The organism is Rickettsia argasii T170-B (genome assembly GCF_000965185.1).
GTDB lineage: Bacteria > Pseudomonadota > Alphaproteobacteria > Rickettsiales > Rickettsiaceae > Rickettsia > Rickettsia rickettsii.
Genome location: NZ_LAOQ01000001.1, coordinates 288,358 through 403,700, shown reverse-complemented (window position 1 = coordinate 403,700; position 115,343 = coordinate 288,358). Strand labels below are relative to the sequence as shown.

Below are 115,343 nucleotides of genomic sequence, written 5' to 3'. Positions count from 1 at the left end.
AAGTATTGATTAACTAAGTTTATCTAATTTTAAATATCCGGACGCGTATTTGTGTAAAACACTAGCAATAAGAGTTTGATAAGACATTCTTTTTTGTGCTGCAATTCTTTTTATATGATTTAAATCGTATAACGGCAATCTAATATTAATTCTTTCCGATTTTTAAAAAAATTAACTGCGGCAATTTTAGCTATATTTTTTGTCTCTCTAGTTCTTTTTTAGGTAACTCTAAAAGCTCATCTTGTTCAAAATAATCTAGTATTTCTTGTTCTTTTTCAGTAAATTTGTATTTTTTCATAATCTAAGCCTTAGCTTGACAATATCATCCTAACTTAGCAATATTAATAAATGATCACCTTGATATAATTATGATAATACAGATTTTATTGTTGTAGTGGATTGAATGGTGGGTTTGAGAAGACTTGAACTTCCGACCTCACGCTTATCAGGCGTGTGCTCTAACCAGCTGAGCTACAAACCCACAGGTAGAAATATGGCGAGCTCGCCGGGATTTGAACCCGGGACCCTTTGATTAAAAGTCAAATGCTCTACCAACTGAGCTACGAGCTCTTAAATATATTGCATATATTCAAAAATTATGTTTTACTTTATCGCCGAAAAAGGCTAATCTGTCAACAATTATTTTTTAATTTAAACTTAGAAAGTTTATGCGGCATCAGGACGTGGCTATAATTATCCCCTCAAGACTAAGTTCAACTAGGCTTAAACAAAAACCGCTGCAGCTTATCGGCTCTATAACTTTAATCGAGCGGGTATTCAAACAAGTAAATCAAGCGGGCCTTGAGCATACATATGTTGCGACCGACTCGGAAGAGATAGCAAGCGTTATTACAAAAGTCGGAGGAAAAGTAATATTCACGGATAGTGCTATCCCAACCGGTACTGATCGTACTTATGAAGCTTTTAAATTAATTCCAAATAATCAAAATATTAATTACATAGTTAATGTACAGGGAGATATGCCTTTCATTGAACCTAGCTCTATTTTGAAAATTATAGAATATTTAAAAAACAGCAAATACGATATTGTTACACCGATAGTAAAAGTAGATAGGGAATCAGTGAAAGCTAGTAGTAATGTTACCGTAGCAGTGGACTCGGCGGGAACAGCATTGTATTTTTCGCGTAGTCTTATTCCAAATGGTGCAGAAGAATTTTTATATCATGTAGGCATGTATGGTTTTCGCAAAAACGCTTTAGAAAAATTTGTATCTCTTAAGCCAACTTTTTTAGAAAAAACAGAACGTTTAGAACAATTACGTGTCCTTGAAAACGGCATGACTATAGGTACATGTTTAGTTGAGAATGTTCCTATTTCCGTAGATACGGAAGAAGACTTAAAAAAAGCAGTAAAATTTTACGAAAATATTAGTAAACTAGGTTTATAATAATGGTACATTTCATTTTTGTTACCGGCGGCGTTGTTTCATCACTCGGTAAAGGTCTAACGGCAGCATCTCTTGCTATGCTATTGCAAGCGAAAGGTTTTAGAGTAAGTGTACGAAAACTAGACCCTTATCTTAACATTGACCCGGGAACTATGAATCCTCACGAACATGGTGAGGTATATGTAACCGATGACGGAGCAGAAACCGATCTAGATCTTGGACATTATGAACGTTTTACCGGAGTTTCCGCATGCAAATTTGATAGCATCACAACAGGTGCGATATACTCAAAATTACTTAAAGATGAACGTTTAGGAAATTACGCCGGCGTTACTGTTCAAGTCATCCCGCATGTTACAAATATAATAAAAGATTTTATACTTTCAAACACCAAGGGTTTTGATTTTATTATTTGTGAAATAGGCGGTACAGTCGGTGATATTGAAGGTCTACCGTTTTTTGAAGCTATAAGGCAAATTGGTAACAAATTAAAAAGCGAAAATTGTTTATTTATTCATTTAACATTATTACCTTATGTTAAAACCGCCCGTGAATTAAAAATAAAACCTACCCAACACTCAGTTAAAGCATTACGCGCTATAGGTATTTCACCTAATATACTAGTGTGTCGTGCAGAACGTAACATTTCAAAAGGCGAAATAGATAAAATAGCTTTATTGTGTAATATAGAATCTGAGTATGTTGTTCCGGCAATAGATCAAAAAAATATATATTTAGTACCGATTGCATATCATAATTCAGGTCTTGATAATAAAGTATTAAAATTTTTTAATATTAATATAATGCCGTCTAAATTAGATAAATGGCATGATATAATTAATAGGATAAAAGATTCTAATTCAAAAGTAAGAATCGCTATAATAGCTAAATATCATAAATTAAAAGATGCTTATAAATCAGTAATCGAGGCACTTGATCATGCAGGTATTTATTACAAATACAAAATTGATTTAGTATGGATAAATGCTGAAACTCTAACTGAAGAGAATATTAATAAAAAATTATTAGATATAGATGGGGTTTTAGTACCAGGCGGATTTGGAGAACGGGCAACTAAAGGAAAAATTATAGCAATAAAATATGCCCGTACTAATAACATACCTTTTTTTGGAATATGTTTCGGTATGCAACTTGCGACGATCGAAATAGCTCAGAATTTAATCGGTATTAAAGATGCAGTAACGGAAGAATTTAAAGTAGACGGTACAAAAATTATTGAGAAAATAAATAAAAACTGTGAAGACTCAAAAATAAAAATTGAAAATGTAAAAAAGACTATGAGGCTCGGCTCTTATCCTTGTAGTTTGGTCGCAAGTACCATTGCAGCTAATGCTTATAAAAGCCTTGAAATAAATGAGAGACATCGTCATAGATATAAATTTAATAATGAATTTCAAAATATTTTTGAAAAACACGGAATAGTATTTAGCGGTTTTTCAAAAGACGAAGAGATTGTAGAAATAATTGAACTACCGCTACTGCGTTGGTTCGTAGGAGTACAATTTCATCCGGAATTTAAATCTAAACCTTTTGAAGCTCATCCGTTATTTATTCAGTTTATTAAAGCAGCGATTGAGTATAACAAATGTAATTAACAATAATATATGAGACTATGTTAAAAATCTTGACATAGTTTTTATTATAGTCTAGGGTGCATAAAAATAATATAGCCGGACAGTTTCTGAAAAGCTTTATAGGTCATAGTAAATCAATGGATAGCGTGGATTCTAATTTCACAATTTGGAATAAAGCCAGAAACAGTAAATTTAGACATATAGTATGGCCGATTAGATCGTATGAATTAACCAAGTTCATCCCGATGACTTTACTAATGTTTTTTATTCTACTTAATCAAAACTTAGTTCGTAGTATTAAAGATAGTTTTGTTGTTACCTTAATTAGCTCAGAAGTATTGAGTTTTATCAAACTTTGGGGCGAAATGCCGATGGGAATTTTATTTGTTATTTTTTATTCTAAACTCTGTAATATTATGACAACAGAGCAAGTTTTTAGGATAATTACCGGTATTTTTTTATTTTTCTTCGCAATTTTTGGTTTTATTTTATTTCCGTACAGAGAGTTTTTTCATCCCGATCCCGAATTAATTAAGCACTATATCACTGTTCTTCCTCACTTAAAATGGTTTTTAATAATTTGGGGACAGTGGAGTTTGGTATTATTTTATATTATGGGAGAGTTATGGCCGGTTATAGTCTTTACTCTTTTATATTGGCAGCTTGCAAATAAAATTACTAAAGTCGAAGAAGCACCAAGATTTTACTCATTTTTTACTTTATTCGGACAAACTAATTTACTCATCTCAGGAACCGCAATTATTTATTTTGCTAAGAGTGAGCATTTCTTATTACCTTTATTTTCTCATCTCAACGATACAAATGAAATTCTTTTAAAATCATTTATTACGGTTATTTTAATATCCGGATTAATTTGTCTAGCTCTTCATAAACTTATTGATAAATCAGTCGTAGAAGCTGACAAAAATATTAAATTTAAAAACCAAAGAACGGATATATTAAAATTAAACTTGGTCGAAAGTGCAAAAGTAATATTAACTTCTAGATATCTCGGTTTTATTTGTCTTCTTGTAATGTCTTATTCTATGAGTATTAGCCTAATAGAAGGATTATGGATGTCCAAAGTAAAGCAACTCTATCCCGCGACAAAGGATTTTATGGCCTATCACGGTAAAGTGTTTTTTTGGACGGGAGTACTCACGTTAGTTAGTGCGTTTTTAGGCAGTAGTTTAATTAGAATATGCGGCTGGTTTTGGGGAGCTATTATAACACCAATTATGATGTTTGGAGCAGGTTTTATGTTCTTTTCATTCACGGTTTTTGAAAATCACCTAGGAAATATCGTAAATACTCTCGGCTATAGTACGCCGCTTATCGTTATAGTTTTTATCGGCGGACTTTGGCATGTACTTTCTAAATCCGTAAAATATTCACTTTTTGATGCTACTAAAGAAATGGTATATATTCCGCTCGATAGTGAAATGAAGACCAAAGGTAAAGCTACAGTTGATGTTATGGGTGCTAAAATCGGTAAATCAATAGGTGCTATTATTCAATTCATATCCTTTAGTATTTTCCCGAACGCCATACATAACGACATAGCCGGTTTATTGATGTTTAGTTTTATTATCGTATGTCTATTATGGCTATATGGCGTGAAAGTTTTATCGAAATATTATAATAAGATGATACAACGTTGATAAGGATATCCATGCCTGCGAAGGCTTGCTTGCGTTGATACCTAATCTTCATGAGCTACGTAGGCGTTGTTGCATGACTCAGAAAAGGCGTACGATGTCATTCCTAGCTCAACATTGTTGCGTAGACCGGTAAAATCCCCTGTGTCATCCCGTGGCTTGACCACGGGATCCATAAAAACAATAAAAAATACTAAAATTATTAGTATTTTTAACTGGATCCCGTGGTCAAGTCGCGGGATGACATCGGGAAAACTGATCCACTCAACAAGGCCCGAAAGCGGGGGTCTAGCATAATAACTTCAAATATCGATATAGAGAAGTTATTATGCTAGATTTCCGCCTACGCGGGAATGACATAAAACAATCCATGCATACAATGCTGAATAGGAATGACCAGTGCTTTTCAAAAATTGCTTGATGCTATGAATCAAACTACTGTATTTTGAATATCCTCTCCTATTAATCCTTGATCAAGCAAATCAAAAGCCTCATCCAAACACTTATATACTGCATTTTCTTAAGCTACTTCCGAATAATCTTCGATTAACCCTAGATTTTGACAATAATAACAAGTTGAGCTTTTAAACCATCACTCTATTGATTTTTAATATAATCTAATATTATTTTTAAAACAGCTTGGCTTACTATCCTTTGCTTTTTCATATTTATTTTTTTAAGCTCTGTAATCTGTCAACATATACTCTTAACGTCTCTACTTCTTTACTTTGATATATTAAACCCTCTATTTTTTCAATTTGTTTTATTAACCGCTCTGCCTCCTTCATACGGTTCTTTACATTGTCTTACTAAATTTGCTTTTGTAAAATTAGTACTGTTATGCATTAATAGTGAAAGCATAATTTTGTTTTTTACTGAGTTACGACCACAGTAATGTAATACTTCACCCATCTGTTTATAGTCATTCACCGTAGCACCATATTCAAGTAACATTTTGGCTTTTTTAAAATTACCTGTAATCTCTAAAGCAGTATCACCATTCTCATCTTATATATTAAGATCAATACCTTTTTGTAGTAACTCTTTAAGGTCTGCTAAGTCAGTTACATAATGTAGGGTACTTTTGTTTTCTGGTCTATCTACCGTATCAAAACTAACATCTTTACTGTTTTACTATTAAGACTATTGTTAATACTAATGCGTAAATCATGAAACATTTCTGGAGCGGTTTTACATTCTTTTGTATTACTCCCCTTTCCTATACAAGATTTAAAAATATTTATTAACTGAGAAATTTTAGGCATAATTATTTTTTTAGTTATTTTATTAAGATTCCATGTTTCATGGTATTTTTGACTCGGCATTATATTAATCTATTTTAATAAAGTCAATGTGAATGGTTAATTTTTATGAATTAACCAATTAACAATATAATTTAAAAATTCTTTTTTCTTGAATCTATTTATAATATAGTAATAGGCATATTTAATATTTGTAGAGGGAGTAATGAAACAAAATCCAAAAATCTCATTAATAGGTAGCGGTAACATAGGTGGTACACTTGCTCACTTAATTAGCCTTAGAGAACTCGGCGATATCGTGTTATTTGATGTGACTGAAGGAGTACCACAAGGAAAAGCATTGGATCTCATGCAAGCCGGTACAATAGCCGGGTCTGATATCAAAATAAAAGGCACAAACGACTATAAAGATATTGAAGGATCTGATGCCATAATTATTACTGCCGGTTTACCAAGAAAACCAGGGATGAGTAGAGACGATTTAATTAGCATTAACACCGGTATTATGAAAACGGTTGCAGCAAATGTTAAAAAATACGCTCCTGATGCCTTTGTAATAGTCATTACCAATCCACTTGATGTTATGGTATATGTCATGCTTAAAGAAAGCGGATTGCCTCACAATAAAGTAATCGGTATGGCAGGAGTACTTGACTCATCAAGATTTAATCTTTTTCTTGCTGAAGAGTTTAAAGTATCAGTTAGCAATGTTAATAGCACGGTTCTCGGCGGTCACGGCGATGCTATGGTACCTCTTGCAAGATATTCTACAATATCAGGCGTGCCGATACCTGACTTGATCAAAATGGGCTTATCAAGTAATGAAAATATTGAAAAAATAATCGATCGTACTAGAAACGGCGGCGGTGAGATTGTTGCATTACTTAAAACAGGTTCTGCTTATTATGCTCCCGCAGCCTCAGCAATAGAAATGCTTGAATCATATTTAAAAGATAAACGCCAGATTCTAACTTGTGCCGCTCATTTACAAGGTGAGTACGGCGTACATGATTTATATGTCGGAGTGCCTATTATGATCGGTAAAGAAGGTGTTCTAAAAGTAATAGAACTGCAGTTAACCGCAGAGGAAAAAGCACTATTTGATAAATCAGTCGAGGAAGTTAAAAAACTCATTGAGACGATAAAATAAATGATAAAATTATATTATTGAAGCACAAATGCAACAAGATTTAAAATATTGAATTAATACTAATTATTAATATTGTTAATTGAACATAAATGGTATTACATTTTGGTTTATTTTTATTAATAGAGGGAAATTATGAAACATAAGAATGAATTAGACCGGCTAAATTTAAATTAGTATTTTAGAAACAGATAAACTAGCTATAACACGTACAACTAATTTTATAGAAGCTCTAATAAACAAAATAGACCCTAGAACGCCGGGACCGTATGTTGCTCAGCAACAAGCTAACTTCAAAGTAGCAAATGATAAAAATATACAGGGTGCTAGTAAAGGCTCAACTTGATGTCCTAATATCCCCTTCAGATTTTTCAGCATTATTAAGACTAAGTAATTCATTACCGGTCACTAATGAGCAAAAACTAGAAATAAAGGGCAATATTAATCTATTGCAATTGATGGCAGAAGTTGTTCAGAAAGTAGGGGAAAAGAGCTTAAATATACAGCAAGATAAAAAAGTACTTACCTCACAAAAAAACGAACAAGCTATAACACACGGTCAACAAAAAGTAGAACTTAGCATTAAAGAAGAAATAATCAAGTTAAGGGAAGCAGTTCAAGAAACAATCAAAAATCCAACTAATAATGAAGAATTTAATAAGACATCAAAAGAAATTTTAGGTTTGATTAATAATATCAACTCTCATCAACCATCTAGATTACAGGCAGCTAGAAATAAAATCCTGAGTAGCGGAGAAAGCCCTAATACTAAAAATACAGAAATAGAGGGATTTTTTCTTGAACAACATGAATGGGATAAATTTCAAGAATTAAGAGAAAGATTACAAAAAATAAAAGAGTCTAGAGAAAAATTAGATGAAATGAAAAATTTTTATACCTTGATAATGCCAGGGATTTTTCAGATGGTTTACAAAATTTATTTGAGGAGTTAAAAAATAAAGAAGAGACAGGGGCAAAAGAACTTATAGAAGCTTCTAAAAATATACTCAGCAAAAAAGTATATCAGTAAATAAAAATTACTTCCGTAATACTAATAATTCAAGCGAATTAGATTTACAATATAAGATGTTGTTAAGATAATATCTCGCCAAATATAAAGGAGGCTCTAGTCTTATATGCCAGAAGTAATAACAATATTGATATATTATCTGAAGAATTAGCAAATAAAAATATATCAAATTTAATCAAGCAAAATGAATCAGTACTATAAAAAGAAACAGGTAAATATTCTCCTTCTTTAGAAACTATACCTGAAGATTCTATACCTAAGTTATCACCGGCAATAGTACATTACTCAACAGAACTTTTTGCAAAACTAGAAAATTCATTCAATGAACTAGCACAATTCACTGATAAAATATTAATAGATACCGGCAAATCTTATGTACAACAGGCAAATATTAATCCTAAATCTAATACCGTTTCTAGATCTTCTTCTATTGATTCAGGAATAGGCTCAAGTCAAGAAGAATTATCTACCAAATTTGGAAAAAGCAGCTCTACTAATTTAATTGAAGCTCTTGATTTAGCACAAGCGAAAATTTTATCAAATTCAAATACAGCAAAAGATACGTTAACGGCAACACAAGAACTACAAAAATCTATCCAACAAAAAGAAGTAAGCAATGAAAGACTTACCCAAGAAGAAGTAGATAATATTTATAAGACACTAGGTATATTTGAAGAAATTAAGGAATATGAAAAGAGCGACAATTCACGTGTTCCTCGTTTACTAAATAAAAATTACTATAAACTAACTGATCCTCGTGAGGAGCGTAGAAGCGATAATATCGCTTTAGAGCAGGATGACACCGGAATGCTGCCTCCTGCCCCAAATAGTGCCGTTTCAGATAAATTAAAAGAAGCAGTAGATGATTATATATCTGAGCTACAAAATGAAAAGCTATCTAAAGATACATCCCCGAAACAAGTTGAGGCAATAACTCATCCAATGCAGGAAGCAATACCGACTCCTCCTGCTCTTTCCTGGAATACTCATCCTATATTCGATGATACAATAAAGTTCTTAAAGAGGTTTAAAGAAGAGATCGATAAATTTCCACAAGATTATACCTTTACCATACCTCTATATTGAAATAATGTTAATAGAAATTTAGGAAGAAGTGAATTTTTAGCAAGTATGGTATCGACTTCTTAACAAGATGAGAGAATTAATGATATATTAGATAAACTTCAAAAAATTTCTACTAATTGTATTAAGATAAGTAATAATGATGATAAATTTAATAAAGAGATTAAAAAATCTTTTGTAGAAATTAATACCACATTAAAAAATATAATAGAATATTTAAATTCCAATATAGAAAAAGTTCAAAAGAATTTATCTAATTTAGAATCTTTGACTTATGAATTATCTAAAAATACATCTCCGAAACATATTAAGCAATCAACCCAAGATCAACCTAAAATATCTACAGGAGCAGTTACCGGTATAAAAGATAGAATAGCAAAATTTGAAGCAGACTCTGACAGCAAAATCAAAAAATACTGAACAGAAGAAAAGAAACAGACTGTAGAAAAACAACATGAAAATACTCAATCTGACTATATAACTCCTCAGAAAAATTTTGAGTTTGAAAATCGAGGTAAAGAAATTAAAGAAAATAGTAACAATTGAAAAAGGCTTTGATAGTAAAACAACAAGATACTGGACATCACCGGCGGGATGGGATAAATGGGAGGAAGAAAAACAGAAAGGTATAGGAAAAGAGAATGAACTAATAAAACCTCGTACAAAATTTGCAATAGGACATTCTCAACATACTCAATCTAAAGAGCCTATATATCATCCCACTCCTGAAAAATTGAATATTAACGAAATAACTCACGATTTAAAGCTAAAAAGCAATGCAAAAAACTTAAAAGACAACTTTGAAAACTTAGCAAAAGAAGCAAAGCCAATTGGGACACAAGCACAGCAAAGCTCCAAATCTTCAAGTAGTCCTAGCATAAAACCTACAGGTTGCAGTAAAGACGAAAGAAATATCTAAGGCAATTGATGTTATTCTTGTTTTTGGGTCTTGTTGCATGGCTCGTTTATGTCATTCCCGCGGAGGCGGGACTCCAGTAAAACACATAAAAAACAAGTTTTTTATGTGTTTATTTTGTCAAATATGTAAATTCTGTATCAATATTGAAGTTATTGTTCTAGATCCCCGCTTTTGCGGGAATGACATTGAGTAGGTTTTTCGAGCCATACAACAAGGCTTTACTGTTGTGAGGATGACATCCTGCGTAAAACTAACACTGTACTCATTAATATTATAAGCAAAAATATGAAAAAGCTTAAAGTGAGAGATAGTGACTTAAAAGTTTGCCATAACAACATACTAAAGAAAGGAGTAGTTGAGGATAGAATAATACCTCCAAAAGAATGTGATAGACTATAAAGCCTCATTTTAACATTAGTCTTAAATAAGGATTGAACAATAATTTGTAGCGGTACTGCATAAAATGCTGCAAGTCCTATTAATATAACGGGACAAAGAATATTAAATATTTGTTTGTATAACATTATTTGCATTCCTAAAGCAACAATAATGCTGACAAATAAAGCCCATGTAATCTGTCTTAAAGGGTTTATTTTATCGGCAAACAGCCCTGCAAAAACAGCTGATATTCCATAGGTAGTAGTAAGAGCTATATTCATAAATCTTATTTCAGGATGATTTATAAAAGCTATTTTTGTTAAAAAAACTCCTAAGAAAATTACTAAAAAGTGATACACTCCTCCAATAGCACCGTTTATTAGTAATGCTATTATAACGGATAGTTTATTATTCCATATAATTTGCCGCAAGGTACTTTTTGATGACGTTCTTAAAAATTCGCTACTTTCTTTAAAAAAATTTCTCATCAAAATAGCAAATAAACCAAATATTGCACCAATAAAGAAATTAAAACGCCATAAATATTGGATATCGGAATTACTAGCGTAATAATAAGCTATAGCCGCAAGTAATGCACCTATTTGGCTACAGCATGAAACTATTCCTATATTTAAATTTTTCTGATTATCTCCTGTTTTTTCAGCTACATAAACCTTTATTCCGTCAACTTCTCCGGCAAGGCTTGCTAAAAAAACCATTCGACATAATGTTAGTATTACCGTAGCAAAAATACCTATTATCTCAAAGGAAGGAGTAATAGCAATTAATCCGGTAGAAATGCTACTCATGCACATTGATATCTTGATAGATTTAGTACGCCCGTATTTATCTCCGATAAATCCAAAAATTAAGGACCCTAAAGGTCGTACTATAACGGCTGCACTAAGAATAGCAAAAAAACCAAGTAGTTGTTTATCCTGCTCTATATTAGGTAAGAAATTTTGTGCAAGAATACTAGCCGATAAACCGAATAGAGCATAATCATAATAACGGATAATCGTTGTAAAAAATGCAACTAAAAAAGCTGAATTAGACATATAATATTTTCTTTTTGTGGCAACATCATATGATACCAACTATTTAGGCTGTGTGAAAGAAAATTAATTTAATCTATTTTTACTCTTGGTGTCTACAAATTATAAGATTTTTTTGAAATAGGAACAACTACAGCATAATTTCAATATAGAAATCTTTTATATTTATTTTACTATTGTAGTTTTAATTATAATATTTTATATTTGGTATATATTCAATTTTTAACTGTTTTAAAAATATGCACTTAGAATATAAAGTTACTATATCTGAAAATGGCAGAATAAATATTCCTGCAAAAATTCGTGATCAATTACATCTTGCTTCAGGAGATCAGTTAATGCTAATACTTGATAAAGAATTAACATTGATTCCTCTAAAAAATAAAATTAAAGAATTTCAAGCATTAGTAAAATCTAGAAATAAAGATAACATATCATTAGTTGACTCTTTAATTGAATCAAGAAGAAAGGAATTTAATAATGAATAAATATATTTTAGATTCATCTGCTTTACTTGCATTATTTAACTTAGAAACTGGTAGTGACAAGGTCGAAGAATTATTACCGTTATCTATTATGTCTGCAGTAAATATAGCAGAAGTAGTAGCTGAACTAGATAAAAAATTGAACATATCTTTTACTCAAAGTAAAGAAATGATCTCAGCTTCAATAAATAAAATTGTAGCCTTAGATTTTGATCAAGCTATAGAAATTGGACGCTTAAAGAAAGAAACAGAACAATTTGGCTTATCTCTTGGTGACAGCGCTTGCATTAGCCTAGGATTAATTACAGGCTATCCTATATATACTGCAGATAAAATTTGGGCTAAACTGCAATTAAATTGTAAAATCGTTCTAATTCGCTAGGCTCTATGAAGATTTCTAATTGATTTGCTATTTTGAGGCATTTTTTAGCGAAAATTAATAAAATTTTTGAAAGAATAGCTACTCCTATTTCAAAGAAACCTTATGATTTGCAGCAAAAAATAACCAAAATTAAATCTTCTTAGAAATCTTCATAGAGACTAACAGCTCATTTTATGATAAAATTTGAAAAAAGAGCCATTATGATACTATAATAATTACATTCCTCTTCCTAAGTTTTGCTTTTCTATTTTTTCTCTTCGTGCTTTCATAGCTTTTGTTAGTTCTTCTTTATGCTTATCTCCTCCTTGAGGCATTTGCTTACCAACATCCTTTGCCTCTTTTTTTATAGTTTTTGGAATTGATATAGGTGGTGGCGGAGGCGATGGGGGAATAGGAATACCGCTTCCAGGCATTAGAGACGGCATCGGTATAGTACCGCTAGGCACAGTTGGAGTATTTTTTGAAGATTGATTAACAGCTTCTGCTTGCTGCTGCTTTATCTTCTCTTCTTTCATACGTTTTATAGCTGCTAATGCTCCTTGTTGCTGTAAATCTGCAGCTGTCGGCTCTCTTTTTGTAGAAGTTAAGTATTTATTTTTATTATCAAACTTTTGTTCTCTATCGGAAGCACTATTAAATAGTATTATGTTCTTTTTCTATAGCCTTAAATTGATTATTAATAGCTTCTAATTCTGCAGCGATTTTCCATCTTTCTTCTCTAGTAATATTAGAATTAGCTTTTTTTTCTTCAAGCCCCTTTTTCCTCTCTTCTAGTTCTTTCTGTTTTTGCTTTAATTCTTCTATACGTTTTGCATGATTATCTATTTTTTCTTCTGTACTCTTTGTTTGCTGCTCGAAAGAATCCTGTACTTAGTCTGCTTTGAACTTTTTTCTTTAACTCTTCATCAAAAGAAAGCGGTTTATTTCGTACAGGCTGTCCTAAATCAGAATGTATTAGATCGTCAAAATTTTCTCTAGAAGCTAACGGTTTTTTACCGGTATCAGGTATTTGAGGATCATGTTTTTGTAAACCTTTTGTAATTTCTTGTATATTTTTATTAAGTTCTGTAATCGACACCACTTTACCTCTCACAAGTTAATTGATTTTAAAGACATAGTAATTAAACCTCTTTTATAGCTTCAACACAAGCAAAAATTGCTATTTTTAGTATTTCATTAGCTGTTGCTGTAGCTTGAAGTATTTGAACGGGTTTTTCAAAACCGTTTGTTATAGGACCTATAAAGCTGTTTGACGAAAATTCTTGTAACAACTCAGTAGAAATAGCAGCTGAATTTAAACCAGGCATAATTAATACATTTGCAGATCCTGATAATCTACAAAATTTATATAATTTACGTAAATCACCATCTAAAGCCACTTTAACCGACATCTCTCCGTCATATTCAAAATCTACCTTCATGCCGCTCAGCTCTTTTTTGTCTTTGCTAAAATTATCTAGTATATTTACTGCTTCACGAATACAAGCTGTTTTTGCCTTAGAAGAATTACCGAATGTTGAAAAAGAAAGAAGTGCAACACGAGGCGTGATTCCCATATTTTTAGCAATTTCTGCAGTTTGGGTTGCTATTTGTGCAAGTTCCCAGCTGTTTGGATATTCTGTAATACAATTATCGGCAATAATAATATTATTATCTTTAGCAATCATAATTGAATAGCCAAGGATGCTACGATTAGTTTTTGGTGAAATGACTTTCATGATATCTTCTAAACTATCGATATAACTTTTCGTAACACCGGTTAGAAGAGCATCACCATCACCGCATGCTAACATACAAGCAGCGAAAATATTCTTATCAGTTTTAACAAGCTTTGCACAATCACGGTATAAATAACCTTTTCTCTGAAGTCTTTTATATAAATAATCAGTATATTTCTCTAAACTATTGCTTAAGGCCGCATTCATTATTTGAATTCCGTCTAAGCTAATATCTTGACCTATCTTTTTTAACATAGCCTCAATTCGTTCAACACGACCAATTATAATCGGATGACCGTATTTCTTGTCTCGCATCATAAGAGCGGCAGAAATTACTTCTTCTTCTTCACCTTCAGCAAAAACAATCCGTTTAAGCGGTGCATTATGAATTTTTTCAGCTAAGAAATTCATATAGTTAGCAGTAGGATTTAATCTGCTACCTAATTCTTTCTTATATTTACCTATACTAAAATCTTTAACCCTAGCAACGCCGCTTTCTATTGCAGCAACGGCAACTGCCGTTGCTACTACGGTAATTAAACGAGGATCAAACGGTACAGGAATGATATATTCCTTACCAAAAACCATCTTACGCCCTGAGTAAGCTTTATACACCTCTTCCGGTACAGGTCTACGGGCTAAATCTGCAATGGCTTTTGCCGCAGCTATTTTCATTTCCGTATTAATAGTCTTAGCTCTTACATCTAATGCTCCTCTAAAAATATAAGGAAATCCCATAACATTATTAATCTGATTATTATAATCAGATCGCCCTGTTGCTATAATCGCATCATCACGCACAAGTTTTATATCTTCCGGAGTAATTTCCGGATCAGGGTTAGCCATAGCAAAAACAATCGGATTACTTGTCATTCTACTCACCATATCTTTAGTTACTGCCCCTTTTACCGATAACCCTATAAATACATCAGCGTTATTTAAGCTTTCCGCTAAAGTTCTAAACTTGGTATCACTTGCATATAGCTCTTTCCATTTATTCATACCTTCTAGGCGTCCTTTGTAAACAACGCCTTTAGTATCACATACAATAATCTTTGATTTATCGGCTCCAAGAGCAATTAATAAATCAATGCAAGCAATAGCTGCTGCACCTGCTCCATTAACTACGATTTTTAAATCTTCAAGCTTGCGATTAGTAAGATACGCAGCATTTATTAGCCCTGCGGCGGTAATAATCGCTGTTCCATGCTGATCGTCATGAAAGACCGGTATATCCATTAAAGATTTTAATTTTTCTTCTATAATAAAACATTCTGGAGCTTTAATATCTTCAAGATTAATACCCCCAAAACTATAACTGAGATACTTCACGGCATTAATAAATTCTTCAGGGTCTTCCGTATTCACTTCCAAGTCAATTGCATCAATATCAGCAAATTTTTTGAATAGTACCGCTTTACCTTCCATCACCGGTTTTGAAGCGGCAGCTCCTAAATTACCAAGCCCAAGTACGGCAGTACCGTTAGAGATTACGGCAACTAAATTACCGCGAGCAGTATATTTATATACATCCTCTAAATTTTTAGCAATTTCAAGGCAAGGAGCCGCAACCCCTGGGGAATAAGCAAGCGATAAATCTTGCTGAGTAACTAAAGATTTTGTTGCAGAAATAGCGATCTTACCAGGCTTATCTTTTTCATGATATTCAAGGGCCTCAGCATAATTTATTTTATTCATTTCATCCATTTTAGAAATTCCTGTTTTATTTGTTTGTTTTGGTTTTTCGTCATTGCGAGCAGACGCAATAGGCATCGACGAAGCAATCTCAGGCAACATTCCTGAGATTGCCACGCTCCTTTCAGTCACTCGCAATGACGTGGTAAATTCACCCCATTATATACATAATAATTGATATAGTAACTACCGAGAAAAAAGTAGTAAATGTTATAATCGACGCCATAGAATCAGGATCACCGTCAAGTTGACGAGATAAAACATAAGCCGTACTCGCACATGGAAGGCAGCTATATAATATTCCTACCGATCTATCTAATCCGTCAATAGACATTAACCATAGTACTACTACACTAACTAGAGGAAATGCAACTAATTTAACAAAGCTTGTAAACATTACATTATGTAAAAGCTCTTGTCTAATAGTAAAATTAAGCCCTGCCCCAACATTTAGCATACCGATAGCTAAAGCGGCATTAGAAAGGCTATCTAACGTTTTCTTAAGCCCTAAATGTAATTCAAGATTTGAGTAATTAAAAACGAATCCTACTAAACTTGCGATAATTAACGGATTACGCACAATTAATTTCATCATTAAAACAAAACTAGTGCTAATAGTATTAGTAACGGATTTATTAGGGATATAATAAGCGAAAATCATTACCGATAAAACATTGGTAAAAATAATCATATAAGAAGAAATAATGGCAACGATTGAAAGCCCACTAGAACCAAGCAAGGGGCTACTTACCCCAAAAAAAATGTAGCTATTATAACGAATCGATCCTTGAAAAATGGAAGTAAATTGGACTTTATCTATGTTGTATTTTTTTTGGTAAATTATAAGACCGATTGATACAAGAATAGTGGATATAATAAGAGCCACTACTAATTTAATTATGGGCGCAATGCTTAAATCGGCAGTAGATACGTAACTAAACAACATGGCAGGAAATAGTACAAAATACGATAATTTCTCAATACCACGCCAAAATTCTTCTGAAGTTAACCATTTATTTTTGATAATACTACCAAGCAGCGTAATAAAAAAAATAGGTAACGTACTACAAAAAATTTCATTCATTTGTTAATAGTTTTTATTTTAACGTCATTACAAGGAGCGAAGCGACGTGGCAATCTCGTCCAACTTCCTGAGATTGCCACACTCACTTCGTTCGCAATGACGCTTAGATACCCATGCGGGAATGATATATAGGCTACAACTGCCCTTCAACCAGCTTTTTCATTTCCTGCACCCCGTAAAGCTTTATAAAAGTCCCAAGTCTTGGACCTTCATTCTGTCCAAGCAATATTTGATATAAATCTTTGAAGTAATCACGCAGATTTTCATATCCTGCTTTCATTCCTATATCATATATTGTTTTCTGAATTGCTTCAGCTTCGGTTTGATCAGCTATATCAGATAACATATCTAATATATCCTGCAAAATAACCTTATGCTTTTCAGAAGGAGATAAATATGATTTATGTGCTTTAATAAAGTCATTATAATATCTTATAGCAAATTCTGCTAAATGGTCAAGATAAGGGTTAGCATTTGGAGTGGCTTTTGGCTCATATTTGCTAATAAATCCCCAAAGCACCGATTTATCCGAAGGATTACACACAGAAGTAAGATTTAAAAGCAACGAATAGGTAATTCCAAAAGTCTCAATTTTCGGTACATTTCCGTGATGGATGTGATAAACGGGATTTGCAAAACGCTTTGCCATATCCTCTTCTAAATGATATTTCTGATTAAAAGTAATATATTCATCAACATTTTTAGGAATTACATCAAAAAACAAACGCTTAGCTCTAGTCGGATTTTGATACATAAATAATGCCATACTTTCAACAGGAGCATATTTAAGCCAATCATCAATGCTAATACTATTACCTTTTGATTTTGATATTTTCTCACCGTTTTCATCTAAGAATAACTCATAACATAACTGCACCGGCGGCTTTCCTCCTAGGATTCGGCAAATTTCCGAATAAAGACGAGCATTTGCCAAATGGTCTTTGCCGTACATCTCATAATCGACTTTAAGCGCAGCCCAACGCATACCAAAATCCGGCTTCCACTGTAATTTGCAATGCCCTCCCGTTACCGGTACTTCTATATAATTACCGGCTTTGTCTTTATACGTTACAGTGCCTGCTTTAGCATCCCATTTCTCTATAGGTACTTGCAGTACCTTACCTGTGTTCGGACATATAGGCATGAAAGGTGAATAGGTAGCCTTGCGCTCTTCTCTAAAAGTCGGTAGCATTAGCTCCATTATCTCATCATATTTCTCAAGCACCATTATCAGCATCTCATCAAACATACCAGCTTTATAACAGTTAGTACTGCTATAAAATTCATATTCAAAGCCGAATTTATCAAGGAATGAGCGAAGCTTTGCATTCATATAATGCCCATAACTTTCACATTCACCGAATGTATCAGGGATAGAAGTAAGTGGCATATCCATATACTGTGCCACCATTTCAGGATTTGGGATATTACTAGGTACTTTACGAAGCCCGTCCATATCATCGGAAAAGCAAATTAGTTTAGTCGGAATATCGGATAATTGCTCAAATGCTTTCTGTACCATCACCATACGAGCATTTTCACCAAAAGTACCGATATGAGGTAAACCTGAAGGACCGTAACCCGTTTCAAATAATACATACCCCTTCTCAGGAATTTTACCGTTTAAGCTATCTAATATCTTCTTAGCCTCAACAAAAGGCCACGCGTTTGACTTAATAGCATCTTTCCAAATTTCTGACATTGATTTTTCTTGCGCTTTAATTAATAATCAGTGACAATATATTAAATTTATTTATTTGTAAAATATCAAATTAAACACTGTCATTGCGAGGAGCTAAGCGACGTAGCAATCTCATCAAACTTCCCGAGATTGCCACGCTCCTGGCAGTCGCTCGCAATGACATTAAGAACAAAAAAACCATGCCATTTAATACTATTATAAATTACATCAGAAAAGATAGCTATAAAGTTCTACATTTAGGACTGATTGCAATTTCTATAATAGCACTTGCTACCGCTTATATTGCTGAATATATCTTCCATTATACACCCTGTCCTTATGCGTTTACGAACGATTTCCCTATTTAACCCTAATCAAAATTTGCTTAACTGCTTTAATCATCCGACAGTTAAGTAAATATACTTTAATATTCATTCTCCTAACTATCCTTAGCTCTTGTATATTATCAACCTATCATAGTTTCGTAGAAAGAGGCATAGTACAACCAAGTGCTCTTTGTTCATCAATGCTTCGTATCCCGAAAGGCTTGTCTATACAACACATCAAACAAATGTTCTACTCGCAGCCAATCACGTCCTGCATGAAACCCGCCATCAAAATCTTTGGTATTTCTATGACAGAGTATAATCTACTCTTAAATATCGGTCTTCTAATCTGTTTACTCCTCGTTTGGTTTTATACAAAATCTAATAAATAGTTAAAAAATTAACTATTAGCTTGCATAAATTCAAAATATTATGTATAATGCTCGCACGACAAAATAATATTTAAACATAACATAAAGGAATATTTATATGATGAATCAACCAACAAATAATGCTAATTACAGACTTCAAGACGGTAGTACGGTTTTACATAATGCAGCACGTATAGGGAATGTAAATAATGTTAGACTTTTACTTTCACAAGGTGCCAATGTTAATGCTTTAAATGCTAAAGGAAAAAAACTATAGATTATGCATCTAAACCAGAAATTAAAGAAATACTAACTGATTCCGCTAATGCACACTCAGCACTGCCTGAATTCAAAGCAGAACAAAAGCTTGCTGAGATGAAGAAAAATATTAAAAATGAGGATGATAAAAATAAAATTATCAACGGATTAATTATGAATCCTGAATTTTATTCTGATATAGATGATGTTACAAGAGAGAAATTAATAGAAAAACTTTTTAATTATAATATTAACTATAATAATCCAGTAATAGCTCCGGTAACAGCACCGGCACCAGTAACAACCACTACTGCTACAGAAATAGCAGCAGAGGGCAATGTACGTGCACAAAACCATGAAATATATGACACCTTAATTGAAGCTGAAGACAACCGTACACCGTTTAGTATAGAAGCCTCAGCTAGAAATGCAAATATTGTTCAAAAATTAATTGAGCAAGGTCATGATGTCAATGCTAAGGATTAACAAGGGAATACGGCATTATTTTATGCAAGCACTCAAGAAATAGCTAAAATTTTATTAGAAAAGGGACAAGTTTTGAATTTGAGCATAAATATCTATACTAACCTATACATTATGCGGCAACAATAGGAAATAAGAAGCTTTTTACTTGAAAAAAATGTGGATGTTAATACTAAAGATGGAAAGGGACGTATACCTATACATTATGCAACTTATTCTAAACAGCACGAAATAACTCAAATTTTATTACAACCCGGCAGTGAAATTGATACAGTAGACAATTATGGCGGCACACCTTTTTTCTATTTGCTACTAAAGCATGAATCAGGTCAAAATAAAATGTTACTGGACTTCTTTTTAAATAATAAAGTTAATCTTAACATTAATGCGTGTGGTGAGTCAATTTTTAATCACGCATTAACATCAAGAGATAAATGGTTACTTGAGAAGTTAATATCTAAAGGTGCTGATATAGGACAAGGCGTTCTATTGCATAATCCACTCGATCACAGTATAGCAGAACTTGTAAAGATAGGTGTTGATAAAGAAAAGATAATTTATGCATTAAAAAATATAATTCTCATATTAATGAGCAATTAAAAATTAACACCATACAAAAATACTTGGGTGCAAAATCAGCCAACAATTATAAAGACATGGATGTTAATGATTATAATTATGATTTACCGGATGAAGAAGGGTTTGCAAAAAATACACACGAAAAATTATTAAAAGATGTTATGCAACGTCTTAAAAACGGTAAAGATAAAGATGGCATTATTAATACATTAATTGAGATTAGTATTAATGAAGATACAAGAGCAGAGTTAATAGAAAAAGTTTTAAATTATAATGTTAATGATAATAATCCTGTAGCAGCTCCAACATTAGTAACTCCTGTAGCAACCCCTATAGTAGTACCGGCTCCATCAACTTCAACAGAAGAAAAGTTATCGACTGAAGTGAAGACACTCCTTACAATAGAGAAAATAAGAATGATATTATTAATTTCGTACTTCTTTATCAGACTACTAACAAGAATGTAAAAAGTGAGTTAATAGATTATATTTGTGAATATTCTTTCGGTACTGAATTAGCCGGACAGATAGGTGCAGATATTCAATTCTAATTTAAAATCTCTTTAAGTTCTTTTAAAGAAAAATCCGGTGGTTTTAGGTAGTCTAGTACTACCTTACCACTATCTAGGACTATAAGCCTTTTGCCGTAATTTACGGCATCTTCTAAATTATGTGTGATCATAACGGAAGTGATCTTATGTTTCTCTATAATCTCTGCTGTTTTTTTCATCACTTCCAAAGAAGCTTTCGGATCTAAATTTGCCGTATGTTCGTCTAGAAATAATATTTTAGGTGGATGAGCTATGATAAGTGCCAACAGTATAATCTGCTTTTCTCCACCGGAAAATTTACCTAATGGCTGTGACAGTAAAGGCAAAAAGCGTTTAGGCGCACCTGTAAACTCTAACAACTCGCTACTTGCTAACCGTTCATTACTAGAGAATCTACTTTCCCACAAAATGATATTTTCTTCAAGGGTTAGCTCGGTAAATAGCCTCTCTTCAGCTTTTTGTGTTAATGTAACTAATGTAGAAGCTTTTTGTCCTTTAGGTATTTTATCGATTCTGACTTGATCTAGACACACTTTCCCGCTAGTAGGTTTTAAATAGCCGGCAAGTATTTTAGCTAAAGTAGACTTACCGCTACCGTTATGACCCAATATTACAATAAACTCTTCTTTAGCAATATTTAAAGTAGTTTCAGCAATTATAGGTTCGATTCTTTCTTTAACTTTGAACTGTATATTTTCTGCATATAAATAAGGTTTCATAAAGCCTCTCTTTTTACAGAACTCAACGAAATAAACAATACTATCCCTAAAATAAGCTTAAGATTTATGGGATCGATGCCAATTCGGAGTAAAAAGCCCAGAGCAATAAAGTAAAATAATATACCTATCAAACAAGAAAATATCTCTTTAAACGCATTAAAATTATTAGCATGGATTAAAATATGACGCCCTATAACAATTGCACCAATACCGACTAGTGCCACCCCGAAACCCATATTAATATCGGCAAAACCATTTACTTGTGCAGATAAAGTACCGGTTAAAGCAGCCAAACAATTACTTATGCTAAAACCGATAGTACGGTAAAGCTCGGCAGGTTTTCCTAAATTAATCAATAAATCTTTATTAAAACCAAAAGCACGCAGAAATAAACCGAGCTTACCTTTTAATAAAATTATAACTGAACATATAATAAGACAATTGATTATTACTAAAGGTATTAACCAATTTTCGAGATCTAATACAGATAATAGAGTCGGCATACCAAGAACCGATATATTAGGACGCTGCATAATTTGTAAGTTAACCGAATAAAGCATAAAACTTGCAAGTATTCCGGCTATAAGCCCGTTAATGCGGTTATTCTTCTGCATAACACTAACTATACTGCCTATAATTCCGCCTGCTATTACGGCAAATATTAATGCAGGAAATAACCCAAATGAAAGGCTGCGGGCAAACACTGCCGCACCAAGTACATAAGTACCGTCTACGGTAAGATCGGTAATTTTGAGGATCCGATAACTTATATACATCCCTAAAATAAGCGGCAGCATTATTAAGGATTGCTCAAGAGCAGTAACTAAAATGTTCATGTTACTACTCTTCAAGTTCTTTACGCGCGAAAGGAAGTACGGATAAATTTTCTTTAGTAAGAATATCTTGTTTAACAAATGATTTAAGGTTAATAAATAAAGTTAAGTCTTTCATATCCCCAAATGGAATATCTTTCGGTTCTATTCCTTGTAAGATTTTTTTTGCCATTAAACCTGCTTCTACGCCTATTTGCTTCTCTTGTACTCCTACCGCAATAGTTGCCCCGCTAATTACCGAACCTTCATCGGAAGCAATTATCGGAATACGGCGTTTAAATGCTTCTTGCTTTAAAATATTAATCCCACTGACTATTAAATGATCTTTCAAAATTATAAAACTCTGCGTATTTTCAGGAGCATTCTTTACAGCTACAGGCATATCATTGAAATTTTGTATCATTACCGTATGCAGAGAAATATTGTTTTTTCCAGCATATAATTTTAACATTTCTACTTCAGGTATAACTTTCTCGCTACTGCTATAAATTAAAGTGATATTCTGTAAAAAAGGTAATTTACTAATGGTGTCAGTGATTTGTATCTCATCGTTAACACCGGTAACTAAAGGTAGGTTTTTACTATTAATCATAGCAGCAGCACACACAATCGGTTTATTTGTTATATGAGAAATAACAGTTTGGCTGGCTGTCGTGCCTATTGGAATTATTATATCAATATCCTGATCTTTTATTTGCTTTATAATGGCAAGTAAAATATTAGAATCAGCATGAGCATTTTTAACTATAATTTCTGCATCTATATCTTTTAGCGACTCTTTAATTCCTGATATAATCTCAGTCATTGCGGCATGTTCAAGTGGAACAATGACTGCTACTTTTTTTTGATCCGCATAAACTGCAGCTGTGATGAATAAAACAAAAAGAAAAGAAAAAAATTTTTGAAAAATATTAGAGATAAACATTTTAATATCCTGTTATAAGTTATAATTTAATAATCAAAATTTAAATTTGCATATAGCAAAAACATAAACGCAAAAAATTATCTACGCCAACGCCAATTTTGTATTAAACTATTAACCTTTAAAGATATCATAAATATTTTTAACTGTAGAAATATAAAGTAAAGATAAAAAACTTATCTTGCTTTGACTAGAAGCTAAATAGTCAAGAAAGCTCTACCTTAGAGGCTATCTGTAAATAAATTTTAAGGCTAATTAAAACTTATTTACAGATAGCCTCTTAATTTTTAATGTTTAGCACTATTTTTAGATTATGTCAATAACCAATAAATAGTATTGCCTAAAAGAATTACTTGAGATAGCCTATACTTCGATGTCATAACCGCTTTTACGAAACGTTATTATTGCATAAAGTTGTTGCACGGCTACAAAAAACCTACTCGATGTCATCCCCGCATAACATTGTTGCGTAGATCGAAAAATGTATTTGGTGTCATACCGTGGCTTGACCACGGCATCCATAAAAGTAACTTTAAAATACTAAATTTTTAGTATTTTAAATTGGATCCCGCGACCAAGTCGCGGGATGACAGGGGTGGAATCGATCCACGCAGGAATGACCTAAACAAGCCATTCATCCTCTTAATGACGATTCAGTACCCATGCGGCAAGGCTTATAAAATGAAAAAGGAATTCATTTCTTAAACTATGCATTTTCTGTTTGTTCTAATACCGTTTGCCCTAGTAATTGCGATAGAACATCTTGACCTGCTTCAGTCCAACTTACAGGTGGCTCTTCGTTTGGTAAACCTGTACCATAACGATCATTAAATACTCTAACTGCTTGCTGAGTAAATTGATCAAATGTACTTGTGGATTCTACTCCATAGCCATATTCTTTTAAATTTTCCTGTAAAGTATTAACTTTTTCTCCAGTACTATCAAGACTTAATAATAATTCACTCTTTTGCTCTTGCGTAGTCTCAAAATATCTACCAAAACCAGCTTCAGCTAATTCTTTCCAAGGAAATTTTGATCCAGGAGCTATATGAGCATTGCCTTCTCGGTTTACAGTTACTTCACCAAGACCGACTAAATCATGTTTTAAATCTAAATTTGGATATCTTTCTGCTACATCCTTAAGAAATTCTTTTAATTTCCCTATTTGCTCTTCAGGAAAATCACTTTTTGCATCATTAATAAGCATGACTCCAATACCAAACTTATTAACACCTACTTCTCCTTTCCAACTACTCTTGCCTGCATAAAAAGCTTGATCTGTTAAATCATTATGATATTCTTTTTGAGTCCCATCCTTATCAATTATGTAATGAACACTTGCACCTCGCTCATCCAATACTTCACGAACAGCCTTAATATCCTTGCTTACAGAATAAGTAATTACTACACAGGTAGGTTTTACTCCTTCCGGTCTTGGGGCCATATATTTACCATTTGGACTATTGGTATTACTAATGCCGTTATTTTCAATAGCCTTACTTTTACTCATAACCTTCCTCCAATATATTTAATAATTGTTGACAGCTCAGAATTTACTAAACCTTAACCAAAATTAATACTTTGGTAATGTTAAGTCAATAAAAATTTAAATATTATTCACAAGGTATCTATACTGATCTGACAAGTTCAATGATTATTTTTCTAATATTTGGATTTTGTACTCTAGTAAATGCTCTAGTTAACGATAAAAGTACTCTTTCCATAGTCCTTGATAATTCATTTATAATCAAAAGAGACGTCATGTTCATATTGCCCTTCTTCTTCAGCAATATTATTTAAGAAATCACTTTCTATTTCTTTGAATAGATATTCAATTTTATTATTAGGAGTATTTTTATTGTCAGCTTTTAACTTTTCTTCTTCAGAACTATTAAAGAAATATTTTAAAGGCGTATTTAAAACTTTTGCAAAAACATATAACCTACTTATAGGTATATTACTTAAACCTTCTTCATATTTTTTAACAAACCTTCTTCATATTTTTTAACTTGGAGAGCACTAATACCGAAAAAGCTTGCCCTAATTCTTTTTGGCTAATACCTACAGCAAGACGTCGTTCTTTTAAACGTTCACTTGCGAGTTTGTCTGGATGTTTTATTGAATCATTCATTTTAACAATAAGCTTTAATTAATTATTAATAAAGGCTATTCAACTTTAAATGTAGTATATATTACTTTATATTTAATCAAGCAACTTTATTAAAAATTTAATATAATAATGCTAAAACCCTTTGATTATCAAGAATCAAGGCTAATAAATAATTAATTAAAAGTATCAAAACGATGAGTAATAAAATAGTAAAATTACCAAATTGCGAGAATATAGTGGGAGAGATTAATTTTTTAGGAATTAAACCTTGAGTATAATTTATTTCATTTAGATTTAGTTTTTTTATTGTTCTGCCAAAAGGATCTACTATAGCTGAAATACCGTTATTAGCTACTCTAATCATAGGTAAACCATTCTCTACGGCTCTACTTCTACTAATATGAAAATGCTGATATGGACCGCTAGATTTACCATACCATGCATCATTTGTAATATTAATTATTACATCGGCTATTTCATTATTAGTCCGTACAAAATCAGAAAAAATAGATTCATAACAAATCAAAGGTTTAATTTTAAGATTATATTTTTCAAGATAAACAAGCCCTCCGTTTCCTTCTTTATAATCAATTAAACCATGAGTTAATTTTTTAAACGGTAGTATCGTTTTAAGGGGCATATACTCACCGAAAGGTACTAAATGTGATTTATGGTATTCAAATAATTTATGATTATTTTTATCAAGAGCATACATAGCTGAGTAAAGTTCAAACTCATCACCTTGTTTTTTATTATCCGAAATTCCTCCTGTTATCAAAATAGCATTTGTAGAATTTAGCATTTTTAATAATTTTGATTTAACTTGCGGTATATCATCAGGTACTACTAATGCTGCCTCAGACCAAATAATTAAATCGGTAGGTTCCAAATTTTCCGATAAATTAATATGTAGCATTAAATTATGCCAAAATTCTTCTTCATTCCATTTTTCGGTTTGAGGTATTGAAGGTTGCACTAATCGTACTTTTATATCCGTGAAATTTGTATGGTTATTACTTAGCCTCACTGCTCCGTAAATGACAATGATGGTTAATACTAGGACTGAACTAGCTAGTAATATTTTTAACTGAGTAAATTGCTTGCTAAATAAAGGATAAGCTGATGTAGAAATATATATAACTATAAAACTAAGCCCATATATCCCTATTATACTTAAAGGCTGTATTAAAATATCTGAAAACGAAAAAGCATAACCGATCAAACTCCAAGGAAAACCGGTAAAAATCCACGAACGTACCCACTCAAATAATACCCAACATAAACAGAATATAAATTGGTAATATTTATTATTTTTAGCAAAAAAACTAAGCGTGCAGCTTGCTGATATAAAGCAAGCTAAAACTATAGGTAGTCCAAATAACGCAAAAGGAATTGCCCACCAAAAATCTGCAATATAAACGCTAACACCGATACTTATCCAATATATTCCACTTAAAAAATGCCCAAAACCGAATAAATAACCAAATTTTGTGGCTTCGTGCCAATTTTCGGATTTTTGAACTATATAACATAAGTAAGATAACGTTAATAATGCCGGTATAAAGAAAGTCGGAGCAAAAACTAAACCGCTTAATATCCCTAGCAGTAAACATATGATTTTAGGTTTATACATTTTTATCGATTATTTGTTTACAAAATAATACATCATGCTATCATTTCAGCAAGTTTTAATATAATGAGTAAATAAATGACTACAGGATTACTACAAGGAAAAAAAGGCTTAATTACAGGTATTGCAAATAATATGTCAATATCGTGGGCGATTGCACAGCTTGCTAAAAAACACGGAGCAGAGCTATGGTTTACTTATCAATCGGGAGTACTAGAAAAACGAGTTAAACCACTCGCTGAGGAAATAGGTTGTAATTTTGTTAGCGAACTTGATGTTACGAAGCCAAAATCAATTAGTAATTTATTTGATGATATAAAAGAGAAATGGGGTAGCTTCGATTTCTTACTTCATGGTATGGCTTTTGCCGATAAAAATGAATTAAAAGGACGTTATGTTTATACTAGCTTAGAAAATTTTCATAATTCTTTACATATATCATGTTACTCTCTTTTAGAACTCTCAAGGTCCGCAGAAGCCTTAATGCATAACGGCGGAAGCATTGTGACATTAACTTACTACGGCGCTGAAAAAGTTATACCTAATTATAACGTTATGGGAGTAGCCAAAGCTGCACTTGAGGCTAGTATAAAATATCTAGCAAACGATATGGGAGAAAATAATATTAGGGTAAATGCTATTTCGGCAGGACCTATCAAAACTTTAGCATCTAGTGCAATAGGTGATTTTAGTACTATGCTTAAATCTCACGCTGCAACCGCACCGTTAAAACGTAATACTACCCAAGAAGATGTAGGAGGAGCAGCAGTATATTTATTTAGTGAATTATCTAAAGGTGTTACCGGTGAAATCCATTATGTAGATTGCGGTTATAATATTATGGGAAGTAATAAATTATAAATTATCATCACAATCCATGATTTCTTTTTTTGAGGTGTTCAGGTTTTGGAGGAACAGGCGGTTTTTTAGATTTTGCCTGAACTTTTTTAGCCTCTAACGGCAATACCAGATTATTTAATCTATTTAACTCTTTTGAGATTTGTTTTAACTGTTCTTGTACTTCTATCTTTAAAGGAGTATGAGAATTTTTCATTTCACTATTTATTATTGTGCCTATTTTCTCAAGATTTTTTTTAGAAATGGAATATGATTTTATACCTATATAATTAACAATCTTTGACCACCAAGTTTGTCTTTTATCTAATCCTTGATATATTACATCTACTAAATCATTTTTTTTGAATGTTAATATATAATCAGAAGCTCCTTCTAAGGATTTAGATAAATGCCTTTTTATTGCTCCTTGTCTCTTATCTTCAATATTTACTTTTTTGTCTTTCTTGAGTTTTGTTATTGCTTTTTCAATTATTGAAGATATCTTAGTTTCTTTTCCTGCATGTGCTTTATTTTCTAAATTTTCTTTGGTATTAAAATTTATATTAGTTCCTATTTTAGCATCTACTAATTGTTTAGCATATTTACCGTTAGGATCTTGTATTTCTCGCTCTATCTCAGCAGATTTTAAACCTAATGATATATATCTGATTCTCGGAAAAGTGGAGCATATAATAAAAAATTAATACTTTGAGCTATTCTACTATCTATCAAATCTATAGAATCTCTTTTGGGATAAAATTTTTCTTGTAAAATACGATAGTGATCTAATATTTCCTGTGTTATATCTTTTACATCAAGAGATTGTAATTCTCCTTTATCATTAAATTTTGCTTTCATACCTGAACGTTTGGCTTCCAATAATAATATTTCTTGAAAAACTTTATTATTAGGAGTACGACAAACGAAATTAGGATCGTTATCCGGCATTAATTCATTTGCATTTTCCATTATTGCTTGATTGAGTTTATGTAATTGCTCTTTATTAAGCTTTTTATCTAACAAACTTATAAAAGCTTCTCTTTGTTTTTGCTTACTTGCAGTACTAAAAGCCTGCTGCATCTTTTGCAAAACAACAAAATCAAAATTTTTGTTACCTATTTCTTGGATAACTAAATTTGCTAAATTTTTTGTTTCAGTATTCACTGTTTCTTTTTTATTTTTTGTAGCCATATTTAGTATTAATCTCACTTATAATTATTTAAATATTAATGATAGATTAAATTAATTTCTAGATGTTTTTACTATATTTATAATCAAAACTTTAAAACAGTATCTAGCAAGTCATACTGGTCCTGAGCTATTACCCAAAATTTCTATTGATTCTATTGTTTCATTATTCGATTGACTATGCATTACTAAATCTAAAATATTCGAAGATGCTAAATTGCTAATATAAACACCTTGTACATCATTTAATACATAATCAACTACTAATAATTTAGAATCAGCAGAAGTTCCATATAATGACATTTTTGCCTCAAATAATTTTTTAAATGTATCTAATTCAAGTAATTCTTCACATACAGCATGTTCTTTAATATCTCTACTTACAAATAAACTCATTATGCTTCGTGCTAAACTATTTTTAATATACAAGTCTTTTAAGCATTCAATAAAATTTTCAAAAAAATTTAGTTCTTCAAAAGGAATTTTGAAATCAGGTAATAATGCTTGATATAATTTTTGCTGCAATTCCTTTTTTTCAATTAGTTCTTCAAAAGGAATGTTTAGATCACTGAACAATTCTTGATATAATTTTTGCTGCAATACCTCCTCCTCAAATTTTTTCAAATAGAAATTATCAATTAATAGCTTGTAAAGCTTAAGTACCCCACTAGGAAGGTTAATTTTCAAAGTTCCTTTTTTATCAATTTCTACAGTAAACCTGTTTTCTTTTGCTTCTAAATATATTAGATCTCGAAATATACTATCCTCTTTTGTTCTACGAAGTAAAAAAGCTGCATCTTTAGAATCAACTAAATCTAAAGCATGTTTCATTATTGTTGCATTAAGCTCATGTAACCTATTGTTAGATATAATCTCTTCTACATCTGCTAGAAAAGATTTTCTATCATCTATTTTTAATTTCCTTAAATTTTCTAGAACTTCTAAAGTTATTTCTCCTTGTTGAATTTTGTTAAGTAACTCATAATAGTTGCTAAATTTTACTTCTTGATTTTTGCATCCTAACCCGATATAAACATTGCATCCTGATTCTTTCTTTTGAGCTAATCCAGAATATTCTTCTTCAATTTCTCTAGGTTGACTAATACAAGAGCTCATAATGTCTTTTAGCTTCATATAATTTATTCCTTACATTTAATAAGGAGTATTATATTTAGTTAAGAAATATTAACAAGTACTTTATAGAAGATTAAGATAAATTAATTTTTATTGAGAGGATGATGCAACAATGCTTTTTTGAGATGATTAGTTTGAAGATGAGTATATATTTGGGTAGTAGATATATCAGCGTGACCAAGCAGCTCTTGAATTACTCTTAAGTCTGCTCCGCCCTCAAGCAAATGACTTGCAAAACTGTGACGTAATATATGCGGAGAAATATACTCAGGGTTAAGTCCTGCATAAAGGGCAGCAGATTTTAACAAAATAGCAAAATTTTGCCTAGTCATATAACCAGCTAAAGCTGATGAGGGAAATAAATAAATTAGATTGCTTGGTTTAGCTTTATTCACAAAAACATCTCTAATTGCAAGATATTTAGCAATACTGATAACTGCCTGTTCATTTATTACTATGACTCTTTCCTTATTACCTTTACCAAGTACCGAAAATATTTTTCTTACTTCTCCTTTAGACGTTTTATTAGTCAGAATATCAGCAAGCTTAAGACTAACAAGCTCCGAGACTCTAAGACCACTAGCATAAAGCAAATGAATCATAGCATTAAGCCTGATACCTTCAGGAGAATTATCGTGAGAGCAATGTTCAAGTAACGATTTAATTTGAGCTATAGATAATATTTCGGGAAGTTTATTTTGATATTTGGGCAAATCTACGTTAAGAACCGGATTAAACGCGGTATGGTTTTCGCTAATTAAAAATTCATAATAACTTTTTATAGTTGAGATTTTTCTGTTGATTGAGCGTGCTTGCAAATCATTACTTGCTAGATACTCAATCCAGTCTCTAATATTCTCATTAGTAATATTTAATTCGGATAATTTTTGTTTAGCAAGATAATTTTGAAAATCGAATAAGTCACGCTTATAGCTAAGTATTGAATTTTTTGACAATGCTCTCTCGGCTAAAAGCATTTCTAGGAATTGCGCAATAAATGCCATAAGATGTTTTAATTTCTATAATGGAGGCCAGGGTCGGAATCGAACCGACGAATAGAGGATTTGCAGTCCACGGCATTACCACTTTGCTACCCAGCCTAATCATTGTCATACCACAATCCTATGTCATTCCTGCGAAAGCAGGAATCCATAAACAGATAATTGTATTTGTACTGGATTCCCGCTTTCACGGGAATAACATAAATACTACCAACATCCATACAAAAAAACAACTATTTTTATATTAAACTCCTAATCCTTGCAGGATATTTAAACGATTTATCCTTCATAAAATTCAAGAACTGGCTAACTGAATCTACTATATCGTCATTTTTAATATGGGGAAAATTCAGTAATTCCTTTAAAATTATGCTTGATTATTTAGGTATTAGAACACTAGCTGATTAAAATAAAGGAACTACCGAGGCGAATCTTGTAACTTTATCAAAGCTTGGCTTAATCCCTATCACTCTAATATTACCACCTAAAAATCCTATATCTTGAATCAATTGTTGACCACTTGCTTTATCTTCGATTAATATAAATTTTGGCTGATATTCTCTAGTTAGTTTTTCCGTCAAATTCTTAAGCTCAGGATAATTAATTGTTTTCCGTACTAATGATACTAGATAATATTTCTGTTCAAGAATCCCCCATATATTACAAACACTATAATTGGAATCTTCGGAAATCTTAATTGCCGTATCCCAGCTTTATACAAAATAATCAAATCTTGAAGGTAGATTTTCATAAAAGCTAATATCTTCCATATTCAGTAACGATGACCTTTGTGCTATCGGTTCTTGTAAATATTGAGCATTATCATTATAGCTACCTATTTCCTGCTCTAATTTCATTAAACAATCAGGAGGTTCTTTATATCTGTCTAATAACTTTACCACTAAGATATTGATATTCTTTATTCATTAATTTAAAGGAGTAATCTTGAATGCTAATCGCCGGAATTTTTAAATGATGCCATGAATTGCTATTATTAAGTAGATAACCAGATAAATCATCCGTATGCAGACGCTACATAACTAAAACTATCGCTCCCTTATTACGATTATTTAGTCTGCTAACAAAAGTTTGCTCAAACCAATCTATAACTTTCTTACGTATTTTATAAGAATGAATTTGCGTGGGGTTATGAGGATCATCGATCATTAAGATATCACCGCCCTCACCTGTTGCTGATCTTCCAACCGATGTTGCAAATCTAAAGCCATTAGCTGTCGTTAAAAACTTACTTTTTTGATTATGGGGTTTACTAAGGATAGTACTTGGGAAAAGTTCTTTATACCAATCAAAATTTAAAATGAACCGACAATCTAGTGAGTGTTTAATGCTCAGTATTTGAGAATAGCTGGCAACCATAATCCTTTTGGTAGGATTCACCCCCAATAAATAAGCAGGCCAAGCAACGCTAACACAAATAGATTGTAGTAAACTCCTTGGCGGTATATTAATTATTAAACGATTAATATCACCGCTTTACACGGCATTTAAATAATCGGCAATTATTCTTATATGCTTACTTGGGATAATACTCCGCTCCAGGATTAATAGTATTAAATACCTTAATTATAAAACTATGAAAATCCTGTCGTAAAATAGAATTTAAGAGTTCTTTAGAGTGGAGCATATTGTACCTACATCGTCATTGCGAGGAAAAATTGTAAGTTTTGACTAAGCAATCTAAGGCAAGATTCCTGAGGTTGCCACGCTCCTTGAAATCGCTCGCAATGACCTTAAAATCTTATCATAAATTATCATTGCCATTAATCCCCTATAGTATATAATTTTGAAAAATAATATATTTATCTATGAAATTACTAAAAATTATTTTTATCATCACTATATGCATTAATTTTCCTATATTCGCAGAAAATTTAGAGTCGGTTACTACAACCGAAGATATTGAAAATGACGTATTTATCCCTCTTGATGAAAATCATCCTATTTTAAATCCAAACGATAATATTAATGATAGTTCTGAGTTTAAGAATTATACAAATGGCAAAATTATTGCTCTAAATAACATTACTGCTACTTCTGAAGAGATAGATTTTAAAGTAGGAGAAGAAAAATATTTCGGTAATATAAAAATCAAATTGCACAAATGTATAAAAAACCTTGATCCATATAATGAAGATAATTATTTGTTGATGACCATAACGGAATATAAAATAGACGAAGATCCTAATTTACTCTTTCAAGGATGGATGATTTCTTCAAGCATTTCACTTTCAACGTTTGAACACCCAATCTACGAAATTTTTGCTAAAGATTGTTTTTAGATGCAATATTTAATTTCAAGTTTAATATTTTTAATTCCAAGCCTTGGGATGCTGGCGGGCTTATCCACTGCAGCTACTGTTACAATTTTTTTGCTTATATCATTCCTGCGAAGTATTAATAGTCATTGCGAGCGACTGAAAGGAGCGTGGCAATCCAGTAACAATGTCATACCGTGGCTTGACCACGGTATCCAAAAAATAAAAAAAGACTGGATCCCACTACAAGCTCACGGGATGATAATGTTATTCACCGCTTGGTGCTTTATATCTTGTTTATTCGCAATTCATCTTATTAATAGCTTAGCTACTTTTACTCAAGTTTTTATACTCTTATTTCTTGGCTTTGCAGTTAGTAATTCTTCTCCTTTTCAAAATCGCTTACAGCTTAAAAAAGCCTTAATATTCGGAATTCTCACAGCAATATTATTATTCTTCATCGAATATTCTTCTCATGGATTTTTAACAAGAATATTCAAAACTAGTTTTGGCTTATATATGCTAGATCGTGGTTGTGCTTTACTTTCAATTACTGCTTGGGTAGCGATTATAATTTTACTTTCTAACGGTAAAAAACGACATGCATTAATGCTATATATATTAGTACTTTATTTACTAAGTATTTCCGATAGTTTAGCAAGTTTTTTAGGCTTCGGTATAGGAGGAGTAATATTTATTTTAACAAGATTTATGAAGCCGATATTTTTCAAATTAATCGCAATAAGTTTAATTACCGGCTCGTTACTATTTCCTGTGATAGCTAAACAAATAGAACCACAAGATTTATCTGAACAATATTTAGCTACACAACCTTCCGCTGCTCATCGTTTATTTATTTGGCATTTCGTCGCAAACAAAATCATTGAAAAGCCGATTTTAGGCTATGGCTTAGCTTCTTCTAAATATATCGAAGCTGATGATAGTGAAATGATCGATTACAACGGAGAAAAATGGCATCCTTTGCCGCTTCATCCTCATAATAATATATTACAAATTACTCTTGAACTCGGTATAATAGGTTTAATATTATTTTTATGCTTAGTTTATAAATATCTCAAACAAATTAGTAATCTCAAAAATAAAAATTTCAAGGCAATTTCCTATGCATGTTTTATAAATTACTATATTATCGGCATGATTTCATATAATATTTGGCAAATATGGTGGATATCAAGCGGTATTTGGGTACTAGTTTTAATGAAGCTACTAGTTAAACCTGATATTGTCATTGATAATTGATGCTATTTGAGGTAAATATAGAGTTAAGTGTTATTAAATCTACGTCATTGCAAGCAGCCGTAGGCTGCGTGGCAATCTCATCAAATATCCTGAGATTGCTTCGTCGCATTACTGTGCAATTCTTCTCGCAATGACGGAACAATATAATAAAAAACATATGCTACAAAACTCAGAACTTTTACAAGAATATCTACCGATTGCTATATTTTTCGGTATTGCGATATTGGTTTCCGGTTTAATAATGATTCTACCTAACCTATTATCGACAAAAAAATATAATAAAGATAAGCTAGAACCTTATGAGTGCGGTTTTGAGCCTTTTAGCGATGCAAGAGCAAAATTTGACATACGTTTTTACTTAGTTGCTATTTTATTTATTATCTTTGATCTTGAAATTGCATTTTTAGTGCCTTGGGCTATTAGTCTTAATACGATAGGTAAAATAGGCTTTTTCTCAATGATGTTTTTCTTATTCGTACTTATTATCGGGTTCATATATGAATGGAAGAAAGGAGCTTTAGACTGGTAGTAATATGAAAAATAATTTTTATCAAGAAGACGAATTATTAAGTAATGAGCTTTCTAATAGAGGATTCTTACTCACTAAAGTTGATGACGTTATAGGCTGGGCGAGAGCTAATTCCTTATGGCCTATGACTTTTGGGCTTGCTTGTTGTGCTGTTGAGATGATGCAGGCAGCAGCAAGTAGATATGATATGGATCGCTTCGGTATGTTATTTAGACCAAGTCCAAGACAGTCCGACCTTATGATAGTTGCAGGAACGCTTACTAACAAAATGGCACCGGCTCTACGTAAATTATATGATCAGATGGCTGAACCTAAATGGGTGCTTTCAATGGGTAGCTGTGCCAATGGCGGCGGCTATTACCACTTTTCCTATTCGGTAGTGCGTGGCTGTGATAGAATCGTACCGGTTGACGTATATGTCCCTGGCTGCCCTCCTACCGCTGAAGCATTAATTTACGGGCTTATGCAGTTACAGAAAAAAATTAAACGCACTACAGGTTTTAAGTATGACGCTAGACAAACTCATTGAAAGACTTGCAGCTAAATCTAGCATTTTAATAACTCCAATCACGGTTAAAGATTACCTAGCTTATAAAATCGAGCCGAATTTTTTATTGCCGTTTTTAAAAGTTCTAAAAGAATCGGAAGAATTACGCTTCACTTTACTTACTGATTTATTTGGAGCTGATTTTCCTCAGAATAACGTAGTCAATTCAGTTGGGCTTGGCCACAAGGAGCAAGACGCGAAGCCTATAACTAATAGGAAAGCGACGAGCGACAATGTAGGCAAGTCCAAATCAATTGACTATAAAAGGTTTGAAGTAGTATATAATTTATTAAGCTTAAAATTAAATAAGCGTCTTATAATAAAAGTATATATATCTGAAAAAGAAACTATACCTTCAGCAATGAATATATTTAGTGCCGCTTGTTGGTATGAGCGTGAAGTTTATGATATGTACGGGGTAAATTTCGAGGGTAATGACGATAAAAGACGCATACTAACCGATTACGAATTTGAGGGGCATCCATTACGTAAAGATTTCCCGTTAACAGGCTATACACAAGTTAAATATGATGAGAAGCTAAAGAAAGTAGCTTATGAACCGGTCGATTTAGACATAGAATATCGTGATTTTGATTTTAGCTCGCACTGGCATAGCCCGAGTTATGTATTGCCAGGTGATGAGAAGGCAACCGATGTCATTCCTGCGAAATCAGGAATCCAGAAATAAAATGAACATCCTGTGACTTGATCGCGGGATCCAGAAAAAATAAAAAAGACTGGACCCCGTGGTCAAGCGAACTAGGTGACAGTAGGAAAAATACTATGACTAACAACACCAAAACTATAACTCTAAACCTTGGTCCACAGCATCCGGCAACTCACGGAGTTTTAAGGTTAATCCTTGAGATGGACGGGGAAGTAGTAAATAATGCCGACCCTCATATTGGGTTACTTCATCGTGGTACGGAAAAGCTTATTGAGCATAAAACATATTTGCAGGCTATACCATATTTTGATCGTCTTGATTATGTTTCGCCGATGTGTCAGGAACATGCATTTGCTTTAGCTGTCGAGTCGTTATTAGAATGCGAAGTCCCACGAAGAGCTAAATTTATCAGGGTACTATTCTCAGAGCTAACAAGAATTTTGAACCATACTTTGAATATTGGCAGCCAAGCTTTAGATATCGGTGCTACTACTCCTTTATTATGGCTCTTTGAAGAGCGAGAAAAGATCATGGAATTTTACGAGCATGTTTCCGGCTCTCGTATGCATTCAAACTACTTTAGACCAGGCGGGGTTGCAGCAGATTTACCAGAAGGTTTACTTGAGGATATAGATAAGTTTATAGAACAGTTTCCTCCTAAACTTCACGATATTGAAAGTCTACTAAATGAAAATAGATTATGGAAACAACGTTTAGTAGATATCGGCGTTGCGTCTCAAAAAGAGGCAATGGACTGGGGGTTTTCAGGACCAATGCTTAGAGGTTCGGGTATAGCTTGGGATTTACGCAAGTCAAACCCTTATGACGTTTACGATGAAATGGACTTTAAAGTACCAATCGGCAAAAACGGTGATTGTTACGACAGATATTTCGTTCGTATGCTTGAAATGTACGAATCAATCAAGATAATCAAGCAATGTATAGAAAAAATGCCGAAAGGTGCAGTTAAAACCGATGATCCTAAATTAACACCACCGACAAGAGCCAAAATGAAAGAATCTATGGAAGCAATGATTCATCATTTTAAGCTCTATACGGAAGGATATGACGTCCCAGCCGGCGAGACCTATAAAGCCGTAGAAGCCCCTAAAGGCGAATTTGGTGTATATTTATACTCGCAAGGAGGTAATAGACCTTATAGATGTCGTATTAAAGCACCCGGCTTTGCTCATTTGCAAGGACTAGATTTTATGTCTAAAGGTCATTTAATGGCAGATGTTATTACTATTATTGCAACGCTTGATATAGTATTTGGTGAGATAGATAGGTAATATATTTGTCATGCCGTGGGCTTGTACTTGCGTTGCTCTGTCATTCCCACGAAAACAGGAATCCATAAAACTAAAAAACAAAAAATGTATTGGGTATATATATTATGCTCCAATAAGCATGGTACTTTATATATTGGTATTACTAATAATATAATACGTCGTGCTTATGAACATAAACAAACAATAATAAAAGGTTTTACCGCAAAATATAATATTATAAAGCTTGTTTATAAAGAAGAATTTACTGATATTCGAGAAGCACTTACAAGAGAAAAAAACTTGAAAAAATGGCAACGTAGTGGGAAAATAGAACTGATAGAAAAAACTAATCCTGAATGGAAAGATTTAATTAAATAGTTCTATGGATTCCTGCTTGCGCAGGAATGACATAAAACTATACCATACTAAAAATATATATATGAATACAAAAATTACAAATTTTACATTTGATAAGAAAAATTTAAATCTAGCAGAAGAGATTATAAAAAAATATCCACCGCATGGAAAAAGAAGTGCAATACTTCCGCTGCTTGATCTAGCACAACGTCAAAACGGCGGCTGGCTACCTGTTCCTGCTATCGAATATGTCGCAAATATGTTAGCAATGCCTTATATACGGGCTTATGAGGTTGCAACATTTTATACTATGTTTAACTTAAAGCGAGTTGGTAAATATCATATCCAAGTATGTACTACTACTCCTTGCTGGCTGCGTGGTAGTGATGATATAATGAAAATTTGTGAAAAGAAATTAGGTGTAAAACTCAAAGAAACTACTGAAGATCAAAAATTTACTTTAAGCGAGATAGAATGTTTGGGAGCATGCGTTAACGCTCCGGTCGTACAGATTAATGACGATTATTATGAAGATCTAACTCAAAAAAAAATGGGAAAAATAATAGACAAGCTTCAAAATGACTAGAATCTTATTATTATTACTTAGATTTTATCAATATTTCATTTCTCCACTACTTGGCAATAATTGCCGGTTTCACCCCACTTGTTCTGAATATGCCAAAGAAGCTATATCAATGTACGGCAGCATAAAAGGCTTGTGGCTTACCTTTAAAAGAATCATCAAATGTCAACCGTTTTGCGACGACGGATATGATACCGTTCCAATCTCTATAAAAAATTCTAAAACACTTAATAAAAAAATATAAATTATGTTTATTGTAAACCTTAAATATACCTTAGGCTTAGACCTTTCTTCTGTTGAAAAATTTATTACGGAACATAGAAAATGTTTAGATACATGTATGATAAAGGGTATTTTATTAGGTCCTATACATCCAAGAATTGGCGGTATTATTTTAGCTAATATAGAAAAACTAAGTCAGCTTAAAGATATAAGAGAAGATCCTTTTTATATAAATAATATAGCTGAATATGAAATTACTAACTTCACTCCTACAAAATGGCATAAGAATTTAAATATTTTTTTCAAAAACATGAATAAACTAATCCCTTTACCTCGTGAATTTTTTGCAAGAGATACTAATGTAGTAAGCACTGAGTTAATCGGTAAAGCTCTTTATTTCCAAGGTAAAACAGCTATCATTACTGAAACTGAAAGCTATATAGGGCAGAATGATCCTGCTTGCCATGCAGCAAGAGGGCGAACAAAAAGAACGGATATAATGTTTGGTCCTGCAGGCTTTAGCTATGTCTATTTAATTTACGGAATGTATTATTGTTTAAATTTCGTAACCGAAGCTAAAGGCTTCCCTGCTGCGACCTTAATAAGAGGCGTACATGTTATTGCGCCTGAAAATCTATACCTCAACGGTCCGGGTAAATTATGCAAATATTTAGGAATTAATATTTCTCATAATAAATGCGATCTTATAAATAACAACGAATTTTTTGTCGGTGATATCGGCTTAAAGCTACCCTACTCTACTACTGCTCGTATAGGTATTACTAAAGGCATGGATAAATTATGGCGTTATGTTGTTACAGATATCACTAATTTAATCTCTCAATATAATGTATAGCCTTAATAAGGTCATATTGATTTACGGCGAAAGGACCTCGAAAAGGTTTGTCTAATATAAATAATAACAAAAGCATTGATGATGAAGTGATACAAACTAAACCAACCGAAATCTTATGTAAATAAAGCTTGGTGCCAAGCATACAGACAAAAATTACATTAATAGCAGTTATTATACATACAACTATCCAATATTGAATATTTAAGGGAAAATAGGACATTTCTGTTATACCTTACTGTATAAAGCTCTTTTATCTACTCAATGATGATTTCCTGCTTAGTCAATAGCTGAATTTGCTCGCTTGTTTTATAAGCTTGTAGTCTCTTATTAATATCTTGGAGGACACTAAGAGCTTCATGACCGATTTGCTTGCCGTCTTTCATTAATTGCCATTCACGCTACATTACACCTTTGGTATAATTTTTAATATCTAGATAAATTTTAGGTCTCATTTCATGAGGAAGCCAACCTACACTATCTGCAAGCCTTATCAACACTATAGATTCTGCTGCCACCCCTTCTTGTGCTTTATTAAAATTACCGAGTAAATAAATTAATACAAAACCGGTTGATACCGCATACATACTACCAACTACACCCGATAAAAACCCACCAAAACTTCCAAGCTCTTCTTTTTGAAAATTATTAGGAATAATGTATTTTGTTAAATATAAACATCCAGAACAAAAACTCATCAAAACAATATTAGGAACGGTATAGATAAAGTCAATTATATGATTACATAGGTATTATTAACCATGTCCTGCTGAATATTTATGTAATATACTAGAAATAAGAGTTTGATAAGGTAATCCCTCATAAGCAGCTTTTTGTTTTATTCTCATTAAATCACTACTAGAAATACGAATATTTATTCGAGTATCTTTTTTTAAATAATTAGCTGCTACCACTTGTGCTATATGTTTCTCTTGTTCAAAATTTTTAATTCTTTGCCATTCATCATTTTCAAAAGACTCCAGCAATGCGTTTTCTTCAGCATCTAGTATTATATTTGATATATTCTCTTTATTTCTCATTACTTTTTCCTATTTTTAGATATTTCTGAGTAGCTTTGCGACGTGGAATAATAGTCTTTAAAAAAACTGTTCCATCAACTTCAATAATAAAAGGCATTAAATAGGCGTATTCATTAAATTTAATTATATACATTTTTTGCTTTGAATATTTATTAGGATTTGGATGTTCTATTATATCCAATAAACAATTACTTTCTATAACTGATATTATTTCTTCAAAACTTACCTTGCGCTTACTTATTAACTTATAATTTTTTTCAGCAGAAAAGCTATAATTACATTTCTTTGTCATCTTATGATGTTAGTACAATGTATGCTTTATGTCAACACTACACTTCCGTCTCTTCTAAGACTACTGTAGAATCAGCAAGTTTAGTAATTTTTTCAATTTTTAACCGAGCTTCTTTTAGTTTTTTCTCACAATGATTCTTAAGTAAAATACCTCTTTCAAAGCTATTAACTGCCGTCTCTAGACTCTCTTGTCCGTTATCTATTTTTTTAACAATTTCCTCAAGCTCTTTTAAAGCTTCTTCAAAGCTAATATTTGCTTCTAAAGTTTTAGTATTAGTCATTTATTTTTATTTTTTAATGGTTATCTGTAGTGGTTGTGTCTTCAGTTGTTTGGGGTATAAGTAATTTTTTTAGCTCACTACTATCAAAAGTTTTCTTAGGAGCAAAAATACTCCCTTGCATTTTTATATTAAGATGTGCCAAGCTATCTTTATCAGAACTTGTATTTGAGGTATTTAACTTAACAAGCCTTGCCGGCACGTAAAATGATAAAATGCTAGATGCATCCATATCAAAATTATATATATTAACTGCAAAAGAGGCCGCACCGCTACTATATTGTGTTGCAAATTTTACTTTCTTTAAAAGGACAATACCTTTTTGCAGTTCAATATCACCGCTTATACCTCTAATATTTTCTTGTCCTGTGGTTATAGCACTATTTATATCTTTATCTAAATTTTGTACCTTATAATCAGCTGTATCAATTTTTTCTATAAAAGAATCAATTGCAAAATTATTAACATCTATATTGTTTATAGCAAATTGTGATTTTGTAGTCAGGTTATATAGCTGGCTTTGAAGAGTGTTACCGTTAGTTCCTAAACTACCGCTTATACTTATTCTTCCACCACTTGCAGTAAATATTTTAGGCATAAGAGCTGAAACTTTGTTTAAGTCTATTGCATTTAAAGCATATACGAAATTTATAGCATAAGGTTTTAATAAAATATTGCCGTTACCTTGAAGCTTACCGCCTAATAATTCTGCTTCAATATTATTAAATTGTAATAAATTATTATTATTTGCTACATAAAATTTAACATTTTTCAATATTAAATCATTTTGTAATAATGTCGACAATGTACCAGAAACTTGTAAGGTAGCTTTATCTAAACTATAATCATTTATTAATTTATTTCTTAAATTAAGCATTCCTGCCGGTGATAATAAATCAGTCGTAAGATTACCGTCCTTAATTTCTACGGTCAAAGAAGGTAATACACTCGATGCATCTAAGTTCCAGCTAGTTGATAAATAGCTGTTAGCAGTTTTAAAATCTAAATTACTAATTTTTATATTAGCTGGTAAGATTTTAGCAAGCAAATTCATTTTGTCAAATACATGATCGTTATACTTAACGCTATCTATCAGAATATCTAAATGAGCTAAATATCCTATTGTTCTAATAGGGATGAATTTACTTGGATAATCTAGAGCTTTCATATCTTTAGTTAAATTTTTTGTAAATTCGATAAGCGGCGAAATTATTGGATACGTTCTACTGCTTAAGTCAAGCGAAGATATATTAAGCGTAGCGTTTAAACGAGGTGTTTGAGCAATAAATTTACTAGAAAAATTCCTGATAAATTTAAATTATCTGTTTTGAGTAATAAATTTTTAAAAAATAAATCTATTAAAGTGAGTTTTAAATCCGATGACAAGCTAAAAGGAATAGCTTCTTTAATAGTAACGTCGTTAAATCCTAAAATATTCAGTAACGAATTTATATCGTTGTGCTTTAAATATAGCTGTCCATCAAACATACTTCTAACGGCATTCTGTGTTACATTACCTGTAAGCTTAAATTCTCCACCTGATTTAATATTACCTGAAAATTCATTTATCTTTAAAGTACCCTTTGATAAGTTAGAAGAAAAGACTATTTTTTCTAGTGCTTCATTATTACTTAAAATTATTTCGTTAATTGCCACGTCTGCTTTAAGTAATTTATCGGCAAAAATAAATCTAATATTTGAAGAAGAAGTATTAAATGTTACCTCTGCATTTGGAGAAATTAACGAACTTAAATCTATTTTAGGAAAATCTAGTTTTACATTAGTAGTAATATTATCATTTTTAGCAATGTTAACAAATCCATGACCAATAATAAAAGACGATGCTATTACTATGTCTTTTAGCTCTATTTCATCTTCATTATTTGAAATATTAAATTTAACGTTTACTGCCTCATGTTGATTAAATTTATTAAAAAGATGATTTAAATCCGGTAATATATTATACACTACCGATGCTAAATTTTTAATCTGATATTCACCACTACCGCTAGTAAGCTTAGAATCTTTGTAAATTTGCGATAACTTAAAACCATAATCATTATTATCAATATTAAGACTAAAATCTACTATATCGTCATGTTTATTAATTGAACCTGAAATTTTACCTATATAGTTACTTGTAGTTTTAAATATGTAATTAGACGATAAAGCATTTTCTTTTTTTAATATACAATTATTAAAATTTAAAATAGAATAATCTTGTTTATTAATAATACTTAGATTAGTAACATTTAGATTTATATTTTGTAATTTATATTTAAAGAAATTCTTTATTAACTCTTCATGATTATAAATATTTAATACATGAGAATGTGAATAAAATTTAGCATCTAATATATCTATTTTATTAATTTTAGGATTAAATTTTATAAGCGACCACAACGAAAAATGAATTTTAATCTGCTCTAAATCTAACTTTCCTTCTTCTCTTATCGTCTCAATAACTAAATAGGACAAAGGAAATTTATTCATCTTTATTTTGCCGATATTTTCTTTCGCAATTCCTAAATGACTGGTAAAATTATTAGTAACCGAATTATAGTTAACAAACGATAATGCACCAAACATTATAAATAACAATAATGAGAAACAAATTATGACGCCAGCAGCTATTTTTTTTATCATGTCTGTAAAAAAGTTTTTAAATATATTATTATATATAATTATCAAAATTTAAAGGCAAATTAATGAATTCTTTAGAAAATTTAATTTTAGTCGGTGTAATAAAATCATGTCATGGAATTAAAGGTCATGTAATGTTAAAATCTTTTACCGACCCTGCTACAAAAATACTTGAAAGAAATTTAGTAAATGAGTCAGAAGCAAATATACATATTAAGCTAATTAGCCAAAATGCCAAAGGAGAATTAATTTGTACATTTAATGATATAGCTACTCGAAATGAAGCTGAAAATTTAAAAGGTTATAAAATATTTTGCTTAAGAGCAAGTTTACCGAAACTAGAAGAAGATGAATTTTATATAGCGGATTTAACTCATTTACCGGTATTAAACCAAGATCATAAAGAAATAGGCAAAATTAAAAATATTCTTAACTTTGGTGCCGGTGACATAATTGAAATAGAATTTTCAGATCAAACAACCGAATTATTACCTTTCAATAAAGAATTTTTTCCTATTATAACTAAAGATTATGTGATTTTAAATTATCAAAGAGAAGCTTGAATAATTTACCGTAGTTTTCAATTTCTTTATAGTACCCTACGATTCTTATTCACCACTGTCTCATCCCGTGGCGTGGTGACCACGGGATCCAGTTAAAAATACTAAATTTATTAGTATTTATTGTTTTTATGGCCCCCATGGTCAAGCCACGGGGTGACACAGTGGGTTTTACCGGTCCACGCAACAACGCCTCGTGGGAATGACATAGAATATAATTATTTCAATCCTTAATTGAGTAAATTATATAAAATTGACAATTAATCCTTAAATACTATAATTAATATATGTATATAAATAGAAGATTAAGCTCTATGCCTAAAACTTTAAAATACTCACTTATTATATTTATAAGTATAATATTATTATTAATTGTTATTCCTTTCTTTATTCCTTTAAATCATTATAAAGGAATAGTAATAGATAAAGTTAAAGAGGCTACAAATAGAGATTTAACTATTAACGGCGACATAAAATTAGCTTTACTACCGAATCCCGCAATATCACTATCAGAAATTAAATTATCATCAATAAACGGTACAAAAGAACCTCATCTAGTTTCCATTGAAGGTGCTAAAGCGTCATTGCGACTTTTTCCTCTTTTTAGAGGAGCAATTGAAGTAGCTTCTATAGAACTGCAAAAACTGATTATAAATCTAGAAGTTTTAAGTAATGGACAAAAAAATTGGCAATTTTCTACACCTAATAATGCATCCAAAACAAATGAAATTAGCCCTGTAGAATCTACCAATACTAAAACTGAATTAGCACTTCCTATTTTGATTAGTCATTTTAAAATTATAGACGGCAAAGTAATATATATAGCAAAAAACAGTGAGAAAATATTTAACGATATTAACTTAGAGACTAAAATTAAAAGCCTTAAAGGTCCTATAGATTTGACTTTAACTTTAAAGGCTTTGGAACAGCAAATTAATATAGACGGAAATATTGAAGAAATCGGTAAAATAATTCCATTAAGTGCCAATATTAATCTTGCCAGTGAAAAAATTAAAATCAAAGGAAAATTTGATAGCAAAAATAATTCGTTCATAGGTAACGCAAATATTAAAGGTAATACTAAAACTTTAGGTATGCCTGCTGATTTACAAAATGACTACGAGCTAACTACAGCAATTACTGCCGATAGTAAAAATATAGCTATTAAAGATGCTAGACTTAATTATCCAAATATAGAATTACTAGCAAATGCAAATTATGATATAGAGCGTAATAACCTAAAATCAAATATTATTATCAATCCCGGTAACATTATAACCGAAATTAGCTCTAATTTAGATAAGACAAATATTATTCTACAAGCTGATAGTTTAAAACCTATACTTGATGCTCTAAAACTAAAGACCGATAAATTACCGTCTATTATTAACCAAAAACTTATACTTACTTCTAATGTAATTAGTAATTCTCAAGCAATAAAATTACAAAATATTAATTTATCGGCTGCCAATAGTAATCTAACGGGAAATATTGAGCTTAAAAATTTAGCACAAGATATAACTATTTCGCACAATCTAAAAATTAATAATTTTGAGTCGTTTATGTCTCTTATGGGAGTAAGTAATTTAAGTAAGATTGGAGTATTGCAGTTAAACGGAGGAGTGCAAAAAATTAAAGATACTTTCCATATTAATAATAAAATATCCGCTTTTAATACTAATATATCTATTAAAGGAGATATTAATTTAGCAACTCAGAAGCCCAATTTTAATCTTAACTTATATAGTCCGTTAGTTAATTTGGATAAAATTCTTACAAGTAATAGTCCTACTCCTGCTCCAAATAAAACTAATAGTCCTGCTACTCAAAACATACCTACAGATAAAAATAATTCTCGTTGGTCAAATAATCCTATTAATTTAGGTTTTTTAAATGAAATTGAAGGGCAATTATCCGCAAATATTGATAAATTAACTAACGACTCATTAATCATAAATAATTTAAAAGCAAAATTAAATATCACTGGCGGCACGCTGAATATTACTTCAGTTAATGCAAGCATTTACGGTGGCGAACTAAGTAGCACCGGTTATGTGAGTTCAGCCAAAGATCAAAACGCTGCAATTAAAATCGATTTAAAAAATGCCTATCTCAAAAGTTTCACTCCGCAATCGGATAAAATAAAAATAACTGATGGGCGACTAAGCTTTAAAGCCGATCTTACTTCTCGCGGTAATAGCGTTTATACATATGTTAATAATCTAAATGGACAATTTAACGTAAATAGCGATAACGGGGAAATAAGCGGATTTGATTTAAACCGAATCGCAGATGCGGTAAATAATGCTAAAAATACCGAAGGAGTATTGCGACTTATTAGCAGCTCCTTTAGTGGCGGATCCACATCTTTTAAAAATTTAATTGCCAGCGGAAATATAACGCAAGGCAAGCTTAATTTAAATGAATGTAGTTTAGATGCTTCACCTGCCACAACAAATGCAAGAGGTCAAATTAACTTACCACAATATATGATGGATGTTAGTGCAAGTGTTACTATTGCGGATTTACCGCCTATAGCCGTTAAATTATACGGATTCATAAATAATCCGCAGCATAAATTAGACGTTCAAGCCTTTCAAACATATTTAGTTAAAAACGTATTTAATAGCGTTATTAAAGACTTAAAAAGCGGAGAGAAGAAACCTGAAAATATTATTAAAGATGCTTTGGGTCTCAGAAAGAAAAAGGATACAAATACAGAGGAACAAAGCAGCCCTCTGCAGGAAAAACAACAAGCAGATCCTGTGAATAAGCTTCTACAAAAAGGATTGAAGAAACTGTTTTAATGTGACCGTCACGGGTGTTGTGTGACTTATTATTCCTCTCTATGTCATCATCCAGCACAACATATAATATAGTGTAGTAACAATGTTGAAGTTATTTTTTCTAGACTTAGTTAGCAAGCAAACTAGATGACAGTGCAAAACTCATAAATACCCACGTTTTGATACAGTTATTCCTGTGCCAAACCTAATTGGATACACATCCTTTATTTCCTCAGTATCTAATACCAAATTAGATATGTTTTTAGGGAAATCTGGAATTACTTGAGTAATTTTTGCTGCTTCTTCATCATAATTTGCCTTTTTCAGCAAAATAATAAGGGCTTCATATAATGATTTTCTATTTGGATTTAACCCTATAGCTCTTTTGATAGAAGCGAGTGCTTCCTCCGGATTTATTTTATGTAATTTATTAAAAAACTCTTCGTGATAGTATGCTTTACTTGGATCTAGTTCAATAGCTTTCTTTAATGATTTAATTGCATTATCTTGTTGTTTTTCCATTAAAATAGAACTTAAACTATGAAAAATTTCAGCTTCTCTATTGTTATATTTTTCAGTTTTATCATAAGTTTCAATAAAATTTGAAAGTTCTTCAGGATCAGTTTCAATGAATTTTTGTAGATTGTCTTTTTCTTCTTGATATTGGATATCTGTTATGAAGATCGAGATATTTTTTCACTACTTTCTTTAGCAATTTCAGAAGTTTTAAACTTCCAATAAGGCAAAATTTCATTTTTATATGGTTGACAAATGCATACTCCTTGCTCACCTTTACCTACTCTATCGCTTTCCGGACATTTACGATACTCAATATCATTTTTCCATTTATAACTTTTATTATCAAAATTTAGATAGCTTGGTTTTTCCATAACTTATGATATATTTGTAATTAATAATTTATAACTACAATTTCAATGTAAGTAAATAAATCTGAAGTTTGTAAAGCTAAGTAAGTATTTTAAATAAACTTTAATTTAAAATCGTATGATTAAGAAAATAGTACAAAATACGAAAGCTTTGCACGTATGTCCTAATGGAAGATCAGCTGATTACATAACGCCTAACTTCATGTATGGCTGTGCCGGAGGTTGCAGCAATAGTTATTGTTATGTTATGCGTCATAACTATGAGACATTATATATCAATGAAAATATAGATCAAATACTTGACGTATTGGATAAACATATAGCAAATTTACCGACTAAAATTTCCAATCAAACAAATTCTAAATATTGGACATATGATATAGGTTGTTCTACCGATGTACGTTTGCATTGGAAACACACTAATTGGTTAAAGATATTTAATTTCTTTAAAGAAGATCCACGTGCTAAAGCAACTTTTGCTACTAAATATGTCAATCCTAAATTACTTAATTTTAATCATGAAAACAAAATAAGGATTAGATTTAGTTTGATGCCGGCAAGAATGAGTGAGATATTAGAGCCAAAAACGAGTCCAATTATCGAGAGAATAAAAGCGGTGAATATTTTTATTGAAGCAGGTTACGCAGTTCATCTAAACTTTGCTCCTATTATTGCTTATGAAGGCTGGCTTACCGAATATGCAAAGTTATTTGAAGATTTAGCTCAATACATAAATAACCAATATAAACCGTTTATAAAAGCGGAATGCATATTTTTAACGCATAACGATAAGCAGCATGAAAGAAATATTGCCCCAAATAGATTAGAGAGTGAAGCTTTAATTTGGCAACCAAATTATACAGGAAAATAAAGTAAGAGAATATGGAGGCAAGGCGGTACGTTATAAAGCCGGTATTAAGAGTAGTTTTCTCCAACGATGGAGTGTGTTGCATGACAGGTTGCTCCCATGGAATAAAATACGATATATATTCTAACTCTTCCTACTTATCAAAATTACGAAACAAAAGCATAAAATTTAAAAACTACAGTTATAAATAAAAAATCACTTGCATGAAAATACACTTATGATATGTTTCTTTAAATTGGGTTTCAATTTTATCTTCCATAAAAGTAACCCAACACTATTTATCTCTCAGCTAATAGTGGATATAGTGTTAGTTGAGTACAAAAGTAAAAATATACAAAACAAGTAAAATATCGAATAGACAAAAAATCGTTTAGCTTGTTTGTTATCAGGGGTGTCATAGAATAAAGAACCGGCATAATATAGAAATACTACCCCAAGAATACCAGAAATTATTAAATATATAAAATTATTCATTCCAATAAAAAAAGGCATTAGCGAAACAATAAATAAAAGAATACTGTAAATTAGAATTTGTTTTTTAGTATATAAAGTCCCTTTTACTGCAGGCATCATCGGTACTTTACAGTTTTTATAGTCATCGTTACAGAATAAAGCAAGAGCCCATGAATGCGGCGGCGTCCAAATAAAAATAATCAAAAATAATATAATCGACTCTAGAGATATAGTATTGCTTACCGCTGCATAACCTATCACAGGAGGTAAGGCTCCCGATACTCCACCAATAACGATATTTTGTATAGAACGACGCTTTAACCAGATAGTATAAATACATATATAATAAAAAATAGTGAATAGCAGTAAAAAGGATGCAAGTAGATTAACACATAAAGCCATAAAAAATACTGCAAAAAATCCCGTTATCAAACCAAAAGATAAAGCTTCATCAGATTCTATAACTCCTCTTACTATCGGTCTTTTTTGGGTACGTTTCATTAAGCTATCGATGTCTCTATCGTACCACATATTAATTGCCCCTGCACTACCTGCCCCAAGAGCTATGCAAACAACTGCAATACCCGCAATAAACGGATGCACGGAATAAGGAGCAAGCCACATACCTACAAAACCCGTAAAAATCACAAGCGACATTACACGCGGTTTCATAAGTAAAATATAGTCTTTAACAGTACTTTGTGAATGATTGATTTTACCTAAATTGATTGGTCTTACTAAAGAACTCATATGAAATATTTTTTAATTAAATATAAAAAATTTTAGGTTAAAAATCAATGATTGACTTTGATGCAAGAAATGTATATATTTTTTTGTAATTCAAATAATAAATAATAAGTTAAGGATATTATCAGTGACAAAAATTGTTCGTTCTAAATATAAAGCTAGTAGAAGACTTGGAGTAAGTCTATGGGGTGATAGCAAGGATGCTTTCAATACACGAAATTATCGTCCCGGGCAACATGGGCAGAATACCATGATTAAAACTTCAGATTATGGTTTACATTTAAAAGCTAAGCAAAGATTGAAATGCCACTACGGTCGTGTCACTGAAAAACAATTTAGAAATATTTTTGCACTTGCTCAAAAAATGAAAGGTAATACCGGTGAAAATTTCATTGGGTTACTTGAAAGTAGACTTGATACTGTAGTCTATAGAATGAATATAGCTCCAACTATTTTTGCTGCAAGACAGTTAGTTTCACACGGACATATTAAATTAAACGGTAAGAAAACCGATATCGTAAGCATACGACTAAAGGCAGGCGATGTTATAGAAGTTAAAGAATCCGTAAAACAAATACCGCTTATCCAAGAATCCGTTTCAAAACCAGGTCAAACAACACCGGGGTATTTATCATTTGATGTACCTTCATTAACCGGTAAATATTTAAGAGTTCCTGCTCTTTCTGATGTTCCATATCCTTTTGAAGCAGAAGTGCATTTAGTAATCGAGTTATATTCCCGTTAATAATTATAAAAAGGCAGGTTTTATTTATCTGCCTTTTTACTTTCTTCCCTACACCTACATTTTTTCTTTATACTATAATACAACTTATCACCTAATTCAGTAGCGTTTATTAAAGATAGATTAGTTAAGAATTTAACGTCTGAGCTAAGAAAAAACTGTAATTTTTGACGAAGCAAGGAAGTATAAAAATGCTAATTTTTAGCATTTTTTTATTATTTTTATGGAGGTGCCACGCTACTTTCAATCGTTCGAAAGGTATTGCTGCGTGGATCATTTTTTCAGCTGTTTTTGGATACCGTGGTCAAACCACGGTATAACATCAAGTGCCTTTTTCGATACACACAACAACGCCCGCTCACAATAACGATATCTATTTTTAATAAAAATAATACTGATTCTACCTTTTCCAAGAAGTTAGCATATGGAACGCATTTAATAATTAGAGGTATAACTGGTTTTATTGTAAATGGGACAACAGGAAGCAGTCTTTTTGTTTCGGCAACTCTTGCTGATGAAATCTTAATAACCGAAGGATATTTTCAGAAACATTATCTTACTTCTGCCACATTTAAAGGAAGTTTAATCTACCCTATTACTACAACAAATCTTATCACAACTTTTCCTAATTATTCAGTACCAATTTATTTAACTTCTACAGCTGCAATAGTAGGCTTAGCATATTATGGGACTGATTTCTTAAATTATCAGGAAAATTTACAAGAAATTCAGATAAACTTAACTCCTAATATTAGGGTAATTGATCCTAATATACTTTCTAACAATTTTAAAAATGATTCAAAAAATGAAATTAAAGATGTAAACCCAAGGATTTTAGATTTAATTGAAGCATACATAAATAGTAGTTTTATTAACTATACCGGAAATGATGGCAATACATACTCATACAGGACCCTAATGCTGCTATAGGACCTCTTGTTTCTCAAGGAGCAAAAATCAGTATTTTATGGTGTGGAAAAAATATAATCAGCACACTATTCCAATCATATAAAGCTTCTTTAACACAAAATACTCAAGATTTAATCGAACAAAAAACTTTAGAACTGTTACTAAACGAGGAATATAAAAGTAAAATCTTCTTAATAATACTTTCACTATTGGAATTTTACAATTAGGGAATTTAACCACTCAAAAAATTATACAGCTTATTGCATTGCAAGATATAATGAATTTAGTTCCAGGAGCTATTATATTTAATGCGTTTGAAAATATTAAGCAAGGATTTTTAAATATATTATATCAACTGGATATTTCTTACAGGCAAGAAACAGAGAAAATTAACGAAAATAAAGCTTCTATAGTAAGAAATATATCCTCTAATACTTCAAATATCTTGTTAACTGATTCTGCTCAATTTGTACAAAATCAATATGCCAAGCAACTTAAAGCTAAAAAAGAAATATCAAAGAAAATGTTGTTTTTAGATAGCACAAAAAATACTATAACTACTGTACTAGATATCTCCGATAAATTCAATCACTTTACTATATTTATAAAGTAAAAAATGGAGAGATTACGACTGAGCAAGCTCTACTACTTAATCCTTGGCTTGAAACCTTAAAATCATTCTTAACAAGTTCCTCATGAAAAATAATCTTTAGTGGAGCAGTTATATCACAAGCGAGAATTATAAAATTAATAGAGGCAATTTCTTCTGAGAATAAAAAAGGAATAACATGGTCTACTAATGATACAAACGATGAACTTGTAATTGCTGATTATAACCTAATTATAGAAGAAAGCACTATTTTGAGTTTTGAAAAATTAGTATTCAAACTATGAGCACATGATCTTCTTTCAGCTTCCTTAGGAAAAGGCAACACTACTTTTTTAAAGAGTTTAGTCAATTGTATTGCTGATCCATGCCATAGCGTTGGTGAAATTGCCATACCTACCCATTATCAAAATCCAAAAATAATATTTATTGATCAGAATAGTTACATACCGATTTAATCTACTTTATTTGAAATAATAACCTCCGGCCTTGATCAATCAATAATTAAAAGTAATAAGCAATTATTAGAAGAAAAAATTAACACACTATTTATAAAATTAGATCTAGGTACATTAATTACGCACTTAAGTGATAAAAATTATGATGTAATAAATGCACCAAGTGGCAAGTCAAAAGAAAAAAATTGGAATCATTAAAGCTATAATTTCAAACCCTAAAATATTAATTTGAGACGAGGTATTTGCTAATCTTGATAAAATATCTATAGAAAATGCACAACAAACTTTAAAAGAATTTTTACCGGAAACTTTAATGCTTGTAGTGCATTATGATGGTAAATCTCATAACTATAATAATTTTTATGATCAGTATATAAATCTTGAAGATTTGTATGCTGAAATAAAATTATTAGGAGAATAGCTATTCTATTCAACCCTATATACTTGACTACTTTTCATTTATTATGAATATATACTAAATCTAGATGTTCAATTATGGGAATTTTTTAAGATTTCTTTATAGATTTCAAGGTTTTTTCTTAGCATCAGATCAAGAGAGAAATGATTAATTACCGTATGTCTTGCCGCTTCTTGGATTTTCTTAGCAATATCAGTACCTAAAATCGAGAAACAATAATCGATTTTCTGTGCTAACGCTTCGGCATTATTTGGTTCTACGTGGAAACCGGTTATATTATTATTTATTGTCTCTACTGCCCCGCCGATATTAGTTGCAATAACAAGCTTCTCCATCGCCTGCCCTTCTATAATAGTACGCCCGAAAGCTTCAGGCTCGATTGAGGCAGAAATGATAATATCGGAAATCCCATATAGGTTTATTATATCCGAATCATTACCGAAAATTTGAATTTTATTTTGAAGTTTTAGATTAGCTATAAGCTCTTTTACTCTATTAGTAAAATTGGGATGTCTAGATATATCACCGACCATTAAACAATAAAAGTCTCTATGTTTTAATTTACTTAATGCTTCTACTAGAACAAGATGTCCTTTCCAACTTGTCATTCTAGAAGGCATTAATATTATCGGCACGTTACTCGGTACATCATATTTATCACAACATTTTTCAAGTTTTTCCGACGTTAAATTTGCGGGATCGAAATAATCACAATTCACTCCACGCTCAATTACTACTATTTTATCTTCATCAATTTTATAGTTTTCGAGCAAGTGTTGTTTTACAAAATTAGACACGGCAACAACTTTCTTGCCTTTTAACATTATGCTATTATAATATTTTTTAAAACTATTCGGAATATTATAAACCCCATGAAAGGTAGTCAAAAATTTAGCATTTGTCCATTTTGTTGCTAGATATGAACTCCATGCCGGTGCTCTTGATCTTGTATGAACTATATCAACATTATATTTTTTGATTATTTCTGCTATCAATTTTGCATTATTCAGAATTACAAAAGGATTTTTACTGTTACTATTCATTTCAATATGCAATATATCTTCCTTATCTAACTCTTTAACTAGAGTACCGCCTGCTGAAATTATGATAGGAGTATGACCAAGAATTTTAAGATATTTGCAACTTCTATAGTACCTCTCTCAACCCCTCCTGAAACTAGAGCAGGCACTACTTGCAAAATAGTATATTTATTGTATCGTTTACTTGACTTTAATGAAGGCATTAAATCTCAATCTATTAAAATAATTATTTAAAATGCACAAGCTTTATAATAAAACACAAGACAAATTTATTGTCTATGATAATTATAGAATAATTAATACAAATATTCCATCTGTAATTTTTTTACACGGCTTGATGTCTAGTATGCAATCAACTAAGGCTATCTATTTAATAGATTATTGTAAAAAAAACAATTATAATTTTATTGTTTTTGATAATTTCGGCCATGGAAACGCATCAGGACAATTTAAGGATCAAACAATTAGTGATTGGTTAGAAGGAGTATCACTAATTTTAGACAAATTAATTAATACGGAGGCGATATTAGTAGGTTCGAGCATAGGAGGATGGCTAGCACTTCTTGCGGCTTTAAGATTTCCTGATAAAATAAAGGGACTTGTGTGTGTAGCCCCTGCTCCAGATTGTACTGAAAATATTTGGCAAAATATATCTCTAAATGATCAAAATAAGATGCAAAAAGAGGGAATACTAGAAGTAAGCGGTAAAAATTGTGAGCATAAATATCCTATAAGCTATAAACTGATAGAAGATGCAAAAAAACATTTATTATTGACAAAGAAACAGATTGATATAAAGATACCGGTACATCTAATTCATGGGATGTTAGATGAAGACGTGCCTTATAATGTTTCAGTAAAATTATTAGAAAAAATAACGAGCAAACAAATAGTAATGAAGCTAATTAAAGACGGTCACCATAATTTATCTAGAGAAGAAGATTTAAAGGTAATGACAAATTCCTTAGAAGAAGTAATTAGACTCTTAAGTAATATTAAATAAACAATAAATATGTATAGCAAAATAAATAAAGTTCATGATTTTAAAGAAGTTATAGAAGCAGTAAAACAAGCCGATAATACTAGCTTGGTGCTTTTTGATGTAGATGAAGTAATTGTAATGGATAGTGATGAATCTAGGTTAACACATAATTATAGAAAAGAATTAATGAAGAACATTGAAAAAAGACTTACTAGAAAAGAATGTGAATTATTACTTAGTATTGTTCTTAAAGATAGGAAAGCTAGATTTGTTAATCCAGATATCTTAACGATATTTGCTCTACTTACGGAAAAAAATGTACCGACAATGGGTCTTACTAAACTTCCTACCGGTAAATTCGGCGTAATTGAAGATATGATCGAATGGAGAATGCGTGAACTCACTGAATTAAAGGTAAATTTTCAAGAATTTTCACCTTTAGAAGATAAGATAATAATAGAAGATTTTAATGCCGGTTACGGTAAACCTACATTACAAGACGGAATAATTTACACTGCGGAATATGATAAAGGAAGCATGCTTGAGTATGTATTACGAAAAACAAATTATTATCCACAATCAATAATATTTATCGATGATATAGAAGAAAATTTATTATCATTACAAGAAATTTGTAAGAAACTAAAAATTAACTATCAAGGATTTGAGTTTACCGGTGCTGCTATCGTTCCTGAACCTGTTCTTGATGCACAATTAGAAAAAATTAGATTTGAAATTCTAGAAAAAGAATATAAATGGTTAACGGATGAGGAACTTAAAAAGCATACTTTGTCATCTAGTAGCTTGTCCACAGTATCCAGCTAAAAATGTTACAACAACATACACTTTTAGTTGCTTTTCCTAGATGCCGTGGGCAAACTACTATGATGACACCTATTCACCTTAGAGTATAATATGATGTCTGCAAAACTTATTGTTCTTTTTACCTTACTTATCTCGCTTTCTACTATGGCAAGTAAAAAGGAAGAAGAAAAAATTACAGGAATAAAAGCAACTAAAGTACAAATTGCCGAGCTTTACGACATATTTAATATTGTAGGGCAATGCCAGAATAATAATAGTCGTGATTATTATGCCAATGCCACCGGAGTAGTTGAACAAGTCTCAGCACATCAAGGAGAAATAGTAAAAAAAGGGGATATATTGCTAGTTATAGATAAAAACATAGCAGAAACCACTAAATCTAGAGCAGCATCGTTATTAAATACAAAACAAGAAGATTATAATAGAAAAGAAGCTTTATTCGCTAAAAAATTTGTCAGCAACGAGGAATATAAAAGGTCAAAAAGCGAATTTGAAGATGCAAAATTTAATTATTCCAAAGCTCTAAAAACATATAATGATATGATAATTACTGCACCCTACTCTGGTAAAATAGGCGTAATTAAGTCTATGGTCGGCGATGAAGTAAAAATAGGTGACTATCTCTTTAGCATTACCGGAACAGAAAACTCACAAAGTATTTTTATTGAATTGCCGGAGTCTTTAAGCGGAAAAGTTGGCGTCGATACTGAAGTTTTAATTGCAGGAAAAATTAAAAGTACAATCGAGGCAGTATCGCATTACTTATCAGATAATGGTACTTTAACAGCTAAAATTATTTTACCTATGGGTACAAAAATCCTGCATAATAGCTTTGTAGATGTTACGCTTATAATTAACCCTCATAAAAACCTAACCGTTCCTGAAAGTTGTATTCAACGAAATAATCAAGGTAATTTTATTTATAAAATAGACGGTTATACGATAAAACAATTATATGTAAAAATCGGTACACGTACAGAAGGTCTAATTGAAATTATCTCTGACGATATTAAAGCAGGTGACTTAGTCGTTACCGAAGGTATGACTAAAATTGGTGACGGCTCAAAAGTTAAGATACTTGAGGAATAGTTATTTATATATGCTTTTTAAGCCATCTCTGTATTCTAGAGATTGTTGCACGTACTCCTTCTTGCCTTATAGAAGTAATAGTTAATAAAATCAAAATTTTTGTCACAAAACAATAGGTTCGTATTTTTTGAATTACATAGTTATTTTTGAAAAAAGAAATATTACTTTTTTTATAGTTTTCATTTTTATTTTCTAGTAATCTTAATTGTGTAACAGCTGCTAATAACAAATTAATAGTAAACGGACTAAATTTACTTAAATAAGAATCATTAAGAACATAAGAAGTAATATTTATTAAACCTACTGAATATTTATTTGGGTCCATAAACGTATTAGTACCACCGCTAATTCGTACTTTAGACAATTCTTTGTCTATACCGCCTATTGAGTTTTTACTAGCAATAGATATCCATAAACAACAATCTTCACCGCTTCTTATATTTTCAGGAAATAAGTTTTCTTGGAATAATGTCAAAGTTCCCATAACTGTCGGCATTGCTATTGGACAAGTTTGTATGACTTGAGGAAAAACATTGCCACTAAAAAGCCCGGAATGAACAGATTCGATATATTTTCCTTTTTCATTTATTTTTTGATATGAAGTATGAGAAAATATAAAATTATTTTCTTCCATAAACTTTAATTGGATTTCTATTTTATCCTTATAAAATAAATCATCCGAATCAAGGAAAGCAATATATTTTCCTATAGCATTTTTAATACCTAAGTTACGTGCAGCAGCAGGTCCTTCATTTTTTTTATGAAAATATTTTATCCTTTTATCTTTTCTGCATATTGCAGTTAATTCTGATATATCATCAGTCGACCCATCATCTATTATAAGTATCTCAAAATTTTTGTGTGTTTGAATAAGTACACTTTCTATAGCTTCAATTGCCCAATTTATTCTATTATATACCGGTATAATAACACTAATTTTAGTATCATTTAGTACTTGTTTAGCCATAGTATTTGCTAAATCACAGGCTTTTTTATACGGAGTATTATTGGATAAAAAAGTAGCTGTACGAGTTAAAAATAAATAAGGAGAACCTTCCATTTTGATCATTTCTTCTTCTGTTAACTCATGAAGAAACGATGACCATAATACATTACATTCTTCGTTATGATTTGATATTTTTTTACTACCTTGCTCTGAATGAAAACGAGATTTAATTAGGATAGATTCATCAAAATGAATAGGGGCAACACGGAAAATTTTAAACCATAAATCATAATCTTGCGTTGTCGGTAAAGCCTCATTAAATATACCGACTTCATGAAAATATTTAGCAGGAATCAATAACGAACAACCATGCATTAATCCTCGTAATAAAGGTAATAAAGAAATATTAAGTTTATTTATAGGTAGCACACTATCCGGTTTAATATAACGTAGAGAGTTGCCTTTTTCATCGATTAATTCATAACCACCGTAAATGATAGTATCTTTATTATCTAATTTATTTAATATGTCAACTTGATGCTCGATTTTATTAGGATAATATATATCATCATGGCTAAGCCACGAAAAATATTCCCCTTTCATGTTTTTTATACCGTAATTTAAGGCCGAACCACAACCTCCGTTTTCTTTATGAAAATAGCGTATTTTATCACCATATGATAATGCTACACGTTCTGTCTCTCCATTATCTTTTGAACCATCATTAACAACAATAATTTCAATATTTTTGTAAGTTTGTGATAAAGCACTATTTATAGCTTCTTTCATATAATTAGCCCCATTATAGACAGGTATAATAATGGAAACTAAAGTATGATAAATATTTAGAGGGTTATCTTTTCTAGTTGTCATAACTTTTAAAAACAATTTATAAAATGTTAGTTTTATTGTTTAAATTTTCTATAGAGCTTTAGAAAAATAGATTTTTCTTCTTCACTAATAATTAGTTTATTTTTAAGAATTTTTATTTCTTCTAAAGCATTATTTAGCTCTGTTACAGTATTATTTAATTTAGTTTTTCTCTTCGCTATTTTTAAATGCATCTCTAGTTTGCAGCAATTGTTTTAATATATCTTGGGATTGCAAACCTAGCTTTTCTAAAAATTCCAGAGTCCAAGCTGAGATTGGATAGTTAAATAATTGTTTTATAGGCTTTAAATCTGAGTTACTAGATATACAGATTATAGAATTAGGAGGATTTTTTCAGAATGCGTGTCGTTAGTTACACCATCTACTCCTTCATAAAAAAATTCTTTGTTCGGATATGATTCAAAGTCTTTTTCAGTAATTCAATTAACTAAATGATGTATATTATTACCTTCCGGTTCATTAAAAGGTACATTTACTATTAATCTTTTTTTATATTTAAGATTAAGTGCTAACCCACCTTCAATATGCTCAAATGCATGTCGTGATACAATATAATCATATTCTTCTGCCTTTTTAATAAAACTAACTAAATCAGATTTAATATATTGTATATTAGATGCTCTATAATTTTGTTCAGCATAAATTATAGATTCTTTACTGATATCTATTGCTGTAATTTCTACTCCTAATATATCGCTAAGCATGAAAGTTCCGTGTCCCGTTCCACAACCTATATCTAAAATTTTTATTTTTTGATTTAGCATTAATGGACTATTAAGTATATCGGCTTCTATAATTTTTTTAAAAATCTTATAGCTACTTTTATGACGCATTACCTCTAAAACATCATAAGTTTCCCCAAGAATTAATCTTTCTCCATCATTATAAATTTCTTCTAACATAAATTATTTAAACTATTATAATTTTAATAAATATTCGGCGATAAATGCAGCAGGGTTTTCTACAGGATCAAGCATCTTTTTAAATCGATTTCTGCCACTACTATTTTCATAATAAGGTAAATAATGATTTTGCTTAATAAATTCTATATAGTTAATAATATCTTGCGGCTCATAAGCAAAATACATATATTTTTTTAATTCTTTAGATAGAGCATTGCTATTAAATTCATTATTCCAACCATTACTTAAGTAAATTATAGGCTTATCGGCAACTACTACTTCAGCAAGAGATGAAGTACCGTCACTTATTACAATATCTGACACCATTATATCATCCAGTAACGACCTGAATGCATGTGCAGAAACAGTAACATTCTTTAAAGAGTTAAATCTACTTAATATATTATCCATATCACTTTGGCTTAAGTAATTTTTACCGACCGCATAGGTAAATAGTGTAACATGCGGTCTTATAATAAAATGAATATTAGGATGTTGTAATGCATAATTATAGAAAAAATAGTGATAATTTAAGAAAGTAGAACCTCCTTCATATAAATCTCTATTTTTAAATGATAATTCCCATCTAGGAAGCCATAAAATGGTTTCCGAGTTTGGTTTTTCTTTAATATTATAATTTCTTACTTCATAGTATGGTTGATAACCTGAAACAATAACTCTATCCTTAGGAAATTTATAATTACTAATAAAGATATCCTTTGTACTTTCTGAATCAACAAATACCGTCTCTATGCAACTTGATAACTTATCATCATCAATATTTTTTTGATGAAAGATATGCGGACCATAGACTATATACATAATTTTTGTTTTAGTTCCTCTAAAGCTCTTATACAAATTAGCAGCCGTAAAAGGTTCTGATATATAGCCTTGAAAATTTTCGTAAGGATTTTGCGTAAAGATAAAATCCGGCTGATAATTTTTTAGTTCAGAAATTTCACATTTTGTATTAACATTTGAATAAGAAGCATACTTACCACATGGATATATCACATCTTGTGTATCAAATTTACTAATAAACCCGGTATCTATTCCTCCTTGAATATTGGGATGAGGATGAGGTACTATTACAATTTTGACATCATGACCTATTTTTTTCATCTCATTATACATTGCGTATACGCCTTTGCCGCCGAATGTCTCTGTACTAACAAGGAAAACTATTTTTTTATAAGAATTTTCTTTGGAATAGCAAAAAGAAGATATAAAAGTTATTAGTAAAAAAACACTTAAAAATAAAGTGTTAAGTTTTATTAATTTAAAGAATTTCATGTTTTTGATATGATAATAATGAATAGGATTACTTTTTAAACCATACTGTATGGTTAACATAATCCACATAACTTAAAACTATACGTAATATTTTCTTTGATACAAGTCCTGCTTCTGCATAATCCGGCACGATATCTTGCAAGCGTTTATTATTCTCGTGTTCTTGCGTAATAGCTTTCACCGATTGTAGTACCCGTTCAGCCTTAAAACCCGACATAATAAGCGTTCCGGCGTCCATACCTTCAGGACGTTCATGTGCTTCTCGAATATTTAAAGCAGGTAAATTAAGTATAGATGCCTCTTCAGTGATAGTACCGCTATCGGATAAAATACAAAATGCATTCATCTGAAGTTTGACGTAGTCCGTAAACCCGAAGGCCGGCAAAAATCTTATTTTATCGCCAAGTTCTTTAAACTCCTCTAAATCCTCAAGCCTTTTTTTAGTCCTTGGGTGTGTTGAGAAGATGACAGGAAAATTATACTCTTTAATAAGCGTTTGTAAACTATTTAATAATTCTTTCAGATTATTTTTGACATCAACATTTTCCTCACGATGTGAGCTAATTAAGAAATATTGCTTTGTGGTAAGTGACAATTTATCTAAAATATCAGACTTTAATATTTTAGGCATAAAGCGATCAAGGACCTCAGGCATATGCGAACCTGATTTAAAAATAAGCTCAGGCGGTAAACCTTCGAAAATTAAATAACGTCTTGCATGCTCGGTTAACGTAATGTTAACGTCACTAATATGATCAATGATTTTACGGTTTATTTCTTCAGGTACACGCTGATCAAAACAACGATTTCCCGCTTCCATATGAAAAATCGGAATTTTACGGCGTTTAGCAGCAATTGCCGATAAACATGAATTAGTATCACCGTAAAATAAAACGGCGTCGGGCTTTTCTTTCTCAAGTACTTCATCAACTTTTTCGATAATAAGCCCGATAGATTTTGCCGTATTATCTGCTGCTACTTCTAAGAAATAATCGGGTTTTCTAATTCCCATATCATCAAAAAAAACCTGATGTAATTCATATGCATAATTTTGACCTGTGTGAACTAGTATGTGATGAGTATATTTATCAAACTCGGAAATCACGCAGCATAGTTTAATAAGTTCAGGACGAGTACCGACAATCGTCATTACCTTAAGCATTTTTTAGCTCCTCTTGTACGTAATCAAGAGTCAGTAATAACTCTTTTACTTCTTCTAAATTTAAACGTTTTGTATTATGGGAAGTGTAATCCTCTAAAAGTGCTACTTTCTTTTCACCTTCAACAAAATATTTTGCATAATTAAGATCGCGCCCGTCCATAGGAATACGGTAATAATCCCTTAAATCATCAGCTTTTGCCATTTCTTCTGATGATACTAATGATTCGTAATGTTTTTCGCCGTGACGTGTACCGATAAAACGTATTTCATTTTTACTATCGAATATATCTTGTAACGCTTTTGCGAGTACTTCAATTGTGCTTGCCGGAGATTTTTGTACGAAAATATCACCCTGATGACCATGCTCAAACGCATATAAAACTAAATCCACCGAATCTACAAGCGACATTAAAAAACGTGTCATTGACGGTTCTGTAATGGTTAATTCCTTACCTTGTTTTATTTGATTGATAAAAAGAGGAATGACCGAACCTCTAGAAGCCATAACGTTACCGTATCTAGTGACGCAAAGCACAGTCTCACCTGAAGAACGCATACGTGCTTTTGCTATTGCTAACTTTTCCATTAATGCTTTAGATAATCCCATTGCATTAATTGGATATACAGCCTTATCGGTACTCAATACAATAACTTTTGTAACTTTGTTATTAATAGCAGCACTTAAAACATTTTCAGCACCTAAGACGTTAGTATTTATTGCTTCTATGGGATAAAATTCACAAGTCGGAACCTGCTTTAAAGCAGCGGCATGGAATACATAATCTACACCGTGCATTGCCTCATCAATACTTTTATAATTGCGTACGTCCCCGATATAGAATTTAAGTTTCGGATTATTTAAAGCAATACGCATATCCTCTTGCTTTTTTTCATCTCTACTGAAAATACGAATTTCCTTAATATCGTTAATAATATCGGATTTAAGAAAACGAGAAAGCACCGCATTACCAAATGAACCGGTGCCTCCTGTAATCATTAAAGTTTTATCTACAAACATTATATATAAATACCTATTTTGTTATTATTCATTCTGTCATTGTGTCAATCGAGAAACACTCTAAGGTAGTCATCCTGTGGCTTGTCCACAGGGTCCAGTTATAAAAAATACAAACATAAAAAGCTCGATTTATCTCACTTTATGCTAGATTCCGTGTACAAGCCTATATTCGCAATGACAATTTACTTAAACTCACACATACGCTTTACAAGCTCACGCCATTCAGGAGGCGTATATCCCGTCACCTCATTAAAACGAGTGCTATCTAGTGAACGATCTATTACAAGCTCATCTGATGAAATAATATCGATTTCTTTATTATATATTTCCGCTACTAATTTTAACAATTCTAACTTATTAATCGGTTTTGAGGCAACATGATAAAGCCCATACAACTCTTTATTAGGTAACACAAAATCCCTTATTATTCTTGCAAGCTCTACTGTCGGGAATCCTGAATAAATAGCTTTCTCAAACCCTTTCACTGAACCTTCTGCACTTAAAAACCAATTGATTAAGCTTCTATTGCCTGCTAGCTCATGACCTATAATGGAAGTACGCAATGTGATAGCATGCGGATAATCTACCTCACCAAGAAATTTTGAACGACCGTAAAGATCATAACAGTCAGAAAAATCGCTTTCCTTATAACTACCTTTTTTTCCTGAAAACACACAATCAGTACTAATATGGATTAACCTTGAATTAGCTAGTTTACATAAATTAGCTAGCCTATGAGGCAGCAAACTATTTATCGGTAATGCTTTTAACGGGTCATTAGCATCTGCCAATTGTTTTACAAGCCCTATACAATTTATTACTATATCGGGTTTTGTGTGATTAAATACCTCAACTAACGCATCATGGTTCTCAACATCTACATTTGTAATTAATTTATCGGATAAATCCTTAGAAAAGTAAGAACGAGCTGAATTATTTCGGGCTGTCGCAAAAATATCAAATTTTTTATCACTACTTAAAAACCTGAATATGCTATTACCTAGCATACCGGTAACACCTAAAATTAATATTTTCATAGTATATTTTATTTATTTTTACCGAATCGGTTCTATCATAAATAATATATCTTTACAATAGTGTTTTGAGTGCGTAACAATATTGAGTTATAAATAATTAACTTGCCATAGAAAAGGTTCTTATTCTATCTTCTGTAATTTTCCAACCTTCATCTTCTGCAAGCTCTAAATCATATTGGTTTTGCATATTCATCCACCAACGAGGATTAATATTAAAATACTTACCCAAACGAAGGGCTGTATCAGGGGAAATTGAACGATGATGCTTAATTATGTTATTGATCCTAGTAACGGGTACATCAATATCACGAGCAAGTTTGCTTTGACTAATCCCCATAGGTTCCATAAATTCTGCTAGTAAAATTTGTCCCGGTGAAATAGGAGGTAATTTATTCTGGGCTTTGTTGCATGGACCGTTTTATGTCATTCCCGCGTAGGCGAGAATCCAGTAAAACCTATAAAAACAAGTTTTTATAGGTTTATTTTGTCAAATATGCCACTTTTATATCAATATTGAAGTTATTTTGCTGGATCCCCGCTTTCGTGGGGATGACATTGAGTAGGTTTTTCGATCCATGCAACAACTCCTCAATTCTTTCCTAATTAAATATTTTTTATAGAATCAAGCACGGTTTCAAGAATCATACTAGCAGCTACTGCATCATCGTTATTATTACGGTCTTTTCTGTTCACTCCAAACGATTTAAGAAAATTATTTGCAGCTTTGGTAGTTAATCTTTCATCTTGTAAATATATAGGCAAGTTTATAGATTTTGCTAGCTCTTCAGCAAATTTCATCACTATATTTGTTTGCTCCGTTACTGCTCCGCGCATATCAATCGGTAGACCTATTATAACACCGCAAACTTTATATTTCTCGATGATATTAAGCAAGGAAGTAATAACAAATTTTTTATTTATCTCGGTTATAGTATTTAAGGGCATAGCAATACTACGTTCTTGATTAGATAATGCGATTCCTAATTTTTTGCTTCCGTAATCAATAGCGATAAGCGGAGCATTTGGTATTAAAACCGATAAAATTCTTGAAGATTTTTTTTGATCATGATAGTTATAAAAATTACTTTATTAATTATTATTTATGCTAAAAACTATTCAGAAACATTTAGATACGAAATTAATTAAATTATCGGCGATTTTAGCCTTTATTTATTGTTTATTATTTAATACCGCAATATTGATTTATAAATTTGATTATTATAAAGCAACAATCTTTAGAGGGATATTAGAGTTATCAAAAGATTTTTGCTATATTTATATATTTTCTTTTATAGCATTTTTCGGTCTTAGCGTACATAGATTAGTGTTAAAAATCGGTGTGGGGTTTTTATTTATAACATCCGCTATTGCTAGTTATTACATTTATTTCTTCAAAATCAATCCTACTAAACAAGTAATAGGTAGTTTTTTCTCAACTGATTTAAACGAAGTTTATGAATTAACCAGCATTAAGTTAATAATATGGATAATTTTTTGCCTTTTTACCTGTTTTTATACTCTCAAATCTTTTGCCGCCGAAAATTCTAAATCATTCGTAACAAAACTATTATCTGCCGCTTGCTTACTTATTTTTGTATATAATATTATTACTCCTTCATTTAAGATACTAAAAAATTATTTTCCCATTCAGTATTTACATAATAGCTACCTTAATTTTGCCGGAAATTTCGGTGAAAAAAATTATGCATGTATAGATATTAGCAAACAATATAACTTTATAGATAAGTCAGATAAAGATATTATCGGTGTTTTAGTTATAGGAGAATCAGCAAGATTTGATCATTTCGGTATTAACGGTTATGAAAGAGATACAACTCCTTACTTAAAGACTACTCAAAACCTAATTTCTTTCAAAGCTAAATCTTCTTCTAACCTTACCTATCTTTCCGTACCGTCGTTACTTTCACGTTATCCTGCAAGTCAAATTGAACATAGTAGACAAGAAAACAGCTTTTTATCAATTTTAACAAATCTTGGCTTTAATACTACCTGGATCGGTACTCAAACTTTAATGAGGAGTTTTGCAAATTTTGACCTCAGTAATATATATAATGACGTTAATTTTACTATAGTACCGGGCGGCTCTGCCCTATTTTCTTTAAATGATCATGATGAAAAAATATTGCCTTTTATAAAAGAAATAATAACAAACTCAGAGAAACAATTTTTAGTAGTTCACACTTCCGGCAGCCATTGGAACTATAATGCGAGATATCCAAAAGAGTTTGAGTATTTTACCCCTACCTGTCCTATTAAGGTTAAGGGCGATGCAAGTGATTGCGATAAGCTTGCTTTAGTTAACAGTTATGATAACTCTATTTTATATACCGATTTTTTTTTATCTAATTTAATAGATTTGCTTAAAGATAAAAATGCATTTTTATTATATGTATCTGATCACGGCGAATCCCTCGGAGAAAATGGTTATTACGGTCACGGCGGTTCACTACTTGAAGAACAAATAACCGTACCTCTTATAGTTTGGGTATCAGATGCTTTTCAAGCCAAATATCCTAAATCAGTATCTTCAATTAAAAATTATGCTAATACCGAAATTAGCCATGATTATGTATTTCATTCAATCCTTGACTGTTTAAATATAGATTCCGACATAATAGATAAAGACTTAAGTATATGTAAATCTAGTTAAAAATTATTGAATTATTAAAAAATTTATATATAAATTAAGAATTCAATAATTATATGATTTATTATTATGTCTGATATACATAAACTAGACGACTATTATTATAGATTTTTACAAAGTATTTTACTTAAAACACTAGAACAAAATAAAGCTGCTGAAACGTATTTATTGCAGCAAGATTTTAATAGCGCTTTAAATGAGATAAAAAATGTAAATGAACAACTTGAAGAATATTCAAGCATTCTTTCTTTACTCAAAGTAATTAAAACCCATTTTAGTGATAAAAAAATATATAAAAGTACCGTTTAACTTAAATCCTTTTTTTATAATTAAAAATAATATAGAGTGGAAATAAAAAAGGTATTGAATTATGGAATATGCATTATTAATTTTCAGTATTATAGCGATTTTAGTTATAATACAAATGGTTAAAGTTGTACCGCAACAACAAGCATGGGTAGTAGAAAAACTTGGAAAATTCGATAAGGTACTGCAACCTGGCTTAAATTTACTCATCCCTGTTATTCAGAGAGTAGCATACAAACATACTTTAAAAGAAGAAGCAATAGACGTTACCGCTCAAACAGCTATTTCAAACGATAACGTAACATTATCTATAGACGGTGTTTTATATGTTAAGATCATTGATCCAATGGCAGCATCTTATGGTGTTAATAATCCTTACTATGCCATAACACAGCTTGCTCAAACTACTATGCGTTCGGAAATCGGTAAACTCCCTTTAGATAGAACTTTTGAAGAGCGCGAAACTTTAAACGTAGCAATTGTAGCAGCTATTAATCAGGCTGCTATAAATTGGGGCATACAATGTATGCGTTATGAAATTAAAGATATTCAACCTCCGCAAACTATACTAAAAGCTATGGAATTGCAGGTAGCAGCAGAGCGTCAAAAAAGAGCTCAAATTCTAGAGTCGGAAGGTAATAGACAAGCAAAAATTAACCATGCAGAAGGTGAAAAAGCACAAATCGTACTGAATTCAGAAGCTTCTTATACAGATCAAGTTAACAGGGCAAAAGGTGAAGCTGAAGCAATAGGCTTAGTCGCTACCGCTACGGCCAATAGTATTGAGATTGTCGCAACTGCCGTACAAAAAACGGGAGGAAGTGATGCAGTAGCTCTTAAAATAGCCGAGCAATATATTAGTGCGTTCGGTAATTTGGCTAAAGATACCAACACCGTAATTTTACCCACAAATCTTTCAGAACCGAGTAGTTTTATAACCGGAGCATTAACTATATTTAACCAATTAAAAGCTTCTTCGGGAACGAAAATAGATAAGTAGCAATTTATAACGATTTATTATTGTAATAATAATTAGTTTTATATATCATATCAGATTATTAATTAATAAAAGGTTATGAATATGGTTATGAATATGTCAGTATTTGTCGGCAAAACTGCTCCGGATTTTACAGCTCAAGCTATTATGCCTAATAATAATATAGACGATAAGTTTAAACTTAGCGATTATGCTGCAGGGGATAATATAGTGTTATTTTTTTATCCCCTAGATTTTACTTTTGTTTGTCCATCGGAAATTATAGCATTTCACAATAAGCTTGGTGAATTTACCGAAAGACGTACTAAAGTAGTAGCTGTGAGCGTTGATTCTCATTTTAGCCATTTAGCTTGGAAAAATACTCCGCATAATAAAGGCGGGCTTGGACAAGTACAATTCCCAATGGTTTCCGATATAAAAAAGGATATTTCTTCAAAATATAATGTACTTAATGAAGACGGTGTTGCTTTGCGTGGAACTTTTTTAATCGATAAGAATTTCATAGTACGTCACATGCTAGTTAACGACTTACCTATCGGTCGTGATGTTAATTATACATTAAAAGTAATCGATGCTTTAACTCATCATCAAAAGCACGGCGAAGTTTGTCCTGCCGGCTGGCATAAAGGTGAGGAAGCAATTACCCCATCACATGAAGGTATAGCACATTATTTAAGCTCACATGCAGAGAAGCTGTAATATATTACTACTGTGTTATTAAAGTGGAAAACTGTCCTACCGTGGCTTGTCTAGTGTTGTTGCATGGTGCGATGTCATTCCCGCGAAAGCGGGAATCCAGCAAAAAATAACCTTAACATTGATAAACAATTACATATTTAACAAAATAAACATATAAAAACACAAATTTTTATATGCTTGACTGGATTCCCGACTAGGCAGGAATGACATACAGCACTAACGCAATATCAAATAACCCTAAATAATGTTGAAAGAATTATTTTCTGCTCCTAAAATATCTTATAATATTGAAACAATTAATATTTTACGTCTTATTAGGAGTGAAATATCGGTCCTAAAACTTTCTTTAGTTTAATTAAATTATTTGGTGATGTAGCAACTGCCATAGATAACGTTCCGGATTTTTCATTGCGAGGCGGAAAGTCAAAACCAATTAAAATTTTCAGTAAAAGCGATGCTGAAAAAGAGTTATAGCTTCTCGAAAAAGACAATGCTAAGATCATCACATATAAATCTCTGGAATATCAAAATTATTACTTGAAATTTATGATCCACTGCCAATATTAAGCTATAAAGGTAATATAGAGTTATTAAATCATAATAAATGCGTTGCAATAGTAGGCACAAAAACACTGCTGCAAACGGAAGAAGCTTTGCGCATAAAATTGCAAATGATTTAGTAAAAGAAGGTTATATAACCGTTTCAGGGTTAGCACTAGGAATAGATAGCAGCGTACATCAAGCTGCAATTTCTCAAACTATCGAAGTTATTGTAGGCGGGGTATTGATCATATATATCCACCGGAAAATAAAAAACTATTTGAAAATTTAGCAGAAGAAGGTTTAATATTAGCTGAGTTACCTATCGGCTTTACCCCGCTTGGAAAATATTTCCCACAGCGTAACAGGATAATATCGGGACTAGCCTTAGGAGTAGTGGTAGTAGAAGCAAGCTTAAAATCCGATTCATTAATAACTGCAAAATTTGCACTTGAACAAAATAGGGAAATATTTGCCGTTCCTGGCTTTCCTTTAGATCCAAGATGTTAAGGTACAAATAAATTGATTAGAGATGGAGCATATTTAGTGGAATCAGTAGACTATATTTTAGCTAATTTACCACAATATGAAGAATTTATGAAAAAAGATGATGGATTATTTAAGGATTTTGTTGAGCTAGGAACAGTAAGTAAATACAAGATATGTTAAAGAACCGTCACAAAAGGAGCGTACTGCTTGCTATATTGGAATTATTATCGGCAGTACCCATAAGACTTGGAATATTTACCAAAAGAAATAGAATTACCGCTTCCTATCATATATACGGTAATATTAGAATTAGAACTCGCCGGGACAGTAACGCGTCACGCCGGTAATAAAATATCATTAGTTTATAATAAGTAGATGAAATTAGTAATAGTAGAATCGCCGGCAAAGGCAAAAACGATAAATAAATATTTAGGTGATGAGTTTAAGGTCATTGCATCATTCGGTCATATTAGAGATTTACCTTCTAAAAAAGGCTCGGTGTTACCTGATGAAAATTTTGCAATGAAATATGATATTTCCGATACAGCCGGTAAATATGTAGATGCCATAGTGAAAGATGCTAAAAAAGCTGATGCAGTATATCTTGCAACCGATCCTGATCGTGAGGGTGAATCTATCTCATGGCATGTTGCAGAGGTAATAAAAGAAAAGAATCAAGTTAAATCCGATGATTTTTTCAAAAGGATAGCATTTAACGAAATCACTAAAAAAGCAATTATTCATGCCGTTGAAAACCCTAGGAAACTTGACAATAACTTAGTAAATGCCCAACAAGCAAGAAGAGCTTTAGACTATTTAGTCGGCTTTACCCTTTCACCTCTTTTATGGCGTAAGTTACCGGGATGTAAATCGGCAGGACGTGTGCAGTCTGTGGCTCTGCGATTAATATGTGAGCGAGAAGATGAAATAGAGCGTTTTAAGTCAGAAGAATATTGGGATATTAGCCTTAAAATGCAAAATAGTAATAACGAACTATTTACTGCTAAATTGACTCACGTAAACGATCAGAAGTTAGAAAAATTCTCAATTATTAACGAAAAAAACGCCAAAGATTTAACCGAAAAATTAAAATCTCAAAAATTTCATGTTGATAAGATAGAAAAAAAACAACAAAAACGTCAACCACAACCTCCTTTTATTACTGCATCACTACAACAAGAAGCAGCAAGAAAATTAGGTTTTAGTGCTAAAAAGACTATGCAAATAGCACAAAAACTTTATGAGGGTGTTGATATAGGTAAGGAAACTATAGGGCTTATTACTTATATGAGAACCGACGGCGTTACATTATCAAATGATGCAATAGCAGATATACGTAAGTTAATCGATAAAAGTTACGGCGATAAATATTTACCGACTAGCCCTAGAATTTATAAATCCAAAGTAAAAAATGCTCAAGAAGCTCATGAAGCAATAAGACCAACAAATATTACTTATACTCCTGATAGCTTAAAAGAAAAGCTAGAAAAGGATTATTATAAGCTTTATGAGTTGATTTGGAAAAGAACTATAGCCTGCCAAATGGAAAATGTTATAATGGATTTGGTAGTTGCAAATTTAGCTTCGGAAAATAAAGAATATTTGGCAAAAGCAAACGGATCGACTATAGCCTTTGACGGATTTTATAAGGTTTATCGTGAAAGTATGGACGATAAAGCTGAAGAAGCAAATACAATGCTGCCGCCTTTAAAAGAACAAGAGCCGCTTAAAACTAAAAAAGTTATTCCAAATCAACATTTTACTGAACCGCCTCCAAGATATTCAGAAGCAAGTTTAGTGAAAAAACTTGAAGAGCTTGGAATCGGTCGTCCTTCGACCTATGCTAGTATTTTATCGGTTTTACAAGATCGAAAATATGTTGCTCTTGAGAAAAAACGATTTATACCTGAAGAGCTTGGACGTTTGGTAACGGTATTTTTAGTCGGTTTCTTCAAAAAATACGTTGAATATGATTTTACTGCAGGACTTGAAAACGAATTAGACGCAATAGCAGCCGGCAAACTTGAATGGAAAGCTGCTTTAAATAATTTTTGGAGCGGTTTTAACCATAATATTGAATCAGTAAACGAGCAGAAAATAACCGAGATTATTAGCTATGTACAAAAAGCCCTTGATTATCACCTGTTCGGTGAGAATAAAGAATCTAAAGTTTGTCCTTCATGTAACACGGGCGAACTTAGCTTAAAGCTTGGTAAGTTCGGAGCGTTTTTAGCATGTAGTAATTACCCTGAATGTACTTTTAGAAAATCTATTGTTAGCGGTAACGATAACAACGAGAATGAAGGCGAGCCTGCCGCTATGCCTAATGAGAATAAAGTTTTAGGTACGGATAAAGACGGAGTAGAAATATATCTGAAAAAAGGACCTTACGGACCTTATATTCAACTTGGCGAACAAGAAGGCAAAGTAAAGCCAAAGCGTAGCCCCGTGCCTGCTAGCTTGAACCAAAATGATATTACACTTGATATAGCATTAAAGCTTCTAAGCTTACCGCTAAAAATAGGTATTCATAAAGATAGCGACGAGGACATTATGATAGGATACGGTAAATTCGGTCCTTACATAAAATATATGGGTAAATTTATTTCAGTGCAAAAAAAATATGATTTTCTAAATTTAAGCTTAGATGATGCGATGAAGCTAATTGAAGAGAATAAAGCGAAATTAGAGAAGAAACCGGCGTAAATGGTTTAGTGTCATCCCGTGACTTGATCACGGGGTCTCAGGACACAGGCTGTGATACAAGATCCCGTGGTCAAGCCACGGGATGACACTTAATAAAATTACTTATTTATGACAAAAGTTATAACACGATTTGCTCCGTCACCGACCGGTATGTTACATGTCGGGAATATCAGGGCAGCATTGCTTAACTGGCTATACGCAAAGAAGCATAACGGACAGTTTATTTTAAGATTTGACGATACGGATTTAGAGCGTAGTAAACAGGAATATAAAGACGCTATCGAGGAAGATCTAAAATTTTTAAATATTAATTGGGATCAGACATTTAATCAATTAAGTCGTTTAAGTAGATATGATGCAATCAAAAATCTATTACTAGACAAAAAAAGATTATATGCCTGCTATGAGACTCCTGAAGAGCTAGAATTAAAGCGTAAATTTCAATTATCTAAAGGTTTACCACCGATTTATGATCGAGCTAACTTAAATCTAACTGAAGAGCAAGCAAAGAAATATATAGAACAAGGAAGAAAACCGCATTATAGATTTTTGGTAAATCATGAACCGATTAGCTGGCATGATATGATCAAAGGCGAAGTTAAATATGACGGCAAGGCTTTAAGCGACCCAATAGTGATAAGAGCAGACGGTAGTATGACCTATATGTTATGCTCAGTTATTGACGATATTGATTATGATATTACTCATATTATTAGGGGTGAAGATCACGTTAGCAATACCGCCATTCAAATGCAAATGTTTGAGGCTTTAAATACTACTCCTCCGACTTTTGGGCATTTAAGTTTAATAATCAATAAAGATGAGAAAATTTCTAAAAGAGTTGGAGGGTTTGAGATCGCAACTCTTAGAAAAGAAGTTGGAATCGAAGCTATGGCAATCGCTAGCTTTTTTAGTTTACTTGGTTCATCAGCACAAATCTTGCCTTATAAATCAATGGAGAAGCTAGCAAATCAATTTGAGATAAGTAGTTTCTCTAAAAGTCCAACTATCTACCAGCCGGAAGATTTAGAAAGATTAAATCATAAATTACTTATAAGTTTAGATTTTGATACAGTAAAAGAACGCCTGAAAGAAATAGATGCCGAGTATATTGATGAAAATTTTTGGTTATCGGTAAGCCCTAACTTGCAAAAATTACGTGATGTAAAAGATTGGTGGAAAATTTGCCATCAAACTCCGAATGTAGAAAATCTAAATTTAGATAAGGAATATTTAAAGCAAGCAGCAGAATTATTACCGAAAGGTGAAATCACTAAAGATAGCTGGAGCATTTGGACTAAAGAAATAACAAATATAACAGGCAGGAAAGGTAAGGAGTTATTTTTACCTCTTCGCCTTGCTTTAACCGCCAGAGAATCAGGACCGGAAATCGCAGGCGTTTTACCTTTGATTGATAGAGAAGAGATAATAAAGCGTTTAACTAGTGCGTGACTCTCTATGTCATTCCCGCGAAAACGGGGATCCAGTAAAAATAATCTTATCGGTACAAAAATTGTATATTTGGTAAAATAAACATATAAAAACAAGTTTTTATATGTTTTACTAGATTCACGCTTTCGCGGGAATGACATAGAAGCCATGCAACTCCTCGCAATGACGATTGAGTATGACAATGTTTTAACTATAATACTCTATCATGTTAGTATTAATAGCACCGGCAAGCTCTGCGGTATCACCGTAAATATTATCGGCAATAAGAAAAACTATACCTGCTGTTCCTGCTACTAAACCTTCCCACAGTTTCATAAGCTACATATCCTGCAGTTAGTCCTGCTTTTACTGTATTTTTTAATCGGACGGCGAAATTAAAATTGCCCCTAAGGTAAAAGCACCGATAAGAACCGGAGGATTGTAATAAGCCAAAGTTGCAAGGCCTGCTACGGTTGCTTAAGCAAATGTAGATACAACAGAATAATTAGAGTTGTTCACATCAGAAACAAAACCCTGAACGGAACATACAGTTTTTGCACCGTTTTCTATCACATTAATAGCATGTTCCGTTGCTAAGGTAGCACATACATTGTGAAATCTGTCGCAGCTTTGGTAGCATTTTGAAAATGAATTGTAGCACTATCAAAGTAACTAGATGTTTTTTCTTGAAGTTTGTGGCCCTGTATAGTTTTTTGTCATGATTTTTCCCCTTAAAATTAAATCGTGACGCAATTATAACTTAAATGTTGGGTTGTGTCAATGGATATTATTAATAAATAATTAAAAAATTGATAATACATTAAGATAAAAAGAAGGTTTAGCTGTTAAAAAACTTTTTGATTTTTAGCTTATCTTCTTTAGACAAAGTAGGCTTGAACCTTTATATATCTTTTTTATTAGTACTTTCAGGTCTAAATTGAAACTCGCCTTTAATTGTGTTGATTGTAACTATCTGATCAGAAGAACCCCATTTAGGAAAATTATATTTTATAACTATGTCCCTGTTTCTAAGTCCAGATTTATAAGCGTTACTATTTTCATCAATATCTTTTATTGTATAATTATTTATGAAAGCATCTCTATCAAAACCACGATCATATGCCCATATTATTATTGTCTCGATCGGCAGCACTTTAGCAACATTAGCTAAATCTATAGTTTTACCTTGTTCTATATATTCGTTTATCTCTTTATCTATGCCCTTTGGAAGATAATTTTTAACTATTGTTTTAAAATAATCGCTTGAAAATTCTTGTTCTTTTGAGGTTTTAAATAAATCAAGCATAACATTATCCAGCGATTTACTCTTATTATTCTCTTTAATGAAATTGTCCAAATAAAGTGCCAAAACAAATCCATGATAATATGGCAATCTTTGTACTGCATAATCTTGCCAATAATCTGTTTCGATTAAATTATTAGGTTCATTTATAACAGGTGATAAATAATAATTCTCAAAGAATTTATTAAATTCTTCTACAAATTCCTCAAGCGTTATAACACTAGAACGTAAGGCTAAAACCCTGCTATAATAATCGGTAAATCCCTCACTCCACCAATAATTTAATCGTTCTAAGTTATTACGTATTTTCTTCCCTGTCCAATTATATAGATGTTCATGAGCAAGTAACGTTATATAATCCTATTTGTCCAAACCTTGAGGAATAAATGCAGCAAAACTATGAGTTAAGCCCGTTCTGCCCATATGTCTAGGTTGATTCCCCTCGATTAAGCTTATTAGATAATAAGGAAAATCATTATCATGGAAAAATGTTCTTTGTCCCTTGATAATTTTATTTATATAAGAAGCTATTTCTTCATCTTTAAGATCAAATTGACCATGTAACGCAAGATATACAGGATTTTTTTGATCGACAATTTTGTAAACACGTAAATCACCCGCTGCATAAACTGCACTATATAATTCAATCGGCATAGCTTTAAATTTCACGCTTTTACCAAGACCATAATCTGATATTGTGTCCCAGCTATCAGGAATATTATTCCATTCAATGTTAAACGCTACTATATCATTTCCATTTAGATCACCGGGAGTAGCAAAAAGCCCATAACCCGGTGAATGAATTAAATTTCGTCTAATTATTGCTTCGTGGATATCACAAGGATTACCGGTTTTTTGATATATTTCGTAGCTTAAACGAATAATATTGATTTTTCCCGTATTTAAAATAGCTTTATTCGAGTCTTGATTTCTAAACTGTAATTTTCCAATAGGATATTCTAGCTTAACATTTTTGATTTGCTTGTAATATGTAGGCATTTGCCCATGCATAGGGTAAATCTAAAACAACCTCACCACTCATATTGCCGATTATTTCTGTCTCAACTTTGATAGCTGAAACAGACGTATTAGACTACGAATATTATCAAAAAATTTTTTAGAAAGTACATGTTTAAAACTCATGGATTTTAGGGATTATTTAGAGTGTTGTGCGACTCTCGATACCATTCCTGCGTGGCATTGTTGCGTGGATACTGAGTCACCATTGCAAGGAAATTATAAAATAATTGACGAAGCAATCTAGTTAAAAATTCTGATTTACAGAATTTTTATTATTTTTTATGGATTGCCACACCGCCTATATGGCTGCTCGCAATGATGATATCTATGTAGGCATGTATTCTATTTAATTATTACTTCCTGACCATTAGCCCATAAGCTTCTATGTCTTCAAGCCATTTAGCGTTTTCTATTAAATATGATTCTTAAAATTCGGCAAGTGTAGGATCAGGTTCGCCTGTTAAATTTTTAAGCCCGTCAAATAAAATGTCTAAAAAACCTATTTTATTCTTTTTACAATAATCTCCTACATCTTCAATATGCTTCGCACAATCATCAACAAATACAATAAAACTAGCATTTAGCTCTTCAGAAAATTTTGATAAAGTACCACTGTTTGAGTGATTACCAGTTATAAATATACCTTTATAAAAAATAGCATCATCCTTTTGTCCTGAATTATAAATTGCTAATTTTTCATTATCTGAAAATTTGAGACCCAGCTCTTTTAGTTCTTTATATAGCCAATCTTGCATAGAAGGAATATTGCCGAATGCTCCCGTATTCATTTGTGTAAGACCATAAACCGGAAACTTTTCCTTGAGCTTGTTTATAACTTCTACCCACTCTTCATCAATTAATATTACTTTTCGCTGCAAACGCCAATTACTGATAATTTCCTTATAATTGTCATAACTACTTTTATTTTCCTTAATTCTATCAATTATTTGATTATAAGGCGGCTGCTTAAAAGTTTTTGATTTAGGAGTTATAAGCGTATCGTCAACATCAATGAATATAGATGCACTAGTAGGAACATTTTTTATTATTAAATCATAAACTTTTTCAGCACTATCGGCAGTTTCAAAATCTTTCATATATACTCCGAAGTAAAATGAAGAGTAGTGATACGAAGTTTAACTTGGAAAAGAGTAATAGGTCTGTCAGCCGAGGAGTGGAGCGTATATTAAACGTTCAGCATCCGAGGTCTTACAAAGACATTGTGGCTAATTTTTCAAGTGGGGCAAGTATCAAAATTTAATATTAAGTTCTTCAGTTAAAATAGCCATTAATTCAAGCCCTGCTCTATTTGTCCATGCGCCTTGTTCATACAAAAAATGATAAGGACCGCTAACCGGCGACGACAACCAAATTTCTTTGGCGGCACTTTGTTTATTTATTACATATACCCCTTTATCAGTATCAAGGTTTAATATATCGCCTTGTAAATCTACATCTATACTTGCTTCTTTATCCTGCTCTTCTATCTTTTCTGCTATATATGCAATTGTTGTCTCAGCTATTTTACTAAATTCACTATTATTCATGATAACATCCCTTAAGTAGATAAAAATATACGCAAATCAATTTCAAAAAGAGCAAGGAGTCTATAAGGCAAGGAGCGGAGCGTATACTTAATACATGAGCACCACAGCTCTTATAAGACGACGTAGCCAATTTTTGAAGTTCATCGAGTAGATGGTTTTTCAGGATCAATTGCCGGCTCAGGTACTTTAATCAAACTTTTTCGATAAGTTTCAACAAATCTATTATGATCATTAAGATTGTTAGAAAAATTATGCCCGCCTTTACCATCAACTACAAAAAATAATGCATCCGTTTTAGCAGATTTTACCACTGCTTCTAAAGATTTTAACGACGGACAAGAAATCGGACCGGGTGGTAAACCTTTTATATAATAAGTATTATAGGGTAGTTCTTGCAATAAATCTTTTTTTGTTAAAGCTCTTGCTAATTTAAATTTTCCTTCAGTCAAAGCATATATAGTAGTCGAATCGGCTTGTAGCTTCATATTTTTCTTTAAACGATTAATGAATACTGCTGCTATAATAGGTTTTTCTGCATTTGAGCCGGCTTCTTTTTCAATTATTGAAGCTAGCGTTAATACCTCAAGTCTAGTTTTTAATGGAGAATCCGGTGCAAGATTTTGCATTACTTTATCTAAATTAGCAGACATTAAATTTCTCATGTGATCAATTATCTGCTCTTTTTGATCACCGTAAGAAAAAAAATACGTGGAAGGCATTAAAAAACCTTCAGGTATTATCCCTTTTATTTCTCCAAGTAATCGACTTTCTTCATTAATTTTCTTTATAACCTCACTAACTACCGTACCTTCCGGGACAATTATCTTGTGTATTATAGATTTACCGCTTGCTAATATTCTTAAAGTTTGCAGAGGTGATATATTACGAGTAAACACATATTCACCACTTTTAAGGGGTCTTTTTATAGAATAAATTTTAGCAATTACCTTAAAAATTCTTGGATATTTGATTACTTCATTAGAATAAAGTTTTGTAACTATTTGATTTACGGATAATTTAGGTTCAATAATTATCGTTTTATTTTGAGTAAGATCACCCGGCACAAAAATATAAAATATACTAAAATTTAGCAAAGTAATAAATATAGTTAGAGATACTATAACTAAAAAAAGTTTAGTTTTTAATAGGTTGTTTAACATAATAACTATTATTTTTATAAGGCTTAGAAATATTGATAAAAAAAATACCACGAAATATGGTTTTTTCTTGACATTTGAAATAACATATAGTAAAACTAATTTTTTGCTAAATTTAAATTATATAGTTTGTACTAAATCAATCAATAGTTTTAATATTTGGTAATTAAAATTAGATGACTAATGAGCAACAAATTAATAACGCAAACCAATTTACTATAATAATAGTATACTCCTGTAAAATGAAAAAGTTAGAATTTTTGTTACAAACAAGAAATATAAATCTTTATTCATAGTACATATTACTATACCGGCGTTAATACTGATCTTATAATGGGCATTATATATTATGATACAAGATCACAATACAGATCTAAAACACGAAGAACATACTGAAAGGTTAAAAGCTTTACAAAATAAGTTAGGAAACTTATCCGGTTTCTTGACAACAATGCGTTCTGATAACAATGAGGAATACAAAAAAATTTCCAATGATTTAAAAATTTTAATGAAACAAATTAATACTATAAGAAAAAACATGGAAATATATTTTGTTATTATATTAATATTAATGTTTATTATAATTCAGAAAATGTTGTGGACCACCGGTTTCAAGTACTAATCTTTCTCTTTTAACAACTTTATTTTAGGTTCTAAGAACTCCTGTTTAATAATTTCTGCAGCTATATAAGAAGGTACAGCGTCATCTCGATCACTTGATACAAGCGAATTTTCCAAGCTAAGCCTGTGTTCAAATACTTTTGTACACCTAGCTAGCTTACCTTTAAATTCATCGTGTCTAAAACTTTCTGAATTTAGCTGTGATCGGTTTAATTTAAATCCTAATTGCTGCAAAATTTTTTGGCTTTCTATTACCTGCTCATAAGCTTTCTTAGAATTAAATAATAACTCTTGAAGCTTATTACTAATAAGATTAGCTAGGCAATTAAATTGGATAAATTCCGGAATTATTTCTTTATCGGCTATAATATTTATCAACGTAACATATTTTATTTTTATCAATAGCCTGATAATAAAAAAGCTTATAAGATTAACTTTATAAGCCACAATCATAGGAGTACCGGAAGCTGCTATCTCTAAAGTATTAGTACCGGATTTTGCTAAAGCTACATCCGCAACAGCATAAGTTTTAAGTCTCTCACTTGAAAATAAATAATTAAACTTAACATCTTCTAGAAACGGTTTTATTATTGCCTCATGAGCAGGATTTGCAAGAGTAAATATAACTTTAAGATTATTACAACTCTTGAATACTTCTTCAATAGAAGAAACAAAAACCGATAAATGCCTTAGAATCTCATCCTTTCTACTACCAAGAGTAACACACAAAACTCTCTCATTCTCATCTATTTTAAACTCTTCACGTAAAGCTATTTTATCACTATAAAACTCTTGCTCCATAATCGGATGACCTATATATCTACAATCAAGACCGACTTTAATAAAATATGGAGGTTCAAACGGTAGTAAAGCAAATAAACAATCATAAATTTTAGCGTATTTTACTGCTCTACCCTCTTTATATGCCCAAACTGACGGTGCAACGATATGAATCATTTTCAGCTTTGGTAAAAGTTTCCTTACTCGCTTTGCCACACGATAAGTAAACCCTGGTGAATCTATGGTAATTAATAAATCAGCTTTACTATTTATTATATCCTCCACAGTTTTATCAATTAATTTTTTAAGCTTAAAAATATGAGGCAAAATTTCTACAAAACCCATTAAATTTATGGAAGTAATAGGAAATAAGCTTTTAAAGCTACCGGCTTCCTCCATATATTTGCCGCCAACACCAACAAACTGTACAGCGTCATTCACAAAGCTTGATACAGGTGAATTGAGTTGTACTCCTGTATTGTTTTTTAAATGCTGCATTATACGACCACCTAAAAAGTCCCCCGACACCTCACCAGCTATAAAGTAAATTTTTGTCATTAAAGATAGTTATTTTTTAAGGTTCTCAATTTCTGTTTGTAATCGCTCTATTTCTTTTATAGATACTTCGGTAATCTCATGTATTTTTTCTATCGAGTTTTTTTGCATTAACATCTTTTTTGCTAGTTTTATACTTTTTGTCACTTCGCCTTCTTGTATACCTTCTTGTTTACCTTTTTTCCTTCCCTACTCTATTCCTTTTGCCATACCTTGTTCTCTAACTTTTTCTTCAGCAGAAACTATATAATCACACTCTTTATAGCGTTTATTCATATAGGCACGATAAATTATTTGCTCTTTAGGAGTCATCTTAAGTATATCAAGACGTTTTGCTACTTTCTTCATATATGGTGATTTAAAATCTTTCTTAACTTCAGAATGTTTTACTACATATAGCTATCCAATTCATCTCTTATAACATCATTAAATAATGGTACTGATATTACAATATATTCTGGAAATACATTATATAAATCAAATATTTTACCTCTCATATCTCCCAAAGAAAATTTCATAGGGTGTTTTTTATCAACTTCTCTAAAAATAGTCTTACCGTGATATAAAGGTGCTTTCATATTATCAAAAGGAAAATACAATAAATTAATATGAAATATTTTTTTATAGTAGAATAATCCTCGCTCTTAGAAATACTATCAACTATTAATCTACTAGAATTAAAACAAGCTTTATGCATTAAAAAGATTTGTATAGGATTTATCTATTTCTACTATATATTTATGCCCTTCTTCATCTTCCACAATGACATCTGCTACGCTAGATTTTAAGCTATCATTTTCTTTATTACTGCCATTTTCTAGTAGGGCTTTTATTTTAACAGAACTATAACCAGCATCTTTAAGAATAGCCGAAATAAATCCCGCGACTATTTCATAATCCCCTTTATCTTTTAATAAATATTTTATAGAGTAATCAAAACTTATTATAGTACTCATATCTTTTATCCTTAAATCATCTTAAATATATTGCAAAAAATGAAGACAGTATACGAAGATCAACTTCAAAAAGAGCAAGGAGTCCACAAGGCGAGGAACGCAGCGTATACTTAATACGTGAGTACCGAAGCTCTTGTAGGACGACGTAGCATTTTTGAAGTTGATCTTCGTATACATATTATTAAATTCCATTTTACGGTAACTCAAAGCTTCCGCAATATGCACTTTCAAGACCTTATCAACATTCTCAAGATCAGCAATCGTGCGTGCTACTCTAAGTATTCGGTTATAAACACGCATTGATAAACAAAATTTATTTGCCACTTCATTCAGTAAATCTTTACCTTCATCCGCAGGCATAGCATAATCTATTAACAACTGCCCATCTAATCTGTTATTTGTTTTAATATTATAGCCCTCATATCTCTTTTCTTGAATTAAACGTACTTTCTCGACTCTTGCAGCTATATATTCAGATTCTTCCTCAGACAATCAAATCATAATTATAAACATTAATACTAGATACTTCTATATACAAATCAAATCTATCCATAATAGGTCCCGATACTTTCATTTGATAGTCGCTAGCACATTTTGGAGCTTTCATACATTCCTTATAAGAATCGCCTCAATAACCGCATTTACAAGGATTCATAGCTGCTATTAACTGGAAATTTGCCGGATATTTTATATGAGCATTTGATCGTGAGATTAGTATTTCACCATTTTCAATAGGCTGTCTTCATGCATCAATAACATGCTGTGGAAATTCAGGTAGTTCATCTAAAAATAATACTCCGTTATGAGCTAGCGTAATTTCCCCAGGCTTTACTTTTTTTCCGACACCGCCACCGACCATGGCGGCCAGTGAGCATGAATAATGTGGAGTTCTGCACGGCCTTGCTTTGGTAAGTTTACCGTCTAAAAATTTTCCTGCAATACTTGTAATCGTACTACATTCTAAAATTTCTTTTGTAGACATTTTAGGTAGTATACTGGGAAGACAGGCAGCAAGTCTTGATTTACCGGTTCCGGGAGAACCGAACATTAAAAATTAAAAGGTTATGCCACCTGATGCTGCAATTTCTAAAGCTTGTTTAGCAATTGTTTGACCTTTTATATCTTTAAAATCGGGATAATTTATCGGCTCATCTTGTAGCTTAGCTTCCGGAGGAGTTAAAACTTGTGAACCTTTAAAATGATTTACTAGTTCAATTAAATTACCTGCAACAAGTATATTATCATTACCCGACCAAGCAACTTCTGAGCTGTTTTTACTTGAACAAATAAGACCTTTACCTCTAACAGAAGCCCCAATCGCTGCAGGTAAAGCTCCACTTACCAGTAAGCTTGAACCGTCTAATGATAGCTCTCCTATTATCAAATATTCCGCAATTTCAAGTTCAGATAAAATATTCATTGCGGTAAGTATCGCACAAGCAATAGCAAGATCGAAGTGGCTTCCTTCTTTTACTAAATCTGCCAGAGCTAAATTTATTAAAATCTTTTTAGTAGATAGTGCAAGCCCTATAGAAGATAACACTGCTTTAACACGTTAGACTTGCTATATGCCTTATCATGAAATTTTTCTTAAAATGCTATTTTGCTAGGTTGTAGATGTTATTGCATGGATACTACTAAATCGTTATTGCGAGCAGACATAGGCTGCGTGGCAATCTCATGAAATAATAACAAACTCCTGAGATTGCTTCGTCAATTACTGACGTAATTTCCTCGTAATGATGAAAAATAACAATCTTATCTTAACCATTAATTGGAAAAACATACTATAGAACAAACTTAGCTAAGTCAAGATTAGTTATTATTTTTGATAATTGATTTTCTACGAATTTATCATCGATAGTTATTTTTTTGCCTTTCATTTCGCTAGCTTCAAAGCTTATATCCTCAAGCAAATTCTCAAGTATAGTATGCAGCCTTCTAGCCCCTATATCTTCGACTTCTAAATTAACGGTGATCGCATAATCCGCTATCTTCTCAATAGCAGAAGCAGCAAATTCAAGATGTACGTCTTCAGTACCTATTAACGCCGAATATTGTTTTATTAAACTAGTTTCAGGCTCAAGCAATATTTTAATCATATCATCTTTGGTAAGCGAATTTAATTCTACTCTAATCGGTAACCTTCCTTGTAACTCCGGTAATAAATCAGAAGGTTTAGCAATATGGAAAGCACCGGAAGCAATAAATAATATATGATCGGTTTTAACCGGTCCATATTTAGTATTAACCGTCGTGCCCTCTATCAAAGGTAGCAAATCTCTTTGCACTCCCTCTCTACTTATTTCAGCATTTTTTGCTCCAGAACTACCAGTTGAAGCTATTTTATCAATTTCGTCAATAAAAACTATACCGTCATTTTCAGCTAAATTTATAGCTTGCTGAATAATTTTTTCTTGGTCTATTAATTTTTCTGATTCTTCAGGTATAAGAATAGCCATAGCATCTTTAACTAGCATTTTTTTTGTTTTAGTCTTACTGCTGCCAAGGGCTCGTCCAATCATATCGCCAAGATTAAGAACGCCCATAGATGCTCCCGGCATACCCGGTATTTCAAAACTTCCACCGCCAACAGGTGTAGTATCAGCTACGCTAATTTCAATTTCCGTATCATCAAGTTCGCCGTTTAAAATTTTTTCTTTGAACTTTTCTCTAGTCTCACTACTAGAAGTTTTACCTACTAAACTATCTAATATTCTCTCGATCGCTTTTTCACGGGCATGAAGATCTACTTTCGTTTTTGCTAAAGTTTTTTCAGTATTAACGGCTATTTCGACTAAATCACGAATTATTGATTCTACATCACGCCCTACATATCCGACTTCGGTAAATTTAGTTGCTTCAATTTTATAGAAAGGAGAATTAGTCAGCTTTGCAAGGCGTCTTGCTATTTCCGTTTTCCCGACACCGGTTGAACCAATCATTAAAATATTTTTCGGTACTATTTCATTACGTAAATTACCTTCTACTCTTTTACGACGACAACGATTTCTAAGTGCAATAGCAACGGCTTTTTTGGCCTTTTCTTGACCTACGATAAATCTATTAAGTTCATTCACTATTTGAGAAGGGGTAAGCCCCATAGGGTCTTTTTTATAAGTAGTTTTAGTAGCTTTCATACAACTTTTTCCATTATAATATTATGATTAGAAAATACACACAAATCTGCAGCTATATTCATAGATTTTAAAGCAATTTCTTCAGCAGTTAAATTATTCTCATAAGACATTAGAGCGCGAGCGGCAGATAGCGCAAATAAACCGCCTGAACCTATTGCTGCCACATTATTTTCAGGCTCTACGACATCACCGTTACCGGTTAAAATTAATATATGACTACGATCAGCAACAATCATCATTGCTTCCAAACGTCTCAAATATTTATCGCTACGCCAATCTTTTGCAAGCTCAACTGCACTTCTAAGTAAATTATACTTATGTTGCTCTATCTTTACTGCAAGTTTTTCAAATAACGCAAGACCGTCAGCCGTAGAACCCGCAAAACCGGCAATAATTTTATTATTTGCTATAGTCCGAAGTTTTCGTGCTGTAGATTTTAGTACGGTATTACCATGCGAGACTTGTCCATCTGCTGCTATAATTATTTCTTCGTTCTTTTTTAAACAAAGTATTGTTGTACCATGTAAGGCTAAATTATCTGACATAATATAAAATTTATTGATATTAAGTTGTTAATTAAGTACTATTAGAATTACTGTTAAGTAGACGAAGTTTAATTTGGAAAAGAGCAAGGAGTCTGTAAGCCGAGGAGCGGAGCGTATATTAATACATGAGCATCCGAGGACTTACCAAAACGACGTAGCCAATTTTCCAAATTAAACGAGTATACTTGACTAATCCAATTTAATTAATTATTGTCCCTTGAATTTTCAAGGCTTAAACTTAAATAATGAATATATACGCAATATACATTAACTCCACACAAAAAAATAATAATTTTATTGTTATTGCAGAAGGCTTTTCATGGATAGCGGCTCTTTTAAGTATATTTTGGGCATTATACCATAAAATGTGGTTAATTGTTGCTATTGCCGTAATAGCGAATATAATCGTTACAGCGATTAATATCGAAGAGTTAAAGTTTATATTTAAGATAGTCTTAATATTAGGCTTCGGCTTTTTTGCTTCAGATATTAGAGAAAATTATTTAAAAAGAAATAATTACCGACTAGAAGATATAATAATTGCCAACTCTCGAATTGAAGCTGAATTAAAATTTCTAAAACGTAGTATGCTTGCTTAACAGAAACGTGGTTTCATAAATATTAAATCGTCATTGCGAGCAGTCGTAGACTACACGGCAATCCAGAAAAAAATTAAAGAAATGCTAAAATTAGCATTTCTTACTGGATTGCTTCGTCAAAACTTACATTTTTTACTTGCAATGACAGAAAATCAAGCCATACAATAAAGCTTTTAACAGGAATAACATGATTTATAACAAAGAAAATGTTTTTGCAAAAATCATAGGTAAAAATCTTTCGGCAGAAATAATTTATGAAGACGAACAAATTTTAGCATTCAAAGATATAGCACCCGTAGCACCTGTACATATTATCGTTATACCTAAAAACGAATATATAGATTATGCCGATTTCATCTCTAAAGCTTCTATAGATGAAATAAAACATTTTTTTGCTAAACTTTCTGATATAGCAAATGAAGCGGGTTTAGATAAAGACGGTTATCGTTTAATAACTAATAAAGGCGAGAAATCAGGACAAACTATTTTTCATTTCCATTTCCATATTATCGGAGGTGAAAAACTCATCGGATTAATAAATAATGACTAAAAAATACAATATTGCAGTAATCGGAGCTACAGGAAATGTAGGGCGTGAAACTCTCAATATTCTAGCTGAGCGTAATTTCCCCATTAATAAAGTTTATGCTATAGCTTCAGATAACTCTCTAGGGCGGGAAGTAAGCTTTGGAGAAAAAATACTACAAATTAATAGTTTAAAAAGTTTACATTTTGACGATATCGATATTGCTTTTTTTTGTGCAGGTTCAGAAGTTTCAAAAGAATTTATACCAAAAGCTACTGCTAGTAATTGTGTAGTTATCGACAAATCCTCACTTTTTAGAGTTGATAATCAAGTGCCGTTAATTGTACCTGAGGTTAATTTATCAACACTTAAAAAGTTTAATACTAAAAATATCATAGCTAACCCTAACTGTATCGTCATTCCGCTTGCAGTAGCATTAAAACCGCTAGATAATGAAATAAAGATTAAAAGAGTAGTGATATCTACTTATCAATCAGTATCAGGAGCAGGTAAAGCAGGAATGGACGAACTCTACGACCAAACAAAATCTAAATATGTTTTTGGAGAGAATGATCCTAAGAAATTTCCAAAACAGATTGCATTTAATCTTTTTCCTCATATAGGTGATTTAAATAAAGATGGCTATACAAGTGAAGAAGCAAAAATTGCTTCTGAACTAAACAAAATTATAGGTAATCACTTTAAAGCTAGCGTTACTTCTGTTAGAGTACCAGTATTTATCGGTCATTCTATATCGGTTAACATAGAATTTAACGACAAAATTGATGCCAAAGAAGTCGAAGAAATATTACAAGATGCCGATGGAATTGTTACAATTTCTAATAATAATTACCTTGCGTATATCTCACCCGTTGAAGTGGTAGGCGAAGATGCCGTATATGTCTCCCGAATTAGAAATGACGTAAGTAGAGATAATACGATAAATCTATGGATCACATGTGATAACTTACGTAAAGGAGCAGCTTTAAACAGTATTCAAATTGCTGAAGAATTAATTAATAATTATTTATAATATAACTAATATGGATAATAAAAATAATAATCTAAATAACAAAAACCCGCTAGTAATAGCATTAGGCGAATGTAGAACAACTTTTTGGATAGTCTTTTGGTTTGCTTTTGTAATCAACTTACTAATGTTAATTACTCCTCTTTACTCACTACAAGTTCTTGATAGAGTCCTTGGAAGCGGTAATCTACAAACATTATTATTTTTATCAATAATAATCGCATATATTTATTTTGTTTACGGATTATTACAAATTGCTCGTTCTTTTACACTTATAAAGGTAGGAGAATGGCTTGATAGAACAGTAGCTCCCGTAATTTTTGCTTCTTCAATTTCTGCAGCTGCAACACGAGCAAATATGGGTTCTAGCCAATTATTACGTGATTTTCAAGCCGTCAAAACATTCCTAACAAGTACCGGAATTAATACTTTATTCGATGCCCCTTGGAGCCTTATCTATATTGTGGTTATTTTTTCAATTCATCCATATATCGGTCTTATTACCGTTTTTGGTGCAATTATAATAGTTTCAACCGCTTTCTTTAACGCTGCAGCTACTAATAAAACACTCGGTGAAGCTACCGAATTTTCGATAAAAGGTATGACACAAGCCGATATTGCAAACAGAAATGCAGAAGCAATTGAAGCAATGGGAATGATGAAGAATGTTACAAAAAATTGGCATAAATTTAACATATTAGCACTTGATAAGCAATCGGTTGCTAGCTATCGTAATGGTGTTATTTCTAACTTTTCAAGGTTTATCCGTAATATAATGCAAATGGCTGTTACCGGAGTCGGTGCTTACATTGTTGTCAAATCTCACAGTGCAGATATGACTCCCGGTAATATGATTATGAGTTCTATCATAGTCGGTAGAGCTCTTGCTCCTTTCGATAATGCTATTGATTTATGGAAAAGTATGAGCGGTGCTATTAAATCATACAAAAACATTAATAATTTATTTAACACTTATTCTTCTAGAGACGAAACGATGCCAATTCCGAACGTTGATGGTCATCTTACTGTTGAAAATATTTATTATGCTCACCCTATACCAAAATATTTACCGCAACCTCCCGTACCGAAATATATCTTAAAAGGCGTTAGTTTTGCAGTACAACCGGGCGAAGTTTTAGCAATTATCGGTCCTTCGGCTACAGGAAAATCAACTTTAGCTAAAATCATAGTCGGGGTATGGAAAGAATCATCAGGTTCCGTACGTTTAGATAGTGCTGAAATTTATCGTTGGAATAGAGAAGATTTCGGTAGACATGTCGGCTATCTTCCTCAAGGAATAGAACTTTTTAGCGGTAGTATTAAACAAAATATAGCTAGAATGGAAGAAGATGCCGATCCGCAAAAAGTTATTGAAGCAGCTAAAATAGCCGGAGCTCATGAAATGATATTAAGATTCCCTAACGGTTATGATTCTGATATTGGTCCTGCAGGCTCGAATCTATCAGGTGGTCAAAGACAGCGTATCGGGCTTGCTAGAGCTTTTTACGGTAATCCAAAACTCATCATTTTAGATGAGCCTAATGCTAATTTAGATGAGGCAGGTGAAGTGGCCCTTGCAAGTGCCTTAAAACAAGCAAAACTTAAAGGAATAGCAGTTCTTGTAATTTCACATAGACCATCAGTATTATCCGTTGTTGATAAAATTCTAATATTACAGGATGGAGCCGTTGCAGTTTATGGAACGGAAGAAGAGATTCAAAAACACTTTAAAACTTTAAAAAGCGGTACAATTCATATTAAATCGTGACTTGATTGGCATTGTTTCATGGCTTCCAAATCATCATTGTGAGCGAACGTTAGTAAGCGTGGCAAGCTCATGAATTCTATCAAGATTGCTTCGTCAATTACTACGTCATATCCTCGCAATGACGCAAAATACAAACAATGCTGACTAAATATAATAATGATTAAATATTATGCAGGACTTAAAACACAATAAACCTCAAATTACTCCGGAACAATTAAAACAATTATTGTCCTTAAGAGAAGATGCGTTAAACCTTAAAGGTCAAAGTTCTAAACGTAAAGCTTTAATAAATACTGCATTAAAGAAAACCTCTCATACTATAGAATTCTTATTAGTAAAACTTGATAGGTTTGTTAATTTTATTACCAAGAAAACCGATAAAGATCGTAATAACGTAGCCCAAGCTGCAAGGTCACCTATACTTTTTGGTATTTATGTTATTATCTTTTTAGTATTAATGGGCGGATTATGGTCGGCTCTTGCTCCGCTTGATAGTGGTGCTGTAGCTGTCGGTATCGTAATGCCAAGCACAAATAAAAAAACGATTCAACATCATGAAGGCGGAATAATCAATGCTATTTATGTAAAGCAAGGTGATAAAGTCAAAGAAGGCGATAAATTAATAGAGCTTGAAGAAACTAGAATAAAAAGCGAACATGAAAATATTCTTGGTCAGTACCGTAATTTTTTAGCAACTGAAAATCGTTTAATTGCCGAACGTGATCATTTAGAACAAATCGCATTCTCTGATTTTCTAATGCAGGATATCAATTTACCAGAAGTAGCTAAAATAATTCATACGCAGGAAAATTTATTTAGATCTAGAAAAGAAGTATATAACTCAGAGAAAGATGCATTACATCAAAATATTGCTCAACTTGAGAAAAAAATTGAAGGTTTAGAAGCAAAAAAAGTTGCCGCCTCCAAAACTGCTGAAGTTTATCAAGACCGTTTAAAAGCTTTAAGAACGTTAAAAGAAAAAGGCTTTGTACAAAAAGCAGCCTTATTAGACCAAGAGGCAAAAGTCGCCGCTTCAAAAAGCGATGTTGCAACAACTGAAGCCGAAATAGCAGGAATACGCCATGCTATTACCGAAACTCAAATTAAAATTATAAATCAACAAAATAAATACACTGAACGGACTTTAACAGAGCTTCGTGAAGCTCAAGTACAAACCGCATCTCTTAAAGAAAAATATAATGCCCTGACGGATTCGCTTAATCGTGTGATAATCAGATCACCTGTTGACGGTATAGTTAATAATTTAAAATATCATACAATAGGCGGTGTTATAAGTCACGGACAACCTATTATGGAAATTTCGCCAACTAATGACCCATTAATAATAGAAGCAAAGGTATCTCAAAAAAACATTGACTCAGTACATGAGGGATTAGTTGCAAAAATACGTTTCAGTGCGTTTAAATCAAGAACAACTCCAACATTTACCGGTAAAGTAGTAAGCATATCTCCCGATATCGTACAAGATGAAAGACAGCATCCAGGACAACAGCAAGATAATTATTATGTTGCAAGAGTTGAAATCGATATGGATGAATTTAACAAAGTTGCTAAAATTAAAAATCTTGAATTACACCCCGGTATGCAAGCTGAGGTACAAATTGTAACAGGTACTAGAACACTACTTAGATATTTACTTGATCCCGTTACTGATACTGCATTTAAAGCTTTCAGAGAAAAATAGATAATTTGAAAATTTTAAGTTAGATAACTTTACAGAACCTAAATATTTACAATATTTATTAAAAATTCTTAATCCTTTATTGACTTTGAATCAAAAGCAGTATAGCTTATTTTATAAGCTAATTAATATATAAAGGTTATGTTAGGCTACGAAAAAGAACAAAGAAGTTTAAATACAGAACAAAAACAAGCAGTCGGATTACTTTCTATAGGTACATTTCTAGAGTATTTTGACCTTATGCTTTATGTGCATATGGCGGTGCTTTTAAATAATTTATTTTTTCCGGAATATGATCCTTTCACTTTTTCGTTGCTTACTGCCTTTTCTTTCTGTTCTACCTATTTGCTAAGACCTATAGGAGCATTAATATTTGGGTATATAGGCGATCATTTTGGACGTAAGATTGTAGTTGTTTTAACTACCCTATTAATGGCTATTACTTGTGTGATTATAGGCAGCATGCCAACATATGCACAGATAGGTATAACAGCCTCTTGGGTTCTTACTATATGTCGTATAATTCAAGGTATGTCAGCAACTGCAGAAGCACGAGGTGCAGAGCTGTACTTAACCGAAAATTCATCTCCTCCTATACAATATCCATTAGTAACAATTATAACCGTATTTTCTGCCGTAGGCACTACGGTAGCACTAGGTATTGCATCAATTTTTACTAATCAAAATATTTATCACCATGAGTCAAGTTGGCGTATAGCCTTTTTCGTTGGTGCAACTATCGCTTTTGTAGGTACTATTGCAAGGACTAGTTTAAAAGAAGCAGATGCATTTTCAAATAAAAGAAACAAATTAAAACTAAGACTTCAAGAAAATAATATTATGCTTGAAGAAATTGACAAAGATATTCTAGATCAAAAAGTTCCAAACACCACCTCTATTTGGTATTTCTTTATCCAGTGTGCTAGACCACCGTGTTTTTATTTCGTATATATATATTGTGGTGATATATTAAAAAGAGAATGCGGATTTACTCCAAATCAAATTATAAATCAAAATTTTTGGGTATCTATAATAGATTTACTCGGTATTATCGGTCTTGCATTTATTAGCTATAAAATCCATCCTTTAAAAATCCTAAAGGTAAAATTATATCTATTTTTTACCTCTCTTATTTTTTTTCCTATAATGTTAAATTATAACCCTACTCCTTTATATATTTTTATTTTTCAATGTTTAGCTGCATTATTCGTATTTGATCACGTACCAGCAGCTCCTATATTTTATAAATATTTTCCGGTTTTTAAGAGATTTACATATACTAGTATGCTAAGTGCAATAGCAAAATTATTTACTTATATTATAACGTCATTTGGTTTAGTTTATATTACCAATTATCTAGGATATTGGGGATTATTTTTAATTTTCATTCCGGTAGGTATAACTTTTTTTATGGGAGTAACTTATTTTGAGACAATGGAAACGAATCGAAATTTATAATTTTATTAAAAGTAGAATTTATATTAAATTTTAAATTATTTTTATAACATTCAGCATATATAAGCTCTGAAACTGAAGGTATTTCAAGTATTTCACTTAACACTAAAAAGCTTTTTAATGTCTCTTTAATTATTTTATTAGCTTTTTCAGGCGATTTTGCTTCCAAAGTTTGTAAATTATGTATTCTATCAAAAAGTTTTATAAGAGCAGTATCGTATCTTTTTTGTTTAATTAATAAAATAAGACTTTTCTCGCTACTTATTTTGCCCCAAGGTTTAATTCTAGTTAGACCTGCTACATGCTTTGCTACTTCTTCATCAAAAAGATTGTTAATCATTTCTTCAGTAAGTTCAGTATCTTCAATAGTATCATGAAGTAATGCAGCTTGTAGCATTCTAAAAGTAAAGAGTTTAGGCACTTCTTTTACTACAAATTCCGCTACCATAATTGTTACTGCGATTGGATGAGAATAATAAGGGTCACCTGATTGACGCACTTGCTCACCATGATATTTACGAGCATAATAAATACCTTTTTGAACTTCTCTAATATCGATAGGTTGTTTTACTTGGGTATTTAAAAATAAAAGCCTTTCGATTAATTGATCTGAATATTTACAGCTTTCAAAATTTTTTTCCCAATATTCTATATCTTTCATAAAAGCGTCCCATTATATATATATTATTTTATTGGTTTTTTTTATGATTATCTTTTATATTTTCTTTTTAAAATCCAATTATTATTTATTAAAAATCTCTATATTTAATAAATTTTCCATTTTTAATGCTAAAAAATAACTATATATTAAAAATAGTTTTTTACAAAGGTTTATATGTCATCCTTAACTATCACCTACATTTTTCTCATTACAACAATATTTCTTTTTCGTCTGTATGGCTGAGGAAGTATTCTTTCGAGGGTTTTTACAAAGAACATTACAAAATCTTTTACCAAAACAGCAGATTTTAGCTGTTATTATAGCATCTTTAATATTTGGGATCACATATTTTCAAGGCAGACTAATATATATATAGCTTTAAGCACTATATGCGGTTTTTTCTATGGTTATGCATATTATAAAACAGACAAAATATTATGCTCTGTGATAGTTCATTTCGGTCTAAATTTATGCCATGTATTATTATTTACTTATCCTGCTCTTAAAAACTTTGTGAAATAAATGTAATTTTAATAGACAAAGTTATAGAGTTTTTTTATTTATAAATAGTAAACATAATAACTAAGTTTTATGAATAAAGACATCCCTACGGATTTATTACCTTCAGAATATGAGTTAGCAAGCTCTAGTAATGCTGCTTTGACCCTATTTTTAATGGAAGCAACCTTATTATTCTTGTTTGGTTATTGCTGCTACTGTTGTTTCAATAATGAGCAAAAAGATATGGGGTTTGAATTAATCGGTGATCACCACGAACATGATGAATAATATTTTTTAATTATTGCATGGTTCTTAATGTCATTCCTGCGAAAGGCTTGCCTACGTGGCTCGAAAATAGTTATTGCGAGGAAATTATGTAATAATTGACGAAGCAATCTAAGAAGTTTGTTATTATTTCATGAGATTGCCATGCAGTCTACGACTGCTCGTAATGACAGGGTGGTATCCACGCAGGCAATGCTCAACCTACAATTTACTTGGATCAAAGCTAAAATTAATCTCTTTCCAATGGTTAAAGCGTGCAGAGTCAAGGTTTTCGATAGGGCTTGCTTGCCATACCGCTCTAATTGCATTATCTGCCAAAGCTTCACAAACACTAGCCGGAATATTAGGACAGATTTTTTTGTTAACCTTTGCCTGCTCAACATTACCTGCTTTATCTAGCGTAATACTAATAATGACTTTTACCTTATTATTACCTCTAACTCCTGCCGGTACATTACTCCAATGTCTTTCAATCTGTCTTTTTATCAAAGATGTTTCACTATCAGAAAGAGGCAGCCCATCCGTATAAACCCCTTTAGCTTCTTTTGCATTATCAGCTTTTTTTGACCTTTGATGCTTATTGGATTTTACATTATCCCCTTCCGAAGATTGCTCTAAATGCTTCAGCAAAGAATCAAGCTCATCGGTTTTAGGCTCTTTTTTCTTCACCTCTTTAGATTTCTCAGCCGGTTTCGTTTCCTCTTTCTTTTCTTCGAGCTTCTTCTTTTCTTCTGCTTGTTTTTTTTCTTCTTCTTTAGGTTTTGCTTCCTTTACTTCTTCTTTCTTCGCAGGTAATGCTTCTTTTGCTTCTTCAGACTTTGGTTCTTCTATAGGTTTTTTCTCTTCTATTTTAGGCTTTTCTTCCATTGTTTTAGCCTCAGGCTCTTTTGATTTTTCTTCTTTAGGCAAATCTTGCGGCTCTTCTTTTGGCTTACTCTGCTCAGATTTTTTAGCGTCTTCGTTTTCTATAGGGGCTTCTTCTTGCTTTGTCTGAGTGATAATATTTGATTTATCGCTAACAGGTAACATTTCAAAAGTTATGGTTTGCTCTTCCGGTAATTTTTCAAAAAGTGACGGCATACCGAATAGAAAAAAATATAAAAGAAGTAAGTGCAGAACAACAGAGAAGCTAAGGAAAACCGTAAAATTATCCTTATTTTGATTACTTTTCATTATTTTTAATATTTGAAATAAGAGCTACACGAGAAAAGCCGGCAGCATGAATTTCGGCAACTATCTCTACTACCTGCCCATAAGAAACATTTCTATCGCCTCTTACAAAAATTCTAGCATCCTTTTTTTCTTTAGTGATATTTGCAAGCTTGTCGGTTAAATGCATTCTTTCTATTGGAATTTCAAGTAAGAAAATTTTGCCTTTATTATTGATAGTAACAACCAAAGGCTCATCCTGATCTGAAATCGGGCTTGAATTTGTCTCAGGCAAATCCACATTTACTCCTGACACAAGCATTGGAGAAGTAATCATGAAAATAATTAATAGCACAAGCATCACGTCAACAAGCGGCGTAACGTTAATTTCGCTCACTACCGCTCTTTTACTTTTTCTATTACTTCCGGCAAGCTTTATAGCCATTACATTTTCTCCTGATCAATTGCCTTAGAAAGTATAGAGTTTAACTCACTAATAAAATCTTCAATCTTATTATTGATAAGAGTAATACGGGAAATCAGATAATTATAAAAAATTACTGCCGGAATAGCGGCAAATAAGCCTATCGCAGTTGCAAGTAACGCCTCAGCAATTCCGGGAGCTACTACGGCAAGAGAAATATTTTTTGAAGTAGCAATCGATTGGAAGCTATGCATAATCCCCCAAACGGTACCGAATAAACCTACGAAAGGAGCACTTGATCCGACAGTTGCCAAGAAGCTTAAATTTTTCTCGAGCTTTTCGACTTCCCTATTTTGAGCTAAGTACATTGCACACGTTATACGCTCTTTATGGTTGTTTTTTAAGCCTTCAGAAAGCCCTTTAGTGCTTAAGCTTTTACACTCATCCATAGCTGAGACAAAAATTAAAGCTAGCGGATTATTAACCGACCTCTTTATGCTTTCATATAATTGCTCTAATACTCCACCGGACCAAAACACATTTTCAAATGCCCGCATGCTTTTCTGCACTTGCACTAGCTTAAATATTTTATCCAAAATAATAGCCCATGACCAAATAGAGGCAATAAGCAACATCAGCATAACTGACTTACCGATAATGTCGGAGGAGCTTATTAAAGAAAAAATCGATAAATGATCTTGCGTCACGACTTCTAAACCGTCGCTAATATTAGTATCTGCACTCATTGAATATATATTATTTAAATTATTCTAAAATTAAATAATATATTCATATTTTATTTTTGTCATTAGGTTATGTGAAAAATTTTAGTAATCAATTTAGTATGGCTTTTGAAAAACACTTCAGTGTCATACCGTGGCTTGACCACAGTATCCAGAAAACAACTAAAAATACTAATAATTTTAGTATTTTTAACTGGATTCTGTGAACAAATCACGAGGTGATACATATTTTTTAAACCATTAATTTAATATCTCTTGACTTATATCAATTTCTCATATAAAATACTGCTCTTAAATTTAACCTAAAGTTGTACATAAAATTAATTCAATATTTAAAAAAACTTGAATCTATAGCTTTTGGTCCACGGCTTAATAAATACAAACAATTATTTACCTCAGACGAATTAGAAACTGAGCTGTTTGATATAATCATTCAAACTCAAGAAAATAAAAAACATTTTAATAAAGAGTTATTTATATTATCTAATAACGTTATTGAAAGAGAAAAGAGAAGAGATAAAGCAATCAGAAGTTGCTGTTATTTTTTCTTCGGACTATAGAGCAAATTTATATTCTATATTTACTTGGTTAACTAACTTTCAGTTAGAACAATATGCTAGATTTATATTAAATCTTTCAAAGAATTATAAGGACTATGAAGATTATTTTTTACAAGAAAAACAACAAGACAGATATTCAAAAATCAAAGCTTTTAATAATGTTCAAGATCAGAAATTCTTGGCGAGAAAATATTTCAATTTATCAAAGCACGAACAATCAAGTAATTACCCATTGTTTCAAAAAAATACTTTAAAATTGCAAAAATATTTAGAATATCCTTATGAATATAATACTGCAATTGATAAATCTGAATTTTTAGGTTCTGTAGATAGCTATTAATTATTCTTGTGATAATATATAAAAATTATATATTAATAAAACAATCATTTATTAAGAAAATTAATATGCTGAAATCAGAAAATATACAAAAATCTGATAAAACTCCTAAAGTTATAAGTAAAGACACGTTTTTTAGACCTTATGGCCTTCCATCTTATTCTATTTACTATATGGATAACGACACAACTATATATCGTGAATCTGAATCACCTCATCATTATGATAAAGTTAAAATGATAGGTCATGATACCGGATAGTTTCATAAATATTTTACTAGATTTGGGTTTGAATAGACATTACTTAGAAAGAATTGTTTTGTGAGTTAATTGAGCCTCTCGATGTCATTCCTAGCTAGAAGCAGAAATCCAGTAATAAAAAGTTCATACACTATATGGATAAAAACTTTTCATCTATACCAACTGTTGGTGCCGCTATAGAAGTAATGCATTATATATTTGGACATTTAAATAGTGCAAAATCTACAGTAAGTAGAAAGAAAGCTACATAAATTAATGCCTAATTATCCATATGAAAGTTACACAAATCATGAATTGTTGAAAAATTATGAAATAATACAGAGACCAGGCTTTTTTGAATATCAATTAGATGGTGAACTCATAAAATGGATGCCGGATAAAATCATTTTTATACCACCTGATACGCTAACCAAAATTCAAATAATGAGTCTCGCCTTTCAATGTAGTATATTAAATAGACACAATGAGCTGCTAAAGAGATATTTAAATGTATAATTGCAGCAATAAATCTATATTTTAATTACTTTGCAAAAGAAGTTGAATAATATAGCAAATGTACAGAATATCTACTCCCCGTACTAAAGCTTATTGAACCGGAATCTAAGCTTAAAATTACCCAAGCACTAGTACCGTATATAAAATCCAGCTTAGATTTGTCAGGTCAATTCTCTGATTTATTAATGGAAAATAAAAATTTTGAAGGGATAAAAGCTTTACTTGAAGAATCTATTTTTTCGTTAAATACTAATACTGAGAATCATGTTTTAGCCCAGTGGTATTATAGAACAGGGTGTGTTTATGAAGAAACCGGGAGCTATGATATGTCCACTAAATGTTATGAACATGCTTTTGTGCTTCTACCTACACATCCAACAGCAGCCTATCATTTATGGTCTAATTATAGAATACAAGGCAAATGTGATAAAGCTAATGACTTAATACAATATGTGCCGATAGAATATATAAAATATATTCTAGAAATAACTAATCCATATGAAATTTCTTATAAGACGTTAGATGTAATAAAAAAAATCCCTTAGTGCCTTTCTATTCATCAATATATGATGGCTGTGAATACATGGCTTTTTACAACAGAATTTCCAATAAAAAAATTAACAAAAACCAGCAATCAATATTAACCGCAAAACTAAAAGCAATTAGTGATACCCCAAACAACATACTTCTAGCATTCTCACTTGCCCTATGTAGTAAGCAATTTAAAACGGCTTCTGATCTTTTAAATAAGATACCTGAGCATCAAATAAATTTGTATGAAAAGGCTATTATAAAACTTCGGAGTTACGTGGACCCAAATTATACGTTACCGAAAAATAATACTCTAACGTCCAATGAAAAAGCAGAGGTTCTTAACGCCGTTAATACCGGTTTAATAGCAGATAACGAGACTAAATTAACTTCTGAAAAATCTGAAAAGATTTCCCAAAATGTTGAAAATGCTCTGCAAAATGATTCTTGCAATGAAAACACTTTAGAAATTGGAGTAGTTACCGCCTTATTAAATAATAACTCAAAAAAGTACAAGAATATGCAAGTAAATGAAGTCAAAAAAACAAGAAGGGATTATTGCAAGCTATTCCCCCGATAATAAGCCAATAGAAAACTTAGAACAATTAACCCTTCAATATGATACAAAAAAAATCTATCAATATTATCAACTAAAAAAGAAACATGAATTTTATCTAGCCATTCAAAAGATTAGCAACTTCAATAATAATTCTTGGAATATTCCTAAAGAAGGTCAAATTAAAATTGATAATCAGGAAATAACAAAAGGTACAGATAAATTTCTTGGCAAATATAGAGGATTTGATTGTTACGGTACAATGTCTAAAAAAATCTATAACACCTTTTATAAAAGTAAAGTTACCTCTTTTGTTTCTGCTTTAAAAAAAGGAATAATATATCACAAACACGGAGTAAACGGAGTGAAACTTATTAAGGAAAATGCTTTTAAAGCTAAATGGGACTGTGATGACTGATTATTTACGAATATATTATATTTTAATGAACAAGGGTTATTATTAAATGTTGATGAGTATGGTAACCATGCTGAAATAAAAAAGTTTATTAGCGGTCATCATTTGGAGTTTTATAATGTGGAGTGATTAACTTTAAGATTCTGCTTTGTTGTATGACTAGATTTTTATCGTCATTGCGAGGAAATTGCATAGCAATTGACAAAGCAACCTCAGGATATTTGACGAGATTGCTATGCAGCCTATGGCTGCTCGCAATGACGATATCTATATTTAATGAGCAATGCCTAAAACTTAGGATAATTTTGTAGTAGAACTTAAATAATCGTTGCCGTATTTCTCAATATAATCATCATATTTACCTTTAAAATCAACAATCTTTTCCTATGGGAAAGAACAATAATTCCGATCGTGCGTTACTAATATTACCGTACCATCAAAATCAATGAGAGATTTTTTAAGAGCTTCTCTTGACTCTATATCAAGATGATTTGTCGGTTCATCAAGAACCAAAATATTACTTTTTTCTAGCATCATTTTAGCAAGTAATAATCTTGCCCCCTCACCGCCGCTTAAACTTAAAATATTTTTATTTACTTCATCACTACGAAATAATACTTGTCCGAGCGTATTGCTAATTGTATTTTCCATTTCTTTTTCAGATTGCCTTTTAAGCCAATCAATAATACTAATATTTTCATTAAGTAGCTCATGATGGTCTTAGCGAAATAAGCTATTTGCGATTCATATCCCCACTCATAGCTACCTTGATCTGCTGATATTTTATTCATTAAGATTTTTAATAAAGTAGATTTACCGATATCGTTTACACCGATAATAATAATTTTTTCTCCTCATGATACGTTAAAACTAACTTTATTTAATATTTGCTTATTCTCAAAATTTTTAGTTATTTGATCAATTTTTAATACTAATTTTCCTGAATTGCTTAGCTGCTTAAATCTAAATAACGGACTAATTCTTGAAGATTTCTGTATATCCGATTCTATTTTCTCTAACTGCTTTTCTCAGGAGGCACTTTGCCTTGCTCTCGTCCCTACTCTAAATTTATCAACCCAAGCCTGCATATTTTCTATTTTCTTTTCTAAGAAATTTCGCTTGCTTAGCTTCTGAGCAGCTATTATCTGCTTTTCTTGAACAAAATTATCATAATTGCCCGTATACAGTTTTATTTCTCCATAATCTATGTCCAAAATATCCGTTGCGACATTATTTAAAAAAACTAAATCATACAATATAAAAATTAATATTCCTTTAAAAGAGTTTTTTAAATAATTCTCAAGCCAATATATTGCAATAATATCAAGATGGTTTGTCGGTTCGTCGAGTAGTAAAATATTGGGATTATTAAATAGACTTTGTACGAGTAATACACGAAGCTTATAACCTTCTGACAACGCAGACAGCGGCTCATAATAGTATTTTTCGGCTATTCCAAGACCTACAAGCAAGCTATCTGCAAAAATTTCAGCAGTATAACCGTCATTATCGTATATTACCTGTTCAAGTTCACCAAACTTATACCCATCTTCATCGCTACATTCCTGCCGATTTAATATCTCTTCTTTTTCCTGTAAAGCTTTCTATAACTCCTCCTTCCCTGCTATTACCGTATCTATAATTGTGGTATTTTCATAAAGAAACTGATCTTGTTTTAAACAACCTATTTTAGAGTTTTTTGGTATGTTAATCTCACCGAAAGCTGGCTCTTTTTCCTTAGTTAAGACTTTGAAAAAAGTTGTTTGACCTGCTCCGTTGGCACCTACTAAACCATATCGTTTATTGTTTTTAATATGCAAATTTACATCGGTAAATAGTATTCTTGTACCATAAATCATGGCTAAATCGTTTATAATAATCATATTTTTAGATGTCGTGGTTAAATGGTGTTATTGTATAGACACCTAATCACCATTGTGAACAACTGTAGGTCTTGTTGCATGGCTCGTTTTATGTCATTCCTGCGAAGGCGTTGTTGCATAGATACCGCCCCATCATTGCGAGCAGTCGTAGACTGCGTGGCAGTTCAAAACAATAATAAAAAAATTCTGTAAATCAGAATTTTTTACTGGATTGCTTCGTCAAAACTTACAGTTTTTCCTTGCAATGACGACCTTCAGTATCCACACAACAAGATCTATGCAGGCATAACATAAGAGCCATGCGGGCAATGCCGAGCTTGTGGCAAGATTCATAAATGCTTATTACTTAAAGTTAGTTTTGATGGATACCATGGAAGGTTCACGGTATAACAATAAAAAATCTTATTTCTTCAATAGCTCAAGAGCTTTTGCAAAATCTACTATATATTCTTCTTCTTTTTGTAAGTCTTTAATTTTTAAGTTATTATTCGCCTGCTCTTCGTCACCTATAAAAATAATAAATTTAGCATTTTCATTAAAAATGCGTTGCATTCTTTTAGCTATTTTACCTAGGGATTCTATGATAATAGCAATATTTTCTGTTCGCAATTTATCTACAATTTCTAAAGCATAGCAAATATTATTTTTGCCTATAGGTAATACAAATACCGGCTTAACTTCAGATATATTATATTCCCGCATTAAAGCAATTCGCTCAATACCGGCAGCAAAACCGATAGCCGGCACATCATCGTTATTACCCATGATTTTAGCAAGTTCGTCATAACGTCCACCGGCTAGAATAGTAGATTGGCTCCCTAGCTTTTTTGTAGTGAATTCAAAAGCAGTATGGCAATAATAATCAAGCCCTCTAACCAAGCGTGGGTTTATACTATATTTCACGCCTAAAATATCTAGATACTTTATTAACTCCTCAAAATATTCTTTGGATTCATCAGTGTAATATTCAGATAAAACCGGTGCGTTTGCTATTATTTTCTGATCGGTCTCACTTTTAGAATCAAGTATCCGCATTGGATTTTTGGATAACCTTATTTTGCTTTCTTCTGATAATTGATCTTTAAAATCATTTAGATATTCTACTAATTTTTGCTGATAAACGCTTCTTGATTCATTACATCCAAGAGAGTTAAGCTCTAAGGTAGCATCCTGCTCTATTTCGAGTACTTTTAATATATCAACGGCTAACTTCAAAGTATCAGCATCAGTAATTGCTCCTTTAGCACCGATATACTCATAATTTAGTTGGTGAAATTGTCTTTGACGCCCTGCTTGCGGTCTATCATAACGAAAAACAGGACCGGTAGAGAAAAACTTTAATGGTAATTTATGTTGTAATCCGTTTGAGATGAGGCTTCTTATAATACATGCTGTAAATTCAGGTCGTAATGCTACGGAATCATTGCTTTTATCTAAAAAACTATAGATTTCTTTGCTGATTACGTCAGAGCTTTCACCCATCGAACGGTTAAAGACTTTAGTATACTCCAAAATAGGAGTACTCATTTGTTTATAGCCGTACAATACTCCAACATCTCTTGCTTTGTTAATTATATAGTCGTGAACTTTATAATCATCCGGCAAGAGATCTTTCATTCCTCGGAGTGGTTGCAGTTTTTCAGTCATTTGGTTAATTTTGTTTTGTTGCGTGGATACTACTAACTCGTCATTGAGAGGAGAGGCAAAGCCTTGACGTGGCAATCTCAGGAATTTTGTACTACTTCATGAGATTGCCATGCTCTCTACGTTCGCTCGCAATGACGGATAGCCCCCTCTTAATTCTGCTCTTTTTGCATAAAAAACGATCTTATAATATATAAAACAAATATTATAATAAACCAATATATTAATGCACGACCTGCGGTTAATAGATTAAATTCACCGTCATATATTTGAATAAATAGTAAATATGCACAAGCAATTAAAATAAACGGTACGATAATAAATACTAAAGGACATCTAAAAGGTCTTTGAGCATCAGGTAGCGTTACCCTAAATAATACCACTATTATTGTAACGGTTATATAATCAATAAGAGCTCCCATTGAAGTTAATTGCGTTAATAATTCCGTAGAACAAAATCCTCCAAGGATAGCGGCTAAAGAAGCAAATATTATAATCGTAATATACGGACTATCATATTTTGGGTGCAGCTTTGCAAAACTTTTCGGTAGTAAACCGTCACGTGCAATAGCATAAAAAATACGAGAAGTACCGTAAATATTCATCATCAACACCGTCATCATACCGCAAACTGCTCCGGTTGCAACAATAGCAGAGCCGATCTTGCTATTATTGATAGTTAAAGCATAAGCAAGCGGTTGATCGTTATTTAACTGATCAAAAGGTGCAATACCGGTAACAAGCCCTGCCATCGTTACATAAACTATAGTAGTTAGAACAAGTGAGCCAATAATACCGATCATTATATCGCGTTTTGGGTTTTTACACTCCTCAGCTGCGGTTGCAATCGTTCCAAAACCCGTAAAAGCTAAGAATAAAATAGACGCACCTACTAAAACATTACTAAAACCGAAAGGCATAAAATTACTCCAGTTAGTAGCATCAAAATGAGGGGCAGCAGCGATTATAAATACAAATATTGCAGCCATTTTTATGAAAACTAAAATTGCATTTAGTCTCTTACTATCTTTAGTACCTAAATATAAAATAAATCCAATAAATCCCGAGATTAAAAATGCCGGTAAATTTATTATACCACCGTTTGTCGGTACAGTAGTTAATTCTTTCGGTAAATTGATTCCACCTGCTGCTAGTATTCCTTGTACGTAGCCCGACCAGCCTGCAGCTACTATTCCTGCAGCAACACCAAGTTCTAATATTATAACACTACCGATCATCCAAGCAAATACTTCACCAAATGCTACATAGGAATAAGTGTAAATACTTCCTGATGTCGGAAGCATTGCAGCAAGTTCAGTATAAACAAGCGCTACAAAGATACAGGTAATACCTGCAATCGCATAAGATAACATTACTGCAGGTCCTGAATACTTAGCAGCAATTATACCGGTAACGACGAATACGCCTGTGCCGATCATCGCACCAAGACCCAGTAATATTAAATCGCATGCTCCAAGCGTCTTGCTAAGACCGCTTGAGCTGCCTATCTCTTTTACTGATTCAAAACTTTTCTTCCTTAAACAACTCATTAGTTTCTCCTGTTTTAGTAAGCTTATTTTTTTGTAAATTGTGTCTCATTGCGAGCGACTAAAAGGAGCGTGGCAATCTCAGGAAGTCTAACTAGATTGCCATGTCGCTTCGCTCCTCGCAATGACGCAATTACCTTATCTCTCTAGTAATCCATCCGCCGCCAAGTACTCTTTCACCGGCATAAATAACGCATGCTTGCCCAGGGGCAACGGCTTTTTCTTCGCATAAAAATTTTACTTTCATTTTATCATCACCGAGTTTACTTATTTCGGCTAGACACGGCGGTCTTGTCGAGCGGATTTTAACTGCTACTTCTAACTTTGCGTTATCTTTAATCTCATCTGCAAGCCAATTCACATCTCTAATGATAAATTCCTGCACGTTTAATGCGGACTCCGGTCCTATATATACTATATTGTCCTTAGGATCAATCTTTACTACATATAAAGGCTCATTATAAGCTATACCAAGACCACGACGTTGCCCTATGGTGTAGTTAATTATACCGCTATGCTCTCCTAGCTCAAACCCGTTTACGTGAATAATTTTACCGCTTGCACTGCTATTTGGACGTATTTTATTTATTACGCTCTTATAATTTCCGTCAGGTACGAAACAAATATCTTGGCTGTCGGGCTTATAAGCCACCTCAAGCCCAAATTTACTAGCAAGCTTTCGTGTTTCATCCTTAGTAAGCCCTCCTAGAGGGAAACGTAAATATTCTAATTGTTCTTTAGTTGTCGTAAATAAAAAATAACTTTGATCTTTTGCTGGATCAAGCCCTGTATGTAATTCCACTCCGTTATCACCGTTTATTTTTCGTACGTAATGACCGGTAGCAAGCTTATCTGCTCCAAGCTCTCTAGCCGTTTTAATTAGATCCCTGAACTTTACCGATTTATTGCATTGCACACATGGAAGCGGTGTTTCACCTTGTAAATAGCTATCGACGAAATTATCTATTACTGACTCTTTAAATTTGCTCTCATAATCAAGTACGTAATGGGGAATACCTAGCTTATTTGCTACCATTTTAGCATCGTAAATATCCTGACCGGCACAACAGGCATTTTTCTTCCCTACTGCCATACCGTGATCATATAGCTGCAAGGTAATACCTATAACATTATGTCCTTGTTCATGCAGCATTGCGGCAACCGCCGAACTATCAACCCCGCCTGACATTGCGACAACTATAGTAGACTGCTTATCCCCTAAATTAATCATACCAACCTTAAACAAGCAATGAATTATACTAAATTTATAATTAAATTACAACACTATCTTTTAATATATTAAAATGCTATATTGGCGTTGTCTAATAATTATCGAGTTCGTCATTGCGAGCAGCCATAGGCTGCGTAGCAATCTCATGAAATAATAACAAACTCCTGAGATTGCTTCGTCAAAATTTTCAATTTTTCCTCGCAATGACGATTTACTAATCCACCTGGGAATGACAAGATGCTTCAAATAATGCAAAAATTATATGTTATTTAAAATATTATACAAAACAGTTATTACATTAGCTCTAATTTATTTCATACTGATTATTTTAGAATATGCACGTCAAGGTTTTATTAATGACTTATCGTTACAAAAAGTAGATTTATCTATTCAGAATTCCATAAAAGAACCAATTTATTTAGTTTCTTATGCCGACGGTCCGGGGTATATTTATCGTAATCAAAATGCAACCACTCATTATGCAATTAATAAAGGTATAGACTTCATATTTAACTATAAGAAAAAGCACATAAATCAAGCGTTTATAGAAAAAAACCAAGAAATTTTTAATGAACCTGCAGGAGCGGGGTTATGGCTATGGAAGCCTTATATTATACTTGAAACAATGAAAAATGCACCAGAAGGAGCTATTATAGTATATTTAGATTCAGCATTTGTTATTAAAAAGCATATCAGTAATTTAACAAATCTTTTAGGCGATAATGATATATTACTGGTACATGATCGCAATCGTAAAAACGGTAGTTTTGTTAAAGGCGAAACTTTTGCTTTAATGGATTGCCTTACAGATGAATGCAGAAATGATGATCACATTTGGAGTGCCGTTATTATTGTGCGTAATACCAAGCTTTCTCGTTCTTTCATTGAAAAATGGCTAAAAAGTTGTGAAGATATTAGAATTCTTTCAGGTAAAGATTATAATATCCATCCTAATTACGATGAATATAAATGGCATCATTCCGATCAATCGGTACTGAGCCTTATATATCATAAAAATCCACAATCGGTTAAAGTAATAGAATATGGAGAAACAACACCTTCTTTATCTTGGTTCCACCGTAAATATTCAAATAGCTCACCGTTAAAACCTTGGTATAGCATATACGGTATAGATCCTATAATTAATTTTAATACTAACGGCAAAGTTTTACCTGCTACCGCTCTTATAAATACTCCGCCGATTGTTAGACTTCGTAAATGGGTTATCGAGTATACTCAATGAGCCGGTGTTGTTGCATAATTCCAAAGCCGTCATTGCGAGCGAACGTAGAAAGCGTGGCAATCTCATGAAATAATAACAAACTCCTGAGATTGCTTCGTCAATTACTTACGTAATTTCCTCGCAATGACGACATCTCTCGTACTTTAAAAAAACTATAAGATAAAGTAAGTACTTTAATGTCTTGCATTTCAGGGTCAAGCTCAAAATCCTTATCTATATAAAATGTAACCGGCATTAAGACTTTTTCGCCGGCTTTTAATAATTGTTCTTCAAAACAAAAACAATGAATTTTTACGAAATATTTTCCTGCTTTATTTGGGGTAACATTATATACGGAAGTACCTATTATATCGTTATCGCTTAGATTCTCCGTTTCATAGAACACTATAGTATTCTGCCCCGGAACAATTTGCACTCTTTGCTGCCTTGGAATAAAACGCCAAGGTAAATCTTTATCAACATTAGCATCAAACTCGATAATTATAGGTTTAGTGCCTTTTACCTTAGAATATACACTCACCGTTTCTTTTGCAGTAGTACCGCCATATCCTGTAACTTTACAAAATAAATTATAGATAGGTACGGAAGCAAAACTGAGTAACACCATACTAATTATTAATCCCAGCAAGGAAAAAGCTAAATTTTTATTGGATTTTTTAGACATTATTTGATTTTATTTAAAAATACTCTAGAAAAAGTTTATTTTAGATCATATATGTGTTAGTATAAAGTTAGTATTAAAAAAATAGTTTTTAAGGTTAGTATGACTAATAATATTAATGCATTAGCAATTTCTAGCGAATCAGGATTTTATAGCTACTTACAGAAAATCAATAAAATTCCTTCACTTACGCAAGAAGAAGAATTGTTATTAGCAAAATCCTATTTAGAAGGGAATGATTTACAAGCTGCACATAAATTAGTAACAAGCCATCTTAAACTTGTTGCAAAAATTGCAAGCGGCTATAGGACTTACGGTCTTCCTATTACCGAATTGGTTTCAGAAGGTAATATAGGTTTAATGCAGGCAGTAAAAAAATTCAATCCCGAACTTGGTTTTCGCCTATCAACATATGCGATGTGGTGGATTAAAGCAGCCATACAAGAATATATATTAAAATCTTGGTCATTAGTAAAGATGGGAACAACGGCCGCACAAAAAAAATTATTTTTTAGTCTTAATAAAGTTAAGCATAAAATTACTAATTTATACTCAAGGGCTATTACTACCGATGATTTTGTACAAATAGCAGATGAGCTAGGTGTGTCGGTTAATGAAGTTTCTGAAATGAACACTAGAATTTCAGGTCCTGATTTATCGTTAAATAACTCTATAAATAGTGACGATGCAGAATCCGGAGAATTAATAGAACTATTACCGGAAACACGCCCTACTCCTGAAGCTATGGCTATTAATAAGCAAAATTCTACCAGTAAAAGGCAGCTACTATCAAATGCTATGAAGATTTTAAACGACAGGGAACTTCGTATTTTAACAGAGCGTAAATTAATGGATACTCCTAAAACTCTAGATATTCTAAGCAATGAGTATAATATTTCTAAGGAACGTATTAGACAAATAGAAAATACGGCTTTTGAAAAAATAAAGAAGTTTATTTTAAACCATAGTAGAAAAGTAGCTTAAGCCTTATTGGACTGTCATCCCGTGGCTTGACCACAGGATCCAAAAACAACAATAGTATTTTTACTGGATACCGCGATCAAGTCACGGTATGACAACGGAAAAACGATCCACCCAACAATGCTTTCGTAGAAATGACATTAGTTCAGTACACCTGACCATTCTGGATCAGAAGCATCTTCCGGTGTCATAATTTCTCTTTCATTATGACCTGTTAGATCAATTGCAAAAATTTTGTTTTTTCCCGGAACTTTAGCTCTCGACGGCCAACCTTTAGCAAACATAATAACTCGTCCGTTAGGCGACCAACAAGGACTTTCGACTAAATATCCGCTTGTTATTATCCTTTCACTATTCTCATCATCTTGAGGACATGCTTTCATAATTCCGATATTAAAAGTTTTGCCTCCGTCTCCTCTAGTAATCTTAGTAAATGCTATATAGTCTCCTCTAGGCGACCAGCTAGGAGCTGCGTAAGAACCACCGCCAAAACTAATACGCTGAACGTCACTTCCGTCTGAATTCATGATATATAATTGAGGCACACCGTTTCTATCGGAATTATATACAATTTTTTTACCGTCCGGTGAATAGCTAGGAGAGGTATTAATACCGAATCCATCAGTTAATTTATGAAGCCGTTTAGTAGCAAGGTCGATTTCATAAATATGCGTCGAGCCGTTTTTAGCTATCGACATTACAGCTTTTCTACCGTCTGGTGAGAATCTAGGAGCAAAAGATATACCGGGAAAATCACCTACTACACTTTCTTTGCCTGTTTTTAAATCTTTTTCATAAACGAGTACTCTTCTTTTAGTAGCATATGAAACATAAAAAATCTTATCTGCCGAACGAGCAAATCTTGGGGTTAAGACTAGTGACTTTCCATTGGTAAGGTATTTATTATTAGCCCCGTCATAATCCATCAAAGCAATTCTTTTTATTTTCGGTAAAGAGCTGCTTTCTGATACATACACTATTTTAGTGTCAAAATAACCAGCATCACCGGTAATTTTTTCATAAATTTTATCGGCAATTTTATGTGCTGCTCTTCTCCATAGATTTTTCGGTACTTCAAGAATTTCACCGGCGAGCTGTTTTTCAAGCAACGTATCCCATAATATAAAGCTAATTTTAAATTTACCGCTTTCTAGTTTTTTAACTTCACCGTTTACTAAAAGACTAGCATTAATTTGACGCCATGCAGCAAAAAGCGGTTTATATTCTATTCCTGTCTTCTCTTCTATAAAAGAGGCAGCAGAAATAGGACGGAATAACCCCGAAAGCTTTAAATCATTAGAGATAACTTTAACCATATCGTAACCTAATACATCAGCGGCAGAACTATCGGCATCAAATTTATTGACCGCTATAGGTGTCGGGTCAGCCCGCCCATGCTCAATGTTTATTGTTTCAAGTGCATAGCTGGTAACGCTAAATAATAGTGATAGTATAAAATATATAATATTTCGCACTTAAAATACTCCTTTTTATCAAATTCCGTTATGGTTGTTGTATGTCATTCCTGCTTTCGCAGGAATGACATACATTACCCAAAAATCTTCATCAGTTCTTCCCATTCTCTCTTAGTCATATTACTAGTTTCATGGGTAACTTTTTCACCGTTTATCATTCTTTTAATTACATCCAAACCTTTACGTGAAATATTTGCTCCCTGCAAACGATATTCTTCAAAAGCTTCGTAAACAAAAGGAACCCAAGCTTTGACTATCTCAAGCATCTTTTCAGCATAAACTCTAATTTCATATTGAGCGTGAGGGTCGGCTCGCAATCTTAAAAAATGAAGTAAATTATGTAAATTAATCTTCCAATACCATTCCGTATAATAATTTAAAGTTAAATTCATACGAGCAAGCTCTCTTGCTATCCCTGTGGCGTTCTCATCTATAATATTACCTTCTTCATCGGCATTCATCAGTTCCTTATAATGCCCGTAGCACTGTCTAGCATCTTCCTCTAAAATTGCAAGGACCTTTTCAGCCACTTCTTTCGGTAAGCTATCCCCTTCCCTACATTGTTTATTTACAGCAGATTGGGAAGCAATATTTGCCGGTTCAGGTAGATAAAATTCATTACCTAAAATAGAATACCTTGCCGAATATTCGTTAACGCTAGCTGTTCTATGCCTAATCCATTGCCTTGCAATAAATATCGGTAGTTTAATATGGAACTTGATATCACACATCTCAAAAGGAGTGGTATGATAATGACGAAGCAAGTAGTTTATCAGCCCTTTATCTTGGTTTAATTGCTTCGTACCCTTACCGTAAGAAACACGAGCTGCTTGTACTATAGCACTATCATCCCCCATATAGTCGATAACTCTAATAAAGCCGTAATCTAACACTTTTATAGGCTCATATAAGATTTCTTCAAGTGCCGGGACTGTTACTCTTTTTGTGGTGTTATGCATTCTATTTGTCCTTTATGTTTTTTTTAAATTAACCTTTCCGATGTCATTCCTGCGAAAACAGGAATCCAGCGTAAAGCGAGATAAATCGAGCTTTTAAAAAGCTTTAAAGTATTGGATTGGATTCCCGCTTTCGCGGGAATGACATAAAGTTATGGCAAATAACTATATAAATCCTTACCGTTTCTTTTTAGCCATAATTTTGCCGGTTGGTATTCGGGATATATATCCTCAACTAGCTCCCAAAAATTTTTACTATGGTTCATTTCTTTTAAATGTGCCATTTCATGAGCTACTAAATATTTCAGTACTTCAAAGGGGGCAAAAACTACCCGCCAATTAAAAACAAGATTCCCTTTGCTACAACAACTCCCCCAACGGCTAACATTTGCCATTATTCTAATATTGGAATAAGTCAAATTATGTTTTTTAGATATATTCTCTACTATTATTTTTATTTCTGCTAATAATTTCTTTTTAAGGAATACTTCTATACTAAGTTTTTTTAGTACCTGACTACAACAATACACTTCTAACGTAGAATCATTTAATTTTATCTGATTTTTAGACGAATCAATATGTATTATTTCATAAGATTTACCCAAAATAGAAATCTTATCTTCATCTTTTGGTATCGCAGTTACATTACGACGTAATTTTTGCCTAACCCAATATTCTTGACTTAACAAAAAATTATGACCCTTTTCGGCTTTTACCTTAAGAGGTAATACAAGCTCTGCACCTTTAGACGTAATGCGGATGGCTATATTTTTAGCTTTGCTACTCCTTCTTACTATAACATTTTGAGGTTCACCATATTTGGTAAGAGTAATAACATCTTCCATTTAAAATTCTATATACTTATTAGGATCAACTGCTATTTTATTTTTACGCATAGCAAAATATAATTTATGTTCTACATGTCCGATAACACTATTTCTAGCAATTTTATCACCTTTTTTCAGTAATAAATCATCTAAACTCGCATATGCTACTTCTAGATCGTCTTTATCTAATTTAACTATTACTAAATTACCGAATTGCTTATTATAACCTGAATATATTACCGTTCCTGCAGCTATCGATTTAACTTCACTATATTCTTTAGCTGCAATATCTATCCCTTTACTTTTACCAGCTTTAAACTCGGTAATAATTACCCCATTTAACGGTTTTACAAAGTTTAATTGTTCTATCGCTTCTTCATCTTCGTCTTCATTCCGAGACATAGGAATCTCAATATCATCATTATCATCTTCTATAATTTTTGCCTTTGGCTCTTCGAGTCTACCGCTAACTTTTTCTGACGCGGGATTATCTTCCATAGTTCTTTGAACTATCATACCCTCATCGTGATCTAGTGCGGTAGAATTATTATTTGCAGTAACATCTCCCACTTTATACTCAATTGGAGCCGGTGGCTGATCAACACAAGCAACTAAACAAAAACATATAACGATACTAAGTACAACAGGATATTTCATATATTTAACAAAACTATTATTTACATTAGAAAACAAATCTTACATAGTATATAATTTTTATCATTATTTTCCATCAAAAAATTAACTATGAAAACTTATAATATTGTCATCGCTAGTGATCATTCAGGTTATGAGCTTAAGTCTGAAATTATCAATTATTTAGAGCAGAAATCTCTAAAGATTTATGACTGCGGAACAAATAATACACAAACCGTTGATTATCCTGATTATGCTAAGAAAGTAGTAGATATGATTATTGAAAAATCAGCACCTATCGGTATTTTAATTAGTGATACGGGGATTGGTATGTCTATAGCTGCGAATCGTAGCTCGAAAATAAGAGCCGCTTTGTGCAACAATATATTAACTACCGAAAATGCTAAAGCTCATAATGACGCTAATATCTTGATACTCGGAGCAAAAACCATAGACCCAAAAATAGTATTTGATATTATAGATAAGTTTTTAACTACCCAATTTGAAGGCGGCAGACATAGCACCCGCCTATCAAAGATAAAATAGTTGTACAAACTGTTAAACATTGTTATTATTCATCATTGCGAGAAGAGGCAAAGCCTCGACGTGGCAATCTCAGGCATTTTGCACTATTTCATAAGATTTCTACGCTCCTTGCAGTCGCTCGCAATGACGATTCGGTATCCATGCAATAAAGCCAAACTATAATATAAATTATGCTGCTTAATATGAATCTTCAAGAGTTGAAACAAAAATATAATTACGATGTTGCAACGAAAATGATGCAGCAATATCTAGACATTAAATTTGCTCATTTAGATTGTTTACTACTATTTAGAATGGGTGATTTTTATGAAATGTTCTATGAAGATGCAATTCTAGCAAGCAATGTACTTGGCATTGCTTTAACAAAGCGCGGCAAAAACGGCGAAGAAGAAATTGCGATGTGCGGGGTACCTTATCATGCCCTTGAGAATTATTTAACTAAGTTAATTGAAGAAAATTATAAGGTTGCTATTTGTGATCAACTAGAAACACCTGAAGAAGCAAAGAATAGAGGCGGTTATAAAGCGGTAGTTACTAGGAATGTTACACGTATTATAACTCCGGGAACTATAATTGAAGAAAATTTAATTGCTTCAGCCGAACCTAATTATTTAGCAAGTCTCGTAATACCAAAAAATAAAGAAACAGCTAGCCTTTGTTATGTTGATCTTTCTACTTCCGAAATTGTTGTAGTTAATGTACCGGAAACGGAAATTCTTAATGAGCTGGCTCGTTTAAAACCTCGTGAAATTCTGCTTAGCGAAAATCTGAGATCTTCTAATCTTGCGGATAGTATTTTCAAACAATTAAATTTTCGTATTACCTATCAAGTTGACAGTTTTTTTGCGATTAATAAATGCGAAAAAATCATTTTAGATTTTTATAAAATGAAAGATATTAAAGGAATTGGCGAGATATCTAGTAGTCAAATTTGTGCCATAGGTAGCGTTTTAGAATATTTATCGTTAACGCAAAAACAAAATATTCCTCATTTGCCAATCCCTAGAATTATCAATTTTCATAGCTATATGACTATTGATTTCTCTACTAGACGCAACCTTGAAATTGTAACAAACTCACAAGGCGGCTCGCAAGGAAGTTTATTAAGCACCCTTAATCATACGGTTACTAAACAAGGCGGACGTTTACTATATAATTTTCTTTCAAGTCCTTTAACCAACATTGCTAAAATAAATCATCGTTTAAATATTACCGAGTTCTTTTATTCCAACTTAGAAATAGTCAAAAAAATTAGAGAACTTCTAAAAAAAACTAGTGATATAGAACGCTGCTTAACACG

General features: G+C 32.0%; 124 protein-coding genes, 3 tRNA genes and 12 pseudogenes (1 of these 139 running past the window's edge). 66 read left to right on the top strand and 73 right to left on the bottom strand.

The window, feature by feature from the left end; all coding sequences use genetic code 11:
* Positions 1-404: 404 nt before the first annotated feature.
* Positions 405-481: transfer RNA gene (locus tag RAT170B_RS02165), tRNA-Ile, on the bottom strand.
* A 13-nt stretch (positions 482-494) separates the two neighbouring features.
* Positions 495-570: transfer RNA gene (locus RAT170B_RS02160), tRNA-Lys, on the bottom strand.
* A gap of 98 nt (positions 571-668) precedes the next feature.
* Here RAT170B_RS02160 and RAT170B_RS02155 point away from each other — a divergent pair.
* The 3 genes from RAT170B_RS02155 (at position 669) to tlc2 (ending at position 4,665) form a co-directional block, all read left to right on the top strand.
* Positions 669-1,409, top strand: coding sequence for a 3-deoxy-manno-octulosonate cytidylyltransferase (locus tag RAT170B_RS02155; protein ID WP_014014217.1), 741 nt, complete (start codon positions 669-671; stop codon positions 1,407-1,409).
* A 2-nt stretch (positions 1,410-1,411) separates the two neighbouring features.
* Complete coding sequence (locus RAT170B_RS02150; protein WP_045805479.1) at positions 1,412-3,025, top strand: CTP synthase; 1,614 nt, start codon at positions 1,412-1,414, stop codon at positions 3,023-3,025.
* A gap of 116 nt (positions 3,026-3,141) precedes the next feature.
* Positions 3,142-4,665 carry a nucleotide exchange transporter Tlc2 gene (gene tlc2 / locus RAT170B_RS02145; protein WP_045805529.1) on the top strand — a complete coding sequence of 508 codons (1,524 nt, stop codon included), beginning with the start codon at positions 3,142-3,144 and terminating at the stop codon, positions 4,663-4,665.
* A 750-nt stretch (positions 4,666-5,415) separates the two neighbouring features.
* Here the strand turns inward: tlc2 and RAT170B_RS02140 are convergent.
* Both RAT170B_RS02140 and RAT170B_RS02135 read right to left on the bottom strand, forming a co-directional pair.
* Positions 5,416-5,616, bottom strand: coding sequence for a hypothetical protein (locus tag RAT170B_RS02140; RefSeq protein ID WP_261368640.1), 201 nt, complete (start codon positions 5,614-5,616; stop codon positions 5,416-5,418).
* Positions 5,617-5,762: 146 nt separating this feature from the next.
* The gene (locus RAT170B_RS02135; protein ID WP_045805478.1) at positions 5,763-5,987 is read right to left on the bottom strand and encodes a hypothetical protein; all 225 of its coding nucleotides are present in this window, start codon (positions 5,985-5,987) and stop codon (positions 5,763-5,765) included.
* Positions 5,988-6,129: 142 nt separating this feature from the next.
* Here RAT170B_RS02135 and mdh point away from each other — a divergent pair, with 142 nt between their 5' ends.
* The 5 genes and pseudogenes from mdh to RAT170B_RS02110 all read left to right on the top strand — a co-directional run bounded on the left by mdh (position 6,130) and on the right by RAT170B_RS02110 (position 10,103).
* Positions 6,130-7,074, top strand: coding sequence for a malate dehydrogenase (gene mdh, locus RAT170B_RS02130; protein ID WP_045805477.1), 945 nt, complete (start codon positions 6,130-6,132; stop codon positions 7,072-7,074).
* Between the two features lie 302 nt (positions 7,075-7,376).
* Entirely contained in the window at positions 7,377-8,024 is a 648-nt protein-coding gene (locus tag RAT170B_RS07790) for a hypothetical protein (protein ID WP_261368639.1), read from the top strand.
* Between the two features lie 884 nt (positions 8,025-8,908).
* Complete coding sequence (locus RAT170B_RS09590) at positions 8,909-9,187, top strand: hypothetical protein (RefSeq protein ID WP_045805476.1); 279 nt, start codon at positions 8,909-8,911, stop codon at positions 9,185-9,187.
* Between the two features lie 264 nt (positions 9,188-9,451).
* Positions 9,452-9,779: pseudogene (locus tag RAT170B_RS12045) on the top strand (hypothetical protein); the annotation flags it as partial.
* 138 nt (positions 9,780-9,917) lie between these two features.
* Positions 9,918-10,103, top strand: coding sequence for a hypothetical protein (locus tag RAT170B_RS02110; protein ID WP_045805528.1), 186 nt, complete (start codon positions 9,918-9,920; stop codon positions 10,101-10,103).
* A gap of 218 nt (positions 10,104-10,321) precedes the next feature.
* Here the strand turns inward: RAT170B_RS02110 and RAT170B_RS02105 are convergent, their stop codons facing one another.
* Positions 10,322-11,539 carry an MFS transporter gene (locus tag RAT170B_RS02105; RefSeq protein ID WP_014014205.1) on the bottom strand — a complete coding sequence of 406 codons (1,218 nt, stop codon included), beginning with the start codon at positions 11,537-11,539 and terminating at the stop codon, positions 10,322-10,324.
* A gap of 236 nt (positions 11,540-11,775) precedes the next feature.
* Between RAT170B_RS02105 and RAT170B_RS02100 the strand changes: the two genes are divergently transcribed.
* The gene (locus RAT170B_RS02100; protein WP_010977150.1) at positions 11,776-12,024 is read left to right on the top strand and encodes an AbrB/MazE/SpoVT family DNA-binding domain-containing protein; all 249 of its coding nucleotides are present in this window, start codon (positions 11,776-11,778) and stop codon (positions 12,022-12,024) included.
* Positions 12,017-12,403: a type II toxin-antitoxin system VapC family toxin gene (locus RAT170B_RS02095; protein WP_045805475.1), complete on the top strand. Its 387-nt coding sequence runs from the start codon at positions 12,017-12,019 to the stop codon at positions 12,401-12,403. The genes RAT170B_RS02100 and RAT170B_RS02095 overlap by 8 nt, the downstream gene beginning before the upstream one ends.
* Before the next feature lie 215 nt (positions 12,404-12,618).
* On the opposite strand, the gene RAT170B_RS02090 is transcribed toward RAT170B_RS02095, so the two are convergent.
* From RAT170B_RS02090 to RAT170B_RS02070, 5 genes are all read right to left on the bottom strand, one after another.
* Positions 12,619-12,918: a hypothetical protein gene (locus RAT170B_RS02090; protein ID WP_045805527.1), complete on the bottom strand. Its 300-nt coding sequence runs from the start codon at positions 12,916-12,918 to the stop codon at positions 12,619-12,621.
* A gap of 302 nt (positions 12,919-13,220) precedes the next feature.
* Positions 13,221-13,481, bottom strand: coding sequence for a hypothetical protein (locus RAT170B_RS11140; protein WP_261368638.1), 261 nt, complete (start codon positions 13,479-13,481; stop codon positions 13,221-13,223).
* Between the two features lie 43 nt (positions 13,482-13,524).
* Positions 13,525-15,828: an NADP-dependent malic enzyme gene (locus RAT170B_RS02080; RefSeq protein ID WP_045805526.1), complete on the bottom strand. Its 2,304-nt coding sequence runs from the start codon at positions 15,826-15,828 to the stop codon at positions 13,525-13,527.
* 139 nt (positions 15,829-15,967) lie between these two features.
* Positions 15,968-16,900 (bottom strand): AEC family transporter, encoded by a 933-nt coding sequence (locus RAT170B_RS02075; protein WP_045805474.1) that lies wholly within the window; start codon positions 16,898-16,900, stop codon positions 15,968-15,970.
* Positions 16,901-17,033: 133 nt separating this feature from the next.
* Positions 17,034-18,602, bottom strand: coding sequence for a lysine--tRNA ligase (locus tag RAT170B_RS02070; protein WP_045805473.1), 1,569 nt, complete (start codon positions 18,600-18,602; stop codon positions 17,034-17,036).
* Between the two features lie 179 nt (positions 18,603-18,781).
* Here RAT170B_RS02070 and RAT170B_RS08260 point away from each other — a divergent pair.
* From RAT170B_RS08260 to RAT170B_RS02050, 5 genes and pseudogenes are all read left to right on the top strand, one after another.
* A pseudogene (locus RAT170B_RS08260) lies at positions 18,782-19,299 on the top strand (disulfide bond formation protein B).
* A gap of 97 nt (positions 19,300-19,396) precedes the next feature.
* The gene (locus tag RAT170B_RS11135; RefSeq protein ID WP_261368637.1) at positions 19,397-19,555 is read left to right on the top strand and encodes an ankyrin repeat domain-containing protein; all 159 of its coding nucleotides are present in this window, start codon (positions 19,397-19,399) and stop codon (positions 19,553-19,555) included.
* Positions 19,556-19,653: 98 nt separating this feature from the next.
* On the top strand, positions 19,654-20,022 hold the full coding sequence (locus RAT170B_RS02060) for a hypothetical protein (protein ID WP_045805472.1): 369 nt from the start codon (positions 19,654-19,656) through the stop codon (positions 20,020-20,022).
* A 156-nt stretch (positions 20,023-20,178) separates the two neighbouring features.
* On the top strand, positions 20,179-20,619 hold the full coding sequence (locus RAT170B_RS02055) for an ankyrin repeat domain-containing protein (protein WP_045805471.1): 441 nt from the start codon (positions 20,179-20,181) through the stop codon (positions 20,617-20,619).
* Positions 20,620-20,642: 23 nt separating this feature from the next.
* Positions 20,643-21,065 (top strand): hypothetical protein, encoded by a 423-nt coding sequence (locus tag RAT170B_RS02050; RefSeq protein ID WP_045805470.1) that lies wholly within the window; start codon positions 20,643-20,645, stop codon positions 21,063-21,065.
* Positions 21,066-21,144: 79 nt separating this feature from the next.
* On the opposite strand, the gene RAT170B_RS02045 is transcribed toward RAT170B_RS02050, so the two are convergent.
* The 6 genes from RAT170B_RS02045 to lnt form a co-directional block, all read right to left on the bottom strand.
* A complete protein-coding gene (locus RAT170B_RS02045; protein WP_045805469.1) occupies positions 21,145-21,867 on the bottom strand; it encodes an ATP-binding cassette domain-containing protein in 723 nt (240 codons plus the stop codon).
* Positions 21,864-22,703: an ABC transporter permease gene (locus RAT170B_RS02040; protein WP_014014194.1), complete on the bottom strand. Its 840-nt coding sequence runs from the start codon at positions 22,701-22,703 to the stop codon at positions 21,864-21,866. The genes RAT170B_RS02045 and RAT170B_RS02040 overlap by 4 nt, the downstream gene beginning before the upstream one ends.
* A 4-nt stretch (positions 22,704-22,707) precedes the next feature.
* The gene (locus RAT170B_RS02035) at positions 22,708-23,625 is read right to left on the bottom strand and encodes an ABC transporter substrate binding protein (RefSeq protein WP_014014193.1); all 918 of its coding nucleotides are present in this window, start codon (positions 23,623-23,625) and stop codon (positions 22,708-22,710) included.
* A 703-nt stretch (positions 23,626-24,328) separates the two neighbouring features.
* On the bottom strand, positions 24,329-25,132 hold the full coding sequence (locus tag RAT170B_RS02030; RefSeq protein WP_045805468.1) for an N-acetylmuramoyl-L-alanine amidase: 804 nt from the start codon (positions 25,130-25,132) through the stop codon (positions 24,329-24,331).
* Between the two features lie 471 nt (positions 25,133-25,603).
* Positions 25,604-25,753, bottom strand: coding sequence for a hypothetical protein (locus tag RAT170B_RS09585; protein WP_146620325.1), 150 nt, complete (start codon positions 25,751-25,753; stop codon positions 25,604-25,606).
* Between the two features lie 97 nt (positions 25,754-25,850).
* Positions 25,851-27,365 carry an apolipoprotein N-acyltransferase gene (gene lnt / locus RAT170B_RS02025; RefSeq protein ID WP_045805467.1) on the bottom strand — a complete coding sequence of 505 codons (1,515 nt, stop codon included), beginning with the start codon at positions 27,363-27,365 and terminating at the stop codon, positions 25,851-25,853.
* Between the two features lie 75 nt (positions 27,366-27,440).
* Between lnt and fabI the strand changes: the two genes are divergently transcribed.
* Positions 27,441-28,223 carry an enoyl-ACP reductase FabI gene (gene fabI / locus RAT170B_RS02020; RefSeq protein ID WP_045805466.1) on the top strand — a complete coding sequence of 261 codons (783 nt, stop codon included), beginning with the start codon at positions 27,441-27,443 and terminating at the stop codon, positions 28,221-28,223.
* Positions 28,224-28,230: 7 nt separating this feature from the next.
* Here fabI and RAT170B_RS02015 read toward each other — a convergent pair.
* From RAT170B_RS02015 to RAT170B_RS11120, 7 genes and pseudogenes are all read right to left on the bottom strand, one after another.
* Positions 28,231-29,390 (bottom strand): annotated as a pseudogene (locus tag RAT170B_RS02015) (DUF5410 family protein).
* Between the two features lie 111 nt (positions 29,391-29,501).
* Positions 29,502-30,521 (bottom strand): DUF5410 family protein, encoded by a 1,020-nt coding sequence (locus tag RAT170B_RS02010; protein WP_045805465.1) that lies wholly within the window; start codon positions 30,519-30,521, stop codon positions 29,502-29,504.
* An 83-nt stretch (positions 30,522-30,604) separates the two neighbouring features.
* Complete coding sequence (gene xerD, locus RAT170B_RS02005; RefSeq protein ID WP_045805464.1) at positions 30,605-31,525, bottom strand: site-specific tyrosine recombinase XerD; 921 nt, start codon at positions 31,523-31,525, stop codon at positions 30,605-30,607.
* A gap of 21 nt (positions 31,526-31,546) precedes the next feature.
* Positions 31,547-31,621, bottom strand: a tRNA-Cys gene (locus RAT170B_RS02000).
* 305 nt (positions 31,622-31,926) lie between these two features.
* Positions 31,927-32,172, bottom strand: a complete 246-nt coding sequence (gene terL / locus RAT170B_RS11130; RefSeq protein ID WP_261368643.1) for a phage terminase large subunit — start codon at positions 32,170-32,172, stop codon at positions 31,927-31,929.
* Between the two features lie 63 nt (positions 32,173-32,235).
* Positions 32,236-32,424: a hypothetical protein gene (locus tag RAT170B_RS11125; protein WP_261368636.1), complete on the bottom strand. Its 189-nt coding sequence runs from the start codon at positions 32,422-32,424 to the stop codon at positions 32,236-32,238.
* A 130-nt stretch (positions 32,425-32,554) separates the two neighbouring features.
* On the bottom strand, positions 32,555-32,920 hold the full coding sequence (locus RAT170B_RS11120) for a hypothetical protein (protein ID WP_261368635.1): 366 nt from the start codon (positions 32,918-32,920) through the stop codon (positions 32,555-32,557).
* 428 nt (positions 32,921-33,348) lie between these two features.
* Here RAT170B_RS11120 and RAT170B_RS01985 point away from each other — a divergent pair, with 428 nt between their 5' ends.
* From RAT170B_RS01985 to RAT170B_RS01945, 10 genes are all read left to right on the top strand, one after another.
* Positions 33,349-33,822 carry a DUF2155 domain-containing protein gene (locus RAT170B_RS01985; RefSeq protein WP_004995979.1) on the top strand — a complete coding sequence of 158 codons (474 nt, stop codon included), beginning with the start codon at positions 33,349-33,351 and terminating at the stop codon, positions 33,820-33,822.
* Positions 33,823-35,058: an O-antigen ligase family protein gene (locus RAT170B_RS01980; RefSeq protein WP_045805463.1), complete on the top strand. Its 1,236-nt coding sequence runs from the start codon at positions 33,823-33,825 to the stop codon at positions 35,056-35,058.
* A 157-nt stretch (positions 35,059-35,215) separates the two neighbouring features.
* Positions 35,216-35,587, top strand: coding sequence for an NADH-quinone oxidoreductase subunit A (locus RAT170B_RS01975; protein WP_045805525.1), 372 nt, complete (start codon positions 35,216-35,218; stop codon positions 35,585-35,587).
* A 4-nt stretch (positions 35,588-35,591) separates the two neighbouring features.
* Positions 35,592-36,116 carry a NuoB/complex I 20 kDa subunit family protein gene (locus RAT170B_RS01970; RefSeq protein ID WP_014014183.1) on the top strand — a complete coding sequence of 175 codons (525 nt, stop codon included), beginning with the start codon at positions 35,592-35,594 and terminating at the stop codon, positions 36,114-36,116.
* Positions 36,094-36,822 (top strand): NADH-quinone oxidoreductase subunit C, encoded by a 729-nt coding sequence (locus tag RAT170B_RS01965; RefSeq protein WP_014120709.1) that lies wholly within the window; start codon positions 36,094-36,096, stop codon positions 36,820-36,822. The genes RAT170B_RS01970 and RAT170B_RS01965 overlap by 23 nt, the downstream gene beginning before the upstream one ends.
* Positions 36,823-36,917: 95 nt before the next feature.
* Entirely contained in the window at positions 36,918-38,093 is a 1,176-nt protein-coding gene (gene nuoD, locus RAT170B_RS01960) for an NADH dehydrogenase (quinone) subunit D (protein WP_014014181.1), read from the top strand.
* Between the two features lie 84 nt (positions 38,094-38,177).
* Entirely contained in the window at positions 38,178-38,450 is a 273-nt protein-coding gene (locus RAT170B_RS01955) for a GIY-YIG nuclease family protein (RefSeq protein WP_045805462.1), read from the top strand.
* 61 nt (positions 38,451-38,511) lie between these two features.
* The gene (gene nuoE, locus RAT170B_RS01950; protein WP_014014179.1) at positions 38,512-39,015 is read left to right on the top strand and encodes an NADH-quinone oxidoreductase subunit NuoE; all 504 of its coding nucleotides are present in this window, start codon (positions 38,512-38,514) and stop codon (positions 39,013-39,015) included.
* Positions 39,008-39,256 carry a membrane protein insertion efficiency factor YidD gene (gene yidD / locus RAT170B_RS08245; protein ID WP_082068626.1) on the top strand — a complete coding sequence of 83 codons (249 nt, stop codon included), beginning with the start codon at positions 39,008-39,010 and terminating at the stop codon, positions 39,254-39,256. Before nuoE ends, yidD begins: the two co-directional genes overlap by 8 nt.
* A gap of 288 nt (positions 39,257-39,544) precedes the next feature.
* Positions 39,545-40,090, top strand: coding sequence for a DNA-3-methyladenine glycosylase (locus RAT170B_RS01945; protein WP_014014177.1), 546 nt, complete (start codon positions 39,545-39,547; stop codon positions 40,088-40,090).
* Here RAT170B_RS01945 and RAT170B_RS12040 read toward each other — a convergent pair.
* From RAT170B_RS12040 to RAT170B_RS01920, 5 genes and pseudogenes are all read right to left on the bottom strand, one after another.
* Positions 40,062-40,785, bottom strand: a pseudogene (locus RAT170B_RS12040) (hypothetical protein). The gene RAT170B_RS01945 and the pseudogene RAT170B_RS12040 sit on opposite strands and share 29 nt — an antisense overlap.
* A gap of 57 nt (positions 40,786-40,842) precedes the next feature.
* Positions 40,843-41,127: a CopG family antitoxin gene (locus RAT170B_RS01935; protein WP_045805461.1), complete on the bottom strand. Its 285-nt coding sequence runs from the start codon at positions 41,125-41,127 to the stop codon at positions 40,843-40,845.
* Positions 41,117-41,419: a toxin gene (locus tag RAT170B_RS01930; protein WP_045805460.1), complete on the bottom strand. Its 303-nt coding sequence runs from the start codon at positions 41,417-41,419 to the stop codon at positions 41,117-41,119. Before RAT170B_RS01930 ends, RAT170B_RS01935 begins: the two co-directional genes overlap by 11 nt.
* Positions 41,420-41,456: 37 nt before the next feature.
* On the bottom strand, positions 41,457-41,699 hold the full coding sequence (locus tag RAT170B_RS01925; protein WP_014014175.1) for an exodeoxyribonuclease VII small subunit: 243 nt from the start codon (positions 41,697-41,699) through the stop codon (positions 41,457-41,459).
* Between the two features lie 13 nt (positions 41,700-41,712).
* Positions 41,713-44,342 (bottom strand): annotated as a pseudogene (locus RAT170B_RS01920) (AsmA-like C-terminal region-containing protein).
* Positions 44,343-44,404: 62 nt separating this feature from the next.
* Between RAT170B_RS01920 and rimM the strand changes: the two are divergent.
* Positions 44,405-44,902, top strand: a complete 498-nt coding sequence (gene rimM / locus RAT170B_RS01915; protein WP_045805459.1) for a ribosome maturation factor RimM — start codon at positions 44,405-44,407, stop codon at positions 44,900-44,902.
* Between the two features lie 311 nt (positions 44,903-45,213).
* Entirely contained in the window at positions 45,214-47,706 is a 2,493-nt protein-coding gene (locus RAT170B_RS01910; protein ID WP_045805524.1) for an AsmA family protein, read from the top strand.
* A gap of 141 nt (positions 47,707-47,847) precedes the next feature.
* On the opposite strand, the gene RAT170B_RS01905 is transcribed toward RAT170B_RS01910, so the two are convergent.
* Positions 47,848-48,207: a hypothetical protein gene (locus RAT170B_RS01905; protein ID WP_045805458.1), complete on the bottom strand. Its 360-nt coding sequence runs from the start codon at positions 48,205-48,207 to the stop codon at positions 47,848-47,850.
* Between the two features lie 152 nt (positions 48,208-48,359).
* A complete protein-coding gene (locus RAT170B_RS01900) occupies positions 48,360-48,575 on the bottom strand; it encodes a DUF4385 family protein (protein ID WP_045805457.1) in 216 nt (71 codons plus the stop codon).
* Positions 48,576-48,690: 115 nt separating this feature from the next.
* Between RAT170B_RS01900 and RAT170B_RS01895 the strand changes: the two genes are divergently transcribed.
* Complete coding sequence (locus tag RAT170B_RS01895) at positions 48,691-49,443, top strand: SPL family radical SAM protein (protein WP_045805456.1); 753 nt, start codon at positions 48,691-48,693, stop codon at positions 49,441-49,443.
* A 282-nt stretch (positions 49,444-49,725) separates the two neighbouring features.
* Here RAT170B_RS01895 and cyoE read toward each other — a convergent pair whose 3' ends face one another.
* Entirely contained in the window at positions 49,726-50,643 is a 918-nt protein-coding gene (gene cyoE, locus RAT170B_RS01890) for a heme o synthase (RefSeq protein WP_014120700.1), read from the bottom strand.
* A 124-nt stretch (positions 50,644-50,767) separates the two neighbouring features.
* On the opposite strand from cyoE, the gene rpsD reads away from it, so the two are divergent.
* From rpsD to RAT170B_RS01870, 4 genes are all read left to right on the top strand, one after another.
* Positions 50,768-51,385, top strand: coding sequence for a 30S ribosomal protein S4 (gene rpsD, locus RAT170B_RS01885; RefSeq protein WP_045805455.1), 618 nt, complete (start codon positions 50,768-50,770; stop codon positions 51,383-51,385).
* 288 nt (positions 51,386-51,673) lie between these two features.
* Positions 51,674-52,312: a hypothetical protein gene (locus tag RAT170B_RS09570; protein WP_045805454.1), complete on the top strand. Its 639-nt coding sequence runs from the start codon at positions 51,674-51,676 to the stop codon at positions 52,310-52,312.
* 256 nt (positions 52,313-52,568) lie between these two features.
* The gene (locus tag RAT170B_RS11105; protein WP_014014166.1) at positions 52,569-52,904 is read left to right on the top strand and encodes a hypothetical protein; all 336 of its coding nucleotides are present in this window, start codon (positions 52,569-52,571) and stop codon (positions 52,902-52,904) included.
* A gap of 765 nt (positions 52,905-53,669) precedes the next feature.
* Positions 53,670-53,777 carry a hypothetical protein gene (locus RAT170B_RS01870; protein WP_045805453.1) on the top strand — a complete coding sequence of 36 codons (108 nt, stop codon included), beginning with the start codon at positions 53,670-53,672 and terminating at the stop codon, positions 53,775-53,777.
* A gap of 68 nt (positions 53,778-53,845) precedes the next feature.
* On the opposite strand, the pseudogene RAT170B_RS01865 reads toward RAT170B_RS01870, so the two are convergent.
* Positions 53,846-55,017: pseudogene (locus RAT170B_RS01865) on the bottom strand (glycosyltransferase family 4 protein).
* A gap of 32 nt (positions 55,018-55,049) precedes the next feature.
* Here RAT170B_RS01865 and RAT170B_RS01860 point away from each other — a divergent pair.
* From RAT170B_RS01860 to RAT170B_RS01850, 3 genes are all read left to right on the top strand, one after another.
* On the top strand, positions 55,050-55,817 hold the full coding sequence (locus RAT170B_RS01860) for an alpha/beta hydrolase (RefSeq protein WP_014014163.1): 768 nt from the start codon (positions 55,050-55,052) through the stop codon (positions 55,815-55,817).
* A 9-nt stretch (positions 55,818-55,826) separates the two neighbouring features.
* Positions 55,827-56,621 carry a DUF2608 domain-containing protein gene (locus RAT170B_RS01855; protein WP_045805452.1) on the top strand — a complete coding sequence of 265 codons (795 nt, stop codon included), beginning with the start codon at positions 55,827-55,829 and terminating at the stop codon, positions 56,619-56,621.
* Between the two features lie 90 nt (positions 56,622-56,711).
* A complete protein-coding gene (locus RAT170B_RS01850; protein ID WP_186786264.1) occupies positions 56,712-57,710 on the top strand; it encodes an efflux RND transporter periplasmic adaptor subunit in 999 nt (332 codons plus the stop codon).
* Positions 57,711-57,714: 4 nt separating this feature from the next.
* Here the strand turns inward: RAT170B_RS01850 and RAT170B_RS01845 are convergent, their stop codons facing one another.
* From RAT170B_RS01845 to ruvX, 9 genes and pseudogenes are all read right to left on the bottom strand, one after another.
* Positions 57,715-59,529, bottom strand: coding sequence for a glycosyltransferase family 2 protein (locus RAT170B_RS01845; RefSeq protein WP_045805451.1), 1,815 nt, complete (start codon positions 59,527-59,529; stop codon positions 57,715-57,717).
* Positions 59,530-59,561: 32 nt separating this feature from the next.
* On the bottom strand, positions 59,562-59,720 hold the full coding sequence (locus RAT170B_RS10275; protein ID WP_014014159.1) for a hypothetical protein: 159 nt from the start codon (positions 59,718-59,720) through the stop codon (positions 59,562-59,564).
* A 246-nt stretch (positions 59,721-59,966) separates the two neighbouring features.
* On the bottom strand, positions 59,967-60,449 hold the full coding sequence (locus RAT170B_RS01840; RefSeq protein ID WP_186786263.1) for a class I SAM-dependent methyltransferase: 483 nt from the start codon (positions 60,447-60,449) through the stop codon (positions 59,967-59,969).
* A gap of 15 nt (positions 60,450-60,464) precedes the next feature.
* Complete coding sequence (locus RAT170B_RS01835) at positions 60,465-61,811, bottom strand: hypothetical protein (RefSeq protein WP_186786262.1); 1,347 nt, start codon at positions 61,809-61,811, stop codon at positions 60,465-60,467.
* Positions 61,771-62,904, bottom strand: a complete 1,134-nt coding sequence (wecB, locus tag RAT170B_RS01830; RefSeq protein WP_045805449.1) for a non-hydrolyzing UDP-N-acetylglucosamine 2-epimerase — start codon at positions 62,902-62,904, stop codon at positions 61,771-61,773. Before wecB ends, RAT170B_RS01835 begins: the two co-directional genes overlap by 41 nt.
* The gene (gene capD / locus RAT170B_RS01825) at positions 62,897-63,922 is read right to left on the bottom strand and encodes a UDP-glucose 4-epimerase (protein ID WP_045805448.1); all 1,026 of its coding nucleotides are present in this window, start codon (positions 63,920-63,922) and stop codon (positions 62,897-62,899) included. The genes wecB and capD overlap by 8 nt, the downstream gene beginning before the upstream one ends.
* Before the next feature lie 182 nt (positions 63,923-64,104).
* Positions 64,105-64,959: a dTDP-4-dehydrorhamnose reductase family protein gene (locus RAT170B_RS01820; protein ID WP_045805447.1), complete on the bottom strand. Its 855-nt coding sequence runs from the start codon at positions 64,957-64,959 to the stop codon at positions 64,105-64,107.
* Between the two features lie 97 nt (positions 64,960-65,056).
* Positions 65,057-65,305 (bottom strand): HigA family addiction module antitoxin, encoded by a 249-nt coding sequence (locus RAT170B_RS01815; RefSeq protein ID WP_261368632.1) that lies wholly within the window; start codon positions 65,303-65,305, stop codon positions 65,057-65,059.
* Positions 65,306-65,562: 257 nt separating this feature from the next.
* A pseudogene (ruvX, locus tag RAT170B_RS01810) lies at positions 65,563-66,026 on the bottom strand (Holliday junction resolvase RuvX).
* A gap of 35 nt (positions 66,027-66,061) precedes the next feature.
* Between ruvX and RAT170B_RS01805 the strand changes: the two are divergent.
* The 11 genes from RAT170B_RS01805 to gltX all read left to right on the top strand — a co-directional run bounded on the left by RAT170B_RS01805 (position 66,062) and on the right by gltX (position 74,816).
* A complete protein-coding gene (locus RAT170B_RS01805) occupies positions 66,062-67,630 on the top strand; it encodes a phosphoethanolamine transferase (protein WP_045805445.1) in 1,569 nt (522 codons plus the stop codon).
* A 66-nt stretch (positions 67,631-67,696) separates the two neighbouring features.
* A complete protein-coding gene (locus tag RAT170B_RS01800; RefSeq protein WP_045805444.1) occupies positions 67,697-67,936 on the top strand; it encodes a hypothetical protein in 240 nt (79 codons plus the stop codon).
* A 61-nt stretch (positions 67,937-67,997) separates the two neighbouring features.
* Entirely contained in the window at positions 67,998-68,933 is a 936-nt protein-coding gene (locus RAT170B_RS01795) for an SPFH domain-containing protein (protein ID WP_045805443.1), read from the top strand.
* Between the two features lie 93 nt (positions 68,934-69,026).
* Positions 69,027-69,629 carry a peroxiredoxin gene (locus tag RAT170B_RS01790; protein WP_045805521.1) on the top strand — a complete coding sequence of 201 codons (603 nt, stop codon included), beginning with the start codon at positions 69,027-69,029 and terminating at the stop codon, positions 69,627-69,629.
* Positions 69,630-69,956: 327 nt separating this feature from the next.
* Complete coding sequence (locus tag RAT170B_RS12345; protein WP_324602902.1) at positions 69,957-70,103, top strand: hypothetical protein; 147 nt, start codon at positions 69,957-69,959, stop codon at positions 70,101-70,103.
* 130 nt (positions 70,104-70,233) lie between these two features.
* On the top strand, positions 70,234-70,461 hold the full coding sequence (locus tag RAT170B_RS10760; protein ID WP_082068622.1) for a DNA-processing protein DprA: 228 nt from the start codon (positions 70,234-70,236) through the stop codon (positions 70,459-70,461).
* Positions 70,413-70,679: a DNA-processing protein DprA gene (locus tag RAT170B_RS11100; protein ID WP_315849883.1), complete on the top strand. Its 267-nt coding sequence runs from the start codon at positions 70,413-70,415 to the stop codon at positions 70,677-70,679. Before RAT170B_RS10760 ends, RAT170B_RS11100 begins: the two co-directional genes overlap by 49 nt.
* A 36-nt stretch (positions 70,680-70,715) precedes the next feature.
* Complete coding sequence (locus tag RAT170B_RS11095) at positions 70,716-70,838, top strand: hypothetical protein (protein ID WP_261368631.1); 123 nt, start codon at positions 70,716-70,718, stop codon at positions 70,836-70,838.
* Between the two features lie 66 nt (positions 70,839-70,904).
* Positions 70,905-71,033 carry a hypothetical protein gene (locus RAT170B_RS12340; protein WP_197535033.1) on the top strand — a complete coding sequence of 43 codons (129 nt, stop codon included), beginning with the start codon at positions 70,905-70,907 and terminating at the stop codon, positions 71,031-71,033.
* Complete coding sequence (gene topA / locus RAT170B_RS01775) at positions 71,034-73,364, top strand: type I DNA topoisomerase (protein WP_045805442.1); 2,331 nt, start codon at positions 71,034-71,036, stop codon at positions 73,362-73,364.
* Positions 73,365-73,472: 108 nt separating this feature from the next.
* On the top strand, positions 73,473-74,816 hold the full coding sequence (gltX, locus tag RAT170B_RS01770; RefSeq protein WP_045805441.1) for a glutamate--tRNA ligase: 1,344 nt from the start codon (positions 73,473-73,475) through the stop codon (positions 74,814-74,816).
* Positions 74,817-75,002: 186 nt separating this feature from the next.
* On the opposite strand, the gene RAT170B_RS11085 is transcribed toward gltX, so the two are convergent.
* From RAT170B_RS11085 to mltG, 8 genes and pseudogenes are all read right to left on the bottom strand, one after another.
* On the bottom strand, positions 75,003-75,131 hold the full coding sequence (locus RAT170B_RS11085; protein ID WP_261368630.1) for a hypothetical protein: 129 nt from the start codon (positions 75,129-75,131) through the stop codon (positions 75,003-75,005).
* Between the two features lie 42 nt (positions 75,132-75,173).
* Positions 75,174-75,368, bottom strand: a pseudogene (locus RAT170B_RS12030) (hypothetical protein).
* Between the two features lie 328 nt (positions 75,369-75,696).
* Complete coding sequence (locus RAT170B_RS11080; protein WP_261368629.1) at positions 75,697-76,188, bottom strand: hypothetical protein; 492 nt, start codon at positions 76,186-76,188, stop codon at positions 75,697-75,699.
* Positions 76,189-76,320: 132 nt separating this feature from the next.
* Positions 76,321-76,404: pseudogene (locus RAT170B_RS11075) on the bottom strand (hypothetical protein); the annotation flags it as partial.
* Positions 76,405-76,458: 54 nt separating this feature from the next.
* Complete coding sequence (locus tag RAT170B_RS01755) at positions 76,459-77,097, bottom strand: hypothetical protein (RefSeq protein WP_261368628.1); 639 nt, start codon at positions 77,095-77,097, stop codon at positions 76,459-76,461.
* A gap of 446 nt (positions 77,098-77,543) precedes the next feature.
* Complete coding sequence (locus RAT170B_RS01750; RefSeq protein WP_045805440.1) at positions 77,544-78,215, bottom strand: DUF2608 domain-containing protein; 672 nt, start codon at positions 78,213-78,215, stop codon at positions 77,544-77,546.
* Between the two features lie 153 nt (positions 78,216-78,368).
* On the bottom strand, positions 78,369-78,665 hold the full coding sequence (gene cyaY / locus RAT170B_RS01745) for an iron donor protein CyaY (RefSeq protein WP_014014140.1): 297 nt from the start codon (positions 78,663-78,665) through the stop codon (positions 78,369-78,371).
* A 140-nt stretch (positions 78,666-78,805) separates the two neighbouring features.
* Positions 78,806-79,825 (bottom strand): endolytic transglycosylase MltG, encoded by a 1,020-nt coding sequence (gene mltG / locus RAT170B_RS01740; RefSeq protein WP_010977088.1) that lies wholly within the window; start codon positions 79,823-79,825, stop codon positions 78,806-78,808.
* A gap of 346 nt (positions 79,826-80,171) precedes the next feature.
* Here mltG and RAT170B_RS01735 point away from each other — a divergent pair, with 346 nt between their 5' ends.
* Complete coding sequence (locus RAT170B_RS01735; RefSeq protein WP_014014139.1) at positions 80,172-80,444, top strand: hypothetical protein; 273 nt, start codon at positions 80,172-80,174, stop codon at positions 80,442-80,444.
* Here RAT170B_RS01735 and lpxB read toward each other — a convergent pair.
* From lpxB to hslV, 8 genes and pseudogenes are all read right to left on the bottom strand, one after another.
* Positions 80,441-81,781: a lipid-A-disaccharide synthase gene (lpxB, locus tag RAT170B_RS01730; RefSeq protein WP_045805439.1), complete on the bottom strand. Its 1,341-nt coding sequence runs from the start codon at positions 81,779-81,781 to the stop codon at positions 80,441-80,443. The genes RAT170B_RS01735 and lpxB overlap by 4 nt on opposite strands.
* 9 nt (positions 81,782-81,790) lie before the next feature.
* A pseudogene (locus tag RAT170B_RS12025) lies at positions 81,791-82,377 on the bottom strand (hypothetical protein).
* A gap of 90 nt (positions 82,378-82,467) precedes the next feature.
* On the bottom strand, positions 82,468-82,734 hold the full coding sequence (locus RAT170B_RS01715; protein WP_045805437.1) for a PD-(D/E)XK nuclease family transposase: 267 nt from the start codon (positions 82,732-82,734) through the stop codon (positions 82,468-82,470).
* A gap of 21 nt (positions 82,735-82,755) precedes the next feature.
* A complete protein-coding gene (locus tag RAT170B_RS01710) occupies positions 82,756-83,226 on the bottom strand; it encodes a YifB family Mg chelatase-like AAA ATPase (RefSeq protein ID WP_014014136.1) in 471 nt (156 codons plus the stop codon).
* Positions 83,219-83,782, bottom strand: a pseudogene (locus RAT170B_RS11070) (ATP-binding protein). Before RAT170B_RS11070 ends, RAT170B_RS01710 begins: the two are co-directional and overlap by 8 nt.
* 6 nt (positions 83,783-83,788) lie before the next feature.
* A complete protein-coding gene (locus tag RAT170B_RS01700; RefSeq protein ID WP_045805435.1) occupies positions 83,789-84,277 on the bottom strand; it encodes a magnesium chelatase domain-containing protein in 489 nt (162 codons plus the stop codon).
* 244 nt (positions 84,278-84,521) lie between these two features.
* Positions 84,522-85,874, bottom strand: coding sequence for an ATP-dependent protease ATPase subunit HslU (hslU, locus tag RAT170B_RS01695; protein ID WP_014014135.1), 1,353 nt, complete (start codon positions 85,872-85,874; stop codon positions 84,522-84,524).
* Positions 85,871-86,419, bottom strand: a complete 549-nt coding sequence (gene hslV, locus RAT170B_RS01690; protein ID WP_014014134.1) for an ATP-dependent protease subunit HslV — start codon at positions 86,417-86,419, stop codon at positions 85,871-85,873. The genes hslU and hslV overlap by 4 nt, the downstream gene beginning before the upstream one ends.
* A gap of 73 nt (positions 86,420-86,492) precedes the next feature.
* Between hslV and RAT170B_RS08175 the strand changes: the two genes are divergently transcribed.
* The 7 genes from RAT170B_RS08175 to RAT170B_RS01660 all read left to right on the top strand — a co-directional run bounded on the left by RAT170B_RS08175 (position 86,493) and on the right by RAT170B_RS01660 (position 93,502).
* Positions 86,493-86,594: a palindromic element RPE5 domain-containing protein gene (locus RAT170B_RS08175; RefSeq protein ID WP_014014133.1), complete on the top strand. Its 102-nt coding sequence runs from the start codon at positions 86,493-86,495 to the stop codon at positions 86,592-86,594.
* A gap of 70 nt (positions 86,595-86,664) precedes the next feature.
* Positions 86,665-87,018 (top strand): DUF2628 domain-containing protein, encoded by a 354-nt coding sequence (locus RAT170B_RS01685; protein ID WP_045805434.1) that lies wholly within the window; start codon positions 86,665-86,667, stop codon positions 87,016-87,018.
* Positions 87,019-87,208: 190 nt separating this feature from the next.
* A complete protein-coding gene (locus RAT170B_RS01680) occupies positions 87,209-87,568 on the top strand; it encodes an HIT domain-containing protein (protein ID WP_041404383.1) in 360 nt (119 codons plus the stop codon).
* Positions 87,561-88,577: an aspartate-semialdehyde dehydrogenase gene (gene asd, locus RAT170B_RS01675; RefSeq protein ID WP_014014131.1), complete on the top strand. Its 1,017-nt coding sequence runs from the start codon at positions 87,561-87,563 to the stop codon at positions 88,575-88,577. Before RAT170B_RS01680 ends, asd begins: the two co-directional genes overlap by 8 nt.
* A gap of 10 nt (positions 88,578-88,587) precedes the next feature.
* A complete protein-coding gene (locus RAT170B_RS01670; RefSeq protein ID WP_045805433.1) occupies positions 88,588-90,342 on the top strand; it encodes a type I secretion system permease/ATPase in 1,755 nt (584 codons plus the stop codon).
* Between the two features lie 169 nt (positions 90,343-90,511).
* A complete protein-coding gene (locus tag RAT170B_RS01665; RefSeq protein ID WP_014014129.1) occupies positions 90,512-92,047 on the top strand; it encodes an HlyD family type I secretion periplasmic adaptor subunit in 1,536 nt (511 codons plus the stop codon).
* A gap of 138 nt (positions 92,048-92,185) precedes the next feature.
* Positions 92,186-93,502, top strand: coding sequence for an MFS transporter (locus RAT170B_RS01660; protein ID WP_045805432.1), 1,317 nt, complete (start codon positions 92,186-92,188; stop codon positions 93,500-93,502).
* Here the strand turns inward: RAT170B_RS01660 and RAT170B_RS01655 are convergent.
* Positions 93,453-94,160, bottom strand: coding sequence for an HD domain-containing protein (locus RAT170B_RS01655; protein ID WP_045805431.1), 708 nt, complete (start codon positions 94,158-94,160; stop codon positions 93,453-93,455). The genes RAT170B_RS01660 and RAT170B_RS01655 overlap by 50 nt on opposite strands.
* Positions 94,161-94,395: 235 nt before the next feature.
* Here RAT170B_RS01655 and RAT170B_RS12020 point away from each other — a divergent pair.
* Both RAT170B_RS12020 and RAT170B_RS01650 read left to right on the top strand, forming a co-directional pair.
* A pseudogene (locus RAT170B_RS12020) lies at positions 94,396-94,682 on the top strand (CPBP family intramembrane glutamic endopeptidase).
* A 69-nt stretch (positions 94,683-94,751) separates the two neighbouring features.
* Positions 94,752-94,949: a hypothetical protein gene (locus RAT170B_RS01650; RefSeq protein ID WP_045805430.1), complete on the top strand. Its 198-nt coding sequence runs from the start codon at positions 94,752-94,754 to the stop codon at positions 94,947-94,949.
* Positions 94,950-95,147: 198 nt separating this feature from the next.
* Here the strand turns inward: RAT170B_RS01650 and RAT170B_RS01645 are convergent, their stop codons facing one another.
* Genes RAT170B_RS01645 through tolQ form a run of 3 tightly spaced genes read right to left on the bottom strand, consistent with a single transcriptional unit; the run spans position 95,148 to position 97,265 of the window.
* The gene (locus tag RAT170B_RS01645) at positions 95,148-96,119 is read right to left on the bottom strand and encodes an energy transducer TonB (RefSeq protein WP_045805429.1); all 972 of its coding nucleotides are present in this window, start codon (positions 96,117-96,119) and stop codon (positions 95,148-95,150) included.
* Positions 96,109-96,540: a protein TolR gene (gene tolR, locus RAT170B_RS01640; RefSeq protein WP_014120674.1), complete on the bottom strand. Its 432-nt coding sequence runs from the start codon at positions 96,538-96,540 to the stop codon at positions 96,109-96,111. The genes RAT170B_RS01645 and tolR overlap by 11 nt, the downstream gene beginning before the upstream one ends.
* Positions 96,540-97,265 carry a protein TolQ gene (tolQ, locus tag RAT170B_RS01635; protein ID WP_045805428.1) on the bottom strand — a complete coding sequence of 242 codons (726 nt, stop codon included), beginning with the start codon at positions 97,263-97,265 and terminating at the stop codon, positions 96,540-96,542. The genes tolR and tolQ overlap by 1 nt, the downstream gene beginning before the upstream one ends.
* 492 nt (positions 97,266-97,757) lie before the next feature.
* Here tolQ and RAT170B_RS10250 point away from each other — a divergent pair, with 492 nt between their 5' ends.
* From RAT170B_RS10250 to RAT170B_RS01605, 5 genes are all read left to right on the top strand, one after another.
* Positions 97,758-98,162: a hypothetical protein gene (locus RAT170B_RS10250; RefSeq protein WP_014120672.1), complete on the top strand. Its 405-nt coding sequence runs from the start codon at positions 97,758-97,760 to the stop codon at positions 98,160-98,162.
* A gap of 65 nt (positions 98,163-98,227) precedes the next feature.
* Positions 98,228-98,419: a hypothetical protein gene (locus tag RAT170B_RS01625; RefSeq protein ID WP_014120671.1), complete on the top strand. Its 192-nt coding sequence runs from the start codon at positions 98,228-98,230 to the stop codon at positions 98,417-98,419.
* Positions 98,420-99,099: 680 nt separating this feature from the next.
* Positions 99,100-99,459 carry a tetratricopeptide repeat protein gene (locus RAT170B_RS11060; protein WP_261368627.1) on the top strand — a complete coding sequence of 120 codons (360 nt, stop codon included), beginning with the start codon at positions 99,100-99,102 and terminating at the stop codon, positions 99,457-99,459.
* Between the two features lie 38 nt (positions 99,460-99,497).
* Positions 99,498-100,025 (top strand): hypothetical protein, encoded by a 528-nt coding sequence (locus RAT170B_RS01610; RefSeq protein ID WP_045805427.1) that lies wholly within the window; start codon positions 99,498-99,500, stop codon positions 100,023-100,025.
* On the top strand, positions 99,976-100,419 hold the full coding sequence (locus RAT170B_RS01605; protein ID WP_014014118.1) for a hypothetical protein: 444 nt from the start codon (positions 99,976-99,978) through the stop codon (positions 100,417-100,419). The genes RAT170B_RS01610 and RAT170B_RS01605 overlap by 50 nt, the downstream gene beginning before the upstream one ends.
* A 381-nt stretch (positions 100,420-100,800) precedes the next feature.
* Here the strand turns inward: RAT170B_RS01605 and RAT170B_RS07780 are convergent, their stop codons facing one another.
* The 7 genes from RAT170B_RS07780 to mnmA form a co-directional block, all read right to left on the bottom strand.
* A complete protein-coding gene (locus RAT170B_RS07780; protein ID WP_052691950.1) occupies positions 100,801-101,067 on the bottom strand; it encodes an ATP-binding cassette domain-containing protein in 267 nt (88 codons plus the stop codon).
* The gene (locus RAT170B_RS12015; RefSeq protein WP_315849881.1) at positions 101,010-101,237 is read right to left on the bottom strand and encodes a hypothetical protein; all 228 of its coding nucleotides are present in this window, start codon (positions 101,235-101,237) and stop codon (positions 101,010-101,012) included. Before RAT170B_RS12015 ends, RAT170B_RS07780 begins: the two co-directional genes overlap by 58 nt.
* 207 nt (positions 101,238-101,444) lie before the next feature.
* On the bottom strand, positions 101,445-101,888 hold the full coding sequence (locus RAT170B_RS08150) for an ATP-binding cassette domain-containing protein (protein ID WP_222595553.1): 444 nt from the start codon (positions 101,886-101,888) through the stop codon (positions 101,445-101,447).
* 132 nt (positions 101,889-102,020) lie between these two features.
* On the bottom strand, positions 102,021-102,299 hold the full coding sequence (locus RAT170B_RS01590; RefSeq protein WP_045805426.1) for an ATP-binding cassette domain-containing protein: 279 nt from the start codon (positions 102,297-102,299) through the stop codon (positions 102,021-102,023).
* Between the two features lie 402 nt (positions 102,300-102,701).
* Positions 102,702-103,946 (bottom strand): histidine--tRNA ligase, encoded by a 1,245-nt coding sequence (gene hisS, locus RAT170B_RS01585; protein ID WP_045805516.1) that lies wholly within the window; start codon positions 103,944-103,946, stop codon positions 102,702-102,704.
* A gap of 149 nt (positions 103,947-104,095) precedes the next feature.
* Entirely contained in the window at positions 104,096-105,493 is a 1,398-nt protein-coding gene (locus tag RAT170B_RS01580) for an amino acid permease (RefSeq protein ID WP_014120668.1), read from the bottom strand.
* 130 nt (positions 105,494-105,623) lie between these two features.
* A complete protein-coding gene (gene mnmA / locus RAT170B_RS01575) occupies positions 105,624-106,721 on the bottom strand; it encodes a tRNA 2-thiouridine(34) synthase MnmA (protein WP_045805425.1) in 1,098 nt (365 codons plus the stop codon).
* 262 nt (positions 106,722-106,983) lie between these two features.
* Between mnmA and RAT170B_RS01570 the strand changes: the two genes are divergently transcribed.
* Positions 106,984-107,964: a hypothetical protein gene (locus RAT170B_RS01570; protein WP_045805424.1), complete on the top strand. Its 981-nt coding sequence runs from the start codon at positions 106,984-106,986 to the stop codon at positions 107,962-107,964.
* Between the two features lie 97 nt (positions 107,965-108,061).
* On the opposite strand, the gene RAT170B_RS01565 is transcribed toward RAT170B_RS01570, so the two are convergent.
* Entirely contained in the window at positions 108,062-108,628 is a 567-nt protein-coding gene (locus tag RAT170B_RS01565; RefSeq protein WP_014014111.1) for a cytochrome c oxidase assembly protein, read from the bottom strand.
* Positions 108,629-108,727: 99 nt separating this feature from the next.
* On the opposite strand from RAT170B_RS01565, the gene rpoH reads away from it, so the two are divergent.
* Positions 108,728-109,609 carry an RNA polymerase sigma factor RpoH gene (gene rpoH, locus RAT170B_RS01560; RefSeq protein ID WP_045805423.1) on the top strand — a complete coding sequence of 294 codons (882 nt, stop codon included), beginning with the start codon at positions 108,728-108,730 and terminating at the stop codon, positions 109,607-109,609.
* A gap of 137 nt (positions 109,610-109,746) precedes the next feature.
* On the opposite strand, the gene tolB is transcribed toward rpoH, so the two are convergent.
* The 4 genes from tolB to RAT170B_RS01540 all read right to left on the bottom strand — a co-directional run bounded on the left by tolB (position 109,747) and on the right by RAT170B_RS01540 (position 113,557).
* Entirely contained in the window at positions 109,747-111,081 is a 1,335-nt protein-coding gene (gene tolB / locus RAT170B_RS01555) for a Tol-Pal system beta propeller repeat protein TolB (protein WP_045805422.1), read from the bottom strand.
* A 74-nt stretch (positions 111,082-111,155) separates the two neighbouring features.
* Positions 111,156-112,040: an FAD-dependent thymidylate synthase gene (gene thyX / locus RAT170B_RS01550; protein WP_045805421.1), complete on the bottom strand. Its 885-nt coding sequence runs from the start codon at positions 112,038-112,040 to the stop codon at positions 111,156-111,158.
* Positions 112,041-112,189: 149 nt separating this feature from the next.
* The gene (locus RAT170B_RS01545; RefSeq protein WP_045805420.1) at positions 112,190-112,882 is read right to left on the bottom strand and encodes a M48 family metallopeptidase; all 693 of its coding nucleotides are present in this window, start codon (positions 112,880-112,882) and stop codon (positions 112,190-112,192) included.
* On the bottom strand, positions 112,883-113,557 hold the full coding sequence (locus RAT170B_RS01540; protein WP_014120662.1) for a murein hydrolase activator EnvC family protein: 675 nt from the start codon (positions 113,555-113,557) through the stop codon (positions 112,883-112,885). It lies immediately after the preceding gene.
* 51 nt (positions 113,558-113,608) lie between these two features.
* On the opposite strand from RAT170B_RS01540, the gene rpiB reads away from it, so the two are divergent.
* Both rpiB and mutS read left to right on the top strand, forming a co-directional pair.
* Positions 113,609-114,043, top strand: coding sequence for a ribose 5-phosphate isomerase B (gene rpiB, locus RAT170B_RS01535; protein WP_045805419.1), 435 nt, complete (start codon positions 113,609-113,611; stop codon positions 114,041-114,043).
* Between the two features lie 182 nt (positions 114,044-114,225).
* Positions 114,226-115,343 carry the start of a DNA mismatch repair protein MutS gene (gene mutS / locus RAT170B_RS01530; protein ID WP_045805514.1) on the top strand. The gene runs 1,543 nt beyond the window's last position, so the window shows 1,118 of its 2,661 coding nt (coding positions 1-1,118); the start codon lies at positions 114,226-114,228; the stop codon falls past the right edge of the window.

What these genes read in the sequence shown, in the direction of transcription:
- RAT170B_RS09590 (WP_045805476.1), top strand. Translation starts at nt 8,909, where the DNA reads ATGCTGCCTCCTGCCCCAAATAGTGCCGTTTCAGATAAATTAAAAGAA.
- RAT170B_RS01625 (WP_014120671.1), top strand. Translation starts at nt 98,228, where the DNA reads ATGCTGAAATCAGAAAATATACAAAAATCTGATAAAACTCCTAAAGTT.
- RAT170B_RS01545 (WP_045805420.1), bottom strand. Translation starts at nt 112,882, where the DNA reads ATGGAAGATGTTATTACTCTTACCAAATATGGTGAACCTCAAAATGTT.
- RAT170B_RS07790 (WP_261368639.1), top strand. Translation starts at nt 7,377, where the DNA reads ATGATAAAAATATACAGGGTGCTAGTAAAGGCTCAACTTGATGTCCTA.
- topA (WP_045805442.1), top strand. Translation starts at nt 71,034, where the DNA reads ATGAAATTAGTAATAGTAGAATCGCCGGCAAAGGCAAAAACGATAAAT.
- RAT170B_RS11060 (WP_261368627.1), top strand. Translation starts at nt 99,100, where the DNA reads ATGGAAAATAAAAATTTTGAAGGGATAAAAGCTTTACTTGAAGAATCT.
- capD (WP_045805448.1), bottom strand. Translation starts at nt 63,922, where the DNA reads ATGTTTGTAGATAAAACTTTAATGATTACAGGAGGCACCGGTTCATTT.
- RAT170B_RS01590 (WP_045805426.1), bottom strand. Translation starts at nt 102,299, where the DNA reads ATGATTATTATAAACGATTTAGCCATGATTTATGGTACAAGAATACTA.
- RAT170B_RS01820 (WP_045805447.1), bottom strand. Translation starts at nt 64,959, where the DNA reads ATGAAAATATTAATTTTAGGTGTTACCGGTATGCTAGGTAATAGCATA.
- RAT170B_RS02080 (WP_045805526.1), bottom strand. Translation starts at nt 15,828, where the DNA reads ATGGATGAAATGAATAAAATAAATTATGCTGAGGCCCTTGAATATCAT.
- RAT170B_RS01660 (WP_045805432.1), top strand. Translation starts at nt 92,186, where the DNA reads ATGTTAGGCTACGAAAAAGAACAAAGAAGTTTAAATACAGAACAAAAA.
- asd (WP_014014131.1), top strand. Translation starts at nt 87,561, where the DNA reads ATGACTAAAAAATACAATATTGCAGTAATCGGAGCTACAGGAAATGTA.
- RAT170B_RS01565 (WP_014014111.1), bottom strand. Translation starts at nt 108,628, where the DNA reads ATGTCTAAAAAATCCAATAAAAATTTAGCTTTTTCCTTGCTGGGATTA.
- RAT170B_RS02040 (WP_014014194.1), bottom strand. Translation starts at nt 22,703, where the DNA reads ATGAACATTTTAGTTACTGCTCTTGAGCAATCCTTAATAATGCTGCCG.
- RAT170B_RS01805 (WP_045805445.1), top strand. Translation starts at nt 66,062, where the DNA reads ATGCTAAAAACTATTCAGAAACATTTAGATACGAAATTAATTAAATTA.
- hslU (WP_014014135.1), bottom strand. Translation starts at nt 85,874, where the DNA reads ATGAAAGCTACTAAAACTACTTATAAAAAAGACCCTATGGGGCTTACC.
- RAT170B_RS01835 (WP_186786262.1), bottom strand. Translation starts at nt 61,811, where the DNA reads ATGTGGATTATGTTAACCATACAGTATGGTTTAAAAAGTAATCCTATT.
- RAT170B_RS09585 (WP_146620325.1), bottom strand. Translation starts at nt 25,753, where the DNA reads ATGAATGATTCAATAAAACATCCAGACAAACTCGCAAGTGAACGTTTA.
- RAT170B_RS01910 (WP_045805524.1), top strand. Translation starts at nt 45,214, where the DNA reads ATGCCTAAAACTTTAAAATACTCACTTATTATATTTATAAGTATAATA.
- RAT170B_RS02060 (WP_045805472.1), top strand. Translation starts at nt 19,654, where the DNA reads ATGAAGAAAAATATTAAAAATGAGGATGATAAAAATAAAATTATCAAC.
- RAT170B_RS11085 (WP_261368630.1), bottom strand. Translation starts at nt 75,131, where the DNA reads ATGAAACTGTGGGAAGGTTTAGTAGCAGGAACAGCAGGTATAGTTTTT.
- RAT170B_RS01870 (WP_045805453.1), top strand. Translation starts at nt 53,670, where the DNA reads ATGCTTGTAGTGCATTATGATGGTAAATCTCATAACTATAATAATTTT.
- RAT170B_RS01650 (WP_045805430.1), top strand. Translation starts at nt 94,752, where the DNA reads ATGAATAAAGACATCCCTACGGATTTATTACCTTCAGAATATGAGTTA.
- lpxB (WP_045805439.1), bottom strand. Translation starts at nt 81,781, where the DNA reads ATGACAAAAATTTACTTTATAGCTGGTGAGGTGTCGGGGGACTTTTTA.
- RAT170B_RS01715 (WP_045805437.1), bottom strand. Translation starts at nt 82,734, where the DNA reads ATGAGTACTATAATAAGTTTTGATTACTCTATAAAATATTTATTAAAA.
- RAT170B_RS02090 (WP_045805527.1), bottom strand. Translation starts at nt 12,918, where the DNA reads ATGAAAGAAGAGAAGATAAAGCAGCAGCAAGCAGAAGCTGTTAATCAA.
- RAT170B_RS02010 (WP_045805465.1), bottom strand. Translation starts at nt 30,521, where the DNA reads ATGAAGCTAAAAGACATTATGAGCTCTTGTATTAGTCAACCTAGAGAA.
- RAT170B_RS10760 (WP_082068622.1), top strand. Translation starts at nt 70,234, where the DNA reads ATGCGTTGCAATAGTAGGCACAAAAACACTGCTGCAAACGGAAGAAGC.
- RAT170B_RS02035 (WP_014014193.1), bottom strand. Translation starts at nt 23,625, where the DNA reads ATGTTTATCTCTAATATTTTTCAAAAATTTTTTTCTTTTCTTTTTGTT.
- RAT170B_RS01800 (WP_045805444.1), top strand. Translation starts at nt 67,697, where the DNA reads ATGTCTGATATACATAAACTAGACGACTATTATTATAGATTTTTACAA.
- mnmA (WP_045805425.1), bottom strand. Translation starts at nt 106,721, where the DNA reads ATGATTAATTTAGGGGATAAGCAGTCTACTATAGTTGTCGCAATGTCA.
- RAT170B_RS01795 (WP_045805443.1), top strand. Translation starts at nt 67,998, where the DNA reads ATGGAATATGCATTATTAATTTTCAGTATTATAGCGATTTTAGTTATA.
- RAT170B_RS01855 (WP_045805452.1), top strand. Translation starts at nt 55,827, where the DNA reads ATGTATAGCAAAATAAATAAAGTTCATGATTTTAAAGAAGTTATAGAA.
- RAT170B_RS01670 (WP_045805433.1), top strand. Translation starts at nt 88,588, where the DNA reads ATGGATAATAAAAATAATAATCTAAATAACAAAAACCCGCTAGTAATA.
- RAT170B_RS01655 (WP_045805431.1), bottom strand. Translation starts at nt 94,160, where the DNA reads ATGAAAGATATAGAATATTGGGAAAAAAATTTTGAAAGCTGTAAATAT.
- thyX (WP_045805421.1), bottom strand. Translation starts at nt 112,040, where the DNA reads ATGCATAACACCACAAAAAGAGTAACAGTCCCGGCACTTGAAGAAATC.
- tolR (WP_014120674.1), bottom strand. Translation starts at nt 96,540, where the DNA reads ATGGCTATAAAGCTTGCCGGAAGTAATAGAAAAAGTAAAAGAGCGGTA.
- RAT170B_RS10275 (WP_014014159.1), bottom strand. Translation starts at nt 59,720, where the DNA reads ATGCATTTAAAAATAGCGAAGAGAAAAACTAAATTAAATAATACTGTA.
- cyoE (WP_014120700.1), bottom strand. Translation starts at nt 50,643, where the DNA reads ATGAGTTCTTTAGTAAGACCAATCAATTTAGGTAAAATCAATCATTCA.
- RAT170B_RS01860 (WP_014014163.1), top strand. Translation starts at nt 55,050, where the DNA reads ATGCACAAGCTTTATAATAAAACACAAGACAAATTTATTGTCTATGAT.
- RAT170B_RS01975 (WP_045805525.1), top strand. Translation starts at nt 35,216, where the DNA reads ATGCTACAAAACTCAGAACTTTTACAAGAATATCTACCGATTGCTATA.
- nuoE (WP_014014179.1), top strand. Translation starts at nt 38,512, where the DNA reads ATGAATACAAAAATTACAAATTTTACATTTGATAAGAAAAATTTAAAT.
- RAT170B_RS01570 (WP_045805424.1), top strand. Translation starts at nt 106,984, where the DNA reads ATGTTATTTAAAATATTATACAAAACAGTTATTACATTAGCTCTAATT.
- fabI (WP_045805466.1), top strand. Translation starts at nt 27,441, where the DNA reads ATGACTACAGGATTACTACAAGGAAAAAAAGGCTTAATTACAGGTATT.
- nuoD (WP_014014181.1), top strand. Translation starts at nt 36,918, where the DNA reads ATGACTAACAACACCAAAACTATAACTCTAAACCTTGGTCCACAGCAT.
- gltX (WP_045805441.1), top strand. Translation starts at nt 73,473, where the DNA reads ATGACAAAAGTTATAACACGATTTGCTCCGTCACCGACCGGTATGTTA.
- RAT170B_RS01945 (WP_014014177.1), top strand. Translation starts at nt 39,545, where the DNA reads ATGAATAAACTAATCCCTTTACCTCGTGAATTTTTTGCAAGAGATACT.
- RAT170B_RS01645 (WP_045805429.1), bottom strand. Translation starts at nt 96,119, where the DNA reads ATGAAAAGTAATCAAAATAAGGATAATTTTACGGTTTTCCTTAGCTTC.
- xerD (WP_045805464.1), bottom strand. Translation starts at nt 31,525, where the DNA reads ATGGCATTTATTGCGCAATTCCTAGAAATGCTTTTAGCCGAGAGAGCA.
- RAT170B_RS01905 (WP_045805458.1), bottom strand. Translation starts at nt 48,207, where the DNA reads ATGGAAAAACAACAAGATAATGCAATTAAATCATTAAAGAAAGCTATT.
- RAT170B_RS01790 (WP_045805521.1), top strand. Translation starts at nt 69,027, where the DNA reads ATGTCAGTATTTGTCGGCAAAACTGCTCCGGATTTTACAGCTCAAGCT.
- RAT170B_RS02135 (WP_045805478.1), bottom strand. Translation starts at nt 5,987, where the DNA reads ATGCCGAGTCAAAAATACCATGAAACATGGAATCTTAATAAAATAACT.
- RAT170B_RS01900 (WP_045805457.1), bottom strand. Translation starts at nt 48,575, where the DNA reads ATGGAAAAACCAAGCTATCTAAATTTTGATAATAAAAGTTATAAATGG.
- RAT170B_RS02095 (WP_045805475.1), top strand. Translation starts at nt 12,017, where the DNA reads ATGAATAAATATATTTTAGATTCATCTGCTTTACTTGCATTATTTAAC.
- mltG (WP_010977088.1), bottom strand. Translation starts at nt 79,825, where the DNA reads ATGTTAAACAACCTATTAAAAACTAAACTTTTTTTAGTTATAGTATCT.
- RAT170B_RS02140 (WP_261368640.1), bottom strand. Translation starts at nt 5,616, where the DNA reads ATGTTACTTGAATATGGTGCTACGGTGAATGACTATAAACAGATGGGT.
- cyaY (WP_014014140.1), bottom strand. Translation starts at nt 78,665, where the DNA reads ATGAATAATAGTGAATTTAGTAAAATAGCTGAGACAACAATTGCATAT.
- rpiB (WP_045805419.1), top strand. Translation starts at nt 113,609, where the DNA reads ATGAAAACTTATAATATTGTCATCGCTAGTGATCATTCAGGTTATGAG.
- RAT170B_RS11135 (WP_261368637.1), top strand. Translation starts at nt 19,397, where the DNA reads ATGATGAATCAACCAACAAATAATGCTAATTACAGACTTCAAGACGGT.
- RAT170B_RS01925 (WP_014014175.1), bottom strand. Translation starts at nt 41,699, where the DNA reads ATGACTAATACTAAAACTTTAGAAGCAAATATTAGCTTTGAAGAAGCT.
- RAT170B_RS02030 (WP_045805468.1), bottom strand. Translation starts at nt 25,132, where the DNA reads ATGAGTAAAAGTAAGGCTATTGAAAATAACGGCATTAGTAATACCAAT.
- tolQ (WP_045805428.1), bottom strand. Translation starts at nt 97,265, where the DNA reads ATGAGTGCAGATACTAATATTAGCGACGGTTTAGAAGTCGTGACGCAA.
- RAT170B_RS01935 (WP_045805461.1), bottom strand. Translation starts at nt 41,127, where the DNA reads ATGAGAAATAAAGAGAATATATCAAATATAATACTAGATGCTGAAGAA.
- RAT170B_RS01980 (WP_045805463.1), top strand. Translation starts at nt 33,823, where the DNA reads ATGCAATATTTAATTTCAAGTTTAATATTTTTAATTCCAAGCCTTGGG.
- RAT170B_RS01685 (WP_045805434.1), top strand. Translation starts at nt 86,665, where the DNA reads ATGAATATATACGCAATATACATTAACTCCACACAAAAAAATAATAAT.
- RAT170B_RS01895 (WP_045805456.1), top strand. Translation starts at nt 48,691, where the DNA reads ATGATTAAGAAAATAGTACAAAATACGAAAGCTTTGCACGTATGTCCT.
- RAT170B_RS01750 (WP_045805440.1), bottom strand. Translation starts at nt 78,215, where the DNA reads ATGAAAGATTTTGAAACTGCCGATAGTGCTGAAAAAGTTTATGATTTA.
- RAT170B_RS02150 (WP_045805479.1), top strand. Translation starts at nt 1,412, where the DNA reads ATGGTACATTTCATTTTTGTTACCGGCGGCGTTGTTTCATCACTCGGT.
- RAT170B_RS02155 (WP_014014217.1), top strand. Translation starts at nt 669, where the DNA reads ATGCGGCATCAGGACGTGGCTATAATTATCCCCTCAAGACTAAGTTCA.
- RAT170B_RS02070 (WP_045805473.1), bottom strand. Translation starts at nt 18,602, where the DNA reads ATGTCAGAAATTTGGAAAGATGCTATTAAGTCAAACGCGTGGCCTTTT.
- RAT170B_RS01610 (WP_045805427.1), top strand. Translation starts at nt 99,498, where the DNA reads ATGGCTTTTTACAACAGAATTTCCAATAAAAAAATTAACAAAAACCAG.
- RAT170B_RS01755 (WP_261368628.1), bottom strand. Translation starts at nt 77,097, where the DNA reads ATGCCTACATATTACAAGCAAATCAAAAATGTTAAGCTAGAATATCCT.
- hslV (WP_014014134.1), bottom strand. Translation starts at nt 86,419, where the DNA reads ATGTCAGATAATTTAGCCTTACATGGTACAACAATACTTTGTTTAAAA.
- RAT170B_RS01970 (WP_014014183.1), top strand. Translation starts at nt 35,592, where the DNA reads ATGAAAAATAATTTTTATCAAGAAGACGAATTATTAAGTAATGAGCTT.
- RAT170B_RS01840 (WP_186786263.1), bottom strand. Translation starts at nt 60,449, where the DNA reads ATGTTAGAAGAAATTTATAATGATGGAGAAAGATTAATTCTTGGGGAA.
- RAT170B_RS02075 (WP_045805474.1), bottom strand. Translation starts at nt 16,900, where the DNA reads ATGAATGAAATTTTTTGTAGTACGTTACCTATTTTTTTTATTACGCTG.
- RAT170B_RS07780 (WP_052691950.1), bottom strand. Translation starts at nt 101,067, where the DNA reads ATGGAAAATACAATTAGCAATACGCTCGGACAAGTATTATTTCGTAGT.
- RAT170B_RS02100 (WP_010977150.1), top strand. Translation starts at nt 11,776, where the DNA reads ATGCACTTAGAATATAAAGTTACTATATCTGAAAATGGCAGAATAAAT.
- wecB (WP_045805449.1), bottom strand. Translation starts at nt 62,904, where the DNA reads ATGCTTAAGGTAATGACGATTGTCGGTACTCGTCCTGAACTTATTAAA.
- RAT170B_RS02045 (WP_045805469.1), bottom strand. Translation starts at nt 21,867, where the DNA reads ATGAAACCTTATTTATATGCAGAAAATATACAGTTCAAAGTTAAAGAA.
- RAT170B_RS01665 (WP_014014129.1), top strand. Translation starts at nt 90,512, where the DNA reads ATGCAGGACTTAAAACACAATAAACCTCAAATTACTCCGGAACAATTA.
- RAT170B_RS01850 (WP_186786264.1), top strand. Translation starts at nt 56,712, where the DNA reads ATGATGTCTGCAAAACTTATTGTTCTTTTTACCTTACTTATCTCGCTT.
- RAT170B_RS01985 (WP_004995979.1), top strand. Translation starts at nt 33,349, where the DNA reads ATGAAATTACTAAAAATTATTTTTATCATCACTATATGCATTAATTTT.
- lnt (WP_045805467.1), bottom strand. Translation starts at nt 27,365, where the DNA reads ATGTATAAACCTAAAATCATATGTTTACTGCTAGGGATATTAAGCGGT.
- RAT170B_RS01815 (WP_261368632.1), bottom strand. Translation starts at nt 65,305, where the DNA reads ATGGAACCTATGGGGATTAGTCAAAGCAAACTTGCTCGTGATATTGAT.
- RAT170B_RS01605 (WP_014014118.1), top strand. Translation starts at nt 99,976, where the DNA reads ATGAAGTCAAAAAAACAAGAAGGGATTATTGCAAGCTATTCCCCCGAT.
- RAT170B_RS01580 (WP_014120668.1), bottom strand. Translation starts at nt 105,493, where the DNA reads ATGAGTTGTTTAAGGAAGAAAAGTTTTGAATCAGTAAAAGAGATAGGC.
- rpoH (WP_045805423.1), top strand. Translation starts at nt 108,728, where the DNA reads ATGACTAATAATATTAATGCATTAGCAATTTCTAGCGAATCAGGATTT.
- RAT170B_RS01735 (WP_014014139.1), top strand. Translation starts at nt 80,172, where the DNA reads ATGATACAAGATCACAATACAGATCTAAAACACGAAGAACATACTGAA.
- hisS (WP_045805516.1), bottom strand. Translation starts at nt 103,946, where the DNA reads ATGACTGAAAAACTGCAACCACTCCGAGGAATGAAAGATCTCTTGCCG.
- RAT170B_RS11105 (WP_014014166.1), top strand. Translation starts at nt 52,569, where the DNA reads ATGAATTTAGTTCCAGGAGCTATTATATTTAATGCGTTTGAAAATATT.
- RAT170B_RS02105 (WP_014014205.1), bottom strand. Translation starts at nt 11,539, where the DNA reads ATGTCTAATTCAGCTTTTTTAGTTGCATTTTTTACAACGATTATCCGT.
- RAT170B_RS01965 (WP_014120709.1), top strand. Translation starts at nt 36,094, where the DNA reads ATGACGCTAGACAAACTCATTGAAAGACTTGCAGCTAAATCTAGCATT.
- tlc2 (WP_045805529.1), top strand. Translation starts at nt 3,142, where the DNA reads ATGGATAGCGTGGATTCTAATTTCACAATTTGGAATAAAGCCAGAAAC.
- rimM (WP_045805459.1), top strand. Translation starts at nt 44,405, where the DNA reads ATGAATTCTTTAGAAAATTTAATTTTAGTCGGTGTAATAAAATCATGT.
- RAT170B_RS01845 (WP_045805451.1), bottom strand. Translation starts at nt 59,529, where the DNA reads ATGACAACTAGAAAAGATAACCCTCTAAATATTTATCATACTTTAGTT.
- RAT170B_RS01955 (WP_045805462.1), top strand. Translation starts at nt 38,178, where the DNA reads ATGTATTGGGTATATATATTATGCTCCAATAAGCATGGTACTTTATAT.
- yidD (WP_082068626.1), top strand. Translation starts at nt 39,008, where the DNA reads ATGACTAGAATCTTATTATTATTACTTAGATTTTATCAATATTTCATT.
- mdh (WP_045805477.1), top strand. Translation starts at nt 6,130, where the DNA reads ATGAAACAAAATCCAAAAATCTCATTAATAGGTAGCGGTAACATAGGT.
- RAT170B_RS01930 (WP_045805460.1), bottom strand. Translation starts at nt 41,419, where the DNA reads ATGACAAAGAAATGTAATTATAGCTTTTCTGCTGAAAAAAATTATAAG.